Source organism: Curtobacterium sp. GD1 (assembly GCF_020882855.1).
Lineage (GTDB): Bacteria > Actinomycetota > Actinomycetes > Actinomycetales > Microbacteriaceae > Curtobacterium.
The window spans coordinates 1-114365 of the sequence record NZ_JAFEVQ010000004.1 but is presented as its reverse complement, the minus strand read 5'-3'; the positions used below and the strand labels follow the sequence as shown (position 1 = coordinate 114365).

Annotated in this window: 110 protein-coding genes, 1 tRNA gene and 1 riboswitch (1 of these 112 running past the window's edge); of the genes, 47 read left to right on the top strand and 64 right to left on the bottom strand. The window is 71.3% G+C overall.

Annotated features, from left to right (window positions below; all coding sequences use genetic code 11):
- A protein-coding gene (locus tag JSX79_RS03725) for a UrvD/REP family ATP-dependent DNA helicase (protein WP_229085196.1) crosses the window boundary here: on the bottom strand, positions 1–2664 show its 5' portion. It extends 492 nt beyond the left edge of the window; 2664 of the gene's 3156 nt are visible here — the first part of the coding sequence; its start codon is at positions 2662–2664; the stop codon falls past the left edge of the window.
- Positions 2665–2748: 84 nt separating this feature from the next.
- Between JSX79_RS03725 and JSX79_RS03720 the strand changes: the two genes are divergently transcribed.
- Positions 2749–2973, top strand: coding sequence for a DUF3107 domain-containing protein (locus JSX79_RS03720; RefSeq protein WP_070419176.1), 225 nt, complete (start codon positions 2749–2751; stop codon positions 2971–2973).
- Position 2974: 1 nt separating this feature from the next.
- The gene (locus tag JSX79_RS03715; RefSeq protein WP_070416685.1) at positions 2975–3271 is read left to right on the top strand and encodes a hypothetical protein; all 297 of its coding nucleotides are present in this window, start codon (positions 2975–2977) and stop codon (positions 3269–3271) included.
- Between the two features lie 11 nt (positions 3272–3282).
- Here JSX79_RS03715 and JSX79_RS03710 read toward each other — a convergent pair whose 3' ends face one another.
- Entirely contained in the window at positions 3283–3999 is a 717-nt protein-coding gene (locus JSX79_RS03710) for a ferritin-like fold-containing protein (protein WP_070416686.1), read from the bottom strand.
- Between the two features lie 82 nt (positions 4000–4081).
- Here JSX79_RS03710 and JSX79_RS03705 point away from each other — a divergent pair, with 82 nt between their 5' ends.
- Positions 4082–5596, top strand: a complete 1515-nt coding sequence (locus tag JSX79_RS03705) for a DEAD/DEAH box helicase (RefSeq protein ID WP_071294990.1) — start codon at positions 4082–4084, stop codon at positions 5594–5596.
- A gap of 82 nt (positions 5597–5678) precedes the next feature.
- Here the strand turns inward: JSX79_RS03705 and JSX79_RS03700 are convergent, their stop codons facing one another.
- Complete coding sequence (locus JSX79_RS03700) at positions 5679–6551, bottom strand: PHP domain-containing protein (protein ID WP_083295020.1); 873 nt, start codon at positions 6549–6551, stop codon at positions 5679–5681.
- 70 nt (positions 6552–6621) lie between these two features.
- Between JSX79_RS03700 and JSX79_RS03695 the strand changes: the two genes are divergently transcribed.
- Both JSX79_RS03695 and JSX79_RS03690 read left to right on the top strand, forming a co-directional pair.
- Positions 6622–8106, top strand: coding sequence for an aminopeptidase P family protein (locus tag JSX79_RS03695; RefSeq protein ID WP_229085195.1), 1485 nt, complete (start codon positions 6622–6624; stop codon positions 8104–8106).
- A 9-nt stretch (positions 8107–8115) separates the two neighbouring features.
- Entirely contained in the window at positions 8116–8604 is a 489-nt protein-coding gene (locus JSX79_RS03690) for a GNAT family N-acetyltransferase (protein ID WP_092384196.1), read from the top strand.
- A 367-nt stretch (positions 8605–8971) separates the two neighbouring features.
- On the opposite strand, the gene JSX79_RS03685 is transcribed toward JSX79_RS03690, so the two are convergent.
- Positions 8972–9940 (bottom strand): general stress protein, encoded by a 969-nt coding sequence (locus JSX79_RS03685; RefSeq protein WP_229085194.1) that lies wholly within the window; start codon positions 9938–9940, stop codon positions 8972–8974.
- Positions 9941–10044: 104 nt separating this feature from the next.
- On the opposite strand from JSX79_RS03685, the gene JSX79_RS03680 reads away from it, so the two are divergent.
- From JSX79_RS03680 to JSX79_RS03660, 5 genes are all read left to right on the top strand, one after another.
- Positions 10045–11364, top strand: coding sequence for a magnesium transporter MgtE N-terminal domain-containing protein (locus tag JSX79_RS03680; RefSeq protein WP_229085193.1), 1320 nt, complete (start codon positions 10045–10047; stop codon positions 11362–11364).
- Positions 11348–11914: a DUF1003 domain-containing protein gene (locus tag JSX79_RS03675; protein WP_374115141.1), complete on the top strand. Its 567-nt coding sequence runs from the start codon at positions 11348–11350 to the stop codon at positions 11912–11914. The genes JSX79_RS03680 and JSX79_RS03675 overlap by 17 nt, the downstream gene beginning before the upstream one ends.
- On the top strand, positions 11907–13067 hold the full coding sequence (locus JSX79_RS03670; protein ID WP_229085192.1) for an Mrp/NBP35 family ATP-binding protein: 1161 nt from the start codon (positions 11907–11909) through the stop codon (positions 13065–13067). Before JSX79_RS03675 ends, JSX79_RS03670 begins: the two co-directional genes overlap by 8 nt.
- A gap of 10 nt (positions 13068–13077) precedes the next feature.
- A complete protein-coding gene (locus JSX79_RS03665; RefSeq protein WP_229085191.1) occupies positions 13078–13926 on the top strand; it encodes a bifunctional 2-polyprenyl-6-hydroxyphenol methylase/3-demethylubiquinol 3-O-methyltransferase UbiG in 849 nt (282 codons plus the stop codon).
- A 160-nt stretch (positions 13927–14086) separates the two neighbouring features.
- Positions 14087–15376 (top strand): carbohydrate-binding protein, encoded by a 1290-nt coding sequence (locus JSX79_RS03660; RefSeq protein ID WP_229085214.1) that lies wholly within the window; start codon positions 14087–14089, stop codon positions 15374–15376.
- Positions 15377–15457: 81 nt separating this feature from the next.
- Here JSX79_RS03660 and JSX79_RS03655 read toward each other — a convergent pair whose 3' ends face one another.
- Entirely contained in the window at positions 15458–15826 is a 369-nt protein-coding gene (locus tag JSX79_RS03655; RefSeq protein WP_070416695.1) for a twin-arginine translocase TatA/TatE family subunit, read from the bottom strand.
- Between the two features lie 64 nt (positions 15827–15890).
- Between JSX79_RS03655 and JSX79_RS03650 the strand changes: the two genes are divergently transcribed.
- Positions 15891–16523: an O-methyltransferase gene (locus JSX79_RS03650; protein ID WP_071294984.1), complete on the top strand. Its 633-nt coding sequence runs from the start codon at positions 15891–15893 to the stop codon at positions 16521–16523.
- On the opposite strand, the gene JSX79_RS03645 is transcribed toward JSX79_RS03650, so the two are convergent.
- Positions 16520–17278 (bottom strand): AAA family ATPase, encoded by a 759-nt coding sequence (locus JSX79_RS03645; RefSeq protein WP_229085190.1) that lies wholly within the window; start codon positions 17276–17278, stop codon positions 16520–16522. The genes JSX79_RS03650 and JSX79_RS03645 overlap by 4 nt on opposite strands.
- A 102-nt stretch (positions 17279–17380) precedes the next feature.
- Complete coding sequence (locus tag JSX79_RS03640; RefSeq protein WP_017887054.1) at positions 17381–17551, bottom strand: DUF3117 domain-containing protein; 171 nt, start codon at positions 17549–17551, stop codon at positions 17381–17383.
- A gap of 127 nt (positions 17552–17678) precedes the next feature.
- Here JSX79_RS03640 and JSX79_RS03635 point away from each other — a divergent pair, with 127 nt between their 5' ends.
- A complete protein-coding gene (locus JSX79_RS03635) occupies positions 17679–18827 on the top strand; it encodes an AI-2E family transporter (protein WP_070416699.1) in 1149 nt (382 codons plus the stop codon).
- Here JSX79_RS03635 and JSX79_RS03630 read toward each other — a convergent pair.
- Entirely contained in the window at positions 18806–20050 is a 1245-nt protein-coding gene (locus JSX79_RS03630; protein WP_229085189.1) for a hypothetical protein, read from the bottom strand. The genes JSX79_RS03635 and JSX79_RS03630 overlap by 22 nt on opposite strands.
- Positions 20035–21117, bottom strand: coding sequence for a succinyl-diaminopimelate desuccinylase (gene dapE / locus JSX79_RS03625; protein ID WP_070416701.1), 1083 nt, complete (start codon positions 21115–21117; stop codon positions 20035–20037). Before dapE ends, JSX79_RS03630 begins: the two co-directional genes overlap by 16 nt.
- Before the next feature lie 89 nt (positions 21118–21206).
- Here dapE and dapD point away from each other — a divergent pair, with 89 nt between their 5' ends.
- Together dapD and JSX79_RS03615 are read left to right on the top strand one after the other, a co-directional pair.
- Positions 21207–22175, top strand: coding sequence for a 2,3,4,5-tetrahydropyridine-2,6-dicarboxylate N-succinyltransferase (dapD, locus tag JSX79_RS03620; protein WP_229085188.1), 969 nt, complete (start codon positions 21207–21209; stop codon positions 22173–22175).
- Between the two features lie 11 nt (positions 22176–22186).
- Positions 22187–22993: an alpha/beta hydrolase gene (locus JSX79_RS03615; protein WP_229085187.1), complete on the top strand. Its 807-nt coding sequence runs from the start codon at positions 22187–22189 to the stop codon at positions 22991–22993.
- A gap of 132 nt (positions 22994–23125) precedes the next feature.
- On the opposite strand, the gene JSX79_RS03610 is transcribed toward JSX79_RS03615, so the two are convergent.
- The 7 genes from JSX79_RS03610 to typA all read right to left on the bottom strand — a co-directional run bounded on the left by JSX79_RS03610 (position 23126) and on the right by typA (position 31195).
- Positions 23126–24424 carry a citrate synthase gene (locus JSX79_RS03610; protein WP_083403225.1) on the bottom strand — a complete coding sequence of 433 codons (1299 nt, stop codon included), beginning with the start codon at positions 24422–24424 and terminating at the stop codon, positions 23126–23128.
- Between the two features lie 151 nt (positions 24425–24575).
- A complete protein-coding gene (gene dapC / locus JSX79_RS03605; RefSeq protein WP_070416704.1) occupies positions 24576–25694 on the bottom strand; it encodes a succinyldiaminopimelate transaminase in 1119 nt (372 codons plus the stop codon).
- 14 nt (positions 25695–25708) lie between these two features.
- Positions 25709–26026, bottom strand: coding sequence for a ferredoxin (gene fdxA, locus JSX79_RS03600; protein WP_058728223.1), 318 nt, complete (start codon positions 26024–26026; stop codon positions 25709–25711).
- An 82-nt stretch (positions 26027–26108) separates the two neighbouring features.
- Positions 26109–27308, bottom strand: coding sequence for a PIG-L family deacetylase (locus tag JSX79_RS03595; protein WP_229085186.1), 1200 nt, complete (start codon positions 27306–27308; stop codon positions 26109–26111).
- A gap of 25 nt (positions 27309–27333) precedes the next feature.
- Positions 27334–27876: a hypothetical protein gene (locus tag JSX79_RS03590; protein WP_229085185.1), complete on the bottom strand. Its 543-nt coding sequence runs from the start codon at positions 27874–27876 to the stop codon at positions 27334–27336.
- A gap of 113 nt (positions 27877–27989) precedes the next feature.
- On the bottom strand, positions 27990–29183 hold the full coding sequence (locus JSX79_RS03585; protein WP_229085184.1) for an amidohydrolase: 1194 nt from the start codon (positions 29181–29183) through the stop codon (positions 27990–27992).
- An 89-nt stretch (positions 29184–29272) separates the two neighbouring features.
- Positions 29273–31195: a translational GTPase TypA gene (gene typA / locus JSX79_RS03580; RefSeq protein ID WP_070416707.1), complete on the bottom strand. Its 1923-nt coding sequence runs from the start codon at positions 31193–31195 to the stop codon at positions 29273–29275.
- Between the two features lie 138 nt (positions 31196–31333).
- On the opposite strand from typA, the gene JSX79_RS03575 reads away from it, so the two are divergent.
- From JSX79_RS03575 to JSX79_RS03565, 3 genes are all read left to right on the top strand, one after another.
- A complete protein-coding gene (locus JSX79_RS03575; protein WP_229085183.1) occupies positions 31334–32083 on the top strand; it encodes a CPBP family intramembrane glutamic endopeptidase in 750 nt (249 codons plus the stop codon).
- Positions 32084–32265: 182 nt separating this feature from the next.
- Complete coding sequence (locus JSX79_RS03570) at positions 32266–32745, top strand: peroxiredoxin (protein WP_229085182.1); 480 nt, start codon at positions 32266–32268, stop codon at positions 32743–32745.
- A gap of 295 nt (positions 32746–33040) precedes the next feature.
- A complete protein-coding gene (locus tag JSX79_RS03565; protein ID WP_229085181.1) occupies positions 33041–33589 on the top strand; it encodes a hypothetical protein in 549 nt (182 codons plus the stop codon).
- An 84-nt stretch (positions 33590–33673) separates the two neighbouring features.
- Here JSX79_RS03565 and JSX79_RS03560 read toward each other — a convergent pair whose 3' ends face one another.
- On the bottom strand, positions 33674–35386 hold the full coding sequence (locus tag JSX79_RS03560; protein WP_070416711.1) for an ABC transporter family substrate-binding protein: 1713 nt from the start codon (positions 35384–35386) through the stop codon (positions 33674–33676).
- A 262-nt stretch (positions 35387–35648) separates the two neighbouring features.
- On the opposite strand from JSX79_RS03560, the gene JSX79_RS03555 reads away from it, so the two are divergent.
- The 3 genes from JSX79_RS03555 to JSX79_RS03545 are packed head-to-tail and all read left to right on the top strand — an operon-like array spanning position 35649 to position 39708.
- A complete protein-coding gene (locus tag JSX79_RS03555) occupies positions 35649–36629 on the top strand; it encodes an ABC transporter permease (protein WP_070416712.1) in 981 nt (326 codons plus the stop codon).
- A gap of 3 nt (positions 36630–36632) precedes the next feature.
- Positions 36633–37571: an ABC transporter permease gene (locus JSX79_RS03550; RefSeq protein ID WP_083295025.1), complete on the top strand. Its 939-nt coding sequence runs from the start codon at positions 36633–36635 to the stop codon at positions 37569–37571.
- On the top strand, positions 37564–39708 hold the full coding sequence (locus tag JSX79_RS03545; RefSeq protein WP_229085180.1) for a dipeptide ABC transporter ATP-binding protein: 2145 nt from the start codon (positions 37564–37566) through the stop codon (positions 39706–39708). The genes JSX79_RS03550 and JSX79_RS03545 overlap by 8 nt, the downstream gene beginning before the upstream one ends.
- A gap of 79 nt (positions 39709–39787) precedes the next feature.
- Here JSX79_RS03545 and JSX79_RS03540 read toward each other — a convergent pair whose 3' ends face one another.
- From JSX79_RS03540 to gcvT, 8 genes are all read right to left on the bottom strand, one after another.
- Positions 39788–40243 (bottom strand): PH domain-containing protein, encoded by a 456-nt coding sequence (locus JSX79_RS03540; RefSeq protein ID WP_071302004.1) that lies wholly within the window; start codon positions 40241–40243, stop codon positions 39788–39790.
- Positions 40244–40341: 98 nt separating this feature from the next.
- The gene (locus tag JSX79_RS03535; protein ID WP_070416715.1) at positions 40342–42084 is read right to left on the bottom strand and encodes an ABC transporter ATP-binding protein; all 1743 of its coding nucleotides are present in this window, start codon (positions 42082–42084) and stop codon (positions 40342–40344) included.
- Complete coding sequence (locus JSX79_RS03530) at positions 42081–43031, bottom strand: ABC transporter permease (protein ID WP_070416716.1); 951 nt, start codon at positions 43029–43031, stop codon at positions 42081–42083. Before JSX79_RS03530 ends, JSX79_RS03535 begins: the two co-directional genes overlap by 4 nt.
- Entirely contained in the window at positions 43021–43950 is a 930-nt protein-coding gene (locus JSX79_RS03525) for an ABC transporter permease (protein ID WP_071294538.1), read from the bottom strand. The genes JSX79_RS03530 and JSX79_RS03525 overlap by 11 nt, the downstream gene beginning before the upstream one ends.
- Before the next feature lie 231 nt (positions 43951–44181).
- Positions 44182–45810: an ABC transporter substrate-binding protein gene (locus JSX79_RS03520; RefSeq protein ID WP_070416718.1), complete on the bottom strand. Its 1629-nt coding sequence runs from the start codon at positions 45808–45810 to the stop codon at positions 44182–44184.
- 314 nt (positions 45811–46124) lie between these two features.
- A complete protein-coding gene (gene gcvP, locus JSX79_RS03515; protein WP_229085179.1) occupies positions 46125–49049 on the bottom strand; it encodes an aminomethyl-transferring glycine dehydrogenase in 2925 nt (974 codons plus the stop codon).
- On the bottom strand, positions 49046–49423 hold the full coding sequence (gene gcvH / locus JSX79_RS03510; protein WP_229085178.1) for a glycine cleavage system protein GcvH: 378 nt from the start codon (positions 49421–49423) through the stop codon (positions 49046–49048). Before gcvH ends, gcvP begins: the two co-directional genes overlap by 4 nt.
- 4 nt (positions 49424–49427) lie before the next feature.
- Positions 49428–50546: a glycine cleavage system aminomethyltransferase GcvT gene (gcvT, locus tag JSX79_RS03505; protein WP_229085177.1), complete on the bottom strand. Its 1119-nt coding sequence runs from the start codon at positions 50544–50546 to the stop codon at positions 49428–49430.
- A gap of 170 nt (positions 50547–50716) precedes the next feature.
- Positions 50717–50819, bottom strand: a riboswitch (glycine riboswitch).
- Between the two features lie 93 nt (positions 50820–50912).
- On the opposite strand from gcvT, the gene JSX79_RS03500 reads away from it, so the two are divergent.
- The 4 genes from JSX79_RS03500 to JSX79_RS03485 are packed head-to-tail and all read left to right on the top strand — an operon-like array spanning position 50913 to position 52807.
- Positions 50913–51287 (top strand): BlaI/MecI/CopY family transcriptional regulator, encoded by a 375-nt coding sequence (locus tag JSX79_RS03500; RefSeq protein ID WP_070416722.1) that lies wholly within the window; start codon positions 50913–50915, stop codon positions 51285–51287.
- Positions 51288–51297: 10 nt separating this feature from the next.
- Positions 51298–52038, top strand: coding sequence for a M56 family metallopeptidase (locus JSX79_RS03495; protein ID WP_070416723.1), 741 nt, complete (start codon positions 51298–51300; stop codon positions 52036–52038).
- A 35-nt stretch (positions 52039–52073) separates the two neighbouring features.
- A complete protein-coding gene (locus JSX79_RS03490) occupies positions 52074–52556 on the top strand; it encodes an FBP domain-containing protein (protein WP_070416724.1) in 483 nt (160 codons plus the stop codon).
- A complete protein-coding gene (locus JSX79_RS03485) occupies positions 52553–52807 on the top strand; it encodes a hypothetical protein (RefSeq protein ID WP_071294534.1) in 255 nt (84 codons plus the stop codon). The genes JSX79_RS03490 and JSX79_RS03485 overlap by 4 nt, the downstream gene beginning before the upstream one ends.
- 19 nt (positions 52808–52826) lie before the next feature.
- Here JSX79_RS03485 and JSX79_RS03480 read toward each other — a convergent pair whose 3' ends face one another.
- The gene (locus JSX79_RS03480) at positions 52827–53714 is read right to left on the bottom strand and encodes a LysR substrate-binding domain-containing protein (protein ID WP_229085176.1); all 888 of its coding nucleotides are present in this window, start codon (positions 53712–53714) and stop codon (positions 52827–52829) included.
- Positions 53715–53783: 69 nt separating this feature from the next.
- Between JSX79_RS03480 and JSX79_RS03475 the strand changes: the two genes are divergently transcribed.
- The 3 genes from JSX79_RS03475 to JSX79_RS03465 are packed head-to-tail and all read left to right on the top strand — an operon-like array spanning position 53784 to position 55369.
- A complete protein-coding gene (locus JSX79_RS03475) occupies positions 53784–54281 on the top strand; it encodes a GNAT family N-acetyltransferase (protein WP_229085175.1) in 498 nt (165 codons plus the stop codon).
- A gap of 43 nt (positions 54282–54324) precedes the next feature.
- Positions 54325–54525, top strand: coding sequence for a hypothetical protein (locus JSX79_RS03470; protein WP_071294532.1), 201 nt, complete (start codon positions 54325–54327; stop codon positions 54523–54525).
- A 58-nt stretch (positions 54526–54583) separates the two neighbouring features.
- The gene (locus JSX79_RS03465; protein WP_229085174.1) at positions 54584–55369 is read left to right on the top strand and encodes a class I SAM-dependent methyltransferase; all 786 of its coding nucleotides are present in this window, start codon (positions 54584–54586) and stop codon (positions 55367–55369) included.
- 98 nt (positions 55370–55467) lie between these two features.
- Here the strand turns inward: JSX79_RS03465 and JSX79_RS03460 are convergent, their stop codons facing one another.
- Both JSX79_RS03460 and JSX79_RS03455 read right to left on the bottom strand, forming a co-directional pair.
- Positions 55468–56655 carry a MalY/PatB family protein gene (locus JSX79_RS03460; RefSeq protein ID WP_229085173.1) on the bottom strand — a complete coding sequence of 396 codons (1188 nt, stop codon included), beginning with the start codon at positions 56653–56655 and terminating at the stop codon, positions 55468–55470.
- 148 nt (positions 56656–56803) lie between these two features.
- On the bottom strand, positions 56804–57685 hold the full coding sequence (locus JSX79_RS03455) for a helix-turn-helix domain-containing protein (protein WP_229085172.1): 882 nt from the start codon (positions 57683–57685) through the stop codon (positions 56804–56806).
- A 97-nt stretch (positions 57686–57782) separates the two neighbouring features.
- Here JSX79_RS03455 and JSX79_RS03450 point away from each other — a divergent pair, with 97 nt between their 5' ends.
- From JSX79_RS03450 to JSX79_RS03440, 3 genes are all read left to right on the top strand, one after another.
- A complete protein-coding gene (locus JSX79_RS03450) occupies positions 57783–58559 on the top strand; it encodes an isocitrate lyase/phosphoenolpyruvate mutase family protein (protein ID WP_229085171.1) in 777 nt (258 codons plus the stop codon).
- An 83-nt stretch (positions 58560–58642) separates the two neighbouring features.
- Positions 58643–59269 (top strand): HD domain-containing protein, encoded by a 627-nt coding sequence (locus JSX79_RS03445; protein ID WP_229085170.1) that lies wholly within the window; start codon positions 58643–58645, stop codon positions 59267–59269.
- Positions 59270–59501: 232 nt separating this feature from the next.
- Entirely contained in the window at positions 59502–59789 is a 288-nt protein-coding gene (locus tag JSX79_RS03440) for a hypothetical protein (protein ID WP_071294526.1), read from the top strand.
- Between the two features lie 63 nt (positions 59790–59852).
- Here the strand turns inward: JSX79_RS03440 and JSX79_RS03435 are convergent, their stop codons facing one another.
- From JSX79_RS03435 to JSX79_RS03425, 3 genes are all read right to left on the bottom strand, one after another.
- Entirely contained in the window at positions 59853–60269 is a 417-nt protein-coding gene (locus JSX79_RS03435; protein ID WP_092384254.1) for a hypothetical protein, read from the bottom strand.
- Positions 60270–60377: 108 nt separating this feature from the next.
- A complete protein-coding gene (locus tag JSX79_RS03430) occupies positions 60378–60842 on the bottom strand; it encodes a phage tail protein (protein WP_229085169.1) in 465 nt (154 codons plus the stop codon).
- 95 nt (positions 60843–60937) lie between these two features.
- Entirely contained in the window at positions 60938–61327 is a 390-nt protein-coding gene (locus JSX79_RS03425) for a DUF2510 domain-containing protein (protein ID WP_229085168.1), read from the bottom strand.
- Positions 61328–61481: 154 nt separating this feature from the next.
- Here JSX79_RS03425 and JSX79_RS03420 point away from each other — a divergent pair, with 154 nt between their 5' ends.
- On the top strand, positions 61482–62375 hold the full coding sequence (locus JSX79_RS03420; protein ID WP_229085167.1) for a GIY-YIG nuclease family protein: 894 nt from the start codon (positions 61482–61484) through the stop codon (positions 62373–62375).
- A 32-nt stretch (positions 62376–62407) separates the two neighbouring features.
- Here the strand turns inward: JSX79_RS03420 and ychF are convergent, their stop codons facing one another.
- Positions 62408–63481 (bottom strand): redox-regulated ATPase YchF, encoded by a 1074-nt coding sequence (gene ychF, locus JSX79_RS03415; RefSeq protein ID WP_229085166.1) that lies wholly within the window; start codon positions 63479–63481, stop codon positions 62408–62410.
- A gap of 207 nt (positions 63482–63688) precedes the next feature.
- Here ychF and JSX79_RS03410 point away from each other — a divergent pair, with 207 nt between their 5' ends.
- Together JSX79_RS03410 and JSX79_RS03405 are read left to right on the top strand one after the other, a co-directional pair.
- On the top strand, positions 63689–64324 hold the full coding sequence (locus tag JSX79_RS03410; protein ID WP_083295392.1) for an exonuclease domain-containing protein: 636 nt from the start codon (positions 63689–63691) through the stop codon (positions 64322–64324).
- Between the two features lie 73 nt (positions 64325–64397).
- Positions 64398–65156, top strand: coding sequence for a GntR family transcriptional regulator (locus tag JSX79_RS03405; RefSeq protein ID WP_229085165.1), 759 nt, complete (start codon positions 64398–64400; stop codon positions 65154–65156).
- A gap of 9 nt (positions 65157–65165) precedes the next feature.
- On the opposite strand, the gene JSX79_RS03400 is transcribed toward JSX79_RS03405, so the two are convergent.
- The 11 genes from JSX79_RS03400 to iolC all read right to left on the bottom strand — a co-directional run bounded on the left by JSX79_RS03400 (position 65166) and on the right by iolC (position 77158).
- A complete protein-coding gene (locus JSX79_RS03400) occupies positions 65166–65573 on the bottom strand; it encodes a tautomerase family protein (RefSeq protein ID WP_229085164.1) in 408 nt (135 codons plus the stop codon).
- A gap of 122 nt (positions 65574–65695) precedes the next feature.
- Complete coding sequence (locus tag JSX79_RS03395) at positions 65696–66913, bottom strand: Gfo/Idh/MocA family protein (RefSeq protein ID WP_070416742.1); 1218 nt, start codon at positions 66911–66913, stop codon at positions 65696–65698.
- The gene (locus tag JSX79_RS03390; RefSeq protein WP_229085163.1) at positions 66910–68022 is read right to left on the bottom strand and encodes a transaldolase family protein; all 1113 of its coding nucleotides are present in this window, start codon (positions 68020–68022) and stop codon (positions 66910–66912) included. The genes JSX79_RS03395 and JSX79_RS03390 overlap by 4 nt, the downstream gene beginning before the upstream one ends.
- Positions 68019–68888 carry a sugar phosphate isomerase/epimerase family protein gene (locus JSX79_RS03385; RefSeq protein ID WP_092384268.1) on the bottom strand — a complete coding sequence of 290 codons (870 nt, stop codon included), beginning with the start codon at positions 68886–68888 and terminating at the stop codon, positions 68019–68021. The genes JSX79_RS03390 and JSX79_RS03385 overlap by 4 nt, the downstream gene beginning before the upstream one ends.
- Before the next feature lie 3 nt (positions 68889–68891).
- Complete coding sequence (locus JSX79_RS03380; RefSeq protein ID WP_229085162.1) at positions 68892–69923, bottom strand: Gfo/Idh/MocA family protein; 1032 nt, start codon at positions 69921–69923, stop codon at positions 68892–68894.
- Positions 69924–69942: 19 nt separating this feature from the next.
- Positions 69943–70869 carry a sugar phosphate isomerase/epimerase gene (locus JSX79_RS03375; protein ID WP_071294519.1) on the bottom strand — a complete coding sequence of 309 codons (927 nt, stop codon included), beginning with the start codon at positions 70867–70869 and terminating at the stop codon, positions 69943–69945.
- A gap of 38 nt (positions 70870–70907) precedes the next feature.
- Positions 70908–72788 (bottom strand): 3D-(3,5/4)-trihydroxycyclohexane-1,2-dione acylhydrolase (decyclizing), encoded by a 1881-nt coding sequence (iolD, locus tag JSX79_RS03370; RefSeq protein ID WP_229085212.1) that lies wholly within the window; start codon positions 72786–72788, stop codon positions 70908–70910.
- Positions 72789–72805: 17 nt separating this feature from the next.
- The gene (gene iolB / locus JSX79_RS03365; RefSeq protein WP_229085161.1) at positions 72806–73708 is read right to left on the bottom strand and encodes a 5-deoxy-glucuronate isomerase; all 903 of its coding nucleotides are present in this window, start codon (positions 73706–73708) and stop codon (positions 72806–72808) included.
- A gap of 6 nt (positions 73709–73714) precedes the next feature.
- Positions 73715–75226 carry a CoA-acylating methylmalonate-semialdehyde dehydrogenase gene (locus JSX79_RS03360; protein WP_070416748.1) on the bottom strand — a complete coding sequence of 504 codons (1512 nt, stop codon included), beginning with the start codon at positions 75224–75226 and terminating at the stop codon, positions 73715–73717.
- Positions 75223–76212, bottom strand: coding sequence for a class I fructose-bisphosphate aldolase (locus JSX79_RS03355; RefSeq protein ID WP_070416749.1), 990 nt, complete (start codon positions 76210–76212; stop codon positions 75223–75225). Before JSX79_RS03355 ends, JSX79_RS03360 begins: the two co-directional genes overlap by 4 nt.
- Positions 76205–77158 (bottom strand): 5-dehydro-2-deoxygluconokinase, encoded by a 954-nt coding sequence (gene iolC / locus JSX79_RS03350; protein ID WP_374474798.1) that lies wholly within the window; start codon positions 77156–77158, stop codon positions 76205–76207. The genes JSX79_RS03355 and iolC overlap by 8 nt, the downstream gene beginning before the upstream one ends.
- A gap of 173 nt (positions 77159–77331) precedes the next feature.
- On the opposite strand from iolC, the gene rmuC reads away from it, so the two are divergent.
- Positions 77332–78594: a DNA recombination protein RmuC gene (gene rmuC / locus JSX79_RS03345; protein ID WP_229085159.1), complete on the top strand. Its 1263-nt coding sequence runs from the start codon at positions 77332–77334 to the stop codon at positions 78592–78594.
- A 169-nt stretch (positions 78595–78763) separates the two neighbouring features.
- On the opposite strand, the gene glpX is transcribed toward rmuC, so the two are convergent.
- Entirely contained in the window at positions 78764–79753 is a 990-nt protein-coding gene (gene glpX / locus JSX79_RS03340) for a class II fructose-bisphosphatase (RefSeq protein ID WP_079238384.1), read from the bottom strand.
- A 160-nt stretch (positions 79754–79913) separates the two neighbouring features.
- On the opposite strand from glpX, the gene fbaA reads away from it, so the two are divergent.
- Positions 79914–80942, top strand: coding sequence for a class II fructose-bisphosphate aldolase (gene fbaA, locus JSX79_RS03335; RefSeq protein WP_070416752.1), 1029 nt, complete (start codon positions 79914–79916; stop codon positions 80940–80942).
- Between the two features lie 94 nt (positions 80943–81036).
- The gene (locus JSX79_RS03330; RefSeq protein WP_229085158.1) at positions 81037–82296 is read left to right on the top strand and encodes a M18 family aminopeptidase; all 1260 of its coding nucleotides are present in this window, start codon (positions 81037–81039) and stop codon (positions 82294–82296) included.
- A 135-nt stretch (positions 82297–82431) separates the two neighbouring features.
- Here the strand turns inward: JSX79_RS03330 and JSX79_RS03325 are convergent, their stop codons facing one another.
- Both JSX79_RS03325 and JSX79_RS03320 read right to left on the bottom strand, forming a co-directional pair.
- Complete coding sequence (locus JSX79_RS03325) at positions 82432–83163, bottom strand: DUF6264 family protein (protein ID WP_229085157.1); 732 nt, start codon at positions 83161–83163, stop codon at positions 82432–82434.
- Positions 83160–84224, bottom strand: coding sequence for a 4-hydroxy-3-methylbut-2-enyl diphosphate reductase (locus JSX79_RS03320; RefSeq protein ID WP_083295030.1), 1065 nt, complete (start codon positions 84222–84224; stop codon positions 83160–83162). The genes JSX79_RS03325 and JSX79_RS03320 overlap by 4 nt, the downstream gene beginning before the upstream one ends.
- Before the next feature lie 124 nt (positions 84225–84348).
- Here JSX79_RS03320 and xseA point away from each other — a divergent pair, with 124 nt between their 5' ends.
- On the top strand, positions 84349–85584 hold the full coding sequence (xseA, locus tag JSX79_RS03315; RefSeq protein ID WP_071294511.1) for an exodeoxyribonuclease VII large subunit: 1236 nt from the start codon (positions 84349–84351) through the stop codon (positions 85582–85584).
- Between the two features lie 40 nt (positions 85585–85624).
- Here the strand turns inward: xseA and JSX79_RS03310 are convergent, their stop codons facing one another.
- The gene (locus JSX79_RS03310) at positions 85625–86368 is read right to left on the bottom strand and encodes an alpha/beta hydrolase (RefSeq protein ID WP_229085155.1); all 744 of its coding nucleotides are present in this window, start codon (positions 86366–86368) and stop codon (positions 85625–85627) included.
- A gap of 85 nt (positions 86369–86453) precedes the next feature.
- On the opposite strand from JSX79_RS03310, the gene JSX79_RS03305 reads away from it, so the two are divergent.
- The 4 genes from JSX79_RS03305 to JSX79_RS03290 all read left to right on the top strand — a co-directional run bounded on the left by JSX79_RS03305 (position 86454) and on the right by JSX79_RS03290 (position 89531).
- A complete protein-coding gene (locus JSX79_RS03305) occupies positions 86454–86693 on the top strand; it encodes an exodeoxyribonuclease VII small subunit (RefSeq protein ID WP_229085154.1) in 240 nt (79 codons plus the stop codon).
- Positions 86690–87328, top strand: coding sequence for a DUF4245 domain-containing protein (locus JSX79_RS03300; RefSeq protein ID WP_229085153.1), 639 nt, complete (start codon positions 86690–86692; stop codon positions 87326–87328). Before JSX79_RS03305 ends, JSX79_RS03300 begins: the two co-directional genes overlap by 4 nt.
- A gap of 68 nt (positions 87329–87396) precedes the next feature.
- Positions 87397–88011 carry a carbonic anhydrase gene (locus tag JSX79_RS03295; RefSeq protein WP_229085152.1) on the top strand — a complete coding sequence of 205 codons (615 nt, stop codon included), beginning with the start codon at positions 87397–87399 and terminating at the stop codon, positions 88009–88011.
- Between the two features lie 119 nt (positions 88012–88130).
- Positions 88131–89531: an aspartate ammonia-lyase gene (locus JSX79_RS03290; RefSeq protein WP_229085211.1), complete on the top strand. Its 1401-nt coding sequence runs from the start codon at positions 88131–88133 to the stop codon at positions 89529–89531.
- Between the two features lie 170 nt (positions 89532–89701).
- Here the strand turns inward: JSX79_RS03290 and JSX79_RS03285 are convergent, their stop codons facing one another.
- From JSX79_RS03285 to JSX79_RS03275, 3 genes are all read right to left on the bottom strand, one after another.
- Complete coding sequence (locus tag JSX79_RS03285; RefSeq protein ID WP_175473660.1) at positions 89702–91063, bottom strand: PhoH family protein; 1362 nt, start codon at positions 91061–91063, stop codon at positions 89702–89704.
- Positions 91064–91251: 188 nt separating this feature from the next.
- Positions 91252–92361: an aminotransferase class V-fold PLP-dependent enzyme gene (locus JSX79_RS03280; RefSeq protein ID WP_229085151.1), complete on the bottom strand. Its 1110-nt coding sequence runs from the start codon at positions 92359–92361 to the stop codon at positions 91252–91254.
- 86 nt (positions 92362–92447) lie between these two features.
- Entirely contained in the window at positions 92448–93233 is a 786-nt protein-coding gene (locus JSX79_RS03275; RefSeq protein WP_229085150.1) for an isoprenyl transferase, read from the bottom strand.
- 99 nt (positions 93234–93332) lie between these two features.
- Here JSX79_RS03275 and JSX79_RS03270 point away from each other — a divergent pair, with 99 nt between their 5' ends.
- Complete coding sequence (locus JSX79_RS03270) at positions 93333–94067, top strand: hemolysin III family protein (protein WP_229085149.1); 735 nt, start codon at positions 93333–93335, stop codon at positions 94065–94067.
- Positions 94068–94192: 125 nt separating this feature from the next.
- Here JSX79_RS03270 and JSX79_RS03265 read toward each other — a convergent pair whose 3' ends face one another.
- Together JSX79_RS03265 and mca are read right to left on the bottom strand one after the other, a co-directional pair.
- Entirely contained in the window at positions 94193–94540 is a 348-nt protein-coding gene (locus JSX79_RS03265; protein WP_070416761.1) for a hypothetical protein, read from the bottom strand.
- A complete protein-coding gene (gene mca / locus JSX79_RS03260) occupies positions 94537–95427 on the bottom strand; it encodes a mycothiol conjugate amidase Mca (protein WP_229085148.1) in 891 nt (296 codons plus the stop codon). Before mca ends, JSX79_RS03265 begins: the two co-directional genes overlap by 4 nt.
- Positions 95428–95460: 33 nt before the next feature.
- Here mca and JSX79_RS03255 point away from each other — a divergent pair, with 33 nt between their 5' ends.
- Together JSX79_RS03255 and greA are read left to right on the top strand one after the other, a co-directional pair.
- Entirely contained in the window at positions 95461–95952 is a 492-nt protein-coding gene (locus JSX79_RS03255) for a DUF4307 domain-containing protein (RefSeq protein WP_175473661.1), read from the top strand.
- A gap of 67 nt (positions 95953–96019) precedes the next feature.
- The gene (gene greA, locus JSX79_RS03250; protein ID WP_070416763.1) at positions 96020–96508 is read left to right on the top strand and encodes a transcription elongation factor GreA; all 489 of its coding nucleotides are present in this window, start codon (positions 96020–96022) and stop codon (positions 96506–96508) included.
- Between the two features lie 82 nt (positions 96509–96590).
- Here greA and ilvA read toward each other — a convergent pair whose 3' ends face one another.
- Positions 96591–97835 (bottom strand): threonine ammonia-lyase, encoded by a 1245-nt coding sequence (gene ilvA / locus JSX79_RS03245; RefSeq protein ID WP_070416764.1) that lies wholly within the window; start codon positions 97833–97835, stop codon positions 96591–96593.
- A gap of 45 nt (positions 97836–97880) precedes the next feature.
- On the bottom strand, positions 97881–99146 hold the full coding sequence (locus JSX79_RS03240; protein ID WP_229085147.1) for an AI-2E family transporter: 1266 nt from the start codon (positions 99144–99146) through the stop codon (positions 97881–97883).
- A gap of 94 nt (positions 99147–99240) precedes the next feature.
- Here JSX79_RS03240 and JSX79_RS03235 point away from each other — a divergent pair, with 94 nt between their 5' ends.
- A complete protein-coding gene (locus JSX79_RS03235; RefSeq protein WP_229085146.1) occupies positions 99241–100500 on the top strand; it encodes a winged helix-turn-helix domain-containing protein in 1260 nt (419 codons plus the stop codon).
- 73 nt (positions 100501–100573) lie between these two features.
- Here the strand turns inward: JSX79_RS03235 and JSX79_RS03230 are convergent, their stop codons facing one another.
- Both JSX79_RS03230 and JSX79_RS03225 read right to left on the bottom strand, forming a co-directional pair.
- Entirely contained in the window at positions 100574–101473 is a 900-nt protein-coding gene (locus tag JSX79_RS03230) for a M48 family metalloprotease (protein ID WP_229085145.1), read from the bottom strand.
- A 22-nt stretch (positions 101474–101495) separates the two neighbouring features.
- Positions 101496–102077 carry a LemA family protein gene (locus JSX79_RS03225; protein ID WP_070416768.1) on the bottom strand — a complete coding sequence of 194 codons (582 nt, stop codon included), beginning with the start codon at positions 102075–102077 and terminating at the stop codon, positions 101496–101498.
- A 238-nt stretch (positions 102078–102315) separates the two neighbouring features.
- On the opposite strand from JSX79_RS03225, the gene JSX79_RS03220 reads away from it, so the two are divergent.
- Together JSX79_RS03220 and JSX79_RS03215 are read left to right on the top strand one after the other, a co-directional pair.
- A complete protein-coding gene (locus JSX79_RS03220; protein WP_229085144.1) occupies positions 102316–104703 on the top strand; it encodes an Ig-like domain-containing protein in 2388 nt (795 codons plus the stop codon).
- A gap of 145 nt (positions 104704–104848) precedes the next feature.
- Positions 104849–106522, top strand: coding sequence for a class I adenylate-forming enzyme family protein (locus JSX79_RS03215; protein WP_229085143.1), 1674 nt, complete (start codon positions 104849–104851; stop codon positions 106520–106522).
- A gap of 85 nt (positions 106523–106607) precedes the next feature.
- Here the strand turns inward: JSX79_RS03215 and JSX79_RS03210 are convergent, their stop codons facing one another.
- The 8 genes from JSX79_RS03210 to JSX79_RS03175 all read right to left on the bottom strand — a co-directional run bounded on the left by JSX79_RS03210 (position 106608) and on the right by JSX79_RS03175 (position 114176).
- Positions 106608–107948 (bottom strand): threonine/serine exporter family protein, encoded by a 1341-nt coding sequence (locus tag JSX79_RS03210; protein WP_083403181.1) that lies wholly within the window; start codon positions 107946–107948, stop codon positions 106608–106610.
- A gap of 42 nt (positions 107949–107990) precedes the next feature.
- Positions 107991–108064: transfer RNA gene (locus JSX79_RS03205), tRNA-Leu, on the bottom strand.
- Positions 108065–108136: 72 nt separating this feature from the next.
- Positions 108137–109624, bottom strand: coding sequence for an NAD(P)/FAD-dependent oxidoreductase (locus tag JSX79_RS03200; protein WP_070416771.1), 1488 nt, complete (start codon positions 109622–109624; stop codon positions 108137–108139).
- 43 nt (positions 109625–109667) lie between these two features.
- On the bottom strand, positions 109668–110216 hold the full coding sequence (locus JSX79_RS03195) for a DUF501 domain-containing protein (RefSeq protein ID WP_229085142.1): 549 nt from the start codon (positions 110214–110216) through the stop codon (positions 109668–109670).
- A 35-nt stretch (positions 110217–110251) separates the two neighbouring features.
- Complete coding sequence (locus JSX79_RS03190) at positions 110252–110785, bottom strand: septum formation initiator family protein (RefSeq protein WP_070416773.1); 534 nt, start codon at positions 110783–110785, stop codon at positions 110252–110254.
- A gap of 300 nt (positions 110786–111085) precedes the next feature.
- On the bottom strand, positions 111086–112369 hold the full coding sequence (eno, locus tag JSX79_RS03185; protein WP_071294716.1) for a phosphopyruvate hydratase: 1284 nt from the start codon (positions 112367–112369) through the stop codon (positions 111086–111088).
- A 98-nt stretch (positions 112370–112467) separates the two neighbouring features.
- Complete coding sequence (gene hisS, locus JSX79_RS03180; RefSeq protein ID WP_229085141.1) at positions 112468–113712, bottom strand: histidine--tRNA ligase; 1245 nt, start codon at positions 113710–113712, stop codon at positions 112468–112470.
- Positions 113713–114023: 311 nt separating this feature from the next.
- Positions 114024–114176 carry a hypothetical protein gene (locus JSX79_RS03175; RefSeq protein ID WP_229085140.1) on the bottom strand — a complete coding sequence of 51 codons (153 nt, stop codon included), beginning with the start codon at positions 114174–114176 and terminating at the stop codon, positions 114024–114026.
- Between the last annotated feature and the right edge of the window lie 189 nt (positions 114177–114365).

Sequence of the window (114365 nt, the reverse complement as noted above, 5' to 3'; positions counted from 1 at the left end):
GTAGTCGCTCAGTCCCTCGATCATGCGACGGGTGCGGGCGCGTTCGCGATCGGCGATCCACGGCGACTCGAACGTCAGCTCGTCCCACCGGCCCTCGACGTGCTGCCACAGGGACTCCACGTCGACGGCGGTGGCGTGCTCCATGGTCTCGTGCACGATCGTCCCGATGCCCATCGCGGGGCTCGGGGCGCTGCCGCCGAAGGTCTGCACGAACCAGTGCACGGGGCACTCCTCGAAGGTGCCGATGCGGGAGGGCGAGACGGACACCGTCGGGGGCACGGGCTCGCCGCCCTCGTGCTCGGGTGCCGGCTCGGCGTCGAGGTCGACGAGGGGGTCGTCGGTCGAGGGCTCGGCGAGCCCGTACCAGTCGTCCGGAGCGGCGCCGGGGACCTCGGCCTCGGCCAGGCGTGCGAGCGCGGACGCGGCCTCGTGGTCGCCCGAGGCCACCACGCGCCGACGGAGCGATCCGGCGAGGCCGCGCAGGGACAGCGGGTGCACGGTCGGCTGCCGGTCGGGCGGCACGGGCACGAGGCGGACGAACGGCGATGGTGCCTCGTCGTCGTTCGCCACCGTCCCGATGATCACCTGGGTGGTGGCGCGGGACACCGCACGGGCGAACAGGCGGAGTTCGTCGGCGATCACGGCGGCGCGGTCGTCGATCGTCTCGTGGTCGATCCCCGCGGCGGCACGGACCAGGCCGTCGGGGTCGAGCAGGCTGCCCCGTACCCGGGTGTTCGGCCAGACGCCGTCCTGCAGCCCGAGCACCACGACGACGTCGCACTCGAGCCCGATCGTGGCCGAGGGGGTGAGCACGCGGACCCGGCCGGCGGTGCGGTCGGGGCCGATCGAGTCCTCGGGCAGGTCGGCGCCGAGCAGGTCGTCGACGAACACCCGCGCGGGGGCGTCCGGCGTACGCTCGACGAACCGCTTCGCCGCGGTGAACAGCCCGACCACGGCGTCGAGGTGCCGGTCGGCCTCGGCCGCACCGACCCCGCCGGCAGCCGACTGGCCGCCCCAGGCGTCGGCGAGCCCGCTCCGTTCCCAGAGGCCCCAGAGGATCTCCTCGATGCTCGCACCGGACTCGGCGTCGTGGTGCGCCTGCACCAGGCTCCGCGCGAGCCGCGTCGCGCGTCGGGCGAACCCGGCGTCGACGGTCGCCAGGCGCTCGGGCGCGCCGAGGGCGTCCACGAGGAGTTCGTCGGCCGTGCGGGTCCCGCCACCGGCGAGTTCTTCCCGCCGCAGCGCGAGGCGGAGTCGCCGCATCGCCAGGGTGTCGAGCCCGCCGAGCGGCCCGGTCGCGAAGGACGTCGCGAGCACCGGGTCGAGCGGGAGGACCCCGAGCGCGACGGCCGCGGCGTCGAGCAGGGACCGCGCCGCGGTGTCGTCGCGGGGTCGGACGGGCGCGGCCCCGGCGGTCGCGGGGACCTCGGCCACGGAGAGCGCACGGACGAGCTCGGGGATCGCGGCACCGCTGCGGGTGACGACGGCCATCCGGTGCCACGGGACGCCGTCGAGCAACCGGTGTTCGCGGAGCCGCCGGGCGATCGCGACGACGAGCGCCGCACGGCTCGCGCCCTCGAGGTGCACGACGGCGTCGGGTCGGGCGTCCGCCGTGGTCGCCACGGCGGTGCGCTGCCGTCCGGCCGCGGCGGCACCGATGCGCGCCGTGATGCCGGAGACGAGCGCGCGGACGGGTGCCGCGTGCCGGTGCACCGTGCCGAGGACCAGCTCGTCGACGCGGTCCACACCGAGCCGGGAGGCCAGGCGGCCGAGCACGTCGGGCTCGGCCCCGCGGAACGCCGACGCGGCGATGTCGGGGTCACCGAAGGCGACGATCTGCACGCCGGAGCGGGCGAGCGCCCCGAGCAGCGCGATCTCCCCCTCGACGAGCTCCTGCGTGTCGTCGACCACGACGAGGCGCAGCGCGGCGACGCTCGCCGGGACCTGCCCCCGCAGGACGGCGGCCGTGGCGTAGGCGACGAGTTCGGCGGCGTCGAGGCTGGTGGCGCGGAACGAGGTCACGGCGGCGCGGTACTCGTCGACGAAGTTCCCGACGGCCCGCCACTCCGGACGCCCGGTGTCGTCCCCCAGTTCGCGCATGTCCTCGGGTTCCACGCCCGCGGCGACCGCCCGCATCATGACGTCGCGCAGGGCGGTGCGGAAGCCGGCGCGTTCGCGGACGACGGCGGTGATCGGTGCCGGCCAGTCCGGACCCGTGCCGTCGGTCTCGTGCCCGTCGAGCAGGTCGGCGATGATGCGGTCCTGCTCGCCACCGGTCAGGAGGGTCGGGGTCTCGAGGCCCTGGACGGCGGCGGCGTGCGCGACGAGCTGGAAGGCCAGCGAGTTCACCGTCCGTGCGAGTGCACCCGGCATCACCCGGTCGACCGAGGCGGCGAGCCGGTCGCGGAGCGCGGTCGCGGCCGTGCGGGCGCTCGTCAGGGCGAGGACGGTGGCGTGACCGTCAGGCGAGATCGCGTCGTCGCGCGTGAGCCGTGCTGCCACCAGCCGCGACAGCGTGGTCGTCTTGCCGGTGCCCGGTGCGCCGATGACCGCGGCGTGCCGGCCGTCCGGCAGCGCGAGCACGGCGGCCTGCGACGGGTCGGACGCCAACGCCCGCGCGACGCCCGTAGCCTCGGGTGCGGGCGTGAGCGTCGTCTGGGGCACCCTCGTACGGTAACCGCAGCGACCGACAGTGCGCCTGCGGCGAACGCCCGATGGCCGTCGGGGCCGCTCGGATACGCTGTGCTCGTGGACATCAAGATCGGCATCACCAACAGCCCGCGCGAGATCGCGTTCGAGACCGCCCAGACCGCCGACGAGATCGAGAAGGCCGTCGCGGCCGCGCTCGACGACAAGGCGACGCACCTCTCGCTGCAGGACGACAAGGGCCGTCGGTTCATCGTCCCCGTCGCGTCCCTCGCCTACGTCGAGGTCGGCGCGGAGGAGTCCCGTCGCATCGGTTTCGTCGCCTGACGTGGAGCTGCTCTTCGCGGTCCTCGGCGGGCTGATCCTCGGGGCCGTCGCGCACGTGGTCCTGCCCTGGCGGTCGAGCCGTGGTTCCCTGCTCGGCCCCGCGGTCGGCGGCATCGTCGCCGCGGTGCTGTGGGAGGCCCTGACCTGGGCCGGCTGGCAGTACGACGCGACCTGGATCTGGGTCGTCGCCCTGGTCGGTGCCGGTGTGGTCGCCCTCGTCGCCGAGTGGGTCCTCGGCAAGCGCCGTACGGCTGCCGACGCGGCGTACTACGAGCGCGTCAAGGCCTCCGGCGCCTGACCCGGGGGCCGTCAGGCCGTCAGGCCGAGCGCGTCCATGCGCCGCGTGTGCGCAGCGATGAGCTCGGTCCAGACCGGCTCGAGCCGTTCCTGGTCCTCACGAGCGTGCGACGCGAGCGCCGACCGGGCCACGAGCAACGTGTCCCCGACGAGCCGCCGTCCCCACATCGCCAGTCGCGACCCGACCTGCGGGTCCTCGGCGATGCGTTCGGTGAGTTCCTCGACGACGGCGGCTTCCTCGCGCGCGTCGAACACGGTCTTCAGGCGCTGCCGGACCTCGGCCGGGAGCGACCGGAGCAGCGAGCCGAACAGGTCGTTGAGGATCCCCGCGGTGACGTAGCCCGTGAGCATCGACTCGTACCAGTCCGCGCCGCTCGTGCGCTCGAGGAAGAGGTCGATCGCCTCGCGGTGGGGGGCCATCAGCGCAGCCGGGTCACCGCCGGTCCGTTCGATCTCGGCGACGATGGCGCGGTGCCGTTCGAGCGCCGTCGTCGCGAGCACGCCCGTGACGAGCCGTCCGGACAGGGTCGGCGCACCGGCCCCGGCGCGGCCCATCGTCTCGTAGAGGGAGAGTTCGAGGTACGCCGCCTGGCCCAGGTAGACGTCCAGCTCGGGGCTGACGTCGTCCAGCTGCAGACGTTCCACGGGCGAGGCGTTCCGCGGGTTCCGCGACGCGAGCCACGCGGACGCGAGCTCCGCCGCGCGCTTCCGGTTCCACCACGACACCACGGCTCCAGCATAGGGGCCTGGAGAACCGAGCCCGACCCGCCGGTAGACTGGTCGGGACTTCCACCAGAACTAAGGTGATTCTTTGACTTTCGCAGACCTCTCCATCGAGCAGGACATCGTCGACGCGCTCGCGACGAAGGGCATCCTCGAGCCCTTCCCGATCCAGCAGCAGACGATCCCGCTCGCCCTCACCGGCCAGGACATCATCGGCCAGGCCAAGACGGGTACGGGCAAGACCTTCGGCTTCGGCCTCCCCCTCATCCAGCGCCTCGGAGCCGACCCGGCGCCCGGCGTCAAGGCCCTCGTCGTCGTGCCGACCCGCGAACTCGCGGTCCAGGTGACCGAGGACCTCGAGCTCGCCACCTCGAACCGCCCGACGACCATCGCGGCGATCTACGGCGGCAAGGCGTACGAGGGGCAGATCGAGCAGCTCAAGGCCGGCGCCCAGATCGTCGTCGGCACCCCCGGGCGCCTGATCGACCTGCAGCGCCAGCGCCTGCTCGACCTGTCGCACGTGCAGGAGGTCGTCCTCGACGAGGCCGACCGCATGCTCGACCTCGGGTTCCTGTCGGACATCGAGCGCATCTTCCAGGCCATCCCCGAGGTGCGGCACACGATGCTGTTCTCGGCGACGATGCCCGCGCCGATCGTGGCGCTCGCCCGCCGCTTCATGAGCCGCCCGGTGCACATCCGCGCGACCGACCCCGACGAGGGTCTGATGCAGGCGAACATCAAGCACCTCATCTACCGCGCGCACTCGCTCGACAAGGACGAGGTCATCGCCCGCATCCTGCAGGCCGAGGGGCGCGGCAAGACCGTGATCTTCACCCGCACGAAGCGTGCCGCCGCGAAGCTCGTCGAGGAGCTCAAGGACCGCGGGTTCAACGCCGCAGCGGTGCACGGCGACCTCAACCAGGAGCAGCGCGAGCGTGCCATGGCCGCCTTCAAGGCCGGCAAGCGTGACGTGCTGATCGCCACCGACGTCGCGGCCCGCGGCATCGACGTGGACGACGTCACGCACGTGATCAACCACACCATCCCGGACGACCCGGACACCTACCTGCACCGTGCCGGGCGCACCGGCCGTGCGGGCAAGACCGGCATCGCGGTCACGTTCGTCGACTGGGACGACCTGCACAAGTGGACGCTGATCGACAAGGCGCTCGAGTTCGGCATCCCCGAGCCCGTCGAGACCTACTCGTCGTCGCCGCACCTGTTCGAGGAACTCGACATCCCGGCCGGCACCAAGGGCCGTCTGCCCGGCGCTTCGGCGCACGCGGCATCGGCCGGCGGCCCCGCCGAGAAGCAGTCGGGCGACCGTCCGCGCAGCGGCTCGCGTCCGCCCCGCACCCGGACGCGGTCCGGCTCGGGTTCGGCATCCGGTTCCGGCAACGGCTCGGGAGGCGCGGCACGGTCCGCCTCGCAGCCTGCGGACGCCGAGTCCCCGGCCCAGTCCGGTGGTGCCGAGGGCGCACCGGCCGACGGTTCGACGGACGGCGCCGCGAAGCGTCGTCGTCGGCGTCGCCGCCGCGGGAGCGGCAGCGGCTCGTCCGAGGCGACCGCCTCGGCGCCGCAGGGATCGTCGGACGGCGAGTAGCGCCTCCAGGCCGTCACCGAAGGGTCCGTCGCCGACGCGACGGGCCCTTCGTCGTCCCCACCTGGCGGAGCGGCCGCGCTGGTCAGGCCAGGCGGGAGCCGACGCCGACGACGGGCGCGCTGCCGGTCGCCTCGGAGCGGATGGCGTCGAACGCCGCCAACGCCGTGCGGTGCTCGCCCAGCCGGTTCGGCTTGCCCGTGCCGTGGTAGTCACTCGACCCGGTGACGAACAGGCCGTACCGCGTCGCCCAGTCGAGCAGGGTGCGCTTGCCGTGAGCGAGGTTCTCGCGGTGGTCGACCTCGAGCCCGCCGAGCCCGGCCTCGACCAGTTCGCGGAGCATCGGCTCGTCGATCACGATCCCCCGCGACGACGCGGCGGGATGGGCGATGACGGGGACGCCGCCGGCCTGTCGGATGAGCTCGACGCCCCGGAGCGGGGACGGCGCCTCGTGCGGCTCGTAGTACCCGGAGGCCGGGTGCAGGATCCCCCGGAACGCCGCGCTGCGGTCGGCCTCGAGCCCGCGAGCGACGAGGGCGTCGGCGATGTGCGGGCGGCCGATCGTGGCCCCGTCGCGGGACTGCGCGAGCACGTCGTCCCAAGTGATCGGGTGGTCGCGGCCGATGCGGTCGACCATCCGGCGGGCCCGGGCGAGGCGTCCGTCGCGGATCCGTTCGGTCTCGGCGACGAGCGCCGGGTCGGCGGGGTCGACCAGGTAGCCGAGGACGTGCACGCTGCGGTAGCCGACGCGGGTGCTCAGTTCGAGACCCGGGAGGAGCGTGACCGGCAGGTCGCGGACGGTCGCCGTGGCCTCGTCCCACCCCGCGGTCGTGTCGTGGTCCGTCAGCGCGACGGCGTCCAGTCCGGCGGCTGCTGCCGCCCGGACGAGGTCCGCGGGTCGCTCGGTGCCGTCGGAGACGCTCGAGTGCGCGTGCAGGTCGATGAACGGATCGGGCACGTCGACAATGCTATCCACAGGTGAGCGGGCGCACAGGCCGCGGAGCGACGGGCGGTGCGATGATGGGTGCATGTCCGACACCACGCCCCGCGCGACGAGCAACCGTTCCACCACCCCCGGATCCTCGACGTTCAAGGACTACATCGGCTCGCAGTGGGCCGATCGTGACCGTCCGCTGCCCGAGCCCCGCGAGCAGGCTGCCTTCGCTGCCGAACGCCGCGCGAAGCTCTCCGAGCTGCACCCGGGCCGGACGATCGTCGTACCGTCCGGCCAGGCCAAGGTGCGATCGAACGACTGCGACTACCCGTTCCGCCCGCACTCCGCGTTCGCGCACCTGACCGGCTGGGGCACCGACACCGTCGTCGGCTCCGTGCTCGTCATGACGCCGAACGGCTCCGGGCACGACGCCACGCTGTACTTCCGCGCGACCGCCGGGCGCGACTCCGAGGAGTTCTACGCCAACCCCGAGATCGGGGAGTTCTGGGTCGGCCCGCGCCCCTCGCTGGACGAGGTCTCGGCGGACCTCGGTCTCGCGACCGCCGACCTCGGCGCGTTCGACGCAGTGCGCGCCGGACTCGACGCCTCGGCCCTCGTCGTGCGCGACGCCGACACCGACCTCACCCGTGGGCTCGACGACCGGATCGGCAGCGCCGTCGGTGGCGCGCCCGAGGCCGACGGCGTGCCCGCGACGGACGACGCCCTCGCCCGTGACCTCTCCGAGCTGCGCCTCGTGAAGGACGCGTACGAGGTCAACGAGCTCCGGAAGGCCGTGAACGCGACCAAGGCCGGCTTCGACGACGTCATCGCCGACTTCGACGCGGTCCTGGCGCACCCCCGCGGCGAGCGCATCGTCGAGGGCACGTTCAACCGCCGTGCCCGTGCCGACGGCAACACCGTGGGCTACGACACGATCGCCGCCTCCGGCCACCACGCCTGCATCCTGCACTGGACCCGCAACGACGGTGCCGTCGAGCCGGGCGACCTGATCCTCATCGACGCCGGGGTCGAGGTCGACTCGTTCTACACGGCCGACATCACCCGCACGCTCCCGGTGAGCGGCACCTTCACCGACGTGCAGCGCCTCGTGTACGAAGCCGTGCTCGAGGCGGCGGACGCGGCCTTCGCCATCGTGAAGCCCGGCATCACCTTCCGTCAGGTGCACGCCACCGCGATGGAGGTCATCGCCCGCAAGACCGCCGAGTGGGGCTTCCTGCCCGGCAGCGCCGAGGAATCGCTCCAGCAGGACAACCAGTTCCACCGTCGCTACATGGTGCACGGCACGAGCCACCACCTCGGCCTCGACGTGCACGACTGCGCGAAGGCCCGGCGTGAGATGTACATCGACGGCACCGTGCAGGCCGGCATGGTCTTCACGATCGAGCCCGGCCTGTACTTCCAGCAGGACGACCTCACCGTGCCCGAGGAGTTCCGCGGCATCGGCGTCCGCATCGAGGACGACATCCTCGTGACCGAGGACGGCGCCGAGAACCTGTCCGTCGGCATCCCCCGGACCCCCTCGGAAGTGGAGGGGTGGATCGCCCGCTCCGGCCGCTAGCCTGAGCGGGTGACGACACCGGAGGTCTCCCCCAGCCCCAGCGAGAGCGCGTTCTCGATCGACGTCGAGCACTTCGACTCCCCCGACGCCCAGCGGCTCCGCGCCGCCCAGCGCCTGGAGATCGACCGTGCGTACGGCGGCGACACCGAACCCGGCGACAAGCCGACGGCGGACTCCATCGCGGTGTTCTTCCTCGCGCGGGACGACGACGGCACGCCGCTCGGCTGCGGCGGGCTGCGGGTCGTGCAGGACGGCATCACCGAGATCAAGCGGATGTACGTCCGGCCGGAGTCCCGGGGTGCCGGTGTCGCGGCGGCGCTGCTGCGTCGGTTGGAGGACGCTGCGCTCGACCTCGGGTCGCCGGCGCTCGTGCTGGAGACCGGGAACGAGCAGAAGCGTGCGATCGGGTTCTACGAGCGCGAGGGGTTCACGCGCATCGCGAACTTCGGGCCGTACGTCGGGGTCCCGACCTCGATCTGCTACTCGAAGGTCCTCTAGCCCGGGCTCCGAGCGGGCGAAGTACGTCCCGCTCGCAGCACCTCGGCGGCCGTTCCCGCCCGCTCGACGACCTGCGCGCGGCGTGTCCCGCCCGCTCGACGACCCGCGCGCGGCGTGTCCCGCCCGCTCGACGACCCGCGCGCGGCGTGTCCCGCCCGCTCGACGATCCGCGCGCGGCGTGTCCCGCCCGCTCGACGATCCGCGAGCGGGACGGACGCCGCCGAGGTCACGGGAACGGCCGCTCCCCGCGACGGGGAACGACCGTTCGTGCGACCTCGGCGGACGTGAGCGGCGCGTCGAGCGACCTCGGCGGACGTGAGCGGCGCGTCGTGCGACCCCGGCCCCGAGCTCGGCGGCCGCCAGCGCCTCAGCGCGACTCGTCGTCCTTCGGGGGCGCGGACTCCGCGGACTCGGCGGAGCTCGGCGCCGGCGGCGTCGCCCCGGTCACCCGCTCCCCGTAGCGCGGCGGCTCCTCCGCACGCGGCTGCTGTGCGGACGCGGGCGCTGCCGGCGCGGGAGCGGTCGCCGGGGTCTCCCCGTAGCGCGGCCCCTCGTTCGTGCCGTACCGCGGCGTCCCCGTCTGCGCGCCGGAGGGCGGCGTGCCGGGCTGCTGCGCGCCTCCTGGCTGGTGGTGCGGTGTGGCGTGCCCACCGTACGGCGATCCCTGCTGACCGGCGCCCCACCCGCCACCGGACCCGGCCGACTGCCCGCCGGACCCGGGAGCACCGGAGCCGGAACCGGGACCCGGACGCCACGGCTGCTGCGGCGGCTGCCCCTGGAACCCGGCCCCCGGCCCGCTCTGCGGTCCCGGTGCACCCGGCGTACCGGGGTTCCAGTGCGTGGTGGGGGCGAGCCCGGCCTCACCGAGGATGCGACGGGCCTGACCCACGAGCTGCGGCTCGACGACGATCTGGTAGTTCGTCGCGAGGACCTGGTGCACGCTCGTGAAGTCCCGCTGCCGCTTCGTGATCGCGAACGAGACGATGCCGTAGAGCATGCCGAACGCCGCACCGATGATGGCGGCGGCGAGGATGAGGCCACCGGCACTCGGCGAGAAGAGCGTCAGCACGATGCCGAAGAAGATGCCGAGCCAGAGGCCGGACAGCGCGCCGGCGATCGCCGCACGGCCGTACGTCATCTTGCCGGTGACGCGCTCGACGGTCTTGAGGTCGTTGCCGACGATCGAGAGCTGGTTGACCGGGAAGTCGGCCTCGGCGAGCTTCGCCACCACGCGCTGGGCGTCGGGGTAGCTGTCGTAGGTGCCGAGGACGTCGCCCTTGGGCAGCGTCGGGAAGGCCTGGGCGGTCCGGCCGCCGAACGGGCTCTGATTGCTCACACAGCCATCATTCACCGCACACCTTGCAATCGCACGTGCACTCTCAGGGAAGCCGCCGACCGCCACGGCGGATCCGGCCAGACGCACCGACTACGCTGGGTCGGGTGAGCGCCACGAAGGTCTTCGTCGCCCGCCTCGCCGGGTGCTCCGTCTTCGACCCCGCGGGAGACCGCGTCGGCCGCGTCCGAGACGTCCTGGTGGTGTACCGCCGGGCCGATCCGCCGCACGTCGTCGGTCTCATCGTCGAGGTCCCGGGCAAGCGCCGGATCTTCGTGAGCATCGGCCGCATCACCTCGATCGGTGCCGGGCAGGTCATCACGACCGGCCTCGTGAACATGCGCCGCTTCGAGCAGCGCGGTGGCGAGGTCCGGGTGATCGCGGAGATGCTCGGCCGCAAGGTCCTCATCAAGAAGGAGCGCATCCGCGCCACCATCGAGGACGTCGCGATCGAGGACCGCGGGCAGGGCGACTGGAAGGTGTCGCAGCTCTTCCTCCGCAAGCCGAAGACCACACCGTCCCCGTTCGGCAAGGGCCCGACGACGTTCGCGACCTGGAACGAGGTCACCGAGGACGAGCTCCCCGGCGAGGCCCAGTCAGCCGAACACGTGATCGCCGCCTACTCCGACCTGCTGCCGGCCGACCTGGCGTCGACGCTGCTCGACCTGCCGGAGGAGCGGCGGTTCGAGGTCGCCGAGGAACTCCCCGACGACCGGCTCGCCGACGTGCTCGAGGAGATGCCCGACCAGCAGCGGATCGAGATCCTCACCCGGCTCGTCGACTCCCGTGCGGCCGACGTGCTCGACCACATGCAGCCGGACGACGCGGCCGACGTCCTCGCGCAGTTCTCCGACGAGCGCAGCGAGGCCCTCCTCCAGCTCATGGAGCCGGAAGAGGCGCAGGACGTCCGCATGCTCCTCGAGTACGAGCCCGACACCGCCGGTGGTCTCATGACGACCGAACCGGTGATCGTCTCCGCCGACGCCACCGTCGCCGAGGGGCTCGCACTCGTCCGCCGTCACGAACTCGCGCCGGTGCTCGGCGCCGCCGTCTGCGTGACGCTGCCGCCCTACGAGCCGCCGACCGGCCGGTTCCTCGGCCTCGTGCACTTCCAGCGGATGCTCCGCTACCCGCCGAACGAACGACTCGGCACGCTCATCGACCAGCAGACCGACCCGGTCCGCGTCGACGCGAGCGCGGCAGAGGTCACGCGCATCATGGCGACCTACAACCTGCTGTCCGTCCCCGTGGTCGACGATGCCCACCGTCTCGTCGGGGTGGTGACGATCGACGATGTCCTCGACCACGTCCTGCCGGACGACTGGCGAAGTCAGGGCGAGGGGGAACCCTCACCGCTTCCGCGCCAACGCCCACGCAGGACGCCCGTGACGACGGGAAGGAGGACCACCCGTGGCCCGAACGGATGACAACCGCCGCGATCGCGAGCGGACCGATGCTCGACTCGACTCCCCCAAGGGCATGCGCACCCGCGTCCTGCCGACCCGGCGCCGAGGTCGCGGTGACGCCTTCGGTCGCGCGACCGAGGGCATCGCGCGTGCGATGGGAACGCCCTGGTTCCTCGTCGGCCTGACCCTGTTCTGCGTCGTCTGGATGGGCTACAACACGCTCGCCCCGAAGCCCTGGCAGTTCGACTCCGCGGCGATCGGCTTCACGGCCCTGACGCTCGTGCTGTCCCTGCAGGCGTCGTACGCGGCACCGCTCATCCTGCTCGCCCAGAACCGGCAGGACGACCGCGACCGCGTGCAGTTCGAGCAGGACCGGCAGCGCGCCGAGCGGAACCTCGCCGACACCGAGTACCTCGCCCGCGAGGTCGTGGCGCTCCGCCTGGCGATGCGGGACATGGCGTCGAAGGACTTCATCCGCGCCGAGATCCGCTCGCTGCTCGAGGAACTCGACCGGCGTGACGCCGAGGACGCCGGCTTCGCCGACGAGTCCGGCACGACGGCCCGTGGCTGACGGCGGCCGGTCGGACGAGCAGCTGGGCAGCGCGGTCCTCGCCGCGCTCGGCCGCGTGATCGACCCCGAGATCCGCCGGCCCGTCACGGAGCTCGACATGATCCGTGGTGTCGACGTGCAGCCAGGAGGCGCGGTGCGCGTCGACCTGCAGCTCACGATCGTCGGGTGCCCGGCCGCCGACACCATCGAGCGCGACGTGCGCGCGGCCGCCGGTTCCGTGGACGGCGTCTCGAGCGTGGCGGTGGACGTGTCCGTGATGGCCCCGGCGACGCGTGCCGCGCTCACCGAACGCCTCCGCGCGGGGAGACCCCGGGGCGTGCAGTTCACCCCGGACTCGCTCACCCGGGTGATCGCGGTGACGAGCGGCAAGGGCGGCGTCGGCAAGTCGACGGTCACCGTGAACCTCGCCGCCGCCCTCGCGGCCCGCGGGCAGCGCGTGGGCATCGTGGACGTCGACGTGCACGGCTTCAGCGTCCCCGGGCTGATGGGGCTCACCGACGCCGCGGGAGTGGCCCCTCGCCCGACCCGGGTCGACAGCATGATCCTGCCGCCGGTCGCGCACGACGTGAAGGTCGTCTCGATCGGCATGTTCGTGGACGACGTCTCGACCGCGGTGTCCTGGCGCGGTCCGATGCTGCACCGCACCGTCTCGCAGTTCCTCACCGACGTGTACTTCGGCGACCTCGACGTGCTCCTGCTCGACCTGCCGCCCGGTACCGGTGACGTGGCGATCTCGGTCGGCCAGCTGCTCCCCCACGCCGAGGTCCTGGTCGTCACCACGCCCCAGGCGGCCGCTGCCGACGTGGCCGAACGGAGCGGGATCGTCGCCCGGCAGACCGGGCAGCGGGTGATCGGCGTCGTCGAGAACATGGCGGGCCTCGTGCAACCCGACGGGTCGGTGCTGCACCTCTTCGGCGAGGGCGGTGGCGCCGAGACCGCCCGCCGGCTCTCCCGCGACCAGGACACCGCCGTCCCGGTGCTCGGCAGCGTGCCGTTGTCCGTGCCGCTCCGCGAGGGCGGCGACGCCGGCGTCCCGGTGGTGCTCGGCGATCCCGAGGACCCGGCGGCGGTGGCGCTGGCGGCGATCGCGGACCGCATCGGCACGATGGGACGGGGGCTGTCCGGCCGGAAGCTCGGGCTGTCGCTGTCGTAGGGTCGGGTGCATGAGCACTGATCACGTCAGCGTCGACTGGGAGCAGGCCCGCGACACCAACCGCGCGAACTGGGACGACCGGGTGCCCATCCACGAGGGCGCCTACGAGATCGACGCCCTGACCGACCCGGACCACCGCTCGACCGTCGTCCGCGACGACCTGCCCGCGCTGCGGCCGTGGCTGCCGGACGGCTCCCTCGCCGGACTCGACCTCTGCCACCTGCAGTGCCACATCGGCACGGACACGGTCTCGCTCGCGCGTGAGGGCGCCCGCGTCACCGGCGTCGACTTCTCGCCCGCGGCGCTCGCCTCGGCCGCCGGGCTGTCGGCGCGCCTCGGCCTCGACGTGACCTGGGTCGAGACGGACGTCCTCGACGCCCGGGCCGCGGTGGTGGGCGACTTCGACGTCGTCTACACGAGCATCGGGACGATCTGCTGGCTCGACGACCTCGACCGGTGGGCCGCCCAGGTCGCAGCACTCCTGCGACCGGGCGGCGTGTTCTTCATCCGCGACGGCCACCCCGCGCTGTACGCGCTCGACGAGGACGCCGACGGGCTCGTCACCCGCTACCGGTACTTCGCGGACGGCTCCGCCCAGCAGTGGGACGACGCCGGCACCTACGCCGGCGACGGCACGGTGTCGAACACCCGCACCTACGAGTGGCCGCACCCGCTGTCGGAGATCGTGAACGCCCTGCTCGGCGCCGGGCTCCGGCTGCGCAGATTCGACGAGGGTCGGACGCTGCCGTGGCGGTTCAGCCCGCGCATGGTCGACACCGGGGACGGCTCGTGGGAGTGGCCCGGCGAGGACCGCGACCGCCTCCCCACGACCTTCACGATCGTCGCGTCGAAGGACTGATCCGCCAGCCGATCGACGCTGCCTGTACGTCCTTTCATGGACAGGTCGTTCCACCGCGGAGCAATATGCAGGGGTATTCCACAATGCTCCTGCGGAATCGGGTCCGCAGGGGCTCCACCCGTGTCCGGCAACGCCGCCGGACCGAGGACAGGAGAACCGTGTGAACAGCAGGACCAGACTCAGGATCGGACTCGTCGCGGCCCTCGCGGCTGCGCTGGCGGGCGGGTCCGTCGCAGCAGCACCGGCCATGGCGGCCACACCGGCGTGCGCCACCGCGTGGAGCGCGGGCACCGCGTACAGCGGCGGCGCGACGGTGAGCGAGAGCGGCACGAACTACACCGCGAACTGGTGGACGCAGGGCGACGACCCCGCGACCCACTCCGGCGCGACCGGCAGCGGCCAGCCCTGGACCTCCACGGGGGCCTGCGCCGGCACCGGCGGCGGCGGTACGACCAACCCGGGCGGCGGCACCACCACCCCGGGCACCGGCGGCAGCGGCGGGACGGCGAAGGGCCTGGTCTTCAGCCCCTACAAGGACGTCACCGTGAACCTCGACTGGAACACGAACGTGATGAACACCGCCGTCACCGGCACGCGCATCCCGGTCGTCGGGTCGAGCAACAGCCTGGTGTCCACCCGGGAGCCGGGCCTCAAGGCGATCACCCTCGCGTTCGCCACCGGTACCTGCGGCAGCGAGAACTGGGGCGGTGTCGCCGCGGACGCCTTCGCGAACGCCAACATCCCGAAGCTCGACGCCGCGGGCGTGAACTACATCGTGAGCACCGGCGGTGCGGCGGGCTCGTTCAAGTGTTCGGGCACCGCGCTGCAGAGCTTCATCGCCCGGTACGCCACCCCGCACATGATCGGCGTCGACTTCGACATCGAGAGCGGGCAGTCCGCCGCCGACGTGCAGAACCTCGTCAACGCCGCAGCGCTCGCGCAGTCGAAGTACCCGGGGATGCGGTTCTCGTTCACCCTCGCGACCCTGGCCGCCAGCGACGGGAGCTTCGGCGGCCTCAACAGCACCGGTGACGCCACGGTCAAGGCCATCAAGGCATCGAGCCTGACGAACTACACCGTCAACCTCATGACGATGGACTTCGGCCGCGCGACGACCGCGAACTGCGTCCTGTCCGGATCGACCTGCGAGATGGGCAAGTCCTCGATCCAGGCCGTCACGAACCTCGAGCACACGTACGGCATCGCACCGTCGAAGATCGAGGTCACCCCGATGATCGGCGTGAACGACGCCTCCGACGAGGTCTTCACCCTCGCCGACGTGGACACGCTGTCCGCCTACGCGAAGGCGAACGGGCTCGCCGGGGTCCACTACTGGTCCCTCGACCGTGACACCCCGTGCTCCTCGACGACGGCGATGTCCACCTGCAGCTCGGTCCCGAGCGCGCCGGCCCTCGCGTGGACGGACCGCTTCCTGGCCGACCTGCAGTAGTCGCCACCACTTAAGGGACTGGAGGCGCGGTGCCAGCTGGCACCGCGCCTCCAGTCCGTCATCGGCTCACGTGACGTCGTGTCAGGTCGCTTCGGCGTCGAACGGTGCGGCCTCGCCGACGGCGAGCGGCACCACGGGTGCCGTCGCGCGCACCTTCGACGCGGTCACCTGCGCGGTCTGCACCGCAGCGGCGCTGCTGCCGGAGTCGAGCAGCGCATCACGGATGATCCGGCGGGGATCGTACTGCCGCGGGTCGAGCTTCTGCCAGTCGACCTCGTCGAACTCGGGACCCATCTCGTCGCGCATCCGGTCCTTCGCGGTGTCGGCGAAGCGGCGGACGGCCTTGACGAACTCGGCGAGCTTCTGGGCGTACTGCGGGAGTCGCTGCGGACCGAGCAGGAGGACGCCGATGATCCCGATCACCAGGAACTTCTCGAAGCCGTCGAACACGGTACGAGCGTAACCCGTCCACACCCCGGAGCACCCGTAGAGTTGTCACCCGAACGGAGTGTGCGTGTCAGAGAAAGAGTCGAACTGGAAGTTCGCCGAGGACATCGTCTCGGAGTCCGAGGTGATCGCCCGAGCCAGGGAGCACTCCCTCGAACTCGGGGTCGAGGCGATCTCCCCCGCCATCGGCGCACAGATCGGGGTCGTCGCGGCCGCCTCGCGCGCCACGAGCATGATCGAGATCGGCACCGGCCTGGGGGTGTCCGGGCTGTACCTGCTCGGCGGCGCACCGTCCGCCACGCTCACCACGATCGACATCGAGGTCGACCACCAGCAGTACGCCCGTGACGCGTACATCGCCGCGGGCACCGCCCCCGCCCGGATCCGGCTCATCCCGGGTCGGGCGAACCAGGTGCTGCCGCGCATGAACGAGGCCTCGTACGACGTCGTCCTCGTCGACGCCGACCCGGAGCACGTCATCGAGTACGTGGAGCACGGACTGCGGCTCGCTCGGCTCGGCGGGACCGTCCTCGTGCCGCACGCGCTCTGGCGGGGCCGGGTGGCCGACCCGGTGAAGCGGGACCGGGCGACGACCGACTTCCGGCTGCTGCTCACCGAGGTGTCGACGTCGGGCGCGGTCATCAGCGCGCTCTCCCCCGCCGGAGACGGACTGCTGCAGATGACGAAGGTCTCCGCTTAGTCGGTGTCGTCTCGGTCGGAGTCGTCGTGCCCGAGGTGGCGCAGGTAGCGCTCCGGGGACTCGAGGAACGACCGCTGGTGCCGGACGAGGTCGAGGTCGGTCCACTCCGTGCGCCGCAGACCCCACTCGCCGACCTCGTGGATCGTCGCGCCGGGGAAGGCTGCGAGCACCGGTGAGTGCGTCGACATGAGCACCTGCCCGACGCCGCTCTCGACGATCGACTGCAGCAGGCCGATGAGTGCCAGGCAGCCGGAGAACGACAGCGCGGACTCGGGTTCGTCGAGGATCCACAGCCCGGGCCACCGCGCACGGTCGATCACGAAGTCGAGGAAGGACTCGCCGTGGCTGCGCTCGTGGAAGACCGGCTCCGGCCGAGACAGGTTCGGGTGTTCCTCGAGGTAGGTGAAGAACCCGTGCATGGTCTCCGCCCGCAGGAAGAACCCGCCGCGCGGCGCCCCGAAGTCACGACGGATGGCGATGTGTTCGCACAGGTCGGACTCGGAGGCGCGGGTCGAGTGCTGCGATCCGGTGCCGCCGCCCTCCGGCCCCATGCCGAACTGCAGCGCGATGGCCTCGACGATGGTGGACTTGCCGACGCCGTTCTCCCCGACGAACACCGTCACGGGGTCGAGGTCGAGCCCCTCGTCGAGGAGCTGCCGGACGGGGGCGAGGGTGGCGGGCCAGACGTCGCGGGGCATCGGGTCGGGGTCGCAGTACTCCTCGACGCGACGGATCGGCAGGTGGGTCCTCGGCACGGAGCCCATCCTGCCGTGCCACGCCGACATCAGCGCAGGGCGGACGGACGGAGGGCCCGGAGCGTACGCGCTCCGGGCCCTCCGTTCTGGTGCGTCGACGTACTAGGCCGAGACGACCTCGGCGAGTGCGTCGTGGAGTTCCTTGGCCTCGGCATCGTTGACCGAGACGACCAGGCGGCCTCCACCTTCGAGCGGAACCCGCACGATGATGAGTCGACCCTCCTTAACAGCCTCCATCGGCCCGTCACCGGTCCTCGGCTTCATGGCTGCCATCAGATGTCCCCTTTCGTGCAGTACATGCACCCCCATTATCTCGTATCGATGGGGGAACTGCGAAACCGCCCAGGTTGGGGGTCGTGGATCGCGACGTTCTCGCGGTTCCGAGTGGTCACCTTGGCGTGTGCCGTACATCCGCTCCAAGCGCCGTCAACCGCTCGACCCCGCCGTCGAGGCCGTCCCCGTCGGCGTGCGCGTCGCCGGGGCGTTCTCGTGGCGGATGCTCGTCGTCGTCGCCGCCCTCGCCGTCGTCGTGGCACTCGTGGTCCTGCTGCAGGACATCGTGGTGCCGTTCCTGATCGGCCTCATCGTGTGCGCCCTGCTCGCGCCGTTCTCGCTGTTCCTGCAGCGCCACCGCTGGCCGAAGTGGCTCGCGGTGCTGTCGTGCTTCCTCGCCGTCGTGATCGTCATCGGCGTCCTCGCGCTGGTCGTCACGGCGCAGATCCGGTACGACCTGCCGTCGCTCGAGCACCGTCTCGACCACAACGTGCAGTCCCTGCAGAGCCTGCTGGCCACCGAGCCGTTCGGCATCACGGCGTCGCAGGTCACGAAGTGGCTGTCCGACGGCACGAAGTTCCTGCAGACCCACGCGTCGTCGATCGCCTCGGGTGCGGCCGAGGCCGGGAGCGGGCTCGTGCACCTGCTCGAGGGCCTCTTCATCGTGGTGTTCACGACGATCTTCGTGCTCGTCGACGGCCCGCGCATCTGGTCGTGGGTGGTGCGGCTCTTCCCCCGCCGGGCGCGCGGTCGCATCGACGTCGCCGGGCACGCCGGCTGGAAGACGCTGACGAGCTTCATCCGCGTCCAGCTCGTCGTCGCGGTGACGGACGCGCTCGGCATCGTGATCGGCGCCCTCGCGCTGCAGGTGCCGCTCGCGATCCCGATCGGCGTCATCGTGTTCTTCGGCGCCTTCGTGCCGGTGGTCGGCGCGATCGTCGCGGGCGTCGTCGCGGTGCTCGTCGCGCTCGTGTTCAACGGCTGGGTGCCCGCGCTGGTCATGCTCGGCATCGTGATCGCCGTGCAGCAGCTCGAGAGCCACGTCCTGCACCCGTTCCTCACCGGCTCGGCCGTGCGCGTGCACCCGCTCGGCGTCGTGCTCGGCGTCACCGCGGGCACGACGATCGCCGGCGTCGTCGGGGCGTTCTTCGCGGTGCCGTTCATCGCGACCGCGAACGCGATGATCCACGCGGCGGCGTCAGCCGACCCCGAGGCGGTGGCGCGGGGCGCCGAGGACCGCGAGGCCGACGTCGATCACGGCGGGGTCCAGTCGTAGCCGTCGATCCACCAGCAGTAGTAGATCCACACCCACTGCAGCGCAATACAGACCACCACGACCGCCACCCGGTACACCCGTGACCGCGGCAGCGCGACGATCCCGAGCAGCGGGGCGATCGGCAGCAGGATGCGCCAGGTGCTCGACTGCGGGAAGAACACGGCCAGCAGGTACACCAGGTAGGCGACGCCCCAGAGCCGCAGCTCGAGCCCGATCCGCCGCGCGGCCGGCAGGGCCACGAACGCGGCGAACCCGACCACCACGACGGCGAGCAGGATCGCGCCGGCCGGCTGCCCGAACCACCACCCGAAGCCCTGCACCCACGGCGCGAACGGGACGAGTTCCCGCCACCCGATGTACGACGACCGCCACGCCAGTTCGGTGTCCGTGTACGCCCGGGGCACCCCGGTCACCGCCCAGGCGATCGCCGGCCACGCCAGCCCGACGATCCCGGACACGACCGCGACCACCGCGGGTGGGACGAACCGCTGCACGGTGAGCGGCGACGACGCGCGGACCCACGCCGGGCGGACGAACCACGCGGCGAGGAACAGCACGATCAGCAGCGCGAAGGCCAGCCCGGTCGGCCGGGTCATCCCGAGCAGCAGGACGACCGGGAGCATCGACCACCAGCGGCGGTCCACCATGAGCAGCAGCGCGACGAGGAGCAGGAACAGGCCCATCGACTCGGCGTACGCGACCTGGAACATCGCCGAGACGGGTGCGACGCAGAACAGCACGGTCGCGAAGGTCGCCCGGGCCGGGTCGAGGAACCGACCCGTCAGCCGCCGGAACACGAGCGCCGCTCCCCAGCCGAACAGGAGCGAGACGGACACGGCGACGAGCTCGAAGGACGCGCCCGTCAGCGCCATCAGGCCCCGCACCAGGAAGGGGTAGGCGGGCATGAACGCCCACGCGTTCTCGGTCACGTGTCCCGTGCCGTCGATCGGCAGCGTCGAGGGGTACCCGGACGCGGCGATCACCCGGTACCAGGCGCCGTCCCAGATCGACGAGAACGACAGCAGGCCGGGGTGCTGCACCGTGAACGAGTTCGCCGCCTGCACGCTCGCGAACGCGGCGAGCATCGTGCCCGTGACGATCCGCGCGAGCACGTACACGACCGTGATCCGCACCCACCACGGCACGACCCGGTAACGGGCGTGCCACCGGGCGCGGGCAGGGCTCAGCCGGGTGGACCCGGCCGTGGTCAGGCCGTCAGCCACCGACGCAGACCGTGCTCGACCGCGGTGATCTGGTCGACGGGGACCTGCTCGTCGTCGTGGTGGGCGAAGACCGGCTCGCCGGGCCCGTAGTTGACCGCGGGGACGCCGAGCGCCGAGAAGCGTGCGACGTCGGTCCACCCGTACTTCGGGCGGGGCGCGGGACCGCCGACGGCGGCGACGAAGTCCTGCGCCAGCGGGGCGTCGAGTCCGGGTCGGGCACCGGCGGCGAGGTCGACGATCTGCACGTCGTAGCCGTCGAAGAGCTCGCGGATGTGGGCGACGGCCTCGTCCGCGCTGCGCGACGGGGCGAAGCGGTAGTTGACGTGCACCATGACCTCGTCGGGGATGACGTTGCCGGCGATGCCGCCCGTGATGCCGACGGCGTTGAGGCCCTCGCGGTAGTCGAGTCCGTCGACCGTGACGGTGCGCGGCTCGTAGGCGGCGAGCGTGGCCAGGATCGGCGCGGCCTTGTGGATCGCGTTGTCGCCGATCCAGCTCCGGGCGCTGTGCGAGCGCTTGCCGGAGGCGCGGACCTCGGCCCGGAGGTTGCCGTTGCAGCCGCCCTCGATCTGCGCGCCGGAGGGCTCGCCGAGGATCGCGAAGTCGCCCGCGAGGAGCTCGGGACGCGTCCGTGCCAGGCGTCCGAGGCCGTTCAGCGCGTCGCTCACCTCTTCGTGGTCGTAGAAGACCCAGGTGACGTCGACGTTCGGCTCGGCGAGGTCGTACGCGAGCTTGAGCTGGACCGCGCAACCGGCCTTCATGTCCACCGTGCCGCGGCCCCAGAGGATCTCGGTGCCGTCCTCGGCGGTCCGGAACTCGGTCGGCAGGTTGCCGTTGAGCGGCACGGTGTCGATGTGCCCCGCGATGACCACGCGGCGGTCACGACCGAGGTTCGTCCGTGCCACGATCGCGTCGCCGTCGCGGATCACCTCGAGGTGGGGCAGCGGCGTCAGGGCGGCCTCGATCGCGTCGGCGAGCGGCCCTTCGTCACCGGACACCGACTCGATGTCGCAGATGGCACGGGTGATGTCGATGGACGAGGCGGTGAGGTCGAGCGGCTCCGGCATGCGGGAAGCCTACCGGCCGACCCTTGCAGCCCGGCGGAGCCGTCCGGACGGACGGGTGGCCCCCTCCCCTCGCTGGGTACCCTGGTCCGGTGACCGACACGACCGCTGCCACCGCCCGCCCGACCCACGCCTGGGGCCACGGCCTCGCGACGATCGCCGCCGACGGCACGACGCTCGACACCTGGTACCCGGAGACGTTCGTCGGCACGCTGCCCGCCGACGCCGTGTTCCCCGCCGACCTGCGCGCACACGTCGGCGACGACCCGCGCCGCGGTGTCACGATCGAGGCGGTCACGACCGAGGTCACGATCGACGCCGCACCCGCGAGCACGCCGGACGCGTACCTCCGCCTGCACCTCCTCAGTCACCTGCACGTGGCGCCGAACGAGGTCAACCTCGACGGTGTCTTCGCCCACCTGCCGATCGTCGCGTGGACGAACGCGGGCCCGGTGCACCCCGACGACCTGACCCGCCTCCGCCCCGGCCTGCAGCGCGCCGGGATCGCCGTGCACGCGATCGACAAGTTCCCCCGGCTGGTCGACTACGTCGTGCCCGACCGCGTGCGCATCGCCGACGCGAACCGGGTCCGGCTCGGCGCCCACCTCGCTCCCGGCACGACGGTGATGCACGAGGGCTTCGTGAACTTCAACGCCGGCACCCTCGGCGACGCGATGATCGAGGGCCGTGTCTCGCAGGGCGTCGTCGTCGGGAACGGCACGGACATCGGCGGCGGTGCCTCCATCATGGGCACGCTGTCCGGCGGCGGCACCCACCGCGTCTCCCTCGGCGAGCGCGCGCTGCTCGGTGCGAACGCCGGTCTCGGCATCTCGCTCGGCGACGACTCCGTGGTCGAGGCCGGGCTGTACGTGACGGCCGGCACGAAGGTCGTCCTCGTCGGCGCGGCCCCGAACCCGGACGGCACCCCGAAGACGGTCAAGGCCGCCGAGCTCTCCGGGACGCCCAACATCCTGTTCCGCCGCAACTCGGTCTCCGGCGCGGTGGAGGCACTGCAGCGCCAGGGGCAGGGCATCCAGCTCAACACCGCGCTGCACGCGTAGGCGGTCCGTCCGTGGGGGGAACGGTCGACGGACCGCACGGCCCGGTGCCGGTCCGCCGGTACGCCGCACGCCGGGGCACGACGTCGGCCACGACGCTCGTGTGGTTGCACGGGGGTGGGTTCTTCCGCGGCAGCCTCGACCTGCCGGAGGCGCACGTCGTCGCCGGCACCCTCGCCGACCGGGGGCTCGACGTCGTCACGGTCGGGTACCGCCTCGCACCCCTGCCCGGGTTGCCCGTCGTCGGACGCCGAGGACCCCGGGGGCGACGCCGTCACCCGGTGCCGAACGACGAGGTCCGCGCCGTGCTCGAGGTCGTCCGCGGCGAGGCCGACGGTCCGGTCCTCCTCGGCGGGGCGAGTGCCGGCGCGTGCCTCGCGGCAGCCGTGACCCGGACGCTGCCGGACGCCGCACGGCCGGACGGACTCGTCCTCGCGTACGGGTTCTTCCACGCCCGCACCCCGCGCGACGCGGCAGTCCTCCGATCGGTCCGCGGGCACCGACGGCTCACGCACCACCCGGCACTGCTCGACCGGGCGAACCGGAACCACGTCGGCCGCGCGGGTGACACCGCCACCGCGTTCCCCGGCGGCGAGGACCTCTCCGGCTTCCCCCGCACGGTCATGGTGGACGCCGAGTACGACACGATGCGGGCCTCGGGTGACCGGTTCGCCGACGAGCTGCGCGGCGCCGGGGTCGCGGTCGACCGGCACGTGCTCCCGGCAGCGCGGCACGCCTTCCTCAACCGGCCGGGATCGCCGGACTCGGACCGGGCGCTCGACCTCGTCACCGCCTGGTCGGCGCGCTCGTCCGGCGCCTGAGCGGCGCGGGCGGGCACGCGGCGGAGCCGGCCGTGCGACGGACGGGAGGCGCGGTGCCGGCTGGCACCGTGCCTCCCGTCCGTCGATCCGTACCGTCCACAGCCCCGCGACCGCGCGTGGCTGCGCGCCGCGTCAGCGTGCGGGCAGGTCGCGCTCCGGGTGCCCGACGTAGAGCTGCTGCGGGCGCCCGATCTTGTTCAGCGGGTCGTTGTTGAGCTCGCGCCACTGCGCGATCCACCCGGGCAGACGCCCGATGGCGAACAGGACCGTGAACATCCGCGGCGGGAAGCCCATCGCCTTGTAGATGATGCCCGTGTAGAAGTCGACGTTCGGGTAGAGCTTCCGACTGACGAAGTACTCGTCCTCGAGCGCGATGCCCTCGAGCTCCATGGCGATGTCGAGCAGGTCGTCCTGCACGCCCAGCGCCTCGAGCACCTCGTGCGCGGACTCCTTCACGAGCTTCGCCCGCGGGTCGTAGTTCTTGTAGACGCGGTGCCCGAAGCCCATGAGCTTCACGCCGCGCTCCTTGTTCTTCACCCGCTCGACGAAGCGGGTCACGGGCTCGCCCGAGTCCTTGATCTGCTGGAGCATCTCGAGCACGGCCTCGTTCGCACCACCGTGCAGCGGACCGTACAGCGCGTTGATGCCGGCGGAGATCGAGGCGAACATGTTCGCCTTCGTCGACCCGACCATCCGGACCGTGGCGGTGGAGGCGTTCTGCTCGTGGTCCTCGTGCAGGATCAGGAGCCGCTCGAGCGCCTTCGACAGCACCGGGTTCGGCTGGTAGGTCTCGGCCATCGTGCCGAAGTTCAGGCGCAGGAAGTTGTCGACGAAGGACAGCGAGTTGTCCGGGTAGAGGAACGCCTGCCCGATGGACTTCTTGTGCGCGTACGCGGCGATCACCGGCAGCTTCGCGAGGAGCCGGACGGTCTGGAGCTCGACCTTCTCGGGGTCGTCGACGTCCATGTCGTCCTCGTAGTAGGTCGACAGGGCGCTGACGGCGCTGGAGAGGACGGACATCGGGTGCGCCGAGTGCGGCAGGGCGTCGAACAGACGACGGAGGTCCTCGTGCAGCAGCGTGTGGCGGCGGATCCGGGCGTCGAAGGACTCGAGCTCGGCGGGCGTCGGCAGCTCGCCGTAGATGAGGAGCCAGGCGACCTCGAGGAAGGTCAGGTTCGACGCGACCTGGTCGATCGGGTAGCCGCGGTACCGCAGGATGCCCTGGTCACCGTCGATGTAGGTGATGGCGCTCTTCGTCGACCCGGTGTTCACGAACCCGTAGTCGAGCGTGTTCATCCCGGTCTGCTTCTTGAACGTCGAGATGTCGATGGTGGACGCACCGTCGACGCTCGGCAGGATCGGGAACTCCGCCGTGCCGCCCGGGTACGTCAGCGTCGCGGTCGCCGCGGTCTGCTCGGCGGCGGGACTCACGGGGACGGGCGTGGTGGGCGGTGTGGCCGTCTTCTGAGCGTCATTGGCAGTGTCAGTCACGGTGACAGCCTAATCGCGCCCACTGTCGGTCGTGCACACATCGAGCCTCAGGACTTGGTGGGAACCACGGATTGCGCCGAGCGCGAAAGGCTCAGGCGGACGCCAGACGACGCCCGCTCGCCAGTCGCTGCGCGGCTGCGGCGATGCGCTCGTCGGTCGCCGTGAGCGCCACACGCACGTGCTCGGCACCCGCTGCGCCGTAGAAGGTCCCCGGTGCGACGAGGATCCCGCGCTCGGCCAGCCAGGCGACGGTGTCGAGCGCGGGCTCGCCGCGGGTGGCCCAGAGGTAGAGGCCCGCCTCGCTGTGGTCGACCCGGAAGCCGGCGCCTTCGAGTGCCCGTCGGAGCATGTTCCGTCGGGCGCGGTACAGCGCCTTCTGCGCCTGCACGTGGGACTCGTCGGCGAGGGCGACGATCATCGCTTCCTGCACCGGGAGCGGCGGCATCATGCCCGTGTGCTTGCGGACCGCGAGCACCTCGGCGAGGACCTGCGCGTCACCGGCGACGAAGGCCGCCCGGTAGCCGGCGAGGTTCGACTGCTTCGAGAGCGAGTAGACGCTGAGCACCCCGTCCACCGAGTCACCCACGACCCGGGGGTCGAGGATCGTCGGGGTCGGGGCGGTGTCGTACGGCGGTTCCCACCCGAGTTCGGCGTAGCACTCGTCGCCGACGATGACGGCGCCGAGCTCCCGCGCCCGCTCGACCGCGGCGCGCAGCTCGTCGATCGACAGGACGCGGCCGTCGGGGTTGCCCGGGGAGTTCAGCCAGACGAGCTTCGTGGTGGACGGCCAGGCGGCCGGGTCGTCCGACGCGAGGGCGTCCGCGCCGACCAGGGCCGCACCGAGCTCGTACGTCGGGTACGCCGCGGCCGGGAACACCACCGTGTCGCCGCGGCCGATGCCGAGCCAGAGCGCGAGCCCGGCGATGAACTCCTTCGACCCGATGGTCGGGAGGACCTGGTCCGGCGTGAGGGTCACGCCCTGGCGCCGGCCGTACCAGTCCGCGATCGCCTCGCGCAGGGCCGGGGTGCCGGCGACCTGCGGGTAGGCGTGCGCGTCGGTCGCCTCGGCCAGCGCCGTGCGGACGACGGCGGGCGTCGGGTCGACGGGCGAGCCGACGCTGAGGTCGACGATGCCGCCCTCGACCGCCGCGGCCTGCTGCTTGAACGGGACGAGCTGGTCCCAGGGGAAGTCGGGGAGGTCGAGCGCCACGGGTCGGATCCGGTTCAGCCGCGGGGCGGTTCGGCCATGACGACCGGGTGGTCCTTGTGGATCACACCGACCTTCGCGGCACCGCCGGGGGAACCGACCTCTTCGAAGAACTCGACGTTGGCCTTGTAGTAGTCGGCCCACTCGTCGGGGAGGTCGTCCTCGTAGTAGATCGCCTCGACCGGGCACACCGGCTCGCACGCACCGCAGTCGACGCACTCGTCGGGGTGGATGTACAGCGACCGGTCACCCTCGTAGATGCAGTCGACCGGGCATTCGTCGATGCAGGCGCGGTCCTTGACGTCGACACAGGGCTGGGCGATCACGTACGTCACGGTTGGGGTGCTCCCTTCGGACTGAGCAGATCGAGTCTACCCGCGCGACCCGGCCGCACCTGACCGCCCGGCGGACGGACCGTCAGGCCCGGTCGGCCGTCCCCGACCGCCCGGCGGCCGACGCCCGGATGCCGGACAGGTCGGGCCACGCGAGCACGAGCGCCGTGACGGCCGCCGGCCCGAACGTCCACACGTAGCCCGCGACGTTGGCGAGCACGAGCGGGGAGCTCTGCCCGCCCACCGACGACAGCACCTGCGTCGCGGCGATGATCCCGATGCCGACCGCCGCGACCATCGCCCGCGACCGGTACAGCAGCCGGATACCGACCGTGAGCCCGATCACGATCAACGAGGTGAGCACGATGCCGACCGGGAACGCCCCGAGGGTCTGCTGGTGCGTGACCGTGCCGAGTCCCCCGGCGACGAGTCCGAGCACGAGGGCGACCACGACGGCGGTGACCTTCCCCTGCCGCGAGAACTCGGCGAAGGTCTGCGGCGCCTGCGGGACCCGGTCGGCGTCGTGACGGAACGCCTCGACCGCCGGCGCCTGGTGCCGGGCACCGTGCGGCATGACCCACGAGAGCGCGGTCGGGTCACGGGGATCGACCGGGTCGACCGTCACCTGGGACCGGTACTGCTCGACGGCCGCCCGGACCTTCGCCCGCACCGGCACGACGTCGACGGTCAGGTCGGCCTGGCCGGAGTCGGGGTCCACGATCATCGAGAACGGGAGTTCCTCGGCACGGGCGGCGTACCGCGCGGCGTGGTGGACCCGCACGTGGTCGGGGTGGCCGTAGCCGCCGTCGTCGGCGTAGCTCACCACCGCGTCCGCGCCGGTGGACCGGATCGCGGCGCGGATGTCGTCGACGACCTCGCCGAGGTCCGCCGCGGTCAGCGAGTCCGCCGGGGCGTCCCCGGCGGCGACGGCGCGTCCGTCGGGGCCCCACTGCATGCCGGAGTCGGTGTAGCGGCGCTCGGGCAGGTCCGTCGGACGCGCACCCGGCCCGCCGAGCCAGAGGTGCGCCGGCCCGCCGAGTGCGGCGAGGGCGGCGGCGATCTCGGTCTCGCGGTGCGCGGCGACCCGCGGGCCGTCGCCGAAGAGCGGCGCGAGCTCGGGCGTCAGCATCTCGCCGCGCTCGCCACGGGTGGCGGTGAGCACGGTCACCTCGGCGCCGAGCTCGAGCAGGGTGGCGATCGTCCCGCCCGACGAGAGCGTCTCGTCGTCGGGGTGGGCGTGCACGAACAGGACGCGCTCGGGGCGGGTTGCGGGGGCCTTCGACATCGGGTCCAAGCGTACCCAGCGGTGGCTAGCGGGGCGTCACGATGTAGGTCGCGGTGACGCCATCGCTGCCGTCGGAGAAGGTCAGGACCACCCGGTAGCCGTCGCTCCGGAACATCCCGAAGGCGCTGGACGAGTCCGCCCGCTTCGCCGACTCGGTGAACCCGGCGTCGGTGAGCTGCTGCGCGGCGGTCTGGAAGTCGTCGACCGCGGCGGCACGGACCTGTGCCACCCACCCGGAGCCGTTCGGCCCGCTCCCGCCGCCGAGCACGGTGCCGTCGACGAGCGGGACGTCCTTCGTCGGGAAGCCGTCGGGGACCTTGCCGTCCGAGGTCACGTTCGCGCCCTTGAGCGCGGTGTCGAGTGCGCCGTCGATGCCGCCGGCGACCGACGCCATGCCGTCCTGGACGGCCTTGCCGTCGATGCCCTGCACGCCCTCGGCGACGCTCGACGCGACCGACGAGCCGAGGTCGGTGGCCTGCTTCACGGCGTCGGACGAGCAGCCGGCCAGTCCGGCGAGGGCGATGCCGGCGGCGACGGCGGCGATCAGGGTGCGGGTCGGGGTGCGCATGCCCAGCACCCTAGGGGGCGAGACGGGAGGCGCGGCGTGAGTCCCCTGGGAACGTCACGTGCGTGGCGGGGTCGCGCCGCGCCTCCTGGCTCGGTCCTGCGGGACCGCCCGCGTCAGGCGACGTACGCGCGCGTCGCCGCCACGAGGGCGTCGACGCCCACGGGGATCGCCGTCTCGGCCTGCGGCGCGTAGAAGGGCGAGTGGTTGCTCGGGATGTCCTCGCCGCGACGGAACAGCTCCGGGTCGGTGATGCCGGTGAACCAGTACACGAGCGGCGCGCCGGCCGCGGTGGCGAGCTGGCCGACGTCCTCGGACGCCATCGCCAGGCCGATCTCGAGGTCGCGGGCTCCGGGGACCTCGGCGCGGATCGCGTCGAGCACGGTCTGGGCGGCCTCGGCGTCGTTCACGGTGACCTCGGCCCCCGGCGACCGCACGATCGTCGGCTCGGGGAGCCCACCGGCCTCGCTCTCGGCGCGGACGATGCGCTCGATCGAGGCGATGATCCGCTCGCGGGTCTCCTCGTTGCGTGCCCGCGTCGAGATCTCGATGACGGCCTGGTCGGGGATGATGTTCGCGCGGGTGCCGGCGTGGAAGCTGCCGACCGTGACGACCCCGGCGTCGCTCGGCGAGACCTCGCGCGAGACCACGGTCTGCAGGCGCACGACGGCCGACGCGGCGGTGACGACCGGGTCGAGCGAGGCCTGCGGGGCGGAACCGTGCGCGCCGCGGCCGTTGAACGTGACCGTCAGCCGGTCGCTCGACGCCATCACGGGGCCGCTGCCGACCGCGACGATGCCGACCGGCGCCGGCGCGGAGTGCTGTCCGAGGACGACGTCGGGCGTCGGGAAGCGCTCGACGAGCCCGTCCTCGACCATGGCGCGGGCGCCGGAGATGACCTCTTCCGCCGGCTGGAAGACACCGACGACCGTGCCGTGCCAGTCACCCGTGGTGGCGGCGAGGCGCTCGAGGGTCCCGAGCAGCCACGTCACGTGGATGTCGTGGCCGCAGGCGTGCATCGTCGGGACGTCGTTGCCGTCCTCGTCTGTGCCGTGGTGCTCGCTGGCGTAGGGCAGGCCGGTGCGCTCCTGGACCGGCAGCCCGTCCATGTCGGCGCGGAGCCAGACGACGGGCCCCTCGCCGTTCGACAGGACGCCCACGACACCGGTGCCGCCGACGCCCGTGGTGACCTCGATCCCGCCGATCTCCGCGAGCCGGTCGGCGACGATGCCCGCCGTGCGGTGCTCCTGGAAGCCGAGCTCGGGGTGGGCGTGGAGGTCCTGGTACAGCGAGAGGAGGTCGAGAGTCACGCGCACCACGGTACATCCGACGACGGCCCGGCCACCTCGAACGAGGTGACCGGGCCGTCGGAGGGAGGCCGTGCCTCCTGGATGACTGCTTACGCGTCCTGACGCTTCAGGCGGGCGTAGGCGCGCTGGCGGGCCTGCGCGTCGAGCTCGACCTTGCGGATGCGCACGGCGTCGGGGGTGACCTCGACGCACTCGTCCTCACGCGCGAACTCGAGGCACTCCTCGAGCGACAGCTGGCGCGACGGCGTCATCGACTCGAAGGTGTCAGCGTTCGCCGAACGCATGTTCGTGAGCTTCTTCTCCTTCGTGATGTTGACGTCCATGTCGTCGGCGCGCGAGTTCTCGCCGATGACCATGCCCTCGTAGACCTCTTCGGTGGGGTTGACGAAGAACGTCATCCGCTCCTGGAGGTTCGTGATGGCGAACGGCGTGACGACACCCGAGCGGTCGGACACGATCGAGCCGTTGATGCGGGTCTGGATCGGGCCGGCCCACTCGTCGTAACCGTGCGAGATCGCGTTGGCGATGCCGGTGCCGCGGGTCTCGGTGAGGAACGACGTGCGGAAGCCGATCAGGCCGCGCGACGGGACGATGAACTCCATGCGCACCCAGCCGGTGCCGTGGTTCGTCATGTTCTCCATGCGGCCCTTGCGAGCGGCCATGAGCTGCGTGATCGCGCCGAGGTACTCCTCCGGCGTGTCGATCGTCATGTGCTCGTACGGCTCCTGGAGCTTGCCGTTCTCGTCACGCTTGGTGACGACCTGCGGCTTGCCGACCGTGAGCTCGAAGCCCTCGCGACGCATCTGCTCGACGAGGATGGCCAGTGCGAGCTCGCCGCGGCCCTGGACCTCCCACGCGTCGGGACGACCGATGTCGAGGACCTTGAGCGAGACGTTGCCGATGAGCTCGCGGTCGAGGCGCTCCTTGACCATGCGGGCGGTGAGCTTGTGGCCCTTGACCTTGCCGACGAGCGGGCTGGTGTTCGTGCCGATCGTCATCGAGATCGCCGGGTCGTCGACCGTGATGGTCGGCAGCGGACGGACGTCCTCGGGGTCGGTCAGGGTCTCACCGATGGTGATCGTGTCGAAGCCGGCGACGGCGACGATGTCACCGGGGCCCGCCGACTCGGCCGGGTAGCGCTCGAGCGCCTTGGTGACGAGCAGCTCGGTGATGCGGGCGTTGACGACGCTGCCGTCGTGCTTGACCCACGCGACCGTCTGGCCCTTCTTCATGGTGCCGTGGAAGATGCGCAGGAGCGCGAGGCGACCGAGGAACGGCGACGCGTCGAGGTTCGTGACGTGCGCCTGCAGCGGGTGCTCGTCGTCGTACTTCGGGGCGGGGACGTGCTGGAGGATCGCCTCGAACAGGGGCTCGAGGTCGTCGTTGTCCGGCAGCGAGCCGTCGGCCGGCTTGTTGCGGCTGGCGGCACCCGCACGACCCGAGGCGTAGACCACGGGGACGTCGAGGATGGCGTCGAGGTCGAGGTCGTCGACCTCGTCCGACAGGTCGGAGGCGAGCCCGAGCAGGAGGTCCTGCGACTCGGACACGACCTCGTCGATGCGGGAGTCCGGGCGGTCCGTCTTGTTGACGAGCAGGATCACCGGGAGCTTCGCGGCGAGCGCCTTGCGGAGCACGAAGCGGGTCTGGGGCAGCGGACCCTCTGACGCGTCGACGAGGAGCACGACGCCGTCGACCATGGAGAGGCCGCGCTCGACCTCACCACCGAAGTCGGCGTGACCCGGGGTGTCGATGACGTTGATCGTGATGGGGCCGTCCGCGCCGAACTCGGTCGCGTGCTTGCCGTTGTAGAGCACCGACGTGTTCTTCGCGAGGATCGTGATGCCCTTCTCGCGCTCGAGGTCGTTCGAGTCCATCATGCGGTCTTCGCCCTCGAAGTGGGCGTCGAACGAGTTGGTCTGCGTGAGCATCGCGTCGACGAGGGTGGTCTTGCCGTGGTCGACGTGTGCCACGATGGCGACGTTGCGCAGGTCGGACCGGGTGGCGAGCGCCATACAGGACATCCTTTGGTGTTCGGAAGAAGATCGGGCGGCCGACTGTGGCGCTCGCGCCGCGGTGGCACTGCCCGGAGGTGGGCAGAACGCCCGACACGCCAGTCTACCGGTAGTTCGCAACCGAGAGGAGTACCCCCGATGAGCCGTCGGCGAACGTGGATCGAGATCACGATCGTGCTGATGCTCTCGCTCGGCGGCAGCGCGCTGTACTCGGTGCTGCAGATCATCGACGACCTGTCGCAGACGACGCCGCTCGGGCAGCAGTCGACGGCACTCAACACCTCGACCACGACCGTGCAGTACGTCGACCTCGCCCGGCAGCTCGTGGGCATCGCGGTCGACCTCGCTCCGGTCGCGCTCGTCTGCTTCCTGCTCTGGAGCACCACCCGCCCGCACCTCGATCGACTCGGCATCGACCGGTTCCGCGTGCGGCCCGACCTCGGTGGCGCGGCGCTCATCGCCCTCGGCATCGGGATCCCCGGGCTCGCGCTGTACTTCACCGGGCGGGCACTCGGGTTCACCGTGAACGTGAACCCGGCGGCGCTCGACTCGTACTGGTGGACGATCCCCGTGCTGCTGCTCTCCGCGATCCGCTCCGGGCTGCAGGAGGAGGTGATCGTCGTCGGGTACCTCTACGAACGGCTGGGCGGCCTCGGGTGGGGGCGCTGGCAGGTCATCCTGTCCACCGCGGTCCTGCGCGGGAGCTACCACCTCTACCAGGGGTTCGGCGCGTTCGTCGGGAACGCCGTGATGGGCATCGTGTTCGGCTGGATCTACACGAAGTGGGGCCGGCTCCTCCCCCTCGTCATCACGCACTGCCTGCTCGACGCCGCGGTGTTCGTCGGGTACCCGTGGGTCGCGCACGCGTTCCCGCAGCTCTTCCGCTGACGCTCGTCGCCCGCGGCACGGCCGGCGACCGGTCCCGGGCGTCCGCCGCGCCGACCGCGCGGCATCCCCCCGTTCGGGCGTCGGCGATGCGGCGGACCCGCCCGACCCCGGCCCGGCGGACCCACAGCGAACCCACAGCGCGGCGCCGCACCGGACTTGGGTCCCGCACCTACCGTGGCCGCATGAGCATCCCCGAGGTCGGCGATCCCGCACCCGGATTCACCTTGCCCGGCATGATCGTGCGCGACGGCACCCGCACCGACGACGAGTACGCCCTGTCGGCCGAGATCAGCCGGACGCTCGTGCTCGCCTTCTACCCGGGCGACGCAACCCCGGTCTGCACCGCACAGCTCTGCAGCTACCAGGAGGAACTCGACGACTTCGGCGACCTCGGCGCCGTGGTGTGGGGCGTCAGCCCGCAGGCGCTCGACTCGCACGAGGCGTTCGCCCGCGGGTCCTCGCTCACCTTCCCCCTGCTGAGCGACACCGCGGGGGACGTCATCCGCGCGTACGGCGTGCAGGCACCGGGGATCGGGCTCCGGCGGTCCGTGTTCGTGATCGGGCCGGACGGCGTGGTCCGCTGGCGGCACGTGGGGCTCGTCGGGCTCCGGTTCCCCAAGGCGGATGCGATCCGGGCGCAGATCGAGCTCCTCGTGGCGTGACACGGCGTGTCGGTCCCCCGAAGATGCGACGGTCTGGGGTATTGACACCCGAACGGGGGCCGAGGACGATTGACGCCACGAGAGGTCCACACAGGATCTGCCTCCCCGGGGAATCGGGTCGTCCGGAGATACGCGCTGGTGTGTCACACCCGCTCCCCGGGCGTTCCCGGGGAGGCATCTCGTAACCTCTTGGCTCCCCGGGCGTTGCGTGTCACCAAGGGTCGGCAGCCCGTGACCTCTTGGCTCCCCGGGCGTTGCGTGTCACCAAGGGTCGGCAGCCCGTAACCTCTTCGGCGTGACCACGATCCTCGCCCCCGGCATGCGTCTGCTCGCCGTCGTCCTGTGGGTCGCGGCCGCCGCGCTCGTTCCCCTCGCCCTCCTGAGCGGCGGCACCGCCTGGCTCGCCCCGGTCCCGAGCATCTGCATCGCCTTCATCGCGTGGGCGGTCCTCTGGCGCCCGCGCTTCGAACTGACCGACGAGCACCTCCGCATCGTCGACGTCCGCCGCACCAGCACCTACACCTGGCGCCGCGTCACCGAGGTCCGCACCAAGTACGGCATCGAGATCGTCACGAGCGAGGGCGTCCGCCGCACGTGGCTCGCCACCCGCAGGTCGGCCCGGCTCGCCGCCGTGGTCGACGGTCGTCCAGGAGGCGCGGATCGCCTCGACGCCGACGCTGCGGCCGAGCGCATCCGGGCGTTCGTGCCCGAGCCGCCCGCGCAGGACGGCCCGCCGCCGGCGACCGTGACGGCTGCGCCGATCACGCACCGTGTGCACGGGTGGACGATCCTCGCGATCGTCGTCCTCGCGTTCGTCGCGACCCTGGCGGCCGCGCAGCTCTGACCGCCGCGGTGCCCCCGACGAAGAACGACATCCCCGACGTCGTGCGACGTCGGGGATGTCGTTTCCGTTCTCCAGCGGTGCGGACTACTTCTTGTAGCCCACGTCCTGCCACTTCACGGAGGACTGCTGGAACTGCGCCGGACCGTAGTTCACGAGGTCCTTGCGCACGCCCCAGGCGTAGGGCTCCGGGAACAGCGGGATCGTGCCCGCGACCTTGACGATCTTCTTGTCGATCGCGTCCGCGTCCTCGATGCGCTTGTCGGCGTCGAGTTCGGCGTTCGCCTTGTCCCAGGCGGCACCGAGCGAGTCGTCGGTCACGCCCGTGTAGTTCTGCCCCGCGTCGGCCGGGTAGTAGATCGACTTCAGCGACGACACCGGGAACGGCGTGCCCTGCCAGGCGAAGTACGTGGCGTCGAAGTCACGGCCGTCGGTGGTGACGTACTTCGTGAAGAAGTCGTCGGTCGGGACGGTGTCGATGGTCACCTTGAAGCCGGCGAGCTTCGTCTGCTGCTGCACGAGCTGCGCGACGTTCGCCGAGTTCTGGTTGTCCGACGGGATGACGAAGCGGACGTCGAGCGTCTTGCCGCCCTTGGTCGCGTAACCGTCCGAGCCGATCGTGTAGCCGGCGTCCTCGAGCTTCTTCTTCGCCTTGTCGGTGCTGTAGCCGTAGACCGAGGAGACGTTGTCCTGGTAGCCCTTCTGGCCGGGCAGGTAGACGAGGTTGTTGAGGACCTGCACCGGGCTCTTCACCGGCGAGAGGATCGCCTGCGCGACCACCTGACGGTTGATCGCCTGGGCGAACGCCTGGCGGACCTCCTGGTCCTTGAAGACGTCCGACGTGCCGTTCAGGGTGATCTGACGCTGGGTCGTGCCGAGCGAGCGCTCGATCTTCGAGTCCGAGCGGCTGTTCGCGGTCTTGAAGTTGTCCGCGCTGCCGTTCAGGTTGAAGGCGTCGAACTCCTTGTTCGCGTAGGCCTGGGCGACACCGTCGCGGGACACGGTCTTGAAGACGATCGTGTCGAGCTTCGGCGCGTCACCCCACCACTTCGAGTTCTTCTCGAAGGTCACGACGCCGCCGTTGGCGTCGAAGGTCTTGAGGATGTACGGGCCGGCGGAGACGTACGTCTTGCCGTCCGCGGCGAACGGACCCTTCGCCCACGAGTTGTTGAAGTGGTCGGGGGTGTCCACGGCCCAGTAGGGGTAGATCGCGGTGAAGACGCTCGGCCAGTCGGCGTTCGTCTTCGAGAACGTCACGATGACGTCGCGCTCGTCCGAACCCTGCGTGACGGAGTCGACGTCTTCCCAGACGTTGGTGGCGAGCGGGGCGAAGGCCTTGTTCGTGCCGTTCAGCGCCTTCCAGTTCGCCTCGACGTCCTTCTCGGTGATCGGGGTGCCGTCGGACCAGACCGCCTTGGGGTTGATCTTGATCTCGACGGTCTGGGGCGAGTCCTTCGTCAGCTCGATCGAGTCGACGTAGTCCTTGTTCGCCTCCCACTCGCCGTTGGCCTTGAACTGGATGAACCCGGGCAGGTAGGTGCCCGCGATCGTGTTGTCGTCGACCGTCCCGGAGTCGAGGTTCGACAGCTGCCAGTTCGCCGGTGCGGAGTCGATCGGCAGGGTGAGCGAGCCGCCGTCCTTGATCGTGTCGCGGTCGGCGACCGTCCAACCCGTCGACTTCAGCGACGACGTGGCGACGGCCGAGCTGCTCTGTCCGGCGGACCCGCCGCCGGAGCAGCCCGCGAGCACGAGTGCCGCGGCGGCTGCTGTGGCGAGCACGGCCGTCGTCTTGATCCTCATTCGCATGGCGAGGATTCCCTTTCGTTGTGGTTCGCGCCGGAGCGCCGGGACGCGACGGCCCCCGCCGCCACGCCTGTTGGTTGAGAACCCTAGTCACATCCGAAGGTCGCACAAGGGCTGCTGTACCGAATCGAAACATGCTCGTAACGAATGTTGCATAGCGTCAACAGGGATCACCCACCCCGGCTCGGAAGCGGCTAGCCTGTCGCCACCGAACAACGCCGTCCGGACGGACGGCCGCACCCCACTGAGGTCCCAGTACATGCTTGCTTTCCTCGCGAAGCGGATCGTCAACTACGTGATCCTGACGATCGTCGCGACGACGCTCGGCTACATCCTCGCCAGCGCGACGCTCAACCCGACGTCCCGGTACCTCGGCAAGAACCCGCCGGTCCCGCAGAGTTCGATCGACGCCGCGCTCCAGAAGCTCGGCGCCGACCCGAACACCCCGCTCCTGGTCCGCACGTGGAACTGGTGGGTGAACCTGGTCACGCACGGCTCGCTCGGCATCAGCGCCCGCGGCACCGAGGTCACGGCCGACATCGTCGCCCGCTCCGGCACGAGCCTGCGGCTGCTGGTGATCGGCACGCTGCTCGGTGCGATCCTCGGCGTCCTGCTCGGCGTCTGGAACGCCGTCAAGCAGTACAAGACGTCCGACCAGGTGTCGACCTACCTGTCGTTCGCGGTGCTCGCGACGCCGCCCTTCGTCATCGCGGTGGTGCTGATGATCCTCGCGACGACCCTGAACGGGGCGGTCGGGACGCAGCTGATCTCGTTCACCGGTGAGTACACCCCGGGGGTGACCGGGTTCTTCCCGGTGCTCGGCGACCGGCTGGTGCACCTGCTCTTACCGACGATCTCGCTGACGGTCGGCGCCGTCGCCTCGTACTCGCGCTACCAGCGCTCCGCGATGCTCGATGTGCTGTCGAACGACTTCATCCGGACGGCGCGCTCGAAGGGCCGGACGCGTGGATCGGCCATCATGCGGCACGGTGTCCGCGTCGCCCTCATCCCGATGTCGACGTTCTTCGCGTACTCGTTCGGCCTCATCCTGACCGGTGCGAGCATCACCGAACTGGTCTTCAGCTGGCACGGCATGGGCGAGTACTTCGTCCAGAGCATCAGCAACAACGACATCAACGCGGCAGCGGGCACGATCCTCTTCACGGCGATCCTCGTGCTCATCGCAGGCACCCTCGCGGACCTGCTCTACGCCGCGCTCGACCCGCGAGTGAGGGTGTGACCCGTGTCTGTTCTCGACCCCACGACCACGACCACCGCCGGCGACCCCGGTGACGGCAACGCCGGGCAGCCGGCGCACGTCGTCGAGGTGAAGGGTGGCCGCACCCCGCTCTGGCGCAAGGTGCTCGGCACCTGGCGTGCCCGCATCGGTGGCGGTGCACTCCTCCTCATCCTGCTCTGGGCCTTCGTCGGTCCGTACCTGTACCACTGGAACGCCGTCGACTCCGACGGGCTCGCCTTCGGCATGCCGCCGAGCGCCTCGCACTGGTTCGGCACGAACGACATCGGCCAGGACATCTACGCCCAGACCCTGGTGGGCCTGCAGAAGTCCCTGCTCATCGGGCTCATCGCCGGTCCCGCCGCGACCCTCATCGCGGGCATCGTCGGTGCGATCGCCGGGTACTTCGGCGGGTTCGTCGACCGGGCGCTCGTGTGGGGCATCGACCTGCTCCTGGTCATCCCGTCGTTCTACGCGCTCGTGCTCCTCAGCCCGCTGTTCAAGAACCTCAGCTGGCTCGCGCTCATCGTCGGCCTGGCGATCTTCGGGTGGATGATCATGGCCCGCGTGATCCGCGGACAGACGATGTCCCTCCGGGAGCGCGACTACGTCAAGGCCGCACGGTTCATGGGCGTCCCGTCGTTCACGATCATCCGGCGGCACATCCTGCCGAACGTGGCCTCGCTGCTCATCATCGACGCCACGCTCGGCGTCGGCGCGATGATCCTCTCCGAGAGCGCCCTGAGCTTCTTCGGCTTCGGCATCCAGGTGCCGGACGTGTCGCTCGGCACCCTGCTCGCCGCCGGCAGCCAGTCCGCGGTCACCCGACCGTGGCTGTTCGTCCTGCCGGCTGCGACGCTCGTCGCCACGGTCCTCTCCACCAGCCTGCTCGGCGACGCCCTGCGCGACGCCATCGACCCCACCTCGGGAGCCAACCGTGACTGAGCCGCTGCTCACCGTCTCCGACCTCGCCGTCACGTTCAACCCGGGCTCCAAGCCCGTGTACGCCGTGCGCGGCGTGGACTACTCCGTCAACCAGGGCGAGTTCCTCGGCATCGTCGGCGAGTCCGGATCGGGCAAGTCGGTGTCCTCGATGGCCGTGATGGGTCTGCTGCCGTCGTCGGCCAAGGTCGAGGGCAGCATCCGGTTCGACGGCCGCGAGCTGCTCGGCCTGAACGACCGCGAGATGTCGAAGCTCCGTGGCGGCGACATCGCGATGGTTTTCCAGGACCCGCTCTCCGCCCTGACGCCCGTGTACACGATCGGCCAGCAGATCGTCGAGGGGCTGCGGCTGCACGACCGGAACCTCACCGCGCACGCCGCCCGGGCCCGTGCCGAGGAACTCCTGCGCGTCGTCGGCATCCCGAACCCCTCGCGGCGGCTCGACGCCTTCCCGCACGAGTTCTCCGGCGGCATGCGGCAGCGCGCCATGATCGCGATCGCCATCGCCAACGACCCGAAGCTGATCATCGCCGACGAGCCGACCACGGCGCTCGACGTGACGATCCAGGCACAGATCCTCGACGTGTTGCAGACCGCCAAGGACATGACCGGTGCCGCCGTCGTCCTCATCACGCACGACCTCGGCGTCGTCGCGGGCAACGCGGACCGGGTCGCCGTGATGTACGCCGGCCGGATCGTCGAGACGGCACCGGTCGAACCCCTCTTCCGCGAGCCGGTCATGCCGTACACGATCGGCCTGCTCCGCTCGATGCCGAACATGGCCTCGGCACGCTCGGAGCGCCTCGTCCCGCTCGACGGCCGCCCGCCGCTGCTCACCCAGAAGCCGACCGGCTGCCCGTTCGCCGACCGCTGCCCCGCGGTCCTCGACGCCTGCCGAGAGGGCGAGCCGGCCCTGATCGCCCCGTCGGTGGCACCGAGCGACGACAACCCGGTCCTGACCGGTGCGACGCCGACCATCACGAACGGCGCCTTCGACGACGAGCACACCGCCGCGTGCATGCGCCGTGACGAGATCGCCGCCGGCACGCTCGCCCGCTCCGAGATCTTCCCGCGCCCCGAGGACGTCCCCGAGTCCGAGATCGACCACGGCGACGACGTGGTGCTGCAGCTCGACGACGTCGTGAAGACCTTCCCGCTGACGAAGGGCGCCCTGTTCCGCCGGCGCATCGGCGAGGTGCACGCGGTCGACGGGATCTCGCTCACGCTGAAGCGTGGACAGGTCCTCGGGCTCGTCGGCGAGTCCGGCTGCGGTAAGACCACGACGATCATGGAGATCCTCGAGCTCGCCGGCGCGCAGCAGGGCACCATCAAGGTCAACGGCGTCGACACCGGCACCCTGTCGAAGTCCGACCGCCGTGCGCTCCGGAGCGACATCCAGGTCGTCTTCCAGGACCCGATGGCATCCATCGACCCCCGACTCGACATCGGGTCCGTGATCGGCGAGCCGCTCACGGTGCAGGGCGTGCCGAAGGACGAGATCCGCCGACGCGTGCGGGACTCGCTCGAGCTCGTCGGTCTCGAGCCGAGCTACATCGACCGGTACCCCCACGAGTTCTCCGGCGGCCAGCGACAGCGCATCGGCATCGCCCGCGCGCTCATCGTCGAGCCGAAGATCCTCGTGCTCGACGAGCCGGTGTCGGCGCTGGACGTGTCCGTGCAGGCCGGTGTCATCAACCTGCTCGAGGACCTCAAGCACCGCCTGGGCCTGTCCTACCTGTTCGTCGCGCACGACCTCTCGGTCGTCCGGCACATCGCCGACGACGTCGCGGTCATGTACCTCGGCCGGATCGTCGAGTACGGCGACGGCGACCGCGTGTTCGACGACCCGCAGCACCCCTACACCAGGGCCCTGCTGTCCGCGGTCCCGGTGCCGGACCCGTTCGCCGAGGCCGCCCGCGGACGCATCCTGCTCGACGGCGACCTCCCCTCCCCCACGGAACGGATCGACGGGTGCCGGTTCCGCACCCGTTGCCCGCTGTACCAGCTCCTCGACGAGGACCGACAGCAGCAGTGCCGTTCGGTGGACCCGCGCCTGCAGGACGTGCACGGACGCGGCGTGGCCTGCATCCAGACCGACCAGAACCACCTGCTCACCGAGCGGGTGTCGGCGACGGTGTGACCGACTGACGTTCCGTGTGACGGACGGGAGGCGCGGTGCCAGCTGGCACCGCGCCTCCCGTCCGTCCTGTCGGGACGTCTCAGACGACGATCGCGACGACGCAGAGGGCGAACACGGCGAGGCCGGACGCGACGGCCGGCACGTCCCAGCCCCGGACGACGGGGGCGTCGGGCGTGCGCCCGTGCCGTTCCGACCAGCGGTCGCGGACCGCGACGAACTCGTCCGGCTGCCGCAGCACGCGGGGCTCCCCGCGTCGGGTCGGCTTCGGCCGCGGCAGCGACGGACCACCCCAGCAGGTGAGCCGGCGGCCGTCGGCGAGGTCGAGCACGATCTGCCAGCGCATCCGGACGTCCTCGACGGCGCCCCACGGGACCGTCGTGGACCGGAGCGGGTTCACCACCGTGATCGCGTCGTCGGTGATCCGTACGTGCGGGCGGAAGGTGAGCACCCACAGCACCCAGACGAGGGCGGCGAGGGGACCGACGGCGTGCAGGACGACGTCCCAGCTCCCCCGCACCGCGGCGTCGCCGAGCATGAACAGCGCCAGGAACGCGACGAGGCCGGACGCGACCGCGCCTCCGCGGCCTGCGCGGAGGACGACGGTGCGTCCGGCCTCGTTCGTGTCCAGCGGGATCAGCGTCCGAACTCGAACCCGGCGCCGGGGATGGCGTCCAGCAGGTCCTTCGTGTACTGCTCGCGCGGGTTGGCGAAGACCTCGTCGGTGGTCGCCTTCTCGACGATCTGTCCCTTGCGCATGACGCAGACGTTGTCCGCCACGAGGCGGACGACGGCCAGGTCGTGCGTGATGAACAGGTAGGTCAGGCCCAGCTCGGACTGCAGCTCGGTGAGCAGGTCGAGGATCTGGCCCTGCACGAGCACGTCGAGCGCGGAGACCGCCTCGTCGAGCACGATGACCTCGGGCTTGAGCGCGAGGGCCCGCGCCACGGCGATGCGCTGCCGCTGCCCGCCCGAGAGCTCGTTCGGGTAGCGGTTGACCATCGACTTCGGCAGCGCGACCTGGTCGAGCAGCTCCAGCACGCGGGCCCGGCGGGACGCCTTGTCGCCCACCTTGTGCGTGTGCAGCGGCTCGGCGATCGTGTTCCCGACGTTATACATCGGGTCCAGCGAGCCGTACGGGTCCTGGAAGACCGGCTGCACGCGGCGGCGGAAGTCGAAGAGGTCCTTGCCCTTCAGCGCGCCGATGTCGATGCCGTCGAACTGGACCGTGCCGCTCGTGATGGCCTCGAGCTGCAGGACGAGCTTCGCGACGGTCGACTTGCCCGAACCGGACTCGCCGACGAGCGCCGTGGTGGTGCCCTTCGGTATCGAGAACGAGACGTCGTCGACGGCCTTCAGCTCGCGGGAGGCGAGGTTCTTGCCGCGCAGCTTGTAGACCTTCTCGAGGTTCTTCACCACGATGAGGTCCTTCGCCGGTGCCTGCTCGCGCTCCTGGGCGCGGGCGAGGAGCTCGGCGTCGTCGCTGCCGACGTCCGCGATGTCCACGCGCTGGTGCTGCACCTTGGACTGGATGCGACGGCTCGCGAGCGAGGGTGCCGCGGCGACGAGGCGCTGCGTGTACGGGTGCCGCGGGTTCGCCAGGATCTCCTTCGAGGGCCCGGCCTCGACGACCTGGCCCTTGTACATCACGACGAGCTTCTCGGCGCGCTCGGCAGCGAGGCCGAGGTCGTGCGTGATGAACAGGACGGAGGTGCCGAAGTCGCGGGTGAGGGTCTCGAGGTGGTCGAGGATCACGCGCTGCACGGTGACGTCGAGCGCACTCGTCGGCTCGTCGGCGATGAGCAGCTTCGGGCGGCTCGACAGACCGATGCCGATGAGCACGCGCTGCCGCATGCCGCCGGAGAACTCGTGCGGGTACTGCTTCAGGCGGGTCGACGCGTCGCCGAGGCCGGCCTCCTGCAGGACCTCGACCGCACGGGCACGGATGGCGTGCTTGCCGGTCGCGATGCCGTTGGCCTTGATGGCCTCTTCGACCTGGAAGCCGATCGACCACAGCGGGTTGAGGTTCGACATCGGGTCCTGCGGGACGTAGCCGATCTCCTTCCCGCGGATCTCGGACATCTCCTTGTCGCTCAGGCCGACGAGCTCGCGCCCGTTGAACTTGATCGACCCGCCGGTGACCTGGCCGGTCCCGGGCAGGAGCTTGATGATCGCCTGGGCGCTCGTCGACTTGCCGGAGCCGGACTCGCCGACGATCGCGAGCCGCTCACCCTGCTCGAGGGTGAAGCTGGCACCGCGGACCGCCTGGACGAAGCCGTTCTGCGTCTTGAAGCCGACCTCGAGGTCGGTGATCTCGAGCAGGGGCGCACCGGAGCCGCCGGTACGGCTGGCGTTCGGCTGGGTCAGTGTCTCGCTCATCGGCGGGCCCTCGCCTTCGGGTCGAGTGCGTCGCGGACCACGTCACCGAGGAGGAGGAACGCGAGCACGGTGATGGACAGGGCGGCGGACGGCCAGAAGATGGTCGACGGCGCGGTGCGGATCGACGCCTGGGCGTTGCCGATGTCGACACCCCAGCTGAGCGCCGACTGCGGCAGTCCGATTCCGAGGAAGGACAGCGTGGCCTCGGCGACGATGAACGTGCCGAGGGACACCGTCGCGACGACGATGACCGGTGCGAGCGAGTTCGGGACGACGTGGCGGACCAGCGTGGTGAAGCGGCTGACACCGAGCGCGGCCGAGGCCGTCACGTAGTCGGACTGCTTCGCGCTGAGCACGGCGCCGCGCATGATGCGGGCGATCTGCGGCCACGCGAACACGGCCAGCACGAGTGACACCGTCAGGGCGTTCCGCGCGGGGATCACGGACATGATCACGATCGCGCCGAGGACCGTCGGGATCGAGAAGAAGATGTCACCGATGCGGGACACGATCGTGTCGAGCCACCCGCCGAAGAAGCCGGCGAGGGCACCGATCACGATGCCGACGATCGACACGAGGACGGTCGCGACGACACCGACGATGAGCGAGTTGCGCGTGCCCCAGATGGTGCGGGCGTAGACGTCGTTGCCCTGGCGGTTGAAGCCCAGGATGTGGCCGGCCTCGGGTCCCTCGTTGCTCTTCGCCAGGTCCGCCGCACGCGGGTCGACGTGGGCGAAGAGCCCCGGGAAGAGCGCCACGAGGACGATCAGCAGGATGAGGACCGACGACACCCAGAACATCGGACGGGTCCGCATCGAGTCCCAGGCGTCGCTCCAGGTCGAACGGGTCTTCTCGTCCTCGTTGACCTGGTCGACCGCCTGGAGCGGGGTCTCCTCGAGCGGGGCGACGTAGTGCGTCGCCGAGCGGGGTGCGGCGTTACTTGGCATAGCGGATCCTCGGGTCCAGGACGGCGTAGAGCAGGTCGACCAGGAGGTTGGCGAGCATGAAGATGATGACCATCACGGCGACGAACGACACGACGGTCGGACCCTCGCCGAGCTTGACGGCCTGGAACACCGTGCCACCCACACCGTGGATGTTGAAGATGCCCTCGGTGACGACCGCGCCGACCATCAGGTTGCCGATGTCGACACCCAGGTAGGTCACCACGGGGATGAGCGAGTTGCGGAAGATGTGCACACCCACCACGCGACGGCGCGGGAGCCCCTTCGCGGTCGCGGTGCGGACGAAGTCGGCCGACACGTTCTCGGCGACGCTCGCGCGGGTGAGGCGGACGATGTACGCGAACGACACCGACGCCAGCACGATCGCGGGCAGGACGAGCTCGGACCACGGCGCCTGACCCGACACCGTGACCCGGAACAGGCCGAGGTTGATGCCGAGGACGTACTGCAGCAGGAAGCCGACCACGAACGTCGGGACCGAGATGAGCAGGAGGCTCACGACCAGGGCGGTCGCGTCGAAGAGCTTGCCCTTGCGGAGACCGGCGATGACACCGACGACGATGCCGGCGATCGACTCGAACAGCAGGGCGAGGATCGCGAGGCGAGCCGTGATCGGGAAGGCCTGCGCGAGCTGCGAGCTCACGGGCAGACCCGAGTAGGTCAGCCCGAGGTCACCGCGGAACACGCCGCCGATCCAGAGCAGGTACTGGATGATGAACGGCTTGTCGAGGTTGTACTGCTGGCGCAGCTGCTCGATGACCTGCGGCGACGGCTGACGGTCACCGAACAGGGCGGCGATCGGGTCACCCGGCAGGGAGAACACCATGAAGTAGATGAGGAACGTGGCCCCGAAGAACACGGGGATGAGTTGCAGGAGGCGCTTGCCGAGGTACCAGGCCATCAGATCCCTGCCTGGTTCGGGACGCGCATGTCGTTCAGGTTCATGTCGTGAGGGGTGGACGGTCCGCGGGTCGGCACGGGAGTCCGGTGCGGGCGGCGGCGCCCGCTGTGGTGGGGGAAGGTGTTGCCGCCGAGGTACGGGGGCTCGGGAGCCTGGTGGGCTCCCGAACCCCCGTCCGGTGGTCGCGGAGCAGGATACCCGTCCGCGATGTGTCTCACGAGGAGACTGAGGTTACTTCTTGACCTCGACGTCGTAGTACAGCGGCACCGAGTTCCAGCCGAACTTCACGTTCGACACGGTGTCCGCGTTCCACACGCCGGTGACGTTGGAGTACCACAGCGGGATCTCCGGGAGGTCCTTGAACAGGAGCTCCTGCGCCTGGTCGAAGAACTTGTTGCCCTCTTCGACGGTCGCGGCCGAACGGCCCTTCTGGAGGAGCTCGTTGTACTCGGCCGAGTCGTAGCGCGAGTAGTTGCTCGACGAGCCGTCACCCATGGTCGGGCCGAGGAAGTTGTACAGCGACGGGTAGTCCGCCTGCCAACCGGTACGGCTGCCGCCCGTGAGCTTGTCGTCCGTCTGGACCGCGAGGGCCTCGGCGAAGGTCGGGTACGCCTTGCCCTCGGCCTTGATGCCGAGCGTGCTCGAGATCGAGTTCGTGACCGCGGTCACCCACGCCTCGTGTCCGCCGTCGGCGTTGTACGAGATGGTGAGGGTGTCGTTGTACTTCGAGATCTTGTCGGCCTCGGCCCACAGCTCCTTGGCCTTCGACTTGTCGTAGGTCAGGACGTCCGAACCGTCGAGGTCGTCGTTCCAGCCGGCGATCACCGGGGAGGTGAAGTCCTTGGCCGGGGTGCGGGTGCCGTCGAAGATCTTGTCGGTGATCTGCTTGCGGTTGATCGCCATCGAGATCGCCTCGCGGCGGAGCTTGCCCTCTTCACCCTTCCAGTGGTCGAGGTAGTAGGGCAGGTAGATCGCCTGGAAGATCGCGGCGGCCTGGTTGACGTTCGAGTCCGGGAAGTCGGACTTGTAGGTCGCGAAGGCGCTGTCCGGCACGGCGTCGAGGACGTCGAGGTTGCCGCCCTGCGCGTCGGAGTACGCGGTGTCCTGCGAGGTGTAGAACGTGACCGTCAGGCCACCGTTCTTCGGCTTGCGCTTGCCCTCGTAGTCCTTGTTGGTGACGAGCTTGATCGACTGGTTGTGCGTCCACGCACCCTTGCCGTCGAGCTTGTACGGGCCGTTGCCGATCGGGTTCTCACCGAAGGCCTTGGTGTCCTTGTAGAACTCCGAGGGCAGCGGCACGAACGCCGAGTAGCCGAGCGACAGCGGGAAGTCCGACTGCGCCGACTTGAGCGTCACGGTGAACTCGTCGTCGCTGACGACCTTGAGGCCGGTGAGCTCGGAGTCCTTCGTGGCGTCGTAGCCCTCGATGTTCTCGAAGAAGTAGCTCGCGCCCTGCTTGTTCGAGAACTGGGCGGCCCAGTTCCACGCCTTCGTGAACGACTCGGCCGTGACCTTCTCGCCGTTGGTGAAAGTGTAGTCCGTGTTGAGCTTGATGTCGAACGTCTTCGAGTCATCGGTGTCGATGCTCTTCGCGACCTCGTTCACCGGCTTGCCCTTGGCGTCGTAGGACACCAGGCCTTCGAAGATCGAGTCGATGATCTTGCCGCCGCCGACCTCGGTGGTGTTCGAGGGGATGAGCGGGTTCTGGGGCTCGTTGCCGTTGGTGGTGACGATGCCGGACGCGTTCGTCGAGCCCGCCTTGTCACCTCCACTGCTGCTGTTGCTGGAGCAGCCGGCCAGGGCGATTGCTGTGGCCCCGAGCACGGCGAGGGCTGCGAGCCCAGCGCGCTTCTTGATCAAGATTCCTCCTGGTGCATGGGACGCGGCGGGCGCACGGGTGCCTGCTCGCCACGTTTGACCTTTGCACTGTAGGCAGTGTGGGGAGTGCTCACCAAGCCCAGGGGAGATCGGTTACAAATCGGAAACCAAGTTGCACGATCCTTGCGAGAGGATGCAAGATTCGGGCGGATCGCGGACGCCGGGGCGAGATTGTTGCAACCGCATCGAGATGCTTGCGTCCGTGCACAACTCTGTGCAAGCCGATTGCCTGCCCGCGCACAGCAGTGTGCCCCGCCCGGGACACCGGACGGGGCACACGCTACGCGGGCTCGGGATCAGGCGAACGCCTCGACCGGCGGGCAGGCGCACACGAGGTTCCGGTCGCCGTACGCCTGGTCGATCCGGCGCACCGGCGGCCAGTACTTCCGGGCGCTGATGCCCGGCAGCGGGTACACCGCCTGCTCGCGGGTGTAGGCGTGCGTCCACTCCCCCGAGATCACCGACGACGCGGTGTGCGGGGCGTGCACGAGCGGGTTGTCGTCCGCCGGCCACTCCCCGCGCTCGACCGCCGAGGCCTCGGCACGGATGGCGAGCATCGCGTCGACGAAACGGTCGAGCTCGGCGAGGTCCTCGCTCTCGGTCGGCTCGACCATGAGCGTGCCCGCGACCGGGAATGACATCGTCGGGGCGTGGAACCCGTAGTCGACCAGGCGCTTCGCGACGTCGTCCACCGTGATGCCCGTCGTGTCCCGGAGCGGGCGGAGGTCGAGGATGCACTCGTGCGCGACGAGACCCGACTCCCCCGTGTAGAGCACCGGGAACGCGTCGCGCAGGCGTGCGGCGATGTAGTTCGCCCCGAGCACCGCGGCCTCGGTCGCACGGGTGAGCCCCTCGAGCCCCATCATCCGGACGTACGTCCACGTGATCGGCAGGATGCTCGGGCTGCCGTACGGCGCTGCACTGACCGGGCCACCGGCGTGCGCGTCGCGGTCGGAACCCTCGGCGCGCACGGAGCCGGTGCGACGGTCGGCGTCCTGCGCGAACGGGTGGCCCGGCAGGAACGGTGCGAGGTGCGACTTCGCCGCGACCGGACCGACCCCGGGCCCGCCGCCACCGTGCGGGATGCAGAACGTCTTGTGCAGGTTGAGGTGCGAGACGTCCCCGCCGAAGTCGCCGAACCGAGCGTGGCCGAGCAGCGCGTTGAGGTTCGCGCCGTCGACGTAGACCTGGCCACCGGCGTCGTGCACGGCGGCGCAGATCTCGCGGATGTCGTGCTCGTAGACGCCGTGCGTGGACGGGTACGTGATCATGAGCGCGGCGAGCTGGTCGCCGTGCTGCTCGGTCTTCGCACGGAGGTCGTCGAGGTCGACGTTGCCGTTCTCGTCGCAGGCGACCACGACGACCTGCATGCCGGCGAGGACGGCCGACGCGGCGTTCGTGCCGTGCGCGCTCGACGGGATGAGGCAGACCGTGCGGGACTCGTCGCCGCGGGACCGGTGGTACCCGCGGATCGCCAGGAGTCCGGCGAGTTCGCCCTGACTGCCCGCGTTCGGCTGCAGGGAGACCGTGTCGTAGCCCGTGACCTCGGCCAGCCAGGACTCGAGGTCGCCGATCATGTCGAGGTAGCCCTCGACGTCGGCGCGCGGCGCGAACGGGTGGATGTTCGCGAACTCCGGCCACGTCACGGCAGCCATCTCGGTCGCCGCGTTGAGCTTCATCGTGCAGCTGCCGAGCGGGATCATGCCGCGGTCGAGCGCGTAGTCCTTGTCGGCGAGGTGCTTGAGGTAGCGCATCATGCGGGTCTCGCTGCGGTGCGCGCTGAAGACCGGGTGCGTCAGGTACTCGCTGCTCCGCAGCAGGTCGGACGGGAGGCGCGTGGCCGCGTCCCGCACGGCGGTCTCCGTCGCCGGGACGGTCGCGTCGACCGCGCCGAACACGACGGCGAGGGCCGTCACGTCCTCGGGCGTCGTCGTCTCGTCGACGGACAGCTGGAAGGTGTCGGCGTCGACGAGGTGCAGCAGGCGGTCCGCGTCACGGGCCGCGGCGACGAGTGCCTCGGCGCGTCCGGGGGCGCGGAGGGTGAGCGTGTCGAAGAACGCGTCGTGCACGACCTCGAGCCCGGCGTCACGGGCGGCCGCGGCGAGCGCCGACGTCGTCCGGGCGACGCGGTCCGCGATGAAGCGGAGCCCCTCGGGACCGTGGTACACGGCGTACATCGAGGCCATCACGGCGAGCAGGACCTGCGCGGTGCAGATGTTGCTCGTCGCCTTCTCGCGGCGGATGTGCTGCTCGCGGGTCTGCAGGCTGAGGCGGTAGGCCATCTGCCCGTCGGCGTCGAAGGACACCCCGACGAGGCGGCCGGGCAGCTGGCGCTCGAGGCCGGCACGGACGGCGAGGTACCCGGCGTGCGGGCCACCGAAGCCGAGCGGGACGCCGAAGCGCTGGCTCGTGCCCACGGCGACGTCGGCGCCGAGGTCGCCGGGGCTGGCGAGGAGCGTCATCGCGAGGAGGTCCGCCGCGACGACCGCGATGCCCCCACCGGCGTGCACGCGCTCGATGACCGACGACGGGTCGACGATCCGACCGGAGGCACCGGGGTACTGCACGATGACGCCGAAGGCGCCGTCGAGCTGCTCGTCGGTCGGTCCGGCCACGGCGTCGAACCCGCGCAGGACGATGCCGACGGCCTCGGCACGGTGGTCGAGCAGCGCACGGGTCTGCGGCAGCAGGTCGGCGTCGACGAGGAACGCGTCACCCTTGACCTTGGACGCCCGGCGGGCGAGGAGCATGCCCTCGACCACGGCCGTGCCCTCGTCGAGCATCGAGGCGCCGGCGGTCGCCATGCCCGTCAGGTCCGAGACCATGGTCTGGAAGTTGATGAGCGCCTCGAGCCGGCCCTGCGAGATCTCCGGCTGGTAGGGCGTGTAGGCCGTGTACCAGCTGGGGTTCTCGAGCACGTTCCGCTGGATCACCGCGGGGGTGTGGGTGCCGTGGTACCCGAGCCCGATCATGGCGCGACGGACGGTGTTGCGGGCGGCCTTGGCCCGGAGTTCGGCGAGCGCCTCGGTCTCACCGATCGCGGCGGGGATGCCCGAGTGGACGGTCGGCGCCGCGTGGATCGCCTCGGGGATCGCGGCTCGGACGAGGGCGTCGAGGGACGGCTGGCCGACGGCGTCGAGCATCGTCCGCTGGTCGGCCGGGGTGGTGCCGATGTGGCGGTCGGCGAAGGACGTCTGGAGGTTCTGGAGGTCGCCGGTCATGCGATGGACGCCCGGTACGCGTCGTGGTCCATGAGGTCCTCGGGGAAGGAGGTGGCGTCCACCTTGATCTTGACGAGCCAGCCGGCGCCGAACGGGTCCTGGTTGACGGTGTCGGGGGCGTCGACGACGGCGTCGTTGATCGCCACGACCTCGCCCTCGATCGGGGCGAAGAGCTCGCCGACGCTCTTGGTCGACTCGATCTCGCCGATCTGCTCGCCCGCGGTGGTGGCGGTGCCGACGGCGGGGAGCTCGACGTAGACGACGTCACCGAGCTGTTCGGCGGCGTGGTCGGTGATGCCGACGGTGACGGTGTCGCCCTCGACGAGCAGCCACTCGTGGTCGGCCGTGTACTGGAGTGCGGTCTGGTCGGTCATTGCATCAGCCTTTCGAGGCGCGGCGGTAGAAGGGGAACGCGGTGACGGTGCTGGGGATGGCCGTTCCGCGGACGTCGATGTGGAGGAGCTGTCCCTCGGTGGCGAGCGCCGGGTCGACGAACGCCATCGCGACGGGGTGGCCGAGGGTCGGCGAGAGCGCACCGGAGGTGACGGTGCCGACGACGACGCCGTCCTGCACGACGTCGTACCCGGCACGCGGGGCCCGGCGGCCCTCGGTGACCAGGCCGACGAGCACGCGGGCGTCGTCCGACGGGGTGACGCCGGTGGCGCCGACGAAGTCGCCGTCCTTGGCCACGACCCGGCCGAGGCCGGCCTGGGCGGGACGGACGTCGGTGCCGAGCTCGTGCCCGTAGAGCGGCATGCCCGCCTCGAGCCGGAGGGTGTCGCGGGCGGCGAGGCCGGCGGGCACGACCCCGCGGTCGGCGCCGGCCTCGAGCAGGGCGTCCCAGAGCGCTCCGGCGACGGACGGGTCGCTGTAGACCTCGAAGCCGTCCTCGCCGGTGTAGCCGGTGCGGGCGACGAGGACCTCGGCGCCGTCGAACACCGCGTGCAGTGCCCGGTAGTACCCGAGCTCGTCGAGGGGGCTCTCCGGCTGGAGCCGGTCGGCGACGACGATCGCGTCGAGCGTCCCGGCAGCGGCCGGGCCCTGGATCGCGACCAGTGCGGTGGTGTCCGAGTCGTCCGACACCTCGACGTCGAAGCCGTCGGCCCGTGCCGTCAGGGCGTCCACCGCGACCTGCCGGTTCGACGCGTTCGCGACGACGAGGAAGACGTCCTCGTCGGTGCGGTAGACGACGAGGTCGTCGAGGATGCCGCCGTCCTCGGCGAGGAGGAGTGAGTACTTCGCCCGTCCGACCGGCATCGCGCCGAACGACCCGGCGAGTGCGTGGTCGAGGAAGGCCACGGCCTGCGGACCGGTGACGCCGATCTCGGCCATGTGCGAGAGGTCGAAGACACCGGCGGCCTGACGCACGGCGTGGTGCTCGGCGAGGTCGGACGAGTACCGGACGGGCATCCGGTACCCGGCGAAGTCGGTGAAGGTGGCGCCGGCGGCTTCGTGGGCGGGCTCCAGCGGCGACGAGCGCAGTGGGGACGTTGGCATGGGCGGAGTTCTCCTGGCATCGGCAGGACCCGACGACCGTCGTCGGGCGGAACTCCCCCTCTGTCATGGGCCTGAGAGTTTCACCGCGGCCCGTGAGGTCCGGCGGCTTTCACCGTGGGCGAGCCACGGACCGACCCGGTGGGGGCATCGTGGCTGCTTTTCAGAGTGGCCTGTCCGCTGCGGTGTGGGACCTGAGAGATTGTCGGGGGGATTGCTCCTTCGGTGCCGTGCAGGGTGCCCAGGGCACCGCACGACGTCTCCCGCGGCGGATGAACGGCCGGTCTTCAGTTGTCGGGCCGATCATACCGACCCCGCGTTTCGGGCATGTGACGGACCCGGTGGTTCGACATCTCGTAGAATGCGGGGATGGCAGGTCAGCGATCACGCCCCCGAGGGCAGCTCGAGCAGGCGGTGCTCGACGCGCTCTGGTCGGCGGACGGCGGGCTCAGCGCGCGCCAGGTGCTCGACGCCTTCCCGGAACCCCGGCCCGCACTGACGACCGTGCTCACCGTGCTCGACCGCCTCGGTCGCAAGGGACGGGTGGAGCGGCAGCAGCACGACGACGCACCGCTCACCTTCCGTGCGACGAACAGCAGGGAGGAGCAGACCGCCTCCCTCATGTCGAACGCCCTCGCCGCCGCGACCGACCGCGAAGCCGCCCTGCTGCAGTTCACCGGGTCGCTCGCCTCCGACGACCTCGACGTCATCCGCCGCGCCCTCGACGCCCGAGCCCGTTCCTGACGGATCCGCCGTGGTCGTCACCGGAGTCGTCCTCATCGCGCTCGCCCTGGCGGTCGTGGTCCTCGCGCCCCGGGTCCTGACCCGCTCCGCGTGGACGATCGACCGGCCGCGAACAGCGCTGGTGTGCTGGTCGGTGGCGGTGCTGCTCGGCGTGGTCGGCTTCGTCGCGGGCATCACGTTGCTCGTCGTGGCGAACCGCCCGATCACCGACCCGATGGGCTTCGGCGGCTCCCCCACGCACGGCCTCAACGTCGGGGTCGCCCTGCTCGCCGTGCTCGCGTTCGTGATCGCGGTCCGGGTCCGGCCCGGCCCCGAGCACGAGGCCGTTCGCGAGGCGATGCGCTCCGGTGCGGCACCGCACCGCGAGATCGACGGCACGCCGGTGTCCGTCCTCGAGGCGGACCACGCACTCGCCTGCGCCGTCCCCGGCAGGTCCGGCGGCGTGCTCGTGAGCACCGGGCTCGCGGACCGTCTGCGCACCGACGAGCTGGAGGCCGTGGTCGCCCACGAACGCGCGCACCTGACCCAGCGCCACGCGGTCGCGGTCGGGATCGCCGAGTCGATCGAGCGTGCGGTCCCGTGGATCCCCGGCGCGCGCGCCATGGCGCGCTCGACGCGCGTCCTCGTGGAGTTCGCCGCCGACGACGCGGCCGCCCGACGTGTCGGACGCGACGCGCTGCGGCGAGCCGTCCTGGTGGCGGACGGGACGAGCGCGCTCGGGGCGATCCGCGCCTCCCGTCTGGGGTCCTGACGCGTGTCGGCGGTGGGGCATATGGTGATGGCACCGTGAAGCCACTGACCGAAGCAGACATCCGTTCGTCGTTCGTCAACGCCACCCCGGACGAACTCGCCCAGCTGCCCATCCCCGGCCTGCACGAGACGCTGTGGGACGAGCGCGAGTTCCTCGGGTGGCGCGATCCGCAGGCCGCCCGCCGCGGCTACATCGTGTCCTGGATCGACGACCGCCCGGTCGGGATCGTCGTGCGCTCCGCCGGTGGGTCCCTCCGCCCCGGGATCGCCGCGATGTGCTCGTTCTGCCACTCCCCGCAGCCGGCGACGCAGGTCCGCCTGTTCTCGGCCGCGCGCGCCGGAGAATCGGGGCGGAACGGCAACACCATCGGCTCCTACATCTGCGAGGACCTCGGGTGCCCGATGCTGATCCGCACCGCGCCGCCGCACCTCAACCCGCCGGCGACGATCGCGATGCGCGGCGAAGCACTCCTGCAGCGGGTGCGGAACTTCACCGAGGACGTGGCGAAGACCGCGTGAGCCGGTTCAGCACCGCCCGGTGGGCCGTCGTCGAGGAACTCGGGGACGGCCGGTGGCGCCTGACCCTTCGCGACGAGGCGGACGACGAGCTCGGCGCGTTCGGGCTCGGCGTCGAGGGGCCGTGGGACCCGGACGTCGAACCGCACGTGGGCTTCGTGCTCGCGCAGCTCGGCCTGACGCTGCGCGGCACTCGACCCTGGCGGGTGGACGAGCTCGGGGACCAGCGGGCACCGGTGCTGCCGCTGGCGTGAGGGGCCCGGCGCTGCGGACTCACTCCGTCGCGGCGATGAAGTTCCGCAGGATCTCGCGGTCGTCGTCGGCGCGGGCGGCCCAGACGAGCTCGCTCCGGTGGTCGTCCGCCTCGAGCGGCAACAGCACGACGGTGTCCGGAGCGGCGAGCGTGGCGCTCTCCGGCGCCACCGTCACCCCGAGGCCGGCACCGACCAGGTGCAGCAGCGTGGCCCAGGTGGTGGCCTCTTGCACGACCACGGGTCGCCGGGCGCCGGACACCACCGGGGCGAGGTTGCGTTCGGTCGCGACCGATCCGGCCTCCGCCGGGAAGAACACGAACGGGTCGTCGAGCAACTCCGGTCCCCGGATCGATGCCCGCGCCGCGAGCCGGTGCCCACGCGGGACCGCTGCCACGAACCGCTCGCTGCGGAACGGCAGGAAGCGCACGGCCGGGTCGGGATCGGGATCGCGCACGATCGCCAGGTCGAGCTCCCCGCGGACGATCCGCGCCAGCAGGGTCGACGAGTAGCCCTCGGTGAGTTCCACGCGGACGAGCGGGTAATGCTCCCGGAACACCTGCACGCGTTCGATCGGACCGAGCGGCAGCGCGGAGACGACGAACCCGACGTCGAGCCGACCCGCTTCGCCCCGGCCCACCCGCACGGTCTCGTCGAGGTCCCGGCGAGCCTGCTGCAGGAGCGATCGTGCCCGTCCCTGCAGCACCCGCCCGGCCGGGGTGAGCGCGACGCTGCGACTCGTCCGCACGAAGAGGTCGACGCCGAGCGCCCGTTCCGTCCGCCGGATCTGCTGCGACAGTGCCGGCTGCGCGATCCGGAGTGCCTCGGCAGCACGTCCGAAGTGCAGTTCGTCGGCCACGGCGAGGAACGCCCGGAGCTGCCGGAGGTCGACGTCGGGCTCGCGATCCATGCACACAGCGTATCGATCCGCTCGAACGAGTATTGGACGGGACTCGGCACGGCGTCCGAGGATGGGTGCATGCCCGATGCGACCACCACTGACGCCGTCCTCATCACCGACATCGCCTCCGCTGCCGACGCCGAGGCGTTCCGCGTCCTCAACGAGGCCTGGATCAGCCGGTTCTTCACGCTCGAGGACGAGGACCGGAAGCTCCTCGGCGACCCGCTCGGCCAGATCGTCGAGCCCGGCGGCGCCGCCTTCGTCGCACGGCTCGGATCGGACGGGCCGGTCATCGGCTGCGTCGGCATCGCGCCCGTCGGGCCCGGGGTGTTCGAGCTGGTCAAGATGGCCGTCTCGCCCGAGCACCAGGGGCACGGCACCGGCCGCAAGCTCATCGCCGCGGCACTCGAACGTGCCCGGGCGATCGGTGCGCACCGGGTGGTGCTGGAGAGCAACGCGCAGCTGGCCAGCGCCGTGCACCTGTACGAGGCGTTCGGGTTCCGGCACCTCGGCCACGACGAGGTCGCGCCCAGCCCCTACGCCCGCGCGGACGTCCACATGACACTCGACCTCTGAGCGGAGCCGCCACGGAGCGGTACCGACCCGGTACGCTCGCGGCATGGCGACACACGAGGTGCAGGCCGTCCGCGAACGCGGCGCGTGGCAGGTGTTCATCGACGGGTTCCTGGTGACCGAGGTCACCCGGTGGCCCTCCGTCGGATTCGTCGCCCGCGAGTGGATCGGGCTCACCGAAGAGGTGCCCGCGCGCGAGGTCGACCTGACGATCCGCGTCGTCGGACGCAACCAGTACGTGGCCTGACGCTCCCCGTCAGCGAGCAGCTGCGACGAGCTGGCGCCCTCGTCGGGGAGACGCCACCATGGACCGCGTGAGCACCACGACCTTCGACGACCTGATCGCGATCGGCGAAGCCGCCGACGTCACCGGCTGGGACTTCTCGTGGCTCGACGGCCGCGCCACCGAGGAGCGCCCGCCCTGGGGCTACGCGAAGCTGCTCGGCGAGCGACTCGGCCGCCTCGCCGAGGTCCCCGGTTCCGCCAGCCTCGACGTGCAGACCGGCGGTGGTGAGGTCCTCGCCGAGGCCACGGCGTTCCCGGCCACGGCGGTCGCGACGGAGTCCTGGGCGCCGAACGTCGCCGCCGCCACTCGGCTCCTGCACCCGCGCGGAGTGGTCATCGTCGCTGACCCGGACGAACCGCCGCTGCCCTTCGCCGACGGCGCCTTCGACCTCGTGACGAGCCGGCACCCCGCCTCGATCCACTGGGACGAGATCGCCCGGGTACTCGCCCCCGGAGGCGCGTACTTCGCCCAGCACGTCGGCCCGGCGAGCGTGTTCGAGCTCATCGAGTTCTTCCTCGGCCCGAAGCCGATCGAGCGTCGGGGGCGTCACCACGACGACGAGGCAGACGCCGCGCGCGCCGCCGGCCTCGAGGTCGTGGACCTCCGGACCGCTCGTACCCGCATCGAGATCCACGACGTCGCGGCGGTGGTCTACCTGCTGCGGAAGGTGATCTGGTGGGTGCCGGACTTCAGCGTCGAGCGGTACCGCGACCGTCTGCGCGACCTGCACGAGCTGATCCAGCGGGACGGACCGTTCGTGGCGTCCTCAGCCCGTCACCTCGTCGAGGCGCGCCGACCCGAGTAGCCGACCCGTGCCTCCAGGCCGACGGCAACAGCCGACAGCCGACAGCCGACAGCCGACAGCCGACAGCCAGCAGCTGACGGCCGACACCAGCCCGTCGCTCACGCGACGTGCCAGACCAGCCCCTCTTGCGCACTCGACGGGTAGGCCGCCGCGATCCGCAGCACCGCCTCGCGCAGCGTGTCCGGCGAGCACGCCAGGTTGAGCCGCGCGAACCCGCGGCCCTGCGATCCGAACCCGAGGCCGGAGTTCAACGCGACGTAGGCGTGCTCCCGGAGCGGCACGGCCGGGTCGTCCCCGAGCCCGATGCCGCGGAAGTCGAGCCACGCCAGGTAGCCGGCGCGGGGCCGGGTGTACACGACGCCGGGCAGGTGCTCCGCGAGGAGGGAGCCGAGCAGCCGTTCGTTCGCGACGATCCGGGCGACCACGTCGTCGAGCCAGTCCGTCGCCAGGCTGAACGCCGCGAGGTTCGCGTGCAACCCGAGGATGCTCGTGCGGCAGGCGACCTCCTCCCAGAGCGTGTCGAGGAGCGCTGCCGTCCGTGCGTCCCCGGCGACGATGATCGAGCACTTCACCCCGGCGAGGTTCCAGCCCTTGCTCGCGCTCGTGACGCAGATGCTCCGCGCCCCGGCGGGCTCGGCAACCGCGGCGAACGGGGTGAAGCGGACGCCGGGGTGCGTCAGCGGTGCGTGGATCTCGTCGCTGATGACGAGGACGTCGTACCGTGCGGCCAGTTCGGCGAGCGCCAGGAGGTCGTCGTGGTCGTGCACGAGGCCGACGGGGTTGTGCGGGTTGCAGAGCAGGAAGACGCGGACGCCGTCGGCGAAGGCGCGCTCGAGGCCCTCGAGGTCGAGCCGGTAGACGCCCCACTGCTCGAGCAGCGGGACCTCTTCCACCTGACATCGGGCCTCTTCGACGAGCTCGAAGAACGGCGGGTACACCGGCGGCGTGATCGCGACCCGGCCGCCGTCCGGCAGCGCGAGGCGGAGCGACTCGACGATCCCGACGCTGACGTCCGTGGCGAGGGACACCCGGGCGGGGTCGACGTCCCAGTCCCAGCGGTCCTTCGCGAACGCGGCGAACGCCGGTGCGAGCGGCCCGGGCCCGTCGAGGTACCCGAGGTCGGACTGCTGCACCCGCTCGATGAGCGCCTGCCGGATCGCCGGCGCGACCTCGTGGTCCATCTCGGCGACGAACAGGGGCAGGACGTCGGGCGCGTACCGCGTCCACTTGATGCTCGTGCGGACCCCTCGCAGGGTGCCGACCGGGTCCTCCTCGTCGTGCGCCATGCGTCCCAGCATGCATCGGACTGGAGGCGCGGCGCGAGTCCGGCCGTCATCCTGCGTCGTGCGCGGGTCACGCCGGGGGCGCGGATCGTGAGCAGAAATGGTCGGGTTGCCTTCGCCGACCCGACCATTGCTGCTCAGCAGATGCGCGTCACGCCCCCGGCTCGGGCTCGACCGCGAGCCAGAGCTCGGCCTCCGCGGTACGACCGCCGGGTGCGAGCCGGACACGAGCGATCTCCGGCGCCGCCACGAGACGGTACGGGTTGGCGGGCAACCACTCCCCGAACGCCTGCGGCCACAGCGCCTGGATCGCTTCGGGCACCGCTCCCGAGCCGGAGAACACGACCCACGTCGCAGCCGGCACCTCGATGACGTCGAGGCCCGGTGCGCTCTCGACCGAGGTGGCGGCGACCACCGAGTAACGGAGGAGACTGCCGTCCGCGCGGCCCTCGGCGAACGCATCGGACACCGACAGCACGCCCGACGGCTCCTGGTCGGACAGTCCGGCGATGCGCTCCCGGTCCTCGGGGGTGATGCTGCGTTCGAACGCCTGGATCGCGTCGTTCGGCCCCTCGTACACGAGCGGGACACGGGTCGAGCGTCCGATGAGACGGAAGGCGGGTTTCTGGACAAGGCGGTACTGCACGGGAGTGCTCCCTTCGACGGTGAGACGGAAGGACAGCCGACCCTGCGACCGGAACACTGCGCCGGGCTCGCGCGCCTCCTGCGGCCCGATGCCGTGCACGGCGCGGAACGCCCGCCCGAAGGCATCGGCCGAGCCGTACCCGAAGCGTGCGGCGACGTCCGAGACGGTCGTCGTCCCCGAGGCGATGACGGCCGCGGCGAGCGTCATCCGCCGACGTCGGACGTACTCGGAGAGCGGCATCCCGGCGAGCGCGGAGAACACCCGCCGGAAGTGGTACTCGCTCGTCCCGGTGATGCGCGCGAGCTCGTCCACGTCGAGCACGGTGTCGTCCGGGCCGCCGTCGAGGTGTTCCTCGACCGCGGCGATCGCCTCGTTCCAACGCTCCATGTCGGTGTCCTTCCTGGTGGTGTCCTCGACGCTACGGTGACGTCGCGCGACGGACACGATGATCCCTGCCCGGGCTGGTCGGCCTACTGTCTGGGTCATGAGCACGAGCACCGCCGACAAGGCGACCACCCTCAAGCAGCTGCACGAAGCACCGGAGATCCTCCGCGTCGTCAACGTCTGGGACGCGATCAGCGCGAAGGTCGTCAGCGACCTGCCGGAGACGAAGGCGATCGCCACCGCCGGGCACTCCATCGCCGCCTCGCACGGGTACGACGACGGCGGGATGCCGCTCGACCTGGCCCTGTCGGGCGCCGCGATCGTCGCCGCCGCCACGGACCTGCCCGTCACGGCGGACCTCGACGACGGCTACGAGGACCCGGCCGAGACGATCCGCCGGGCGATCGCTGCGGGGATCGTGGGCGCGAACGTCGAGGACCGCCTCCGCCCGTTCGACGAGGCCGTCGCCCGGGTCGCCGCCATCACCGCCGCCGCCCAGGCCGAGGGCATAGACTTCCAGCTCAACGCCCGCACCGACGCCATCGCCCGCGGCGGGGACCGCCCGATCGAGGAGAGCATCGCCGACGCGATCGCCCGCGGCAAGGCGTTCCTCGACAACGGCGCCGCGCTGGTGTTCGTGCCGGGAGCCATCCAGCGTGACGTCGTGGAGCAGCTCGTCGCGGGCCTCGGTCGCGGCAAGCTGTCCGTGATCGGGCTGCCGGGCGCCCTGCCGGGCGCCGAGTACGAGGCCCTCGGGGTCGCCCGCATCTCCTACGGCCCGCTCACGCAGCGCGTCGCGCTCCGCGCGCTGCGCGACCTGGCGACCGACCTGTACGGCGGTGGTGTCGTGCCGGAGGACACCCCGACCCTGAACTGAACCAACAGGCGGCCTGGAGGCGCGGTGCCAGCTGGCACCGCGCCTCCCGTCCGTCGGTCGGTCGCCTCCGATACCTTCTTGCCATGACCCTGGACGTCGACGCGCTGCTCGCACCGCCCTCCCCCGTGGCCGCGCGGGCGCTCAATGTCGTGCGCGCGTGGTCCTCGCCGGCGCTGGTGAACCACTGCCTGCGCTCGTGGGCGTGGGCGTCGCTCCTCGCACCGACCATCGAGCTCGAACCGGACCGTGAGCTGCTGTTCGTCGCCACGATGCTGCACGACCTCGGCGTGACGCCGTCCTTCGACGCCCACGCCGTGCCGTTCGAGGACGCCGGCGGTGCGGTCGGCAGCGTGTTCGCCCTCGGTGCCGGGTGGGACGCCGCCCGTGCCCGTCGGGTCGGTGAGGTGATCGAGCGCCACATGTGGACGTCGGTCGACCCCGCGCTCGACGTCGAGGGACATCTGCTCGAGGTCGCGACCTCGCTCGACGTCTCCGGGGCCGGGTTCGCCCGGTGGAAGACGTCAGACCTGCTCGCCGTCACCGCGGCAGTCCCCCGCCTCGACTTCTCCGAGGCGTTCGACGGGCTGATCCACGAGCAGGCCGGTCGCAAGCCGTCGTCCTCCGCCGCCAGACTCGACGGCTCGGGCAACGTCGCTGCAGGTGGGAGCCGCTGGACATCGTTCCTGGACAATCCTGACATCGTCGAGTAGAGTGCTCTTTTGGTGCACTGCAGCGAACCCATCTGACTCGCGCACACCGAACCGTCTCGAAGCCGACTCACCCGAGTCGCATTCCCACGAGACCACCGCTCGATCCGAACGGACGAGCTGCACGTCGAAGCTCGACGTGCGCGCCCCGCACTCGATGCGTCGCGCCGGACTCAGCCGTCCGCCGACACCGAGTCGCCCTGGGCGCCGAACGACCAGGAAGTACCGCAACACCATGACCAGCAACGAACGAATCACCATCACCGGCACCGCCCTCGCGGCGCCGACCGTCTCCCCCGACCGCATCGCCGAGTTCGGTGTGCGCGACGAGCGCTCGCAGCGCGAGTACCTCGTCCGCATCCCGGCCGACGACCTCGGTCTCTTCATCACCCGTGGCGCCCGCGTCGACATCGACGGCGAGGCCGGCTGGACCGTGCCCGGTCGCTCGTGGCGCGGCGAGGCGAGCCGCACGCTCGTGCAGGCGCAGTCCGTCCGCGTGGGCGAACTGGCACTCGCAGCCTGAGCCCCAGCACGCCACACACGAAGGCCGCCGAGCACTGCTCGGCGGCCTTCGTCGTGTGTGGGGTCAGTCGGTCTTGTCCGCGGCCGCTGTGTCCGCCGCGGCCGTGTCCGCGGTCGCCGTGTCCGCGGCCGCCGTGTCCGCGTCCGCCGTGTTCGCTTCGTCGGCGTCGGCGAAGCGGTGGCCGCCGTCGACGTCCACCGGCCGTTCGGTCCCCGCTCGCTCCGCAGCGTCCCGCAGCCGCCGGATGAACGCGTGGTCCTCGGGCTCGAGTTCGTCGTCGGGCGCCGCGCTCACGGTCAGCTCGCTCGCGGGGCCGATCAGCACCGTCGTCCGGGTCACCGAGCCGTCGTCGGCCACCGCGGGGATCGCAACGGTGTCGGTCCTGCCGTTGGCACCGAGGATCGCCGCGTAGTCCGCGACCGCATCGGCGATCGCGTCCCCCGTGAGGATCTGGCTGCCGTCGTAGTGGATGTACTTCACGTTGCCTCCTAGCCTCTCGACGGTAGGTGGGCGTGATGCGCATGGGCCGAGCAAGCGCGTTCTGTGGCCAAACCGGACGACGATCGGCTCAGCGCGGACGACGCGAGGTCAGTACTCGCCCTTGACGACGAAGTACGAACCGCGAATCGTCCCCGCCAGCTTCGACTTCTGCCGCGCGAAGTTGAACTTGTCCGCCAGCTCCTCCGGCACCTCCATGCCGTCCGAGAGCTTGAACCCGACCGCTCGCTTGCCGCCCGGCTCCAACGTGTAGAGGACGTTGACCGCGAGTCCGGACTCGTAGAAGACGTGGGTCCAACGGATCCCGTCGACGAAGGCCTCGGTGGCTTCGAGCGGCTTCGAGGCGATGGCCAGTCCCCGCTCGTCCTGGAGGACCTTCGTGACGTAGTCGACCAGGTCGGGCACGTCCTCGGCGGGGTGGGTGGTGAAGACGTGGTCGTACTTGTTCTTGAAGTAGCGGGCCTCGTTCGCCCGGAGGCCGGCGAGGGCGTCCGCGACCGGCGAGGACTCCAACCCGACGGTGGACACGTGCTCGAAGTCGACGACGTACGACATGGGGCCTCCTCGGCGATGGACTCAGCGCCAACCTAGCGCGGCGATGCGAACAGACGCCAAGCCAGCCGGTCCGACGCACGCATCCGCGGTTGCGGTCAGACGAGCTTCTCGAAGACCATCGTCGCCTGAATCCGGTCGCCGCCGCCGAAGCCGGTGCTGCCCGAGGACGACGTGGTGATCGTGTGCAGCCGGTACCCGAGCGCCGCCTGGGCGTTGATCGCCCGCTCGAGCTCCGTGAGGTTGCCGGACCCGGTACCGAAGAACTTCTCCTTGAGCACCACCTGCAGGACGACGTAGCTCATACCGGCTGCAGCAGGGCGCGGCTGCCCACCGGCGGAGGCCTCGGCCTGGATGCGGTCGATCACCCCGCCGAGTCCCGGTGACGGCGCTGCCGCGGGCCGCACCTGCTCCGTCCACGCGGAGCCGTCCCACCACCGCATCGTCCCGGAACCGTCGTCGTACCAGCCCGCCTGCGCGTTCGTCATGTACCCATCCTGGCGGCGTGCGATCGATTCCGGCGACGGCACTGCGAATCCCCCAGCACCGTCACCGGCGAAGCCGCGCGTTGGTCACGCTCACCAACATCGTGCCCTAGGCTCTTTGAGTAAACGTCAACAACTCGGGGGAAGAACCATGCCAGTGCAGACCGCGATCGACCCAAGCGTGCAGCAGCAGGTAGCGAACGAACTCGGGCTCTACGTCTACATGCTCGTCGATCCCGCGACGGGTGTGCCCTTCTACGTCGGGAAGGGAAAGGGCGAACGGTTCGCCTCCCACGGGAGGGAAGCGCTGCTCACGGACAGCGCCGAGACCCCGAGCAACAAGATCGCCAAGATCAAGGCGATCCGGGAACTCGGCGCTGAACCGGAGATCTGGATCGTCCGCTACGGCATGCGGTCCAAGGTCGAGTACACGTCTGTCGAGGCCGCGTGCATCGACCTGCTCCGCTCGATGCCGGTCCTCGCACGGGCCACAGGAACCGTGCGGCTTCCCGGAGGCCAAGCCGCCCAGCTCACGAACGCACGACGAGAGTCGGCCAAGGGGCACGGCATCATGCGACTCCAGGACCTTCTCGACGAGATGTCAGCGCCGCCGCTCGAGACGGACGAACCCCTGCTCATCATTTCGCTCGGCGCGTGGACCAGCAGTCGCGAGGAGGCGCTCGACGGCTCCGAACTGGACGGCTACGGGTACAAGGCGGAATGGCTCCCGCGGGCGGAGCGCGAGAAGCACTCCCAGGAGATCGGGCAATCGGCGTCGAAGTGGTTCAAGTTCTCCGAAGCCACGGTCGAGCGCCACGGGATCGAGTACGCCGTCGCAGCGCATCGCGGCGTGACTCGCGCACTCCTCCGGATCGTCCCGGGCTCGTGGCAGCACCAAGGGTCGGGCACTCATCGCCGGAGCGGCTTCCGCTTCGAGGTCGTGAGCGACGGAGCACTGTTCGAGGAGACGGTCGGCGCGTACGGCCACCGTCTGCCGGAGAAGAGGCGTGGCGAGCAGTCGACGTTCCGCTACTGGCCCTACGCCCGCTGAGGACGGACCGAGGCGCACAACCGGACGACGGGTCAGTTGTTGAAGCGGAACTCCACCACGTCGCCGTCCTGCATGACGTAGTCCTTGCCCTCGATCCGGGCCTTGCCGTGCGCACGGGCCTCGGCGATGGAGCCAGCAGCCATGAGGTCCTCGAACGAGATCACCTCGGCCTTGATGAAGCCCTTCTCGAAGTCGGTGTGGATCACGCCGGCAGCCTGGGGTGCCTTCCACCCCTTGCCGATCGTCCACGCGCGGGCTTCCTTCGGACCGGCCGTCAGGTAGGTCTGCAGCCCGAGGGTGTCGAAGCCGATGCGGGCGAGCTGGTCGAGGCCGGACTCGGTCTGCCCGGTCGATTCGAGGAGCTCGGCGGCGTCGGCCGGGTCGAGCTCGATCAGCTCGGACTCGACCTGGGCGTCGAGGAACACGGCCTGCGCGGGCGCGACGAGCGCGGACAGTTCGGCCTTGCGGGACTCGTCGGTGAGGATCGCCTCGTCGACGTTGAAGACGAAGATGAACGGCTTTGCCGACAGGAGCCCGAGCTCGGCGATCGGTGCGAGGTCGATCGAGGTGGCGGACAGGAGCGTGCCCTGCTCGAGCGCTGCCTTGGCCTCACGAGCGGTCTCGAGCACGATCGGCTCGGCCTGCTTCAGCTTCACGGTCTTCTCGTACCGCGGCAGCGCCTTCTCGATGGTCTCGAGGTCGGCGAGGATCAGCTCGGTGTTGATGACCTCGAGGTCGTCCTTCGGCGACACCTTGTTCGCGACGTGCACGACGTCGTCGTCGGTGAAACCGCGGACGACCTGGGCGATGGCGTCGGCCTCGCGGATGTTGGCGAGGAACTTGTTGCCGAGCCCCTCGCCCTCGCTCGCGCCCTTGACGATGCCGGCGATGTCGACGAACGACACGGGGGCCGGCACGGTCTTCTCGGAGTTGAAGAGCGTCGCGAGCTGGTCCAGCCGCGGGTCGGGGAGGTTCACCACGCCGACGTTCGGCTCGATCGTCGCGAACGGGTAGTTCGCGGCGAGGACCTGGTTCTTGGTCAGGGCGTTGAACAGGGTCGACTTGCCGACGTTCGGGAGACCGACGATTCCGATGGTGAGTGCCACGGGAGGACAGCCTACCGGCGGCCGCCCGTCGGGGCCGACCCGCGCCTCCAGTCCGACAGTCCGACAGTCCGACAGTCCGACAGTCCGACAGTCCGACGCGGACGGCCGACCGTCGACTGCCGACGCCCGACGGCCGGGACGGCCGGCCCGGCCGCAACGCCGAGGGGCTCTGCGGCGATGTCGGCGCCGCGTGCGACGATCGGGACCGTGCCGTTGAACTTCACCGCGATCGACTTCGAGACCGCGAACAGCTCGCCCGCCAGCGCCTGCTCGGTCGGACTCGTCAAGGTCCGTGCGGGCAGGGTCGTCGAGCGGGCGTCGTGGTTCATCCGGCCGCCGCTCGGGCACGACGCCTTCCTCGAGTGGAACACCCGCATCCACGGCATCGTCGCGTCGGACGTCGTCGGGGCGAAGTCGTGGGAGCAGCAGTACCCGGACATCGTGGCGTTCGCCGACGGGGACGTGCTCGTGGCGCACAACGCCCGCTTCGACATGGGCGTGATCGCCGGTGGGTGCTCGGCGACGGGGATCGACCTCGCGGAACACCACTCGCTGTGCTCGCTGCAGGTCGCCCGCAAGACCTACACGCTCGACTCCTACCGCCTGCCGATGGCGGCACGGGCCGCCGGGTACGAGGGCTTCCAGCACCACGACGCGGCCGCCGATGCCGAGGCGTGCGCGGCGATCGTCGTGCACGCGGCCGGGCACCACGGGACGGACACGGTCGAGGCGCTCGGCGCGGCCGTCCGGGTCGCCATCGCTCCGGTGCGGGCCCGAGCGGAGAAGCCGCGGACGGCTGCGCAGCCCCGGCTGTCGAACCGCCCGATGATCTTCGCCGACTGACGGCGGCGCGCTGGCCGGTCCGCCGCGGGCCCGGTGGTATTGTCACGACAATCCCTACTGCTGAAGGACCGCGATGACCAACGAAGGCCAGCTGCCGTCCGACCTGTTCATGGACCTGGACCGGTCGGGTCCGATGCCCCTGTACTTCCAGGTCGCCTCGCGCATCGAGGAGTCGATCCGCTCCGGCGCGATGCCCCCGGGTGCCCGCCTCGAGAACGAGATCGCCCTCGGCGAGCGGCTCGGGCTGTCCCGGCCGACGATCCGCCGGGCGATCCAGGACCTCGTCGACAAGGGCCTGCTCGTGCGCCGGCGCGGGATCGGCACCCAGGTCGTGCACGGCCCGGTGACCCGCAAGGTCGAGCTGACCAGCCTCTACGACGACCTCGCACAGGGGTCGCAGGCGCCGGCGACGAAGCTCCTCGAACGCAACGACGTGCCCGCCCCGGACGCCGTCGCCGAGGCGCTCGGCATCGCACCGGGCACCACGGTCGCCCACATCCGTCGCGTGCGCTTCGCCGAGGACGTCCCGATGGCGATCCTCGAGAACTACCTGCCGCCGGAGTTCCTCGAGATCACCGACGGCGACCTGCAGACCCACGGCCTGTACCAGCTCCTGCGAGGCCGCGGCGTGACCATGCGGGTCGCGAAGCAGCGCATCGGCGCCCGCGCGGTCACCGACGAGGAGGCCGGTCTGCTCGAGATCGAGGACGGCGACCCGGTGCTCACGATGAGCCGCACCGCGTACGACGCCTCGGGCCGCGCGGTCGAGTACGGCGTGCACTGCTACCGCCCGGACCGCTACTCGTTCGAGGTCACGCTCGTCGACAAGTAGGCGGCCCGCTCAGGCGAACGAGGGGACCCCGAGTTCGCCCGTCACGTACTGCGCCCGGCCGAAGCCGAAGGACCAGTCCTCCGGCCCGTTCTCGACGTACCCGATGAAGACGTCCTCGGACGCGACACCGACCCCGGCAAGGCCGTCGTGGATCGCGCGGTAGAGCTCCTGCTTCGCGGCCTGGTCGCGCCCGCGCTGCGTGAAGACCTGGATCATCACGACCCCGTCGGTGCGCTCGAACCCGAGTCCGGCGTCCTCGGCGATGATCTGCTGCGCCGGGTGCTCGGTGACGATCTGGAACCGGTCGCGTGCGGGGATGCCGTACACGTCGACGATGGCGGTGTGGATCGCGTCGGCGACGGCACGCACGGCCTCGGGCGTGCGGCCGGTGGTGAGGTCGATACGGACGAGCGGCATGGTGCCTCCTGCAGGTCGATACTTTGTCCTGACAAACTAACATGGATTGCGACCGCGGGACAGAGCAGACGGGAGGCGCGGTGCCAGCTGGCACCGCGCCTCCCGTCCGTCGGGTCGTGCGTCTAGAGCACGGGGGTCGCCGCCGCGTAGGTGAGCGGTCCGTCGACGCGCGCCACCTCGTGCCACGCCCCGTCGGCGAGCGACGCCTCCGCCGCTTCCACGATCGACGCAGCCGCCAGGCCGTCGGCGACCGACGGCGCGAGCTGCTCCCCGCGCCGGACGCTCGCGATGAACTGCGCGGCCTCGACGGTCTTCAGGTCGTCGTACCCCATGGCGGTGCCGGCGCCCGGCTGGAAGCGGGCGAACTCGCCGTCCCCCGCGGCCACGTAGTGGGTGGCGTACCCGTCGACCTCTTGCCCGTCGAGGTAGACCTCGAGCTCGTTGAGGCGCTGGAAGTCCCACCGCACCGAGCCCTTCGTGCCGTACACCTCGAGCGTGTACTCGGCGTGCGGCCCCCGCATGACGCGGCTGGAGTCCATCGTGCCGACGGCGCCGTCCTCGAAGCGGAAGAGCAGGGCCGCGTAGTCCTCGTTCTCGACCGGCTTTCGCTCCCCCGTCGCGGCGGCGCTGCGGTCGACGATGCCAGCGCCGGGGAGTGGGCGGTCGACGATGAAGGTCTCCGCGAGCGCCGTCACGGACGAGATCCGGCCGACGACGTACTGCGCCAGGTCGAGCCCGTGCGAGAGCAGGTCGCCGAGGACGCCCGAGCCGGCACGCTCCCGCTCGAAGCGCCAGGTCAGCGGCGCCGCGGGGTCGGACGAGTAGTCGGCGAGGAGCGACCCGCGGACGTTCGTGATCCGGCCGAGGCGCCCGCTGCGGACGAGTTCGCGCGCCCGTTCGATCGCCGGGGCGTGCCGGTAGTTGAAGCCGACGCTCGTGATGACACCGGCGCGCTGCACGGCCTCGTGGATCTGTCGGGAGTCGCTGGCGTACCGGCCCATCGGCTTCTCGATCCAGAACGGCTTCCCCGCCTCGGCAGCGGCGACCGCCATCTCGCGGTGCAGGAAGTTCGGCGAGCAGATCGAGACGACGTCGACCTCGGGGTCGGCGAGGACCTCGTGGTAGTCGGCGACGGCCCGCTCGTAGCCCAGGCGGGTCACCGCTTGGTCGCGCGCGGCCTCGATCGGGTCGGCGGCGACGACGAGCCGGGGGTGCACGCCGAGCTCCGGGAAGTGGTCGGGCAGGGCGCGGTAGGCACGGGAGTGCAACCGGCCCATCCAGCCGACCGAGATGAGGCCGACACCGATGGTGGCGACGTCGGCGGACGCGGCTGCGCTCATGCTGCCGGCACGATGATGTCGCGGACCAGGGCGTCGAGCTTCGCGTCGGCGTCGAGGAACTGGCGCAGCGTGGTCACCGTGGCGCCGAAGCGGTCGAACTCGTCGATCGTCATGCCGTCGACGTCGTAGCCCCGGGCGAACTCCGGCGTGGCCGCACGCAGCGCGTCGATGACGTGCGCGGGGACCTCGTCGTGGATGGCGTCCGGACGGAACGGGAACGCGTTGTCGTTGATGTCCTTCGACCACTGGAACGGCGGCGACACGACGAGGTCACCGCCCTGGAACTCCGACCACTGCATCGCGTTCCGGAAGGCCGCGACGAGCACGCGCGACCGGAAGCCGCGCTCCTGGAAGACCCGGTACGCGTGCTTCACCGCAGCGACACCGGCCCACTCGAGGATGCCGGGGTCGACCATCACGTGGTCGCGCTTGACGACGGTCTTCAACCAGTCGTCGAAGCGGCCGGCCATCAGCGTGACGACGTGGCCGAACTCCTGCTCGGGCAGACCCTCGGCGGCACGGCGGTCGAGGGCGCGCTCGATGGCCTCGCCCACGGCGACGACCTGCGGCACGGTGAACGACACGGTCGCGTTGATCGAGACACCGCGGTACGCGGCCTCCTCGATCGCGGCGATGCCGACCTTGGTGGCGGGGATCTTCACGATGATGTTCGGCGCGAGCTGCGAGAACCGCACGGCCTGTTCGACGAGGGCGTCCTGGTCGCGGTGGAGACGCGGGTCGGTCTGCATGCTCAGCCGTCCGTTGCGGCCACCCGACGCCTCGAAGGCGGGCAACAGCTGCGCGGCCGCGGCGATCGAGAGCTCCTCGACGGCCTTCCAGCCGATCCAGGACTCCCCCGCGGTCGGGTGCTCGGCGGCGATCTCGCGGATGCGCGGGACCCACGTGTCGGGGTCCTGCTGGATGCAGGTGTACGCGATCACCGGGTTGCAGGTCGCCCCGACGGCGCCGTACTCGTGGATCGCGGTGGACAGCTCGCGCGGATCCGCGGAGTCGTTCCACAGGGCGGTCACGGTCTGCGACGCGGCCTGCAGCGTGACGGGTCGGGCGTCGGTGCCGGTGGGCGTCGGGGTCTCGACGGTGGTCGTCATCGGTTCAGTCCCTTCGTGATCGTGTCGAGCTGGAAGCGGGAGACCTCGTCGGCGTTCTCGTCCTCGGCGAAGACGCTCGACACCGCGACGGTGTCCTCGCGCGCCGTGAAGCCGACTCGGTCGAGGGCGGCCCAGAAGGCGTCGAAGTCGACGTCCGCCTGCCCGACGGGGAGGTGCTGGTGCACGCGCACGGGGTTGCCCGGCGGGTTCGTGATGTAGCGGAGGCCGTGCGACCGTCGGTGGTCGTAGGCGTCGGCGACGTGGATCAGCTGCAGCGAGTCGCCCGCGGCGTCGATGATCTCGTCCATGTTGCCGCCGTAGTGGAAGGTGTGGCAGGCGACGTAGACGAACCCGACGTGCTTCGAGTTGAGGCCGCGGATGACCCGGAGGGCCTCGAGGCCGTCCTCGACGAAGTCGTCCGGGTGCGGGTCGATGAGCACGCGGAGTCCGGCGTCCTCGATGATCGGCAGGAGCTCCTCCATCGAGCGGTAGAAGGCGTCCTCGGACTCCTCGGGGAGTTCGGGGCGGCCGGAGAACTCGGTGTTGATCGTGTCGACGCCGAGGCGCTTCGTGATCTCGATGACCCGCTTCCACTTCGTCACCGCGGCCTCGCGGGCGTCACGGTCGGGCCCGGACCACCGGAGGACCGGCAGGACGGACGCGACCTCGACCCCGGCCTTCCGGCACGCGGCCGCGAACGCATCGACGAGGTCGTCGTCGGCCTTCGGGTGTCGGTAGAAGGGGATGAAGTCCTGGTGCGGGGTGAGCTGCAGGTACTCGTAGCCGAGGTCCGCGACCTTCTGCGGGAACTCCAGCAGCGACAGGTCGTGGTGGAACGGCGTCGGGTCGAGTGCGATCTTCGGCATCGATCAGGCCGTCTCGTAGAACGCCGGCTTCGCGGTGGCGTAGGCGACCTGCTCCAGCGCACCGGTCTGCTGCGCACGCACGGCCACCTCGGCGACGACGGACGCCGTGTAGCCGTCCCAGGCGCTCGGCCCGTCGATGCCGCCGGTCTTGGCGGCGTCGACCCAGCGCTGGACCTCCTCGTCGTAGGCGGCGCCGAAGCGCTCCACGAACGACGGGGTGACGCCCTGGCCGGACACGCCCTGCGACACGAGGTTCAGCGAGGTCTCGCGGCCGATGTAGGCGACACCCGACTCGAACACCGCGTCGGTCGTGACCTGGTAGCCGAACTGGGCGTTCACGTTGATCTCGACGATCGCCATCGTGCCCGACTCGGTGGTGAACAGGACGAACTGCGGCTCGGGCAGGTCGGCCGGTGCGAGGGAGTTCTTGCGCGGCTTCTTCACCTCGACGGCGACGATCGGCTCCCCCGTGATGAACGGGATGATGTCGATCTCGTGGATCACCGAGTCGTGGATCAGCATCGACTCGCTGAAGTTCGGCGGGGTCGTCGGGTTGCGGTGCGCGTGGTGCAGCGCGAGCAGGGCACCGTTCGAGCCGGACTCCCGCAGCGCACGGAGCTCCTGGTAGCCCTTGTCGAACCGGCGCATGAAGCCGACCTGGATCTTCGGGCGCTCGGACGTCGCCTGCTCGAGCTCGACGATCCGCAGGGAGTCCGCGGCCGACGTGGTGAGCGGCTTCTCGCAGAGGACGGAGAGGCCACGCTCGATCGCGGGCACGAGGACGGGCTCGTGCAGGAAGCCCGGGGTCGCGACGATGACGGCGTCGATCGGGGTGGCCTCGAGTGCGTCCTCGAACGACGACGCGGTGATCGCACCCGGGGCCTTCGCCGCGGCCGCGGTGGCCCGGGCGGTGTCGGGGTCGACGATCGCGACGACGTCGGCGCCGGCGATGGTCGACGTGATGCGACGCACGTGGTCGCTGCCCATCGCGCCCGCTCCGACGACGGCGACGCGGAGGTTCTCGGTGGTGCTCATGCTGGGTTCTCCTGGGGTGTCAGAGGGCGCGGGCGGCGGCGGTCGAGCCGAAGATGTGCTGGAACGTGCGCTCGGCGATCGGGCCGGGAGCGTCGACGGAGCAGCCGTACATGTCCTGCTCGACGATGCCGAAGATGTCCGGGTTGATCTTCGCGACGGCCTCGATGATGGGCGCGAGCTCCGGCGTGCCGTGCGGCGGCTCGGTCATGATCCCCTGCGCCACCGCGGTGGCGAACGGGACGTCGTTCTTCAGGACGTCGGGGAGCAGGTCGGTGTCGACCTGCTTGAGGTGCAGGTAGCCGACGCGCTCGGGGTGCTCGGCGATGAGCTTCAGGTTGTCGCCGCCGTAGTACGCGAAGTGACCGGTGTCGAGGCAGAGGTTCGTGTAGGCCGGGTCCGTCTCGGACAGGAAGCGCACGGTCTCCGTGTAGGTGCCGACGTGGCTGTCCGCGTGCGTGTGGAACTGCTGGTGCACGCCGAACTCCTCGAGCAGCGCCTTGCCGAGCTGGTCGTGGCCCTTGCCGAGGCGCTCCCACTGCTCGTCCGTCAGCGTGCGCGACTCGAGCACCTCTTCCGTGGCGTCCGAGCGCCAGAGGTCCGGGATGGTCACGAGGTGCTCGGCGCCGAGCGCTGCGGCGAGACCGGCGACCTTGACGGCCTGGTCCCACGCGCGTTGGAACTGGTCGTCGCCCTTGTGGAACCCGGTGAAGACGGTGCCGGCTGACAGCTGGAGCCCGCGGGACTCCAGTTCGTCGCGCAGCTGCGAGGGGTCGGTGGGCAGGTACCCGTACGGCCCGAGCTCGATCCACTTGTAGCCGGCCGCGGTCGCCTCGTCGAGGAAGCGCTGCCACGGGACCTGCTTCGGGTCGTCGGGGAACCAGACGCCCCACGAGTCGGGGGCGGTGCCGATCCGGATGGCGTCGGTGGCGGTGGCGGTGTCGGTCATGACGTCGTCGTCTGCTTTCTGCGTGTGGTGGAAGGTGTTCAGCCGAGCAGGGGACGCTGCGCGGCGACCTGCTGCTCGTACGCGGCGCGGGCCTGCTGGGTGCTCGGCAGCGTGGAGGTCTGGGCGACCGGGACGTCCCACCAGCCGTCACCCTCGGGGGCGTAGACGAGCGGGTCCGAGTGGACGTGCACGAGCGTGGTGTGGTCGTTCGCCTTCGCCTGACGCACCGCGGACGTGAGGTCCTCGATCGCGTTCGGCCCGGGCTGCACCTCGATGACGTCGACGCCGTACGAGCGGGCGTTGGCGGCGAGGTCGACGGGCAGCACGTCGTCGCCCTCGAACGAGCCGGTCTCGTCGAGGTAGCGGTACTTCGTGCCGTACCGCTCGGACCCGACCGTCTCGGACAGGTGCCCGATGGACGCGTACCCGTTGTTCTGGATGAGGACGACCACGATCTTGATGCCCTCGGCCACGGCCGTGACGAGCTCGGTGTGCAGCATGAGGTAGCTGCCGTCGCCGACCATGACGATCGCGTCGCGGTCCGGCGCGGCACGGCGGACGCCGATGCCCCCGGCGATCTCGTAGCCCATGCACGAGAACGCGTACTCGACGTGGTAGCCGAGGGCGTCCCGCACCCGCCAGAGCTTGTGCAGGTCGCCCGGCAGCGATCCGGCCGCCTGGATGACGACGTCGCGCGGATCGGTGGCGGACTGCACCGCGCCGATGATCTCGGACTGACCGGGCACGGCCAGGCCGGACGGTGCGAAGGCCTGGTCGACCACGGCGTCCCACTCGTGCTTCCGCTGCGCGATCTCGGCCGCGTACCCGGCGTCCACCGAGAACGCGGCGAGGTGCTCGGCGAGCGCGACGAGCGTCTCGCGCGCATCCGCGACGATCGGCAACTGCGACCCGTGCTTGTAGGCGTCGAACGCGGCGACGTTGACGTTGACGAACGTGACGTCCGGGTCCTGGAACGCCGTCCGGGAGGCCGTCGTGAAGTCGCTGTACCGCGTGCCGATCCCGATGACGACGTCGGCCTGCGCGGCGATCGCGTTCGCCGCGGCGGTACCGGTCGCGCCGATGCCGCCGAGGTACTGCGGGTGGTCCCAGACGAGCGACCCGCCGCCGGCCTGCGACGTGCCGACCGGGATGCCGGTGGCCTCGACGAACGCCGCGAGTTCCTGCTCCGCACCGGAGTACAGCACGCCACCGCCGGCGACGATGATCGGACGCTTCGCCGACCGGATGGCCTCGACCGCACGCGCCAGCGGCCCGTGCTCGGGCAGCGGCCGGCGGATGTGCCACTCGCGCGGCTGCAGGAAGGCGACGGGGACGTCGAGCTGCTCGGCCTGGACGTCCTCGGGCAGGGCGATGGTCACGGCGCCGGTCTCGGCCGGGTCGGTGAGCACCCGCATCGCCGCGAGCGCGATCGAGAACAGCTGCTCCGGACGCTCGACGCGGTCGAAGTACCGGGACAGCGGACGGAACGCGTCGGTCACCTGCAGCGAGGTGTCGTGCGGCAGCTCGATCTGCTGGAGCACCGGGTCGGTCGTGCGCGTGGCGAAGGTGTCCGACGGCAGCAGCAGTGCGGGCAGCCGGTTGGTCGTCGCGAGCGCCGCGGCGGTGAGCATGTTCGCGGCACCCGGGCCGACCGACGCCGTCGCGGCGAAGGTGGCACGGCGGCGGTGCATGCGGGCGAAGCCGACGGCCTCGTGCACCATCGCCTGCTCATTGCGGGCCTGGTGGTACGGCAGCAGGCCGGGCTGCTCGACGTGGAGCTGCTTGATGGCCTGGCCGACGCCGGCGACGTTGCCGTGCCCGAAGATGCCGAAGATCCCCGGGATGGTGCGTTCGCGGACGTCACCGTCGACGGTCCACTGGTTGGCCAGGAACTCGACGAGTGCCTGGCCGACGGTCATCCTCCGCGTGTTGGTGGTCACGCGAGCTTCCTTTCGTAGGGCAGGCGCGGGTCGATCGACTCGGATTCCCACACCTGGCGGACCCAGCCGTGCGCCGGGTCGTCGGTGATGTTCCAGACGCGTTCCGGGTCGGGCCCGGCCATCACGTTGAGGTAGTACATGTCGTAGCCCGGCGCCGCGACGGCGGGACCGTGCCAGCCGTACGGCACGAGGGCGATGTCGCCGGTCCGCACCTGCCGGAACTCGTCGATCGCGCGGTCGTCGGACGCGTAGGTCCGGTGCAGTGCGAACGGGTCGGCGGTGGTCGGTGCGGAGACACCGCGCGCGACGGCGGACTCGTAGTAGTAGATCTCCTCGAGGTTCGACTCCTCGCCGGGCACGGACGTGTCGTGCTTGTGCGGCGGGTACGACGACCAGTTGCCGGCCGGCGTGATCACCTCGCACACGATGAACTTGTCCGCGTCGAGCGCCGCCGGGGTGCCGAAGTTGTGCACCTGCCGGCTGGACTGTCCGGCACCGCGGAGCTCGACCGGCACGTCCTGCCGGGCCACGTACGTCGTCGGCTTGACGGTGTCGGTGGGTGCCTCGGCGACCGCGAGCCGACCGGTGCCGGTGATCCGCGCCTCCGTTCCCGAACCGAGGTACAGGACGTCGGTCGGTCCGTCGAACACGCTCGAACGCCCGTCGAGGGCCTGGTCGCCGTTCCCGGCGGCGCCCGCGTACGTGACGTGGACCGATCCGGCGAGCGGCACGACGATGCGCTCCACGGCGTCGGCCTGGAGGCACAGCTCGCCCCCGTCGGTCAGCGCGCCGGTCCGCAGACCGGTGTACGCCCACCCCGCGACACGGCCGTCGATCACGTCCGTCCAGCCCGCCTCGGGGCGGGAGCCGGCGGGGTTGAACCAGTTGTCGGTCGTCACGAGCGCTCAGCCGTTCGACGGGAAGCCGAGGTTGATGCCGCCGTGCGACGGGTCGAGCCAGCGGCTCGTGATCGCCTTCTGGCGGGTGAAGAAGCTCACGCCGTCGGCGCCGTACGCCTTGTGGTCGCCGAACAGCGAGTTCTTCCAGCCACCGAACGAGTAGTACGCGACCGGGACGGGGATCGGCACGTTGATGCCGATCATGCCGACCTGCACGTCGCGCTGGAAGCGACGGGCAGCGCCGCCGTCGTTGGTGAAGATGGCGGTGCCGTTGCCGTACGCCCCGCTGTTGATGAGCTCGAGGCCCTCCTCGTAGGAGGCGACGCGGACGACGCTGAGTACCGGGCCGAAGATCTCCTCGGTGTAGACGCGGCTCGTGGTGGGGACCCGGTCGATGAGCGTCGGGCCCAGCCAGAAGCCGTTCTCGTCGCCGTCGGGTCGGACGGTGCGGCCGTCCACCACAACCACCGCACCGTCCTGCTCTGCGACCTCGATGTACGAGGCGACCTTGTCACGGTGCTGCTTCGTGACGAGCGGGCCCATGTCGCACCCGCGACGACCGTCGCCGATGCGCAGGGTCGCCGCGCGCTCCGTGATCTTCTCGATGAGCTCGTCGGCCACCGGCTCGACGGCGACGACGACCGAGATCGCCATGCAGCGCTCACCGGCGGAGCCGAAGCCCGCGTTGATGGCGTTGTCCGCGACGAGGTCGAGGTCCGCGTCCGGCAGGACGAGCATGTGGTTCTTCGCGCCGCCGAGGGCCTGCACGCGCTTGCCGTGCTTCGTGCCCGTCTCGTAGACGTACTGCGCGATCGGGGTGGACCCGACGAAGGAGATCGACTCGACGTCGGGGCTGGTGAGGAGCCCGTCGACGCTCAGCTTGTCGCCGTTCAGGACGGTGAAGACACCGTCGGGCAGTCCGGCCTCCTTGAACTTCTCGGCGAGCCAGATCGCGGCGCTCGGGTCCTTCTCGCTCGGCTTCAGCACGACGGTGTTGCCCGCGGCGATCGCGATCGGCAGGAACCACAGCGGCACCATGGCGGGGAAGTTGAACGGGCTGATGATTCCGACGACACCGAGCGGCTGACGGATCGAGTACACGTCGATGCCGGTCGACACCTGGTCGCTGAACTCACCCTTGAGCAGGCTCGGGATGTTCGTCGCCAGCTCGACGACCTCTTGCCCGCGGGCGATCTCGCCGAGGGCGTCGTCGATGACCTTGCCGTGCTCGCTCGTGATGATCTCGGCGAGCTCCGCCTTGTCGCGGTTGAGGACCTCGCGGAAGGAGAACAGGATCTGCTGGCGCTTCGACAGCGACAGGTTGCTCCACGCCGGGAACGCCGCTTTCGCGCTCGCGATCGCCGCCTGGATCTCCTCCTCGTTCGCGAGGGCGACCTGCTTCGTCGCGACCCCGAGCGCCGGGTCGTACACCGGGGCCGTGTTGCCGGAGGTCGACGCGACGCGTGCCCCGTCGATCCAGTGCCCGATGGTCGTGGTGGCGGTCTCGGTGGTGGTCATGCGTTGCTTCCTTCCGGGATGGACGAGTCCATGGTGGTGGCGCCCGCGAGCCGAGCGGCTGGGTCGTGGGATTCTGTGGAGAACCCGGCACGGGCCTCCTGGGTGTGGACGAGCCCGGCGGCCACGTCCACGGCTGCGGCGACGTCGCCGTCCGGCGGGTAGAGCAGCGTGCGGCCGACGACCAGGCCGCGCACCCCGGGGAGTGCCAGTGCGTCGGCCCACTTGGCGTAGGTCTCGAGCGGGCGGGTCGACGGGTCCCCGCCGAGCAGCAGGGTCGGCAGCGTCGTCGCGGCCATCACCCGCTCCATGTCGTCCACGACCGGGATCTTGAGCCAGCTGTACGCGCTCGACTCCCCCAGTCCCGCGGCGATCGCCATCGAGGTGATCACGGCGTCGGCGGTCAGGTCGTTGACCACCCGGCCGTCCTGCCACGCCGACATGAACGGTTCGAGCATGATCGGCAGCCGGAGCGCGGCCGCCTCGCTGACCGCCCGGGCCGTGGCCTCGAGGGTCGGGGCGGTGCCCGAGTCCTCCAGGGCGATGCGCACCAGGAGCTTGGCGAAGTCCAGCCCCGAGTCCTTGATGGCCTGCGCCGAGTACGCCGTGTAGCGGTCGTCCATCTCGAACGTCGCGCCCCGGAGGCCACCGCGGTTCATCGACCCCACGACGACCTTGTCGTCGAGGGCCCCCAGGAGTGCGAGGTCCTCGAGGATGTCCGGCGTGCCGAGCACCCCGTCCACCCCGGGGCGTCCGAGCGCCGTGACGAGCCGCTCGAGCAGGTCGTACCGGTCGGCCATGGCGGACTCGTCGTTCCGGACGGCCAGGGCTCCGCGTGCCGGGTGGTCTGCGGCCACGATGAAGAGCTTGCCGTCGTCGGCGAGCAGGGAGCGCTTGCGTCGGGCGTCGAGCGCGGCCCGCACGAGCTCGGGCTGCCCGGCGCGGACGTCCCGCAGCCGCGCGAAGTCGGCGGTGCTGATCTCAGGCATTGACGGCCTCCTCCGTGGGGTTGTCCTGCAGGAACTGCTCGATCTCGTCGCTCGTCGGCATCGCGGTCGAGCACTCGAACCGGGTCGCGACGATCGCGCCGGCGGCGTTGCAGAACGCGAGGATCCGCTCGAGCCCCCAGCCCTGCAGCAGTCCGTGGGTGAGCGCTCCGCCGAAGCCGTCGCCCGACCCGAGGCCGTTGACGACGTCGATGTGGTGCGGGCGGAACTCGACGAACTCGTCGCGGGTCTTGGCGAGGACGCCCTTCGGCCCCTGCTTGACGATGGCGATCTCGACCCCGCGCTCGAGCAGGGCGTCGGCGGCGCGGACGGGGTCGGTCTCACCGACGGCGACCTCGCACTCCTCGCGGTTGCCGACGGCCACGGTCGCGTGTTCGAGGGCGACGGCGACCTCGCGCGTCGCGGCCTCGGGCGACGACCAGAACATGGACCGGTAGTCGAGGTCGAGCACGGTGTGCCGGGCGGTCGGGGACGCGGCGGCACTGCGCGCTTCGTACGCCACCTGGTGAGCCTGGCGGCTCGGCTCCTCGCTGAGGCCGGTGGCCGTCGTCCAGAAGATCTTCGCCCGCTCGATCTCGTGCAGCGGCAGGGACTTCGCCGTGATCATGAGGTCCGGGGCCTTGGGCGCCCGGTAGAAGTACAGCGGGAAGTCGTCCGGCGGGAAGATCTCGCAGAACGCGACGGGGGTGTTCAGCCCCTCGACCGTCTCGACGAAGGCGTTCGCGACACCGAACTCCGGCAGGGTCCTGGCGATGTAGCGGCCGAACGGATCGTTGCCCGTGCGGGTGATGACCGCCGCGTCGGCTCCGTGCCGGGCTGCTGCGATCGCGACGTTCGTGGCGCTGCCGCCGACGGACTTCGAGAACGTCGAGACGTCTTCGAGCGGCCCCGTCTGCTGCGGGTAGATGTCGACGCTCACACGTCCCATCGTGATCACGTCGTACGCGTGGGGAGCTGGGTTCGTCATGCGACGCGGGGGACCTTCCGTGCGGCTTCATCGGCGGACGATCACGACTGTACACCTTGTTTGCCCTAATGTCATGACATGGATTCGGGCGGCCCAGGAGGCGCGGTGTCGGTGGGTCCTGCCAAGGTCGCGACATGCAGATCCTCGCCCTGGTCATCGGTCTCGTGATCGGCGTCGCCGTCGGTGCGGTCGTCGCCTGGTCGCTCGCGCGGTCCCGCGCCGGCGTGGACGCCGCCACCTCCCGCGCCAGCGCCGAGGCGCTCCGGTCGCGCCTCGACGAGGTCCGTCGCGACGCCGAGGAACGGCTCGACGCGCAGGACGCGCAGTACCGGCGGCAGGTCGACTCGCTCGAACGCCGGGCCGCCGAACTCGAGCACCTCGTCCAGCGCATGCACGGCGCCGACGCCGCCCGGACCCAGGGCGAGTCGAAGGTGCTCTCCGCGCTCAGCCCCGTCGCCCAGACGCTCGACGTCATGCGCGCCAAGATCGCCGAGCTCGAACAGTCCCGCAGCGAGCAGTACGGTGCCCTCTCGGCTCAGCTGCGCTCCGCTGCCGAGTCCGAGGAACGCCTGCGCGCCACCGCCGACACGCTGGCCAGCGCCCTGTCGTCGAACAGCACGCGCGGCGTCTGGGGCGAGACCCAGCTGCGCAACGTGGTCGAGGCCGCGGGGCTCCTCGAGCGCGTCGACTTCGACGTGCAGTCCTCCGTCACCACGACCGCCGGCACCGCCCGCCCCGACATGGTCGTGCACCTGCCGGGTGGCAAGACCATCGCCGTCGACGCCAAGGTCCCGTTCAGCGCCTACCTGCAGGCTGCCGAGATCCCGGCGACCGCGACCGGCGCCGAGGGGGCCCGGCGCGATGCGCTCATCGGGCAGCACGTCAAGGCACTGCGGGCGCACGTCGACGCCCTCGCCGCGCGGGAGTACTGGACCGGCTACGACGCGTCACCCGAGCTCACCGTGGCGTTCATCCCCTCGGAGTCGCTCATCTCGAGCGCCCTCGCCGCCGACCCCGGGCTGCTCGACCACGCGTTCCGCAAGCGCATCGCACTCGCGTCGCCGGTGACGCTGTGGTCGGTGCTCAAGACCGTGGCGTTCTCGTGGCAGCAGGACGTCGTCTCCCAAGAGGCGCACGAGCTCTTCCGGGTCTCCCGCGAGCTCTACGGCCGCCTGTCCACCATGGCCGGACACGTCGACAAGCTCGGGCGGTCGATCCGGGGCTCCGTGGTCGACTACAACCGGTTCGTGGGGTCGCTCGAACGCCAGGTCCTGCCGAGTGCCCGGCGGCTGTCACTCCTCGACGAGTCGAAGGTCATCGCGGACCCGGCGACGATCACCGACGAGCCGCGGCTGCTCACCGCGCCGGAGCTCGTCGGCGCCCTCGACGACGACTGAGCGCGCGCTCCGCCGCGCTGGCGCCGCCCCGCCCCGCCCCGCCCCGGGCCCCGCACAACGAAAGTCCGTCCGAACCACGCGGGAACGTGGTTCGGACGGACTTCGGTTGTGCGAACGCGATGTGCGCCGCGCCGCCGCGCAGCGCCGGCCGCGCCGCCGCGTCAGCGGATCAGAACCACTTCTCGGCGCGGTGGTCCGCCTGGATGCGACGGATCGTGTTCGAGCGGGACCGCAGCACGAGCGAGTCCGTGTGGATGACGCCGCGCGACCGGCGGACACCGTCCACGAGCACACCGTCGGTGACACCGGTGGCGACGAAGAACGTGTTGTCGCCCGTGACCAGGTCGTCCTGGTCGAGGACCTTGTCGAGGTCGTGTCCGGCGGCGATCGCCTTCTCGCGCTCCTCGTCGTCCTTCGGCTGGAGCTTGCCGAGGATCACACCGCCGAGCGCCTTGATCGCGCACGCGGTGATGATGCCCTCCGGGGTGCCGCCGACACCGACGCACATGTCGATCGTCGATCCGGGCAGCGCCGCCGCGATGCCACCGGCGACGTCACCGTCGAGCAGCAGCCGGGTGCCGGCACCGGTCGCACGGATCGCACGGATGAGTTCGTCGTGGCGGGGACGGTCGAGGACGGCGATCTGCATGTCCTCGAGGTCCTTGCCCTTCGCCTTCGCGAGCGCACGGATGTTGTCACCGATGGGCTTCTCGAGGTCGAGGACGCCGCGACCCTCGGGGCCGGCGGCGATCTTGTCCATGTAGAACACGGCGGACGGGTCGTACATCGAGCCGCGGTCCGAGACGGCCATCACCGAGATGGCGTTCTGGCGACCCGCGGCGGTCAGCGAGGTGCCGTCGATGGGATCCACCGCGATGTCGCAGGCCGGGCCGTGCCCGTTGCCGACGTGCTCGCCGTTGTAGAGCATCGGGGCGTTGTCCTTCTCGCCCTCGCCGATGACGACCACGCCGTCGAAGTTCACCGTGCCGAGGAACTTCCGCATCGCGTCGACGGCGGCACCGTCCGCGAGGTTCTTCTCACCACGCCCGACCCACGGCTGCGCACGGATCGCCGCGGCCTCCGTCGCACGCACGAGCTCGAGCGCCAGGTTGCGGTCGGGCTGGAGGAACAGGGAGCCGGTTTCCGTCGTGGGAGTCACGACCGCCAGCCTACCGACCGGCAGCCGACCGACGGTCCGGACAACGGGCCTGTGGACGCATGTGCACGCCGGGCGCGGGCCGACCGCGTAACCCGCACCGCGCCTCCAGTCCGGCTGACTACGATCGGCGAGGACACCACCGAAGTCGAAGGAGATCCACGTGCCCATCGCAACGCCGGAACAGTACGCCGAGATGATCGAACGAGCGAAGGCCGGCAAGTTCGCGTACCCCGCCGTCAACGTGTCGTCGTCACAGACGATCAACGCGGTCCTCCAGGGCCTCGCCGAGGCGGGCTCGGACGGCATCCTCCAGGTGACCACGGGTGGCGCCGACTACTTCGCCGGCCACACCGTCAAGAACCGCGCAGCCGGTGCCCTCGCGATGGCGAAGTTCGCCCACGAGGTCGCGAAGAACTACGACATCACCGTCGCGCTGCACACCGACCACTGCCCGAAGGACGCCCTCGACGGCTTCGTCCTGCCGCTCATCGCAGCGAGCGAGGAAGAGGTCCGCGCCGGCCGCAACCCGATCTTCCAGTCGCACATGTGGGACGGCTCGGCCGTGCCGCTCGACGAGAACATCGAGATCGCCAAGACCATGATCGAGAAGACGCGGAACATCAACGCGATCCTCGAGGTCGAGATCGGCGTCGTCGGCGGCGAAGAGGACGGCGTCGAGCACGAGGGCACGAACGACGCCCTGTACACGACCCCGAACGACGTCGAGAAGGTGGTCGACGCACTCGGCCTGGGCGACAAGGGCCGCTGGATCGCCGCGCTCACCTTCGGCAACGTGCACGGTGTCTACAAGCCGGGCAACGTCAAGCTCCGCCCCGAGCTCCTCGGCGAGATCCAGGCCTCGGTCGCGGCCAAGCACGGCACCGGCGAGAACCCCCTCGACCTCGTCTTCCACGGTGGCTCCGGGTCGACCGACGACGAGATCCACGAGGCCGTCCGCAACGGCGTCATCAAGATGAACATCGACACGGACACGCAGTACGCGTTCACGCGCTCGATCGCCGACTCGATGTTCCGGAACTACGAGGGCGTCCTGAAGATCGACGGCGAGGTCGGCAACAAGAAGCAGTACGACCCGCGCGCCTGGGGCAAGGTCGCCGAGACCGCCATGGCGGCTCGCGTCGGCGAGGCCGCGAAGGTGCTCGGCTCCGCCGGCCACACCAAGGGCTGACACCCCGAGCAACGGCCTGGAGGAACGGGGCGCGTCCGACGGACGCGCCCCGTTCTGCGTCCGGTGACCTCCACCGCCGTGCCACGATGGTCGGGTGACCGCCGACGCCATCGCCTCCGACTTCGCCCAGTTCGTCACCGAGTCCCCCACCGCGTTCCACGCGGCAGCGGCCGCCCGGGACCGCCTCGTCGCCGCGGGGTTCGAGGAGCTCGACGAGCTCGGCGCCTGGCCGACGATGCCCGGCGCGTACGTGGTGGTCCGTGACGGTGCCGTCATCGCCTGGCGTCTGCCGTCCGGGGCCACCCCGACCACCCCGTTCCGGATCCTCGGCGCCCACACCGACTCCCCCGGGTTCCGCATCAAGCCGAACCCCGGCGTGCGCACCGGCGGCTGGGAGCAGCTGAACGTCGAGGTCTACGGCGGCGCGCTCCTCTCCACGTGGTTCGACCGCGACCTCCGCATCGCCGGCCGGGTCGTCGACGCGGACGGGACGGTCCGCCTGGTGTCCACCGACGCCGTCGCCCGCATCCCGAACCTCGCGATCCACCTCGACCGCGGCGTGAACGACGGCAAGGAGATCGACCGCCAGCGGCACACCCTGCCGATCGTCGGGGTCGACGGCGACGCGGGCGGGACGGACGTGGTGTCGTGGCTGCGCGCCCGGCTCGGCGACGGTGCCGTGTCGTGGGACCTCTTCCTCGCCGACACCCAGGCGCCGGCCCGGATGGGCATCGACCGCGAGTTCCTCGCCTCGGGCCGGATGGACAACCTGACGAGCGTGCACGCCGGACTCCGCGGCATCGCCGAGGCCCCGGCCGACGGCGACCACATCCCCGTGTTCGCGGCGTTCGACCACGAGGAGATCGGGTCCTCGACGCCGTCCGGTGCCGGCGGCCCCTTCCTCGAGGACGTCCTCGGTCGCGTGCAGGAGGGCCTCGGCGCCACCCGTTCCGAAGCCGCGCGGGCGTTCCGTGCCTCGTGGCTGCTGTCGAGCGACGCCGGGCACCTCGTGCACCCGAACCAGCCGGAGAAGCACGACCCCACGAACCGTCCGCGTCCGGGAGCGGGCCCGCTCCTGAAGATCAGCGCGAACCAGCGCTACATGACCGAGGCGAAGGGCGAGGCCGTCTGGGCCACCGCGTGTGCCGCCGCGGGCGTGCCGTGGCAGCCGTTCGTCAACGTGAACACGATCCCGGGCGGCTCGACCATCGGCCCGATCGCGGCGACCCGGCTCGGGATCCCGACGATCGACATCGGCGTCGGGCTCCTGTCGATGCACTCGATCCGCGAGCTCGTGCACGTCGACGACCTCGCGTCCCTGCACGGCGCCGTCGCCGCGTTCCTGGCCGGCTGACGCAGGAGCGCCCGGCGTCGCCTGGCCCGCGGAAGTCCACGCCCCGACGACGACTGCGCACGGTGCACCACGCGCAGTCGTCGTCGGGCCGCGCAGTCGCGGGCCCGCACGCCCGGCGCAGTCCCGGCGGGCGGGTCAGCCGCCGGCGGCCATCCGCTGCACGTACGCCGTGAACGCCGGGTCCTGGAAGAGCACGACCATCACCGGCACGATGCCGAGCACCGACGCGACGACACCGCCCACGAGCGGGACCCAGAACGTCCAGCGCCGGGCACGGAGCCGTCGAATCGACCACCAGGCCACGAGCACGAACACCACGACGAGCACGACCGCCCGCACGAGCACGGCGGTCGACAGCGCCGCCGGGTCGGACAGCTCGGTGTACTGGCGCTCGACGAGGGTCCGGATCGTCGAGGCGGTCGTGCCGACGGCGAGGGACTCGACGACCGACCAGAGCCCGATCACGAGCAGCCCGACCGTCAGGACGAAGTCGAGCGGGGTGCGGCCGAAGCGTCCGGCGAGGGGTGTCGGGCGAGCCGTCCCGCCGTCGGTCGCAGGTCCGGGCCGCTGGGCGCCGGCACGGGGATCGCGGTCGCGAGCGGGGTGGTCGCGGGTCTCGCGTTCGCCGGCGGCTCGGGAGCGCTCTTCGTGCTCGAGGCGCTCCTGTTCGACGAGCACCGGGTTCACCCAACCGTCGGGCGCGTACTCGCCGTACTGCGGTGCCGGACGGCCGTGGACGCGACCGTGCGCGTCACCGTCGGCCGACGGGGCGGGGGTGCGCCGCGCCTCCTGGCCGAGGGAGGGATCGACGACCTGACCCGGCTCGCGGGCGGGCACCGCGGACCAGCCGTCCGTGCCCCCGCTCACCGGCGACGCCCGCCGAGTGCGCGCGTGGGGTTGCCCGACGCGTCCGTGCGGAGTTCCTTCGGCAGCGAGAACATGAGGTCCTCGTGCGCCGTGACGACCTCTTCCACCGTGGCGTAGCCGGCGTCCGCGAGCTGGTCGAGGACCTCGGTGACGAGCTCTTCCGGCACGCTGGCGCCGCTCGTGACGCCGACGGTGCCGACTCCGGTGAGCCAGTCCTGTTGGATCTCGGCGGCGTAGTCGACGCGGTGTGCTGCCTTCGCGCCGTGCTCCAGCGCGACCTCGACCAGGCGGACGCTGTTCGAGGAGTTCGCCGAGCCGACCACGATCACGAGGTCGGCTCCGGGGGCGACCTTCTTGATCGCGACCTGGCGGTTCTGGGTGGCGTAGCAGATGTCGTCGGAGGGCGGGTCCTCGATCGCGGGGAACTTCTCGCGCAGGAGCCGGACGGTCTCCATCGTCTCGTCGACGCTCAGCGTGGTCTGCGAGAGCCAGACGAGGTTCTCGGGGTCGGGGACCTCGAGCGCGGCGACGTCGTCCGGCCCGTTGACCAGGATCGTGCGGTCGGGTGCGTGGCCCATGGTGCCCTCGACCTCTTCGTGGCCGGCGTGCCCGATGAGGATGATGGTGCGGTCGGCCTTCGCGAAGCGCGTCGCCTCCCTGTGGACCTTCGTGACGAGCGGGCACGTGGCGTCGATGGCGTGCAGGTCGCGGTCGGCGGCGCCCGCCACCACGGCCGGTGAGACGCCGTGTGCGCTGAAGACCACGTGCGAACCGCGCGGGACCTCGGCGACGTCGTCGACGAAGACCGCTCCGCGCTGCTCGAGCGTCGACACGACGTGGACGTTGTGGACGATCTGCTTGCGCACGTACACGGGCTCGCCGTACTGCTCGAGCGCCTTCTCGACCGCGACGACGGCGCGGTCGACGCCCGCGCAGTACCCGCGGGGGGCGGCGAGCAGGACCTTCTTCGTGCCGGCGACCGGTTCGTCCCGCAGGCGGCCGCGCGCCGCGAGGACCCGCGGCGGGGCGAGCGGGACCGTGTGGCCGTTGGTGATCGTCACGTCCCCGATGATAGGTGAGCGGGACGCGCGCGGGCTGAGCGCGCACGGACCTGTGGACAACCCGTCCGGAGCGCGCTGTCACCGGTCTCGGGCAGCATGGACGTCCCGCGTGGAAGGAACGACATTGGCGATCGAACAGGGTCCCCCGACGGCTGACGACCCGTGGCCCGTCGCGCTGCTCGGCGCGAAGCTCCGCGACTGGATCGACCGGCTCGGCACCGCCTGGGTCGAGGGCGAGATCACCCAGTGGAACGTCGCGGGCGGCAACGTCTACGGCAAGCTCAAGGACGTCGACGTCGACGCCACGGTGTCGTTCTCGATCTGGTCGAGCGTGCGCTCCCGGGTCCCCGCGGACATCAAGCAGGGCGACCGGGTCGTCGCGGCCGTCAAGCCGAACTACTGGGTCAAGGGCGGCTCGCTGACGATGCAGGTCGTCGAGATGAAGCACGTCGGACTCGGCGACCTGCTCGAGCGCCTCGAACGCCTGCGCCGCACCCTCGCCGCGGAAGGGTTGTTCGACCCGTCCCGGAAGAAGCGCCTGCCCTTCCTGCCGCACCGGATCGGGCTGATCACCGGCAAGGACTCCGACGCCGAGAAGGACGTCAAGCGCAACGCCCAGCTCCGGTGGCCGCAGGTCGAGTTCCGGACGGTCCACACGGCCGTGCAGGGCGAGCGCGCCGTGAGCGAGGTCACCGCGGCGATCCTCGAGCTCGACGCCGACCCGACCGTCGACGTCATCATCGTGGCCCGCGGCGGCGGCGACTTCCAGAACCTGCTCGGCTTCAGCGACGAGGGACTCGTCCGTGCCGCGGCCGCTGCGAGCACCCCGATCGTCTCGGCGATCGGGCACGAGGCCGACCGGCCGATCCTCGACGAGGTCGCCGACCTCCGCGCCTCCACCCCGACCGACGCGGCCAAGCGCGTGGTCCCCGACGTCGCCGAGGAACTCGCCAACGTCCGGCAGGCGCGGGCACGACTCGGGCTCCGGTTGTCGCACACCCTCTCGGTCGAGGCGGACCGGATCGCGGCCCTGCGCTCCCGCCCCGCCCTGGCGTCCACCGCCTGGCTCGTCGACACCCGCGCGGAAGAGGTGGCGCGCGACCTCTCCCGTGCCCGTGAACTCCTCGACCGTCGGCTCGAACGCTCCCACTCCGAGGTCGGGCACCTCACCGCCCGGCTCCGGGCGCTGTCGCCGCGGGACACCCTGCGGCGCGGCTACGCGATCGTGCAGACAGCCGACGGCGGCGTGGTGCGGGGCTCGGAGGACCTCAGCGGTGCGACGCCCGTGCACGTGACGCTCGGCGCGGGCACCGCCACCGGGACGCTCGAGCCGGACGGTCCCGGTCCGGACGGCGCCTGACCCCGGCCGACGTCGCGGCGGGCGTCGCGGCGGCGAGGGCTCACCACCCGCGGTCGCGCAGCCAGGCCTCGGCGACGCCCGGCCACGCGGCAGCGGTCCCGGTGCCCTCGGCGAGCCCGATCCCGTGCGCGCCACGCTCGAAGACGTGCAGTTCGAACGGCACCGCCCGGCGCGCGAGTGCCTGCCCGTAGCGCAGCGAGTGCGTGACGTGGACGGCCGGGTCCTCGGCGGTGTGCCAGAGGAACGTCGGCGGGGTCGCGCCGTCGACCATGAGCTCCGTGTCCAGCGCCCCCAGCGCCCACACCGTCGCACCCGTGCCGAGCAGGTTGTCCGCGCTCCCCCGGTGCTGGTGGTCGGTCATCGAGACCACCGGGTAGCAGAGCAGCGCGAGGTCGGGTCGGTCGTCCACGTCCGACACGGCGCGTTCGTCGGGCGTCGGCGCGTTCGAGACGAGGGCAGCGAGGTGGCCACCCGCGGACGAGCCGACCAGCAGGACGCGTGGAGCGGACGGGAGGCCCGGGTACCGTCCGGCGCGCAGGTCCCGCAGGAGCGTCCTGGTCGCCACCACGGCGTCGGGGTGCCGGTGCGGGGCGACCGGGTACGCGAAGACCACGGCGGAGATGCCGATCGTGTTGAGCCACCGGGCGTAGCCCTCCCCCTCGTGGGCGGCGTGGCCGTGGTACCCGCCGCCGGGCAGGACGAGGGCGACGTCGGGTCGCGCGTCCGCGGGGTCCGGGGCGGTCGGGGCCGGGTACCAGGTCGCACCGTCGGGGAGGTCCGTCATGCCCCCAGACCCTACGCGGCCGGGAGTTGTCCACGGGTTCGCCCCCGCGGGCGGCACGTCGGTGGGCGCTCGGTAGGATCGAGGGGTGTCATCCCAGCAGGAACCCGAGCAGCCCGACGTCCGGTCGCTGAGCTACGAAGCGGCGCGCGACGAACTCGTGCGCGTCGTCGCCGAGCTCGAACAGGGATCGGCCACGCTCGAACGCTCGCTGTCCCTCTGGGAACGGGGCGAGTCCCTGGCCGCCCGGTGCGAAGAGTGGCTCGTCGGCGCGCGGGCCCGGCTCGACGCCGCACGCGCCGCGTCCGAGGACGGCGCAGCGCGATGACCGACGCCGACGGCCGCCCGATCGTCGCCGAGCTGGGCCGCCCCGAGACACCGGAGGAGACCTGGGCGCGCAAGGACGCCGCCCGCACCGCCCGGCGGCAGCACCAGACCGCGTTCAACCTCGTGCTCGCACTCATCGCGTCGCTCGGCATCGTGCTGTTCCTCGTCGCGGTCGTCGTGCGTCCGGACACCACGATCGGCGACCGGACGGTCGACTACCGCCAGGTGGCCTCGCAGGCCCAGGTGCCGGGCGTCACGCTCGCCGCGCCCGCGTTGCCGGGGGACTTCTCGTCCAACCGTGCCGACTACCAGGACAAGACGTCCGACGGGGTGAGCGTCTGGACCGTCGGCCTGCTCACGCCGGACAAGCAGTACATCGGCCTGCAGCAGGGCATCGACGCGAACGCGACCTGGGTGTCGAACCAGCTCGACCAGCACGCCGCCACGGGCACCCGCACGATCGCCGGGACGAAGTGGACCGTGTACGACCGCCGGGCCGAGGGCGACGACGCGGGCAACCAGGCGTACTCGCTCGTGTCGACGTTCGACCAGGGCACCGTCGTCCTGTCCGGCACCGCCGACGACACCTCCTTCCGGACCGTCGCGACCGCCGTCAGCAAGCAGTTCGCGAACTGACGAGCAAACACCCGCCGCAGCAGCAGCACGACCACGACCCGATCCACCCGAAGCACCCGAGGAGCCCCATGCCCGACCGCGCCGCCTCCACCCCGTCCGACGCCCTCCGACTCCTCGTCGAGGGCAACGCCCGCTTCGCCGCCGACAAGCGCCGCACCGGCCGGATCGACCCGGACCGCCGCTCGGAGCTCGCCGGGTCGCAGGCACCGTTCGCCACCGTCCTCGGCTGCTCGGACTCCCGCGTGCCGTTCGAGCACGTGTTCGACGCCGGCATCGGTGACCTCTTCGCCATCCGCAACGCCGGCCAGATCGTCGACGACGTCGTGCTCGGATCGATCGAGTTCGCCGTCGTCGCGCTCGGCACGCCGCTCGTGGTCGTCCTCCGGCACACCAAGTGCGGCGCCGTCGCGGCCGCCCGCTCCGGTGAGCCCGTCCCCGCCCCGCACCTGCAGGCCCTCGTCGACGCCATCGCCCCGAGCGTCGAGCGCGTCCGCACCACCGACGCCGACATCCCCCAGGAATCCGTCGGCGCCGCCCACCTCGAAGCCACGCTCCGTCAGGTGATCGAACGCTCCGGCGCCGTCTCGGACGCGATCGCCGAGGGTAGATTGGCCGTCGTCGGCGCGACCTACGACCTCACCACGGGCGAGGTCGCCGTCGACACGGTCGTGGGCCAGGCCTGACCGACCGCCACGACGACCCGTCCCGGACACCATCGGGACACCCACCAGCCGGCGCGACCGCGGCCGGCGAGCACCCCAGGAAGGACCACGACGACGTGACCGACACCACCCCGACCACCGTGACCGACAGCTCCGGCGAGTACCGCATCGAGCACGACACCATGGGCGAGGTCCGGGTGCCGGTGTCCGCGCTCTACCGGGCGCAGACGCAGCGCGCGGTGGAGAACTTCCCGATCTCCGGGAGCGGGCTCGAGTCGGCCCAGATCGTCGCCCTCGCCCGGATCAAGCGGGCGGCCGCGATCGTCAACGGTGAGCTCGGGATCGTCGACCCGACCCTGGCCGCTGCCGTGGTCGAGGCTGCGGACGCCATCATCGGTGGCGCCCACCACGACCAGTTCCCCGTCGACGTCTACCAGACCGGCAGCGGGACCTCGTCGAACATGAACATGAACGAGGTCCTCGCGACCCTCGCGTCCGAGGTCGCCGGTGCCCCGGTGCACCCGAACGACCACGTGAACGCCTCGCAGTCCTCGAACGACGTGTTCCCGACGTCGGTGCACGTCGCCGTGACCGAGGCCCTCATCCGCACGCTCGTCCCGGCGCTCGAGCACCTCGCCGAGTCGCTCGAGGCGAAGGCCACGCTCTGGGCCGACGCGGTGAAGTCCGGCCGCACGCACCTCATGGACGCCACGCCCGTCACCCTCGGGCAGGAGTTCGGCGGCTACGCGCGCCAGGTCCGTCTCGGCATCGAGCGGGTGAACGCGACGCTCCCCCGCGTGGCCGAGGTCCCGCTCGGCGGCACGGCCGTCGGCACCGGGATCAACACCCCGAAGGGCTTCCCGCAGCGGGTGATCGCCCAGCTCGCGAGCGACACCGGGCTGCCCGTCACCGAGGCGCTCGACCACTTCGAGGCGCAGGGCGCCCGGGACGCCCTGGTCGAGGCGTCCGGTGCGCTCAAGGTCATCGCGGTCAGCCTGACGAAGATCAACAACGACCTTCGGTGGATGGGCTCGGGGCCGAACACGGGCCTCGGCGAACTGCACATCCCGGACCTCCAGCCCGGCTCGTCGATCATGCCCGGCAAGGTCAACCCCGTCATCCCCGAGGCCACGCTCATGGTCGCCGCACGCGTGATCGGCAACGACGCCACCATCGCGTGGGCGGGCGCCTCCGGTGCGTTCGAGCTGAACGTCGCGATCCCCGTGATGGGCACCGCGCTGCTCGAGTCGATCCGCCTGCTCGCGAACAGCTCGCGGGTGCTCGCCGACAAGACGATCGACGGGCTCGAGGCGAACCTCGACCGCGCCCGCGCGTTCGCCGAGTCCTCGCCGTCCATCGTCACCCCGCTCAACCGCGTGATCGGGTACGAGGCGGCGGCGAAGGTCGCGAAGTTCGCGGTGCAGGAAGGCGTCACCGTCCGCGAGGCCGTGATCGCCCTCGGCCACGTCGAGCGGGGCGAGGTCACCGAGGAGCAGCTCGACAGCGCCCTCGACGTGCTCAGCATGACGCACCCGAACTGACGCACCCCGTCACGGACAGGAGGCGCGGTGCCAGCTGGCACCGCGCCTCCTGTCCGTCAGTGCGGTGCTTCCGACAGCCGAGACTCGCATCCGCGGACAGTTTCGTGGCCGAGATGCCACGAAACTGTCCGCTGGGCCGAGTCTCGGCCGGCGCGTGCCGCGCGCCGCCGCTAGACCAGGTCGGGCGAGTCGAGCATCTCCGTCACCAGCGCCGCGATCGCGGACCGCTCCGAGCGCGTCAGCGTCACGTGCGCGAACAGCGGGTGCCCCTTGAGCCGCTCGATCACCGACGCGACCCCGTCGTGCCGACCGACCCGCAGGTTGTCACGCTGCGCCACGTCGTGCGTGAGGACCACCCGCGAGTTCTGCCCGATGCGGGACAGCATCGTGAGCAGCACGTTCCGCTCGAGCGACTGCGCCTCGTCCACGATCACGAACGCGTCGTGCAGGGAGCGCCCGCGGATGTGCGTCAGCGGGAGCACCTCGAGCATGCCCCGCTCGACGACCTCGTCGAGGACGTTGTCGGAGACCAGGGCGCCGAGCGTGTCGTACACCGCCTGAGCCCACGGGTTCATCTTCTCGGACGCGTCGCCCGGCAGGTACCCGAGCTCCTGGCCGCCCACCGCGTAGAGCGGCCGGAACACCATGATCTTCTTGTGCTGCTGGCGTTCGAGGACGGCCTCGAGACCGGCGCAGAGCGCGAGCGCCGACTTGCCCGTGCCGGCGCTGCCGCCGAGGGAGACGATGCCGATCTCCGGGTCGAGCAGCGCGTCGATCGCGAGCCGCTGTTCGGCGGAGCGCCCGCGGAGGCCGAAGACCTCGCGGTCGCCACGCACCAGCGCCACCGCGCCGGCGGTGTGCACCCGGCCGAGGGCGGAGCCGCGCTCGGAGTGGATGACGACGCCGGTGTTGACCGGGACGCCGTCGAGCTGCGACGAGCGGATCTCCTCCTTCTCGTAGAGGTCGGACATCTGCTCGCCGGACACCTGCAGGTCGGCGATGCCCGTGTACCCGGAGTCGACCGCGAGCTCGGCGCGGTACTCCTCCGCCGCCATGCCGATCGAGGACGCCTTGACGCGCAGCGGCAGGTCCTTCGACACGACGACCACGTCGAGTCCGTCGTTCTTGAGGTTCGAGGCGACCGCGAGGATCCGCGAGTCGTTGTCGCCGAGCTGCAGCCCGGACGGGAGGACGGACTGGTTCGAGTGGTTCAGCTCGACCCGGAACGAGCCGCCGTCGCCGATCGCGATCGGGAAGTCGAGCCGCTCGTGCTCGATCCGGAGCTCGTCGAGGAGCCGGAGTGCCTGCCGGGCGAAGTACCCGATCTCCGGGTCGTTGCGCTTGGACTCCAGTTCGCTGACGACCACGACGGGCAGGACCACCGCGTGCTCCGCGAAGCGGAACAGTGCCCGCGGATCGCTGAGGAGCACCGAGGTGTCGAGCACGTACGTGCGCTGGGCGACCGATGTGGACGAGTCCGCGGTGTGCTGCTGCTGTGTTCCGCGAGAGACGTTCTGAGAGGTCACGACCACTCCATCCCCGGGCCGCGCTCGGCCCGGTCCATGTCCTCGAACGCGGCCGTGGAGCGGGTCTGCGAAGCACCGACTGTGGCCGCTTCGATCGGGCGCGGTGCCCGATGGGGACAAGCTACGTCCGACCCCCGACACGGCACCAGCGACACGCGGTTCCCCGAGTTACGGTCACGTGAACAACGCGGCCGCTACTGCATCGTGGCGTACGACAGGCAGGCGTCGCGGAACATGTCGAGCGTCTCGTCCGTGGTGGACGCGAACACCGACACCCGCGCGACCCCGAGCCGCGTCGTGACCGTCACGCCGTGGTTGTGGAACGCCGCGGACAGCGCGGTGAGCCGTCCCTGCGGCGGTCGGAGCACCACGATCCCGGCGCGCTCCCGGGGGTCGCGGCTGGACTCGACGGACAGGCCGAACTCGTCGGCGATGTCGAACACCCGCTCGACCCGGTCGGTGACCCGCTCCTGCACGGCGGCGACGCCGACGGCCGTGAGCCGGTCGAGCGACACCGCCAGACGTGCCTGGGACACCGGGTCGGTGCGGGTCATCTGGAAGCCGGCGGCACCCGGACGGACCGACGGGACGTCGGTCGGCCACCCGGTCGTGCCGTGCGGGCCGGACAGGGCGGGCCGGAGGCGGTTCAGCGCACGGTCGCTGAACGCGGTGATCCCGGTCCCCCACCCGGCGTGCAGCCACTTCTGGCCGCCGGTCGCGACGACGTCAGCGAGCTCGTACGGGGCGTCGACCACGCCGAAGCCCTGGATGGCGTCGACGATGAGGAGGCGGTCGCCGATGACCTCGCGGATGGCGGCGAGGTCGGCGAGGTAGCCGGTCTGCCAGTCGACGAGCGAGACGGCGACCGCGGTGACGTCGTCGGACAGGCGCGACTCGATGAGCGACGGCGTCATCCACCCGGCGCCGGACTCGATCACGACGGGCTGCACGCGACCGCCCGTGGCCGAGGCGGCACTCGCGAGGGCCAGCGGCAGCGAGGGGTACTCGTCGGCGGAGACGAGCACGCCGCCGGTGAGCCCGAACGCGGTGTGCAGGAGCCCGGGCGTCGTGGCGGTCTGCGAGACGACCTGGTCCTCGCGCCGGCCGACGAGCCGTGCGGCGACGGTGCGGACCCGGGCGTCCTGCTCGTCGAGCGTCTCCATGGCGCCGAAGCGCATGTGCTCCTGGATCGTCCCGAGCACGCGCTGCTCCTCGAGGACCGCGGTCTGGACGGGACCGAACGCGGCGTGGTCGAGGTAGCCGGGCTCCTCGGCGAAGCCTGAGGCGTACTCGGCGATGTTCACAGGGGCAACCTTCCGTGGGACGAAAACCCTGTGAGTCTACTGGGATGAACGGCCGACAGCCGCCGCAGTGCGGGGAACGGCGGTCGTCAGCCGCCGTACCGGCGAGACCGCAGCCCGAAGTCGCGGACGGCGCGCAGGAAGTCGACCTCGCGCAGGTCCGGGTAGAGCGCCTCGACGAAGTAGAACTCGCTGTGCGCGCTCTGCCACAGCATGAAGTCCGACAACCGCTGCTCGCCCGACGTCCGGATGACCAGGTCGGGGTCCGGCTGCCCCTGGGTGTAGAGGTGGTCGCCGATGAGCTCGGGTGTGAGGACCTCGGCCAAGGTGTCGAGCGTGCCGCCGCCCTCGTCGTGCGCCTGCACGATGCTGCGCATGGCGTCCGCGATCTCCCGACGGCCGCCGTAGCCGACCGCGAGGTTCACGTGCAGCCCGGTGTGCTCCGCCGTGCGCTGCTCGGCGGCGGAGAGCGCGGCGACGAGGGGTTCGGGCAGGCCCTCGTTCGAGCCGACGTGCTGGACCCGCCAGTCCCGGTGGTCGGCCAGGGTCCCCGCGAGGTCGGCGATGATGCCGACGAGCTGCTCGAGTTCGTCGCCGCCACGACCCTTGAGGTTGTCGGACGACAGCAGGTAGAGCGTCACGACCTCGATGCCGAGGTCGTCGCACCACGTCAGGAACTCCGGGATCTTCGCGGCGCCCGCGCGGTGCCCGTGCGCGGCGGACTCGAGGCCGAGCTGCTTCGCCCAGCGACGGTTGCCGTCCACGATCATGGCGACGTGCTTCGGCATCGCCGAGCCGTCGATCTGCCGGCGGATCCGGTTCTGGTAGGCGCGGTAGAGGATCCCTCGTCCTGCCCATCCCACCCTGCCGGTCACGGAACGAACATAGTGCACGGCGCCTCGGAGCGAGCCGCGTTCCCCGGGCCGTCCGCCCGTGTTCGGCGTTCGTTCGGCATCGGCCCCTACGGTCGGACCATGCAGGCCGAGCACGACACCGGGACCCTCCCCCACGTCCCCTTCACCGACGAGGCCGCGAGCACCGCGACCGCCGGACGGACGACCGCCAGCGCGTCCGAACCCCGGCCCGCGTGGCGCGGTTGGATCCACCTCGGGGCGTTCCCGTTCGCCATCGCGATGGGCATCGTGCTCATCGTCCTCGCGGGCTCACCCGCGGCGAAGGTGGGCAGCGCCGTGTTCATGGCGACGTCGCTCGCGATGTTCGGCGTCTCGGCGACCTACCACCGGTTCCCCTGGGGCCCGACGGTCAAGGCGGTGCTCAAGCGCATCGACCACACGAACATCCTGCTGCTCATCGCCGGCACGTACACACCCGTGGCGATCTGCGCCCTGCCGCACACCCTGATGGTCGTGGTGCTCTGGGTGATGTGGTCCGGCGCGGCGCTCGGCATCGCCTTCCGGGTCCTCTGGATCGGGGCGCCCCGGTGGCTCTACGTGCCGATCTACCTCGTGCTCGGCTGCGCGGCGCTCGGGCTGCTGCCGCAGTTCTTCGCCGCGAGCGTCCCGATGACGGTCCTCGTGCTCTCCGGCGGCGTGGCCTACATCCTCGGTGCGCTCGTGTACGGCTTCAAGCGGCCGAACCCGTCGCCGACGGTGTTCGGCTTCCACGAGGTCTTCCACGCCCTCACGGTCGTCGCGTTCGCCGCCCAGTGGGCGGGTGTCCTCATCGTGGCGCTGAACCCGGTGCGCTGACCGCGACGGTCCGTCGGACGGGAGGCGCGGGTCGGGCCCGCACCGTGCCTCCCGTCCCGCACACACGCGGGTCCACCGCGCCCGTCGCGTCAGCCGCGCCGGTCGCGTCAGCCGCGCCCGTGGCGTCAGCCGCGCTCGGTGTCGTCCCCGACGTCGGCCCGGCCGTCCTCGGCCGCACGCCGCTCCGGCTCGTCCGTCGCGACGCCGTCGCGATCGATGCCGTCACGGTCGACGCCGTCACGCTCGCCACCCGCGGTGCCGTTCGCCTCGGCCTCGAGCCGCTCCCGGATCTCCGCCCGGTAGCGGGTCCGCCGGATGCGCCGGGTCATGTCGATCACGAGCAGGATCGTCACGATGGCCACGACCGCGATCGCGATGAAGCCCGCGACGCCGGGCGTCACGTCGACGTCCGGGACGCTCGAGGTCGGGCTCGGGCTGGGGGTCGCGGCGAGTGCCGCGTGGAGGGTGCTCACGCAGTGGTGTCCTTGTCGGCAGGGATCCCCGCGAACAGGTCGGACTCGGGGAGCTCGGTCGGCACGCGGGCCTCGACGAGCTGGTAGTCCTCGGTCGGCCACACCGTCGCGAGGAGGTCGTTCGGCCAGTAGAAGAAGGCGCTGTCCGGCGGCACCTGGCTCGCGTGGGCCCGGAGCGCCGCGTCACGCGCGTCGAAGTACTCGTGCACGTCGACGTGGGTCGTGGCGAGGTCGGGCCGGTCGGCGAACCGTTCGACCCACTCGCGCAGCTGCTCGACCGCCGGGCTGTCCGGGTCGCGTTCCTGCAGGGCCTCGAAGACCGTCCGGAAGCGCCGGGGGTTCATGGTGCGCTCGTAGTAGAGCTTCGCGACGGACCACGCGGGCCCGGCGTCGGGGTACTTCTCGGGGTCCGCGGCGTCGCGCCAGGCGGCCACCGAGACCTCGTGCGTCCGGATGTGGTCCGGGTGCGGGTAGCCGCCGTTCTCGTCGTAGGTGACGAGCACGTGCGGGCGGAAGCGTCGGATGACCCGCACGAGGGCCTCGGTCGAGTACTCGAGCGGCACCGTCGAGAAGGTGCCGGGGCGGACGGTCTCGCCCTTGTCGGCGTCGGGCAGGCCGGAGTCGTGGTACCCGAGCCACAGGTGGTCGATGCCGAGCGCCGCCTGGGCCCCGGCCATCTCGGTGCGGCGGTACCCGGCCATGTCGCGGTGCGCCCGGCTCGTGGCGGGCTCGCCGAGCTGATCGTTGAGGATGTCCCCCGCCTCGCCACCCGTGCAGGAGACCACGAGGACCTCGTTGCCCTCGTCCGCGTACTTCGCCGCGGTCGCCGCTCCCTTGCTCGACTCGTCGTCGGGATGGGCGTGGACGGCCATCAAGCGGTACGGCACTGGTCTTCCTCACTGATCGCGTGGCAGCACACAGTGTCACGTGAACTACCCTGGGATCAGGATAATCACCCCGGGAGCCCCGAACTGTCCGAACCGCAGCACCAACCGGCACCTCAGCCGTCCGCCAGCACCACCGCGACGCTGGACGACCGCTACGGCCGCACCCCCGGACGCGCTCGTCGGACGCGGCTGATCGGGATCGTCGCCGCTGCCGCCGTCGCCCTGGTGTTCATCGTCTGGGTGGTCTGGGCCGGTCCCGGGCAGACCAGCCACGGCCTCGACACCGACGACGTCGGGTACCAGGTCGTCTCCGACCACCAGGTGGTCGTGCACACGCAGATCTCCGTCGACCCGGGCACGGTCGCGAAGTGCGCTGTCCAGGTCCTCGACAAGTCGTACACGATCGTCGGCTGGCGCGAGATCCGGGTGCCGGCATCCGATCAGCGCGTGCGCAGCATCAGCACCCCTGTGAACACCGTGTCACGGGGCGTGACCGGCTTGATCCACGACTGCTGGGTTCCCTAGACTGCTGTGATTCGCGGACAAGACCGGCCACACCGGCCGGTCTTGTTCTTTGCTGAAGGGAATCACCATGAGCAACGACACCCAGGTCACGTGGCTGACGCAAGAGGCGCACGACCGCCTCACGGCCGAGCTCGAGACGCTGTCCGGTGAAGGTCGCCAGGAGATCGCGAACCGCATCGAAGCCGCTCGCGAAGAGGGCGACCTCAAGGAGAACGGCGGCTACCACGCCGCCAAGGACGAGCAGGGCAAGATCGAGGCCCGCATCCGTCAGCTCACCGAGCTCCTCAAGCACGCCACCGTCGGCGAAGCGGACTTCGACGGCACCGTCGAGCCCGGCACCGTGGTGACCGCCGTCATCGCCGGTGACGAGTCGACGTTCCTGGTCGGCAACCGCGAGATCGTCGGCGAGGGCTCGGACCTCACCGTCTACAGCCCGGTCAGCCCGGTGGGCGCGGCCATCGTCGGCCTGCGCGCCGGCGAGAAGGCCACGTACACCGCGCCCAACGGCAAGGAGATCGCCGTCGAGGTGACGAAGGTCGAGCGCTACGAGCCGTAGACGCCACCCTTGACGGACAGGAGGCGCGGTGCCAGCTGGCACCGCGCCTCCTGTCCGTCTCCGGCTCGGTCCAGCGCCCGTCTCAGTGCTCGAGCAGCTCCGGCTGGAAGCCCACCTCGTGCAGGCGGTGGATGACCTCCTGCGCGTGCTCGGGGCCGCGCGCCTCGATCGACAGGTCGAGTGCCACCTCGTTGATGACGAGCCCCTGGCCGTGCCGGGTGTGGAGCACCTCGACGACGTTCGCGCCGGCGTCCGAGATGACCTGCGAGACGCGGGCGAGCTGACCGGGGCGGTCCGGCAGCATGATGCGGATGCCGATGTAGCGCGACGCCGCGACGAGGCCGCGGGTGATCACGCGTTCCATCATGAGCGGGTCGATGTTGCCGCCGCTGAGCAGGACGACGGTGCGACCGGTGTCCCGGACGGCACCGGACATGATCGCCGCGACGCCGACGGCCCCGGCGGGCTCGACGACGAGCTTGGCGCGTTCGAGCAGCACCAGGAGCGACCGGGCGACGTCGTCGTCGGACACGGTGACGATGTCGTCGACGAGGTCGCGGATGATCGGGAAGTTCAGGTCGCCGGGTCGCGCCACGGCGATGCCGTCCGCGATCGTCGGCTTCGTGCTGACGGTGACGGGTTCGCCGGCCTCGAGCGAGCTCGGGTAGGCGGCTGCGTTCTCGGCCTGCACCCCGATGACCCGGATGGTGCGTCCGAGGCGCTCGGCGACGCCCTTGACGGCGAGGGCGATGCCGGCGATGACGCCGCCGCCGCCGATCGGCACGATGACCGTGTCGGCGTCGGGCACCTGATCGAGGATCTCGAGCCCGAGCGTGCCCTGGCCGGCGATGACCGCGGGGTGGTCGAACGGCGGGATGAAGACCGCTCCGGTCCGTGTCGCGAAGTCCTTGGCCGCGCTCAGCGCTTCTTCCACCGAGTGCCCGCGCAGGACGACCTCGGCGCCGTAGTGCCGCGTGGCCTGGAGCTTCGGCAGGGCGACGCCGACCGGCGTGAAGATCGTCGCGGGGATGCCGAGCTCGCGTGCGGCGAGGGCGACCCCCTGCGCGTGGTTGCCGGCGCTGGCGGCGACGACCCCCGCGGCCCGCTGCTCCGGGGTGAGGGTCGACAGGCGGTTGTACGCACCGCGGACCTTGTACGCACCGGTGCGCTGCAGGTTCTCGCACTTGAGGTGCACCGGCGACCCGAGGACCTCGGCGAGGAACTGCGAGGTCTCCATCGGGGTGACACGGGCGACCCCGGCGATCGTCACACGTGCCTTCTCGATGTCGTCGAGCGTGGGGATCAGCGGCGTGGTGGTGTCGGTCACGGGTCCATCATCGTCGCTCGCGGCACTCCTGACGAACCCGTGACGTCAGTTGGTGCTGGCAGTGCCCTCAGCCGCCGTCGGCTCCGGCTTGCTGCCCGGTGCGGGGACCGCGTCGCCGACCTTGTGCCGGCGGCCCCGCCGGAGCTGGAGCTGCCCGTGCTGGCCGCGCTTCGGGGTGGCCTCGAGCACGTGCTCGGAGTCGAGTCCACGCCAGCGGCCGCTCGCGATCGTCATGACCATCGTGTTCACGGTGGCGATCAGCGGCACGGCGAAGAAGGCACCGGCGATGCCCGCGAGCCCGGAGGCCGCCGTGACGCCGAGGACCACCGCGAGCGGGTGGACCTTGACCGCGTTGCCCATGACGAGCGGCTGGAGGATGTGTCCCTCGATCTGCTGCACGAGCAGCACGACCGCGAGGACGAGGACGGCCGCGAGCGGGCCGTTGAAGATGAGTGCGACGAAGACGGCCAGGAACCCGGTCACGATCGCACCGACGACGGGGATGAAGGCACCGAGGAAGACGAACGCCGCGATCGGGATCACCAGCGGCATGCCGCCGAAGAACAGGCCGACGATGAAGGCGCCGAGCCCGATGCCGACGGCGTCCACGAAGGCGACGAAGATCTGGACGCGGATGAAGCTCGTCAGGGTGATCCACCCCGCGACACCGGCGCCGTCGACGGTCGCACGGGCCTTCTTCGGGAAGAGCCGCACGGCCCACCGCCACACGTTCTTGCCGTCGATGAGCAGGAAGATCGTGGTGAACAGGATGATGAAGAGCGCCTCGAACACGTGCGTGGCACCGGACCCCGCGCTCGCGACCCCGGAGAGGATCGACGCGCTGTTGTCCTGCAGCCACTTCGTGCCGTCGTCCAGCCAGCCGTTGACGTCGCCCTGCGTGATCCCCAGGCCGGAGTTCAGGACGAGGTCCTTGACGTTCGCGTACTGGTCGACCGTGCGGTCTCGGAGCGACGGGTAGGACGCGATGATCTGGTCGACGACGAGCCACACCAGCGCGCCGATCGCCGCGAGTCCGCCGAGCAGGCTGATGACGACCGCGAGCCACTTCGGCACGTGGTGGCGCTGCATCCAGTTCGAGATCGGCACGAGCAGCGCCGAGACGACGATGCCGACGAGGAACGGGATGAGGATCTGGCTGAAGATCGTCATCAGCCAGATGAAGACCGCGATCACCCCGATGACGACCAGGATCCGCCACGACCACGCGCCGGCGATCCGCATGCCGGTCGGGACCGACTCCTCGACCACGGGGTCCGGATGCGTCGGTTGCTGCTTTCTGCCCCATGCCATGATCGCGAGTGTACCGATGTGCGGCCCGACAGGTACCAGATACGGCATACGTCACCGGAAGCGGGGTGTCGGCGGCGATCGGTAGCCTTCGGACATGGTCAGGACCACGCTCTCCGCTGCCGAGGCCCGCCGCGTCGCACTGGCTGCCCAGGGCTTCGGCCAGCCGCCTGCCGACGCCGTGTCGACCCGGGCGCTGAACGCGGGGTTCGCGCGCCTCGGCCTGCTGCAGATCGACTCCGTGAACGTCTTCGAGCGCAGCCACTACCTGCCGCTCTTCGCCCGGCTCGGCACCTACGACCGGTCCACGCTCGACCGCCTGACGATGTCGAAGCGCGGCCCCTACGCCGAGTACTGGGCGCACGAGGCCGCGTTCGTCGACCGCACCGACCTCCCCCTCTTCCGGTGGCGGATGGACGCGCTGCGCGAGCGCGACGCGTGGCCGAACCGGATCGACGGGGTCCGGCGGACCGAGGGGGTCCGGCGCGAGCTCCGGGCGCTGCTCGCGGCCGAGGGGCCGATGCCGGCGAGCGTGGTCGAGCACGAGTCGAACGTCCGCCGCGGGCCGTGGTGGGGCTGGAGCGACGTGAAGCTCGGACTCGAGCAGATGTTCCGCTGGGGCGACGTCGTGAGCGCCGGACGGTCGGGCTTCGAGCGGGTCTACGCGCTCCCCGAGCAGGTCCTGCCTGCCGGCACGCTCGAGGCCGCACCGGCGCGACCCGCAGCCGTCCTCGAACTCGTCCGCCGGGCCACCCGGGCACTCGGCGTCGGCACCCGCGCGGACATCGCCGACTACTACCGGCTCCGTTCCGACGACACCGCCGCGGCGATCGCCGAACTCGTCGCCGCCGGGGAACTCGTGCCCGTGCGGGTCGAGTCCTGGGGCGAGCGCGCCTGGATGCACGCCGACGCCCGGGTCCCGCGGCACGTGACGGCCGACGCCGTGCTCAGTCCCTTCGACCCGGTCGTGTGGTTCCGGCGGCGGGCCGAGCGGATGTACGGCTTCCACTACCGGATCGAGATCTACACGCCGGCCCCGAAGCGGGTCTTCGGCTACTACGTCCTGCCCGTCCTGCAGGACGACCGGCTCGTCGGGCGGGTCGACCTGAAGAGCGACCGGCAGCGCGGGGTCCTGCGCGTGCGGACGGCGTGGGAAGAGCCGGGCGAGCGGCTCGATGCCGGGCGGCTCGCCGAGACCCTCCGACGGACGGCCGCGTGGCAGGGGCTCGACGGGGTCGAGGTCACCGACCGCGGAACCGCCGCGGCTGCGGTCGCGGGGGCGCTCGGCGTGCGGCTGGTGCCGCACGTCGCGGCCGACGACGCGGACGCGAGCGTGGCGTTGGAACCGGCCGTCTGACGGGCTGGTGGCGCGGCGCGGGGCCGGCCCGCGCCTCCTGGGCCGCACCCGGTCGCCGGCACCCGCCCTCGGGTCAGAACCGGTCGAGACTCCCGCGCAACCGCGCGATCCGGTCCGGCAGCGGCGGGTGCGTGGAGAACAGCCGGTCCATCAGGCCGGGCCGCATCGGGTCGGCGATCCAGAGGTGCGCCATCGACGAGTTCTGCGTCTGCATCGGCCGGCCGTACGCGCCGAGCTTCTCGAGCGCACGGGCGAGCCCCTCGGGGTGGCGGGTGGTCATCGCGCCGGTCGCGTCCGCCAGGTACTCCCGCTGCCGGGACACCGCGGCCTGCACCCCCGCCGCGGCGATCGGCGCCACGATGACCGCGACGAGGCCGGCGATGAGCAGGATCGGGTTGTTGCCGCCGTTGTCGCTGTTCCGGTTCCGACCGCCGGCGAGCCCGCTGAAGATCGAGATGCGAAGGAGCACGTCGGCGATGAGACCGACCGCGACCACGAGCCCGAACACCATCGTGGAGACGCGGATGTCGTAGTTCCGGACGTGCCCGAGCTCGTGGGCCATGACCCCCTGGAGCTCCTGGTCGTCCATGATCGCCAGCAGCCCGGTGGTCGCGGCGACGATCGCGTGGTCGGGGTCACGGCCGGTGGCGAAGGCGTTCGGCGACGGGTCCTCGATCACGAAGACGCGCGGCATCGGCGTCCCGGTGGCGATCGCGAGGTTCTCGACCGTGCGCCAGAGTCGTGGCTCGGTGTTCCGGTCGATCTCGATGCCGCCCGCGATCGCCGTGGCCTGGCGACCCGCGGCGAAGTACTGCACCAGCGCGTACCCGAGCGCGACCACGAGGACGATCACGCCGATCGACACGTTGCCGGCGAGGTATCCGCCGAGGAACCCGAGCGCCCCGATGATCAGCAGGAAGACCAGGACGATGAGGACCGTGTTGCGCTTGTTGCGCGCGATCGCGCTGTACACGTCGCAGCCGTCGCCGGGCGGGTCAGAACTGGACGCGCGGCGGTTCGGCGATCGCCGCGGGCTCGGCGGTCTCGAAGAACGACGCCTCGGTGAAGCCGCGGCTCTTCGCGAACGACGAGTTCGGGAAGACCCGGATCTTGGTGTTCAGCTCGCGGACGCCGCCGTTGTAGAAGCGACGGGCGGACTGGATCTTGTCCTCGGTGTCGACGAGTTCGGACTGCAGCTGCAGGAAGTTCTGGCTGGACTGCAGCTGCGGGTACCCCTCGGCCACCGCGAACACGCTCTTCAGCGCCTTCTGCATGTGCCCCTCGGCCGTGGAGGCGCTCGAGGCGTCCCCGGCGCTGAGCGTCTCGGCGCGGGCCTTCGTCACGGCCTCGAACACGGACTTCTCGTGCGTGGCGTAGCCCTTCACCGTCTCGACGATCGTCGGGATGAGGTCGGCGCGGCGCTTGAGCTGCACGGAGATGTCACTCCACGCCTCGTCGACGCGGACCTTCAGCGTGACGAGCGAGTTGTACGTGACCCACAGGTAGATCCCCACGACGACGAGGAGGACCACCACCACTCCGACGACGATCAGCGTCGTGATGAGTCCGGTGTCCATGAGGGCGTACTCCTTTGCGCGTCGGGATCGCGGTGTGACGGGGCCGTCGGGCCTGCGTCACGGCCGAGGACGATTGTATCGACCAGCGGGGTGCCCTCTCGTCCACGGCCCCGGTTCACGGGCGATTCCCGAGTCGCACACACCGCGCGCTCGGGCTGCTCGGCGTGTCGCTCGGTCCACGGACATCATCCGATCGACGTATTGACCCGAGCGGCTCGATCACGTGGGATGGACTCGGATGAACGCGCGCGGGGAGAACGTGGACGACCGGGCTGTCGGGGGCGACGGCCCCGTTCGCCGAACCCGGATCACGCTGGCCGTCGCCGCGGGGGCCGCCCTCGTCGTGGGCCTGCTCGCCCTCGCCGTGGCGCCGGCCACCGCCGTCACGTCCGCAACAGTGATGTCCACCGCTGCTGCCGCTGCGGACCCCGGTCCGGGCACGACACCCACCCCCACGCCAGCGCCCCAGGACCACCTGACCCCGGCACCCCCGACCACGTCGCCGAGCCGGCCTCCGGTGCGCCCGTCGATCGACGACCCCGGCGACATCACCAGCGGGACCGTGCGCTTCAGCGGCAGGGGCACCCCCGGGCACGCCCTGCGGGTCACCGGTCCGGCGTCGACCGGGTCGACCGGGTGCACCGCGACCGTCCACGACGACGGTGCCTGGGCCTGCCTCGCGACCGTCCGGAGCGGACCGCAGCAGGTCTTCACCGTGGCGGACCAGAGCTTCCCCGGGCTCGGCTCGGCGCGCACCCCGGCGTCCGACGTCATCGTCCCGCCGGTCGTCACCACCGCACGGCCCACGAACGGTCCGGTGACCGGCACCGGACACGCCGGGTCGACCGTCACGCTCTCGGTGTCCGGGTCGTCGACGGACCGGACCGCCACGGTCGGTGCCGACGGCCGGTGGACGGTGTCCCTGCGCGGCGGCACCCCGGGCGGCGACGCACGGCTCTCCGTCACCGCCACGCAGACCGCGAGCACGGCCGACGGGTACCGGTCCGACCTGCGGAGCGCCGCGTCGACCCCGGTGACCGTGACGCTCGACCGGACCGCGCCGACGGCACCGCGCATCACCGCGCCCGGGTCCGGCGACCGCGTGCGCGTCCAGCCCCTGACCGTCAGCGGGACGGGCGAGGCGGGCGCCGTGCTCACCGTCTACGTGGACCGTGCGCCCGTGTGCCGGACCGAGGTGCCCGCCTCCGGTCGGTGGTCCTGCACCACGGCCGGCTCGACGCTGGGCGCCGGCACCCGGGCGGTGACGGCGACGCAGCACGACGCCGCCGGCAACTTCTCGCCGACCTCGACGGCCGTCCGGGTCGTCGTCTCCCGTGCGTCGGCGGCGCCGGGCACGCCGGGTGGCGGGTCGACCGGCAGCGGCTCGCCGTCCGGGACCCCTGGTACCGGGACGGGCAGCACCGGCACGACGACGGGCCCGAACGCCCACGGCACCGCGACCGGCGGATCCACCGGCCCCGGCAGCGGTCCGGGCTCCGGTCCGGGTTCCGGTCCGGATTCCGGTCCGGATTCCGGTCCGGGTTCCGGTTCCGATGGAGGCGCCGGCGGCAGCACCGGCGCCGGCAGCGACAGCGGGTCCGGCACCACCACGGGCGGGCACGGCCGCGGGCTCGACTGGTCCGGCCCCGCCGGCGACTGGACCGCCTCCACCGCGTACGACACCACCGTGCCGACCATCCAGGCGGCGTTCTCGTGGCGCACCGTCCTCGTCGCCACGGCCGTCGCCGCCGGCTTCCTCGTGCTCATCGCGGGTCCGCTCGCACTCGTCGCCGGCGTCGCCCGGGGCCGGATCCGGTCGCCGTTCGCCGGACTCCTCGGTCGCAACCGCCCCCGTGACGAGCGACGCCGCGGCGAGGACGTGCTCCCGACCTGGGCCTCGATCACCGTCGCGGTGCTGGTCGTCGGGCTGTGCACGCTCCTCGGCGTCGGCATCTCCCTCGAGGCCCGCTACGTCCGCCTGGCGATCGCGGTCCTGCTCGGCGCGGCCGTCCTCACGACGACGATCGTCCTCGCCACCCGCTGGGCAGCCGGCACCGATCGCAGCACCATCGGGTTCCGGGTCTCCCCCTGGCTGGTGCTCGCCGCCCTCGTGGCGTGCGGCGTCACCCGGACCTTCGACCTCTCACCCGCCGTGATCGTCGGTGCCGTCCTCGTGCCGATCGGCCGACCGGACCTCGACACCCGGGCGCTCCGGCTCGGCTCCTCGATCGCTGCCGGCGCCCGCAGCGCCACCTGGCGGTCGATCGCGCTGCTCGTCGTGGCGGCGGCCGGCTGGGTCCTGCACTCCGTCACGCCGGGGTCCGGCTTCTGGGTGTCGTTCGTGTCCGAGTTCGCGATCACCCTGTGCGTCGGTGGCCTCGGCGCCGTCGTCGTGACGCTGCTGCCGGTGGCCGGGTCCGCCGGGCAGTCCCTGCTCGCGCGGTCCCGTGGTCGGTACGCCGCCATCGCCGCGGTCGCCGTCGCGTTGGCCGCCGCCGTGTACTCCGGATCCGGCGGAACGCACGTCTCCCCCGTCGCACTGGTGGTCGTCGCCGCGGTCTGCACCGCCGGAGCCGTCGCCGTCTGGTGCTGGCAGCGGGCGGCCCGGGTCGACCAGCGCGCCTGAACGTGGCACCGTCAGGGCCCGGATCGGGCTGCCGCCGAGGCTCGCTGCACGGATACGCTGACGAGCGGTGCGCGCGACACCACGAACGGAGCGCGCCGTACCACGGACGGTGCGTGCAGCACCACGACCGCTGCTGGGAGCGACGATGACCGAGACCCGATCCGACTACGACCCGACCCGCTTCCGCGACGTCTTCGAGCACAGCTACACGTACGCCAACGGCTTCGCCCGGAACACCCACCGCTTCGCCGGACGGCCGGCGCTCCGCGATCCCGACACCGACCGCTCGTGGACGTACGCCGAGCTCGGCGCCGACGTCGACCGCGTCGCCGGGTGGCTCGTGCGCCACGGGGTCGGTCGCGGCTCCGTGGTCATGGTCGAGCTGTTCAACTCCCCCGAGTTCGCGATCCTGTACCTGGCGGCCCACCGCATCGGCGCGGTGTTCTCCCCCACCAACTTCCGGCTCGCGTCGGACGAGGTCGCGTTCATCATCGAGGACTCCGCCCCCGTGGTCCTCGTCCACGACGCCGCCCGCTCGACCGACATCACGGCCGCGCTCGCCAGCTCCGACCACACGCCCGAGCACGTCGTCGTGGTCGGCGACGGAACCCGACCCGGCGACGTCGACTTCGCCGCGCTCCTCACCAGCGACCCCGTCACCGCCGACGAGCTCGCTGCGTCCGAGCCCCGCAGCACCTACGACGAGACGACGCGCCTGTACACGAGCGGCACGACCGGACGGCCGAAGCCCGTGCCGCTGCCGAGCCTCGTCGAGGTCCTCAGCGCCCACGACGTGATCATGCACTTCCCGCTGAGCCCGTTCGACAAGACCCTCAACATGTCGCCGCTCTTCCACCGCGGCGGTCTGTACTCCGGCGGCCCGAACCCGGTGTTCTACGTCGGCGCCGAACTCACCACGCTCCGGCACTTCGACGCCGACCGTGTGCTCGACCTGGTCGAGTCCGAGCAGCTGACGTTCCTCATCGGCGCCCCGCCGAACCTCGTGCAGCTCGCGAACGCCCAGGAGCAGCGGCCCCGCGACCTGTCCTCCCTCAACGGCATCGTGACGATGGGCGCACCGCTCGACCGGGCCGCGGCGCTCCGGTACCAGGAGCTCCTGTCGCCCCGCATCTTCAACGGCTACGGCACGACCGAGACCTTCTGGAACACCTTCCTCCGCCCCGAGGACTTCCCCGACGGTGCCGGCTCGACCGGCCGGGCCTCGACCGACGACGACGTCGCCGTGGTCCGCGTCTACGAGGACCGCCTCGCCGACCCGAGCGACACCGTGCCGAAGGACGGTTCGGAGATCGGCGAGTTCGCGGTCCGCACCGTGAAGTCCGGCTACTCGTACCGCAACCCCGGGCTCGAGGCCGAGAAGTTCGCGAACGGCTGGTTCTACCCGGGCGACCTCGCCACGTGGGACGAGCACGAGCGTGTGACGATCGTCGGGCGCAAGGACGACATGATCATCTCCGGTGGCGAGAACGTCCACCCCGTGCAGGTCGAGGCCGCACTGCAGGAGCACCCGGGCGTCGCCGACGCGATCGTGGTCGGCGTCCCCGACGAGCGCTGGGGCGAGGTCGTCACGGCGTACGTCGTCCGCGCGCCCGGGCGGCTGCCGGAGGACGAGGTCGAAGCCGCCGCCGCGCTCGAGGAGTGGACCGCGTCGCACCCCGGCCTCGCCCGCTACAAGCGGCCGCGGCTCTACCGGTTCGTCACCGAGCTGCCGTACAACGCCACGGGCAAGAAGGTGCACTACCTCGCGAAGGCGACGGCTGTGGACGACCAGGCTGCGGGGCGCCTGCTCGCGCCGTGACGGCCTGGAGGCGCGGTGCGGGCCGGCACCGCGCCTCCCGTCCCGCAGTGGGTCGCGACTGCCGCGCTCTCCGCGCTGCGCGCGTCTACTGGGTCGCGTCGACCCCGCGGTGCGGCGCGTTCCGCGCGAACAGCCCCGGCAGCAGGCCGCCGATCTTCGTGCCGATGCAGAGACTGACGAACGTCGCGAGCGGGTTCGCCAGCGCCTCCGGGTCGAACGTGGCGACCGCGACGAGCCCGACCGTCCCCGGCACGAGCAGCAGGAACGCCGGGAAGAACGAGACCGTCGCCGGGATCGCCGGCACCAGCCGCTCCAGCAGCCGCGTCGCGACGAACAGCAGCGCGGCGGTCGCACCGGTGGCGACGACGCTCCCCCACAGCGGCGTCGTCCCGCTCACCAGTGCGTAGGCGGTGACCATGACCGCGACGGACACGAGCGTGAGCCGCCACCCCGACCGGAAGACCAGGCCGAGGCCGACGGCCAGCCCGACCACCGCGACCCACGACACCCAGTAGGACGGCACGGCCTCCCACCCGCCGCGGTCCGTGCCGACGCCGGCGACCTCGCCGACGAGCGCCGCCGAGGACGGGTCGACGTGCAGCCCGGTCAGCGCGCTCCCCGACGCGATGCCCGCGGCCATGAACCCGAGCATGATGAGCCCCTGCACGAGCCGCGAGGACCCGGTCACGATGTCGGCCGCGGTGAGCTCGAGCAGGGCGTTGGTGATGAGGGCTCCCGGCACGAACACGGCCACGGGGGCGCACACGGCGAAGAGCGGGACGTGGTCGAACCCGGTGCCGGCGGCGACGAGCCCGACGATGGTCGTGGACACGAAGGCCGCGAGGAACGGGATGATCGCCACGGCCTCGCGGAAGCGACGGAGCACGAGCCCGATCACGCCGACGAGGGCTCCGACGGCCAGCGCCACGAGGATCGCCCACCACGGGCAGCGGAACACCACCGCGAGTCCGGCCGAGGTCAGGGCGTTGCCGAGGATCCACGGCAGTGCCGGCGGCGGGACGGTCCCGGCGCGGATCGCTCGGACCCGTGCGGGGATCTCGGCGAGGGCGATCGAACCGCTCTCGAGGCCGAGGACGAGCCGGTTCGCCCGGGCGGCCTGGCGGCTCGAGAGCTCGACGCCCTCGGCGTTGACGATGGTGGCGGCGCCGGTGGCGACCTCGCTCACCATGACGAGGGCGGGGAGGACCCCGACGGCGAGTGTCGGCCCGACCCCGGCGGCGTCGCGGGCCTTCTCGAGCGCCGAACGGACGTCGGTCACCGAGCTGCCGGCGTCGAGGAGGAGGGCGCCCAGCGTGCCGAGCAGCATGCCGGTGGGGACGGTCTCGCCGTCGACCACCTCGACGTGGGCCTCGGGTCGGCCGAGGGCGTTCCGCAGGTTCGCGAGCGCGCTTCCGAATCCGACCACCCGAGAATGGTAGCGGGGGCGGGGTTTCGTCCGTCGCCTCGGTACCCCCGGTGGGACTCGAACCCACAACTCGGCGATTTTAAGTCGCATGCCTCTACCGATTGGGCCACGGGGGCGGGCCGCAACAGCCTACCGACGAAGACGAGGCGGCCACCCCGTGGGGTGACCGCCTCGTCTGGAGCGTGTCGCTACTTGGCGTCCGCCTCGGCCTTCACCGGCTCGGCGTCGTTCGAGACGTCCTTCGCCGGCTCGCCGTACGCGGGACCGGCCGCACCGGCGGGCTTGCCCTCTTCCGGAGCGGTGGTCGGCTTCGACGCCTCGACCGGTGCCGCGGGGGCTTCGGCTGCGGGCTTCGGACGGGACGCGAACGCCTCGAACGCGGCGCGCGGGGTCTCGCGGTCGTCGAGCGACGCGATGTCGCGGCCGAGGAAGAAGCCACCGACCCAGTCGCCGATGACGCGCCACTTGCGCTCCCACGACGGCATCGCCAGGCCGTGGTAGCCGCGGTGGGCGCCCCAGGCCAGGAAGCCCTTCATGGCGAACTTGCCGGACTGGAAGACACCGATGCCGAGACCGAGGCCGGCGACGGCACCGAGGTTCTCGTGCTTGTAGTCGGTCGTCGCCTCGCCGCGGATCGTCGCGACGAGGTTCTTCGCGAGCTGCTTCGCCTGGCGGACGGCGTGCTGGGCGTTCGGCACGCAGAAGCCGCCGACGCCACCACCGGTGAGGTCCGGCACGGCCGCGACGTCACCACAGGCCCACGCGTCGGCGATCACGCCGTTGTCGTCGACCACGCGCAGGTCGGGCTGCACGCGGATGCGGCCACGCTGCTCGAGCGGGAGGTCCGTGCCCTTGACCATCGGGTTCGCCATGACACCGGCGGTCCAGATGATGAGGTCGGACTCGATCTTCTCGATCGCGCCGTCGTTGGTCTTGAGCTCGCAGACGCCGCCGACCGCCGAGGCCAGCTGCGTCTCGAGGTGCACCGTGGCGCCGCGCTGCGCGAGGTTCTTGAGCACCCAGTGCGACGTCTCGAGCGACACCTCGGGCATGATGCGGCCCATCGCCTCGACGAGGTGGAAGTGCGTGTCGTCGAACGACAGCTCGGGGTAGCTCTTGAGCAGGTCGGAGACGAACGAACGGAGCTCGGCGAACACCTCGATGCCGGCGAAGCCACCACCGACGACGACGACGGTCAGCAGGCGATCACGCTCCGGGCCGGCCGGCAGGGTCGCTGCCTTGTGGAAGTTCGTGAGGATCTTGTCGCGGATCGCCGCGGCCTCTTCGATCGTCTTCAGACCGATCGCCTCGTCGGCGACGCCCGGGATCGGGAAGGTACGCGAGACCGCACCCGCGGTCATGACGATCTGGTCGTAGGACTCCTCCCACGCCTCGCCCTCGGCCGGGGTGATCGTCGCCGTCTTGCTGGCGTGGTCGACCTTCGTGACCTTGGCGGTGACGACGCGCGTCTTCTTGAGGTGACGGCGGTGGGAGACGACGGCGTGACGCGGCTCGATGGAACCGGCGGCGACCTCGGGGAGGAACGGCTGGTACGTCATGTACGGCAGCGGGTCGACCATGACGACCTCGGCTTCGCCCTGACGAAGGTGCTTCTCGAGCTTCCAGGCGGTGTAGAAGCCGGCGTAACCGCCGCCGACGACGAGGATCTTGGGCACGGTGGATGATCTCCTTGGAGTGGGGTGGTTGCCGGGAGGCTGGTCAGAATTCGCCGCCACCCGCCCCGACTCCGGCGTCTGCTCCCTCATCATACGCCCGGCACTCACACCGGGCGGGCGACCAGCTCACGCGCTCGAGCGCGAGGTCGCCGATGGGGTTGACGCCGGGTCCGGCGGCGAGGGCGTGGCCGACGAGGGCGTGCAGGCACTTCACGCGGGTGGGCATGCCACCGGCGGTGATGCCGTCGATCTCGTCGACGTGCTCGATCGACTCGCGATCGGCGAGGTAGGACTCGTGCGCCGCGCGGTACTGCTCGGCGACGGTCGGGTCCTCGAGCAGGGCTGCCAGCTCGGGCATGACCTGGTTGGCCTCGAGGGTGCTGACCGCAGCGGTGGCCGCGGGATGGCACAGGTAGTACAGCGTCGGGAACGGGGTGCCGTTCGACAGCCGGGGCTTCGTGGACACGACGGTGGGGTTGCCACAGACGCAGCGAGCAGCGATCCCGATGACGTCACGCGCCGGTCGGCCGAGCTGCGCCGAGACGACCTGGATGTCGCGTTCGGAGGGCGGGTCGAAGGGAGGGGTCGTCACGGGTACGTGAGCCTACCGGAGTCCCGCGCGTCGTCCTACTTCGTGTCGCCGGTGCCGGAGACGTCCGGTGCGACGAGCTGCTGCGTGGTCTCGTCGGTGAGCCCCGAGGTCAGCACCGACGACAGCATCGCCTGCACCCAGTCGACCTTCGGCGTCTGCACCGTCGAACTCACGGGCGTGCCGGAATCGGTCGTCGGCGTCGACTCGGCCTTGCGGTTCTCGCTGCCCATCACGAGGTAACTTTCCTCGCCCGGGTACACGTAGAGCAGTCGGTCCCGGGCCTGCGCCTCGATGTACGCGGGGTCGTCCCAGCGCGCGACGTCCTTCTTCTTCTGGGCGACGTCGGCCTTCTGGCTCGCGACCTCGCGCTGCTGCTGGGCGATCTGCTCCTGCTGCTGGATCAGGGTCCGGAGTGACGGTGCGAGCACGACGACGAACAGCACGATGATGGCCAACATGAGCAGGCTGAACCCGGAGAACCGGATCGAGCGGTACCACGGCTGCTCGGACGAGCCGCCCTCGGGCAGCGCCACGGGGACGCGGCGGACACGGGGCTTCTGGCTGGGCACGGTCCGACGATAACCCGCCGGCGGGCCTGCTGGCGGTCGGCACGCGGCCGTTCGGCGCCCTCTCAGCGGGCGATCCAGGAGGCGCGGCGCACCCCCGGAACGCTGCCAGCGCCCGGCACGCGGTCGCGCAACACGCCGCGGGCGGTCCGCTGAGGTCGCACGATCGGTCGCCCGCGTCCGGCTGAGGCGGCAGTTCGTGCGACCTCGACGGTCGGCGCTCGGCATGCCGTGCGACCTCGGCGCCCGAACGACGAGACGCCGCCCTCCCGAGGGAGGACGGCGTCTCGCAGAGGCGCTGGGTTACAGGGAAGCCGAGCGCGGGAAGGCCGAGCGGCCCGCGTAGACCGCGGCGTCGCCGAGCTCTTCCTCGATGCGGAGCAACTGGTTGTACTTCGCGACACGGTCCGAGCGGGCCGGGGCGCCGGTCTTGATCTGACCACCGTCGACCGCGACCGCGATGTCCGCGATCGTGGTGTCCTCGGTCTCGCCGGAGCGGTGCGACAGGATCGCCGTCATGCCGTGGCGCTGCGCGAGGGAGACGGCGTCGAGGGTCTCGGTCAGGGTGCCGATCTGGTTCACCTTGACGAGGATCGAGTTCGCGGCCTTCTCGTCGATGCCCCGCTGCAGGCGCGTCGGGTTCGTGACGAACAGGTCGTCACCGACGATCTGCACCTTGTCGCCGAGCTCGGCGGTCAGGTGCGACCAGCCGGCCCAGTCGTCCTCGGCGAGCGGGTCCTCGATCGTTGCGAGCGGGTAGTCGCGGACGAGCTCGGCGAAGTAGGCCGTGAACTCCTCGCCGGAGAGCTGCTTGCCCTCGAACGCGTACTTGCCGTCGTGGAAGAACTCGGTGGAGGCGACGTCGAGGCCGAGCGCGATGTCCTTGCCCGGCGTGAAGCCGGCCTTCTCGATCGCGGCGAGCAGGAAGTCCAGCGCAGCGCGGTTGGACGCGAGCTCCGGGGCGAAGCCGCCCTCGTCGCCCAGGCCGGTCGCGAGACCCTGCTTCTTCAGCTCGCCCTTGAGCGCGTGGTAGGTCTCGACGCCCCAGCGGAGCGCCTCGGAGAAGGACTCGGCGCCGTAGGGCACGAGGAAGAACTCCTGGATGTCGACGTTGGTGTCGGCGTGCGCACCACCGTTGACGACGTTCATGAGCGGGACGGGCAGCGTGTGCGCGTTCGGGCCGCCGAGGTAGCGGAACAGCGGCAGGTCGGCCGAGTCGGCGGCCGCGCGTGCGACGGCGAGCGAGGCGCCGAGGATCGCGTTCGCACCGAGGCGCGACTTGTTCTCGGTGCCGTCGAGCTCGATGAGCGCGGCGTCGACGAGGCGCTGGTCGGTGGCGTCGAAGCCCTCGAGCGCCGGACCGATCTCGTCGAGGACCGCGTCGACGGCCTTGAGGACGCCCTTGCCGCCGTAGCGGGAAGCGTCTCCGTCACGGAGCTCGTACGCCTCGAACGCACCGGTGGAGGCGCCGGACGGGACGAGTGCGCGCGAGACGACCCCGTCGTCGAGCAGGACCTCGACCTCGACCGTCGGGTTGCCTCGGGAATCGAGGACTTCGCGTGCGCCTACGGCGTCGATCTGGGCCACGGGGTACTCCCTACACGTTCGGTTGTGGTGATTGCGGAGTCGATCCTAGCGAGGCGCGGGTGAACACGAGGCGTGCATGACGGGCGACTGTGGAGAACTCACGCCAGCGGGCGGAACTCCACACCCTCGAGCGACTGCGTGTCGGCACCCACGGAGGCGAACGCGTCGAAGCCCTGCGCGACGAGTCCCGCGAGCAGGTTCTTCATGTTCTTCGTGCGTCGCTCGAGCCGGACACGACGGTGCCCCTCGAGCGCTTCGGCCTTGAGCGCCGCGAGCCGGACCGGGTCGACGTCCTTGTCGTACACGAGCACGACGGCGTCGGACTCGGCGGACTCCGGGAGCGTGACGAGGTCGACGAGCCGCTCGAACCCGAGGGAGAACCCGACCGCGGGCACGTCCTGCCCGAGGAACCGGCCGATCATGCCGTCGTAGCGCCCGCCACCGCCGAGGCTGTAGCCGAAGTCGGGGTGCGCGACCTCGAAGATCGTGCCCGTGTAGTAGCCCATGCCACGGACGAGTGTCGGGTCGAAGCGCAGGTCGACGCCCGGGAGCGCCGAACGGAGCCGCTGCAGGTCCTCGAACGCGTCGGCATCGAGCCACGTGGCTCCCCCGACGGCGTCCCAGTCGGCGGTCTCGAGCGTGCGGATCGTGTCCTCGAGCCCGGGGAGCTCGACGCCGACGGTCTCGCGGAGCTCTGCCGCCACGCCGTCCGGCCCGATCTTGTCGAGCTTGTCGATCGTGATGAGCGCACGGTCGGCCGCGGTCGGGTCGGTGATCCCCCACGACCCGAGGAGCGCCAGGAGGATCCGGCGGTCGTTGATCCGGATCGTGGTGCCCTGGACCCCGAGCGCGTCGAGGGCAGCGGTCGTCGCCCGGATGAGTTCGATCTCGGCGAGCTGCCCGGGCTCACCGAGGATGTCGATGTCGCACTGCACGAACTGCCGGTAGCGCCCCTTCTGCGGGCGTTCGGCACGCCAGACCGGGGCGATCTGCACCGACCGGAACACCGACGGCAACTCGGCCCGGTGCGTGGCGTAGAAGCGCGCGAGGGGCACGGTGAGGTCGAACCGCAGCCCGAGGTCGGCGAGGTCGAGCGGCGCACCGGCGTGCTGCAGGTCCTCGGTGGAGAGCCCGCGCTTCATGACCGCGAACGCGAGCTTCTCGTTGTCGCCGCCGAGGCCCGAGTGCAGGCGGGCGGCGTCCTCGACGACCGGGGTCTCGATCTCGTCGAACCCGTGGCGCGCGTACACGTCGCGGATCACGCCCAGGACGTGCTCGCGCCGGGCCTTGTCTGCCGGGAGGAAGTCACGCATGCCACGGGGAGCCGTCACGGTCGGAGCCATGGGTCGATTCTGGCAGATCGACCTCCCCGGCTTGCACACGTTCCGACCGGCTGATATTCTTCATCCAGAACCTCGGTTCGACGGGTGCCTGATCCATCCGACGAACCGATCGCGTGGGCAACGTGCTGCAGTGTGCCCCGCGGTTCGAGTGGGCTGCTCCATCGGCACCGCATCCCTGGTGGTGCCGTCGGCCCACTCGCGGGCGTCCTCCTTTTTTCGGGTTGGGAGGACGCCCGCACTCCCCTCGCCCGCGCCCCCAGCTCCCCGCACCCGCACAGCGCACCCGCACCGATCGGGCGCGGCAGGTCGCCTCACTCTCCGACGCGGCCGGCCGACTCCAGCTCCGCGACCGCGGCACGCAGACTCGCGATCGGGTCGATCCCGGTGCCACGCGCCTCCGCGATCATCGCGAGCACGGCGGTCCCCCACCCGGCGTCCACGACGGCACCACCGGCGCCTTCCACCCGCACATCCTGACCAGGACCCGTGTCCGGAACCGCACCCGCGTCCGGAACCGCACCCGCGGCCCTCGATCGCGCCCCCGCACCCGCAGCACCGGCGTCCGGGACGCCACCCGCGCCTCCCGACCGCGCCCCCGCGCCCGCCGCCGCGACGACGGAGGCGGCGGCGGGCGCGGGGGCGCGGTCGGGAGG

What these genes read in the sequence shown, in the direction of transcription:
- JSX79_RS03220 (WP_229085144.1), top strand. Translation starts at nt 102,316, where the DNA reads ATGAACGCGCGCGGGGAGAACGTGGACGACCGGGCTGTCGGGGGCGAC.
- JSX79_RS03535 (WP_070416715.1), bottom strand. Translation starts at nt 42,084, where the DNA reads ATGAGCGAGACACTGACCCAGCCGAACGCCAGCCGTACCGGCGGCTCC.
- JSX79_RS03465 (WP_229085174.1), top strand. Translation starts at nt 54,584, where the DNA reads ATGGACCGCGTGAGCACCACGACCTTCGACGACCTGATCGCGATCGGC.
- JSX79_RS03235 (WP_229085146.1), top strand. Translation starts at nt 99,241, where the DNA reads ATGGTCAGGACCACGCTCTCCGCTGCCGAGGCCCGCCGCGTCGCACTG.
- JSX79_RS03375 (WP_071294519.1), bottom strand. Translation starts at nt 70,869, where the DNA reads ATGACCGACACCGCCACCGCCACCGACGCCATCCGGATCGGCACCGCC.
- greA (WP_070416763.1), top strand. Translation starts at nt 96,020, where the DNA reads ATGAGCAACGACACCCAGGTCACGTGGCTGACGCAAGAGGCGCACGAC.
- iolD (WP_229085212.1), bottom strand. Translation starts at nt 72,788, where the DNA reads ATGACCGTCGGCCAGGCACTCGTCGAGTTCCTGGCCAACCAGTGGACC.
- JSX79_RS03475 (WP_229085175.1), top strand. Translation starts at nt 53,784, where the DNA reads ATGCCCGATGCGACCACCACTGACGCCGTCCTCATCACCGACATCGCC.
- JSX79_RS03225 (WP_070416768.1), bottom strand. Translation starts at nt 102,077, where the DNA reads ATGGACACCGGACTCATCACGACGCTGATCGTCGTCGGAGTGGTGGTG.
- hisS (WP_229085141.1), bottom strand. Translation starts at nt 113,712, where the DNA reads ATGGCTCCGACCGTGACGGCTCCCCGTGGCATGCGTGACTTCCTCCCG.
- JSX79_RS03555 (WP_070416712.1), top strand. Translation starts at nt 35,649, where the DNA reads ATGCTTGCTTTCCTCGCGAAGCGGATCGTCAACTACGTGATCCTGACG.
- JSX79_RS03695 (WP_229085195.1), top strand. Translation starts at nt 6,622, where the DNA reads ATGTCCGACACCACGCCCCGCGCGACGAGCAACCGTTCCACCACCCCC.
- JSX79_RS03500 (WP_070416722.1), top strand. Translation starts at nt 50,913, where the DNA reads ATGGCAGGTCAGCGATCACGCCCCCGAGGGCAGCTCGAGCAGGCGGTG.
- JSX79_RS03430 (WP_229085169.1), bottom strand. Translation starts at nt 60,842, where the DNA reads ATGTCGTACGTCGTCGACTTCGAGCACGTGTCCACCGTCGGGTTGGAG.
- JSX79_RS03470 (WP_071294532.1), top strand. Translation starts at nt 54,325, where the DNA reads ATGGCGACACACGAGGTGCAGGCCGTCCGCGAACGCGGCGCGTGGCAG.
- JSX79_RS03310 (WP_229085155.1), bottom strand. Translation starts at nt 86,368, where the DNA reads ATGACGGACCTCCCCGACGGTGCGACCTGGTACCCGGCCCCGACCGCC.
- JSX79_RS03355 (WP_070416749.1), bottom strand. Translation starts at nt 76,212, where the DNA reads ATGCCTGAGATCAGCACCGCCGACTTCGCGCGGCTGCGGGACGTCCGC.
- JSX79_RS03360 (WP_070416748.1), bottom strand. Translation starts at nt 75,226, where the DNA reads ATGACCACCACCGAGACCGCCACCACGACCATCGGGCACTGGATCGAC.
- JSX79_RS03665 (WP_229085191.1), top strand. Translation starts at nt 13,078, where the DNA reads ATGAGCACTGATCACGTCAGCGTCGACTGGGAGCAGGCCCGCGACACC.
- JSX79_RS03460 (WP_229085173.1), bottom strand. Translation starts at nt 56,655, where the DNA reads ATGGCGCACGACGAGGAGGACCCGGTCGGCACCCTGCGAGGGGTCCGC.
- JSX79_RS03240 (WP_229085147.1), bottom strand. Translation starts at nt 99,146, where the DNA reads ATGGCATGGGGCAGAAAGCAGCAACCGACGCATCCGGACCCCGTGGTC.
- JSX79_RS03590 (WP_229085185.1), bottom strand. Translation starts at nt 27,876, where the DNA reads ATGCGCACCCCGACCCGCACCCTGATCGCCGCCGTCGCCGCCGGCATC.
- JSX79_RS03575 (WP_229085183.1), top strand. Translation starts at nt 31,334, where the DNA reads ATGAGCCGTCGGCGAACGTGGATCGAGATCACGATCGTGCTGATGCTC.
- JSX79_RS03570 (WP_229085182.1), top strand. Translation starts at nt 32,266, where the DNA reads ATGAGCATCCCCGAGGTCGGCGATCCCGCACCCGGATTCACCTTGCCC.
- JSX79_RS03480 (WP_229085176.1), bottom strand. Translation starts at nt 53,714, where the DNA reads ATGGATCGCGAGCCCGACGTCGACCTCCGGCAGCTCCGGGCGTTCCTC.
- dapE (WP_070416701.1), bottom strand. Translation starts at nt 21,117, where the DNA reads ATGCCGGAGCCGCTCGACCTCACCGCCTCGTCCATCGACATCACCCGT.
- JSX79_RS03300 (WP_229085153.1), top strand. Translation starts at nt 86,690, where the DNA reads ATGACCGACGCCGACGGCCGCCCGATCGTCGCCGAGCTGGGCCGCCCC.
- gcvH (WP_229085178.1), bottom strand. Translation starts at nt 49,423, where the DNA reads ATGACCGACCAGACCGCACTCCAGTACACGGCCGACCACGAGTGGCTG.
- JSX79_RS03270 (WP_229085149.1), top strand. Translation starts at nt 93,333, where the DNA reads ATGCAGGCCGAGCACGACACCGGGACCCTCCCCCACGTCCCCTTCACC.
- JSX79_RS03440 (WP_071294526.1), top strand. Translation starts at nt 59,502, where the DNA reads ATGACCAGCAACGAACGAATCACCATCACCGGCACCGCCCTCGCGGCG.
- JSX79_RS03640 (WP_017887054.1), bottom strand. Translation starts at nt 17,551, where the DNA reads ATGGCAGCCATGAAGCCGAGGACCGGTGACGGGCCGATGGAGGCTGTT.
- JSX79_RS03390 (WP_229085163.1), bottom strand. Translation starts at nt 68,022, where the DNA reads ATGACGACCACCGTCGAGACCCCGACGCCCACCGGCACCGACGCCCGA.
- JSX79_RS03530 (WP_070416716.1), bottom strand. Translation starts at nt 43,031, where the DNA reads ATGCCAAGTAACGCCGCACCCCGCTCGGCGACGCACTACGTCGCCCCG.
- JSX79_RS03450 (WP_229085171.1), top strand. Translation starts at nt 57,783, where the DNA reads ATGAGCACGAGCACCGCCGACAAGGCGACCACCCTCAAGCAGCTGCAC.
- gcvT (WP_229085177.1), bottom strand. Translation starts at nt 50,546, where the DNA reads ATGCCAACGTCCCCACTGCGCTCGTCGCCGCTGGAGCCCGCCCACGAA.
- rmuC (WP_229085159.1), top strand. Translation starts at nt 77,332, where the DNA reads ATGCAGATCCTCGCCCTGGTCATCGGTCTCGTGATCGGCGTCGCCGTC.
- JSX79_RS03595 (WP_229085186.1), bottom strand. Translation starts at nt 27,308, where the DNA reads ATGTCGAAGGCCCCCGCAACCCGCCCCGAGCGCGTCCTGTTCGTGCAC.
- JSX79_RS03395 (WP_070416742.1), bottom strand. Translation starts at nt 66,913, where the DNA reads ATGAGCGCAGCCGCGTCCGCCGACGTCGCCACCATCGGTGTCGGCCTC.
- iolC (WP_374474798.1), bottom strand. Translation starts at nt 77,158, where the DNA reads ATGGGACGTGTGAGCGTCGACATCTACCCGCAGCAGACGGGGCCGCTC.
- JSX79_RS03525 (WP_071294538.1), bottom strand. Translation starts at nt 43,950, where the DNA reads ATGGCCTGGTACCTCGGCAAGCGCCTCCTGCAACTCATCCCCGTGTTC.
- JSX79_RS03455 (WP_229085172.1), bottom strand. Translation starts at nt 57,685, where the DNA reads ATGGAGCGTTGGAACGAGGCGATCGCCGCGGTCGAGGAACACCTCGAC.
- JSX79_RS03215 (WP_229085143.1), top strand. Translation starts at nt 104,849, where the DNA reads ATGACCGAGACCCGATCCGACTACGACCCGACCCGCTTCCGCGACGTC.
- JSX79_RS03445 (WP_229085170.1), top strand. Translation starts at nt 58,643, where the DNA reads ATGACCCTGGACGTCGACGCGCTGCTCGCACCGCCCTCCCCCGTGGCC.
- JSX79_RS03540 (WP_071302004.1), bottom strand. Translation starts at nt 40,243, where the DNA reads ATGCTCGGCGACGCCGCGGTGCGGGGGAGCTGGGACGTCGTCCTGCAC.
- JSX79_RS03385 (WP_092384268.1), bottom strand. Translation starts at nt 68,888, where the DNA reads ATGCCGAAGATCGCACTCGACCCGACGCCGTTCCACCACGACCTGTCG.
- gcvP (WP_229085179.1), bottom strand. Translation starts at nt 49,049, where the DNA reads ATGACCGGCGACCTCCAGAACCTCCAGACGTCCTTCGCCGACCGCCAC.
- JSX79_RS03400 (WP_229085164.1), bottom strand. Translation starts at nt 65,573, where the DNA reads ATGCCGCTCGTCCGTATCGACCTCACCACCGGCCGCACGCCCGAGGCC.
- JSX79_RS03425 (WP_229085168.1), bottom strand. Translation starts at nt 61,327, where the DNA reads ATGACGAACGCGCAGGCGGGCTGGTACGACGACGGTTCCGGGACGATG.
- JSX79_RS03295 (WP_229085152.1), top strand. Translation starts at nt 87,397, where the DNA reads ATGCCCGACCGCGCCGCCTCCACCCCGTCCGACGCCCTCCGACTCCTC.
- JSX79_RS03405 (WP_229085165.1), top strand. Translation starts at nt 64,398, where the DNA reads ATGACCAACGAAGGCCAGCTGCCGTCCGACCTGTTCATGGACCTGGAC.
- typA (WP_070416707.1), bottom strand. Translation starts at nt 31,195, where the DNA reads ATGGCGCTCGCCACCCGGTCCGACCTGCGCAACGTCGCCATCGTGGCA.
- JSX79_RS03380 (WP_229085162.1), bottom strand. Translation starts at nt 69,923, where the DNA reads ATGAGCACCACCGAGAACCTCCGCGTCGCCGTCGTCGGAGCGGGCGCG.
- JSX79_RS03560 (WP_070416711.1), bottom strand. Translation starts at nt 35,386, where the DNA reads ATGAGGATCAAGACGACGGCCGTGCTCGCCACAGCAGCCGCCGCGGCA.